The organism is Sphingomonadaceae bacterium OTU29LAMAA1 (assembly GCA_024072375.1).
Lineage (GTDB): Bacteria > Pseudomonadota > Alphaproteobacteria > Sphingomonadales > Sphingomonadaceae > Sphingomonas.
On sequence record CP099617.1, the window covers coordinates 1,018,649 to 1,131,462 of the forward strand.

General features: G+C 66.5%; 112 protein-coding genes, 4 tRNA genes and 1 other RNA gene (2 of these 117 running past the window's edge). 38 read left to right on the forward strand and 79 right to left on the reverse strand.

The annotated features are described in order from the left end of the window. The 3 genes from NF699_05175 to NF699_05185 form a co-directional block, all read right to left on the reverse strand. Nucleotides 1-300, reverse strand: the 5' end (the start) of a protein-coding gene (locus NF699_05175; protein ID USU06071.1) for a chemotaxis protein CheW. The gene continues 1,998 nt to the left of window position 1, outside the view; the window shows 300 of its 2,298 coding nt (coding positions 1-300); its start codon is at nt 298-300; its stop codon lies off the left edge, out of view. 89 nt (nt 301-389) lie between these two features. Continuing rightward, the gene (locus NF699_05180) at nt 390-1,034 is read right to left on the reverse strand and encodes a histidine phosphotransferase family protein (protein ID USU06072.1); all 645 of its coding nucleotides are present in this window, start codon (nt 1,032-1,034) and stop codon (nt 390-392) included. A gap of 97 nt (nt 1,035-1,131) precedes the next feature. Next, nucleotides 1,132-1,539 carry a M67 family metallopeptidase gene (locus NF699_05185; GenBank protein USU06073.1) on the reverse strand — a complete coding sequence of 136 codons (408 nt, stop codon included), beginning with the start codon at nt 1,537-1,539 and terminating at the stop codon, nt 1,132-1,134. Between the two features lie 17 nt (nt 1,540-1,556). Between NF699_05185 and NF699_05190 the strand changes: the two genes are divergently transcribed. From NF699_05190 to mtgA, 4 genes are all read left to right on the forward strand, one after another. Next, nucleotides 1,557-2,504, forward strand: coding sequence for an RluA family pseudouridine synthase (locus NF699_05190; GenBank protein ID USU06074.1), 948 nt, complete (start codon nt 1,557-1,559; stop codon nt 2,502-2,504). A gap of 62 nt (nt 2,505-2,566) precedes the next feature. Continuing rightward, complete coding sequence (gene rpoH / locus NF699_05195; protein ID USU06075.1) at nt 2,567-3,472, forward strand: RNA polymerase sigma factor RpoH; 906 nt, start codon at nt 2,567-2,569, stop codon at nt 3,470-3,472. Between the two features lies 1 nt (nt 3,473). Next, nucleotides 3,474-4,841, forward strand: coding sequence for an FAD-dependent oxidoreductase (locus NF699_05200; GenBank protein ID USU06076.1), 1,368 nt, complete (start codon nt 3,474-3,476; stop codon nt 4,839-4,841). 9 nt (nt 4,842-4,850) lie between these two features. After that, the gene (gene mtgA, locus NF699_05205) at nt 4,851-5,525 is read left to right on the forward strand and encodes a monofunctional biosynthetic peptidoglycan transglycosylase (protein USU06077.1); all 675 of its coding nucleotides are present in this window, start codon (nt 4,851-4,853) and stop codon (nt 5,523-5,525) included. A gap of 248 nt (nt 5,526-5,773) precedes the next feature. On the opposite strand, the gene NF699_05210 is transcribed toward mtgA, so the two are convergent. The 7 genes from NF699_05210 to NF699_05240 all read right to left on the reverse strand — a co-directional run bounded on the left by NF699_05210 (nt 5,774) and on the right by NF699_05240 (nt 10,831). Then, entirely contained in the window at nt 5,774-6,097 is a 324-nt protein-coding gene (locus tag NF699_05210) for a YbaB/EbfC family nucleoid-associated protein (protein ID USU06078.1), read from the reverse strand. Continuing rightward, nucleotides 6,094-7,737: a DNA polymerase III subunit gamma/tau gene (locus NF699_05215; protein USU06079.1), complete on the reverse strand. Its 1,644-nt coding sequence runs from the start codon at nt 7,735-7,737 to the stop codon at nt 6,094-6,096. Before NF699_05215 ends, NF699_05210 begins: the two co-directional genes overlap by 4 nt. Before the next feature lie 129 nt (nt 7,738-7,866). Then, nucleotides 7,867-7,962, reverse strand: an RNA gene (gene ffs / locus NF699_05220) — signal recognition particle sRNA small type. A 42-nt stretch (nt 7,963-8,004) separates the two neighbouring features. Beyond that, nucleotides 8,005-8,307, reverse strand: coding sequence for a hypothetical protein (locus NF699_05225; GenBank protein USU06080.1), 303 nt, complete (start codon nt 8,305-8,307; stop codon nt 8,005-8,007). Nucleotides 8,308-8,427: 120 nt separating this feature from the next. Then, the gene (locus NF699_05230; protein USU06081.1) at nt 8,428-8,739 is read right to left on the reverse strand and encodes a 2Fe-2S iron-sulfur cluster-binding protein; all 312 of its coding nucleotides are present in this window, start codon (nt 8,737-8,739) and stop codon (nt 8,428-8,430) included. Continuing rightward, a complete protein-coding gene (locus NF699_05235) occupies nt 8,736-9,818 on the reverse strand; it encodes a cysteine desulfurase (GenBank protein USU07008.1) in 1,083 nt (360 codons plus the stop codon). The genes NF699_05230 and NF699_05235 overlap by 4 nt, the downstream gene beginning before the upstream one ends. After that, nucleotides 9,815-10,831 carry an aminotransferase class V-fold PLP-dependent enzyme gene (locus tag NF699_05240; protein ID USU07009.1) on the reverse strand — a complete coding sequence of 339 codons (1,017 nt, stop codon included), beginning with the start codon at nt 10,829-10,831 and terminating at the stop codon, nt 9,815-9,817. The genes NF699_05235 and NF699_05240 overlap by 4 nt, the downstream gene beginning before the upstream one ends. Before the next feature lie 135 nt (nt 10,832-10,966). On the opposite strand from NF699_05240, the gene NF699_05245 reads away from it, so the two are divergent. After that, entirely contained in the window at nt 10,967-11,623 is a 657-nt protein-coding gene (locus NF699_05245; protein ID USU06082.1) for an alpha/beta hydrolase, read from the forward strand. 171 nt (nt 11,624-11,794) lie between these two features. On the opposite strand, the gene NF699_05250 is transcribed toward NF699_05245, so the two are convergent. Beyond that, a complete protein-coding gene (locus NF699_05250) occupies nt 11,795-11,974 on the reverse strand; it encodes a hypothetical protein (protein ID USU06083.1) in 180 nt (59 codons plus the stop codon). 231 nt (nt 11,975-12,205) lie between these two features. Next, on the reverse strand, nt 12,206-13,165 hold the full coding sequence (locus NF699_05255; GenBank protein USU06084.1) for a threonine/serine dehydratase: 960 nt from the start codon (nt 13,163-13,165) through the stop codon (nt 12,206-12,208). Nucleotides 13,166-13,304: 139 nt separating this feature from the next. Between NF699_05255 and NF699_05260 the strand changes: the two genes are divergently transcribed. The 4 genes from NF699_05260 (at nt 13,305) to NF699_05275 (ending at nt 16,609) form a co-directional block, all read left to right on the forward strand. Next, nucleotides 13,305-14,543: a type III PLP-dependent enzyme gene (locus NF699_05260; protein ID USU06085.1), complete on the forward strand. Its 1,239-nt coding sequence runs from the start codon at nt 13,305-13,307 to the stop codon at nt 14,541-14,543. 118 nt (nt 14,544-14,661) lie between these two features. Further along, on the forward strand, nt 14,662-15,744 hold the full coding sequence (locus NF699_05265; GenBank protein ID USU06086.1) for a deoxyhypusine synthase: 1,083 nt from the start codon (nt 14,662-14,664) through the stop codon (nt 15,742-15,744). A 254-nt stretch (nt 15,745-15,998) separates the two neighbouring features. Beyond that, nucleotides 15,999-16,424 (forward strand): MAPEG family protein, encoded by a 426-nt coding sequence (locus tag NF699_05270; protein USU06087.1) that lies wholly within the window; start codon nt 15,999-16,001, stop codon nt 16,422-16,424. Continuing rightward, nucleotides 16,424-16,609, forward strand: coding sequence for a hypothetical protein (locus tag NF699_05275; protein ID USU06088.1), 186 nt, complete (start codon nt 16,424-16,426; stop codon nt 16,607-16,609). Before NF699_05270 ends, NF699_05275 begins: the two co-directional genes overlap by 1 nt. A gap of 150 nt (nt 16,610-16,759) precedes the next feature. On the opposite strand, the gene NF699_05280 is transcribed toward NF699_05275, so the two are convergent. The 11 genes from NF699_05280 to NF699_05330 all read right to left on the reverse strand — a co-directional run bounded on the left by NF699_05280 (nt 16,760) and on the right by NF699_05330 (nt 29,785). Next, nucleotides 16,760-16,954 (reverse strand): hypothetical protein, encoded by a 195-nt coding sequence (locus NF699_05280; protein USU06089.1) that lies wholly within the window; start codon nt 16,952-16,954, stop codon nt 16,760-16,762. Nucleotides 16,955-17,241: 287 nt separating this feature from the next. Further along, nucleotides 17,242-19,128 carry an amidotransferase 1, exosortase A system-associated gene (locus NF699_05285; GenBank protein ID USU06090.1) on the reverse strand — a complete coding sequence of 629 codons (1,887 nt, stop codon included), beginning with the start codon at nt 19,126-19,128 and terminating at the stop codon, nt 17,242-17,244. Continuing rightward, the gene (gene xrtA / locus NF699_05290) at nt 19,128-20,654 is read right to left on the reverse strand and encodes an exosortase A (GenBank protein USU06091.1); all 1,527 of its coding nucleotides are present in this window, start codon (nt 20,652-20,654) and stop codon (nt 19,128-19,130) included. The genes NF699_05285 and xrtA overlap by 1 nt, the downstream gene beginning before the upstream one ends. After that, nucleotides 20,651-21,820, reverse strand: coding sequence for a TIGR03087 family PEP-CTERM/XrtA system glycosyltransferase (locus tag NF699_05295; GenBank protein ID USU07010.1), 1,170 nt, complete (start codon nt 21,818-21,820; stop codon nt 20,651-20,653). Before NF699_05295 ends, xrtA begins: the two co-directional genes overlap by 4 nt. Next, nucleotides 21,820-22,863, reverse strand: a complete 1,044-nt coding sequence (locus NF699_05300; GenBank protein ID USU06092.1) for a FemAB family PEP-CTERM system-associated protein — start codon at nt 22,861-22,863, stop codon at nt 21,820-21,822. Before NF699_05300 ends, NF699_05295 begins: the two co-directional genes overlap by 1 nt. After that, entirely contained in the window at nt 22,860-23,714 is an 855-nt protein-coding gene (locus tag NF699_05305) for a DUF3473 domain-containing protein (protein USU06093.1), read from the reverse strand. The genes NF699_05300 and NF699_05305 overlap by 4 nt, the downstream gene beginning before the upstream one ends. Further along, a complete protein-coding gene (locus NF699_05310) occupies nt 23,704-24,954 on the reverse strand; it encodes an AAA family ATPase (GenBank protein USU06094.1) in 1,251 nt (416 codons plus the stop codon). Before NF699_05310 ends, NF699_05305 begins: the two co-directional genes overlap by 11 nt. A gap of 10 nt (nt 24,955-24,964) precedes the next feature. Beyond that, nucleotides 24,965-26,566 (reverse strand): hypothetical protein, encoded by a 1,602-nt coding sequence (locus tag NF699_05315; GenBank protein ID USU06095.1) that lies wholly within the window; start codon nt 26,564-26,566, stop codon nt 24,965-24,967. Continuing rightward, complete coding sequence (locus NF699_05320; protein USU06096.1) at nt 26,566-27,600, reverse strand: AAA family ATPase; 1,035 nt, start codon at nt 27,598-27,600, stop codon at nt 26,566-26,568. The genes NF699_05315 and NF699_05320 overlap by 1 nt, the downstream gene beginning before the upstream one ends. A 17-nt stretch (nt 27,601-27,617) precedes the next feature. Continuing rightward, entirely contained in the window at nt 27,618-29,129 is a 1,512-nt protein-coding gene (locus NF699_05325) for a chain-length determining protein (GenBank protein ID USU06097.1), read from the reverse strand. Nucleotides 29,130-29,140: 11 nt separating this feature from the next. Then, entirely contained in the window at nt 29,141-29,785 is a 645-nt protein-coding gene (locus NF699_05330; GenBank protein USU06098.1) for a polysaccharide export protein, read from the reverse strand. A 154-nt stretch (nt 29,786-29,939) separates the two neighbouring features. Between NF699_05330 and NF699_05335 the strand changes: the two genes are divergently transcribed. Beyond that, entirely contained in the window at nt 29,940-30,368 is a 429-nt protein-coding gene (locus NF699_05335) for a YolA family protein (GenBank protein USU06099.1), read from the forward strand. Here the strand turns inward: NF699_05335 and NF699_05340 are convergent, their stop codons facing one another. Both NF699_05340 and NF699_05345 read right to left on the reverse strand, forming a co-directional pair. After that, nucleotides 30,369-31,583 carry a pyridoxal-dependent decarboxylase, exosortase A system-associated gene (locus NF699_05340; GenBank protein ID USU06100.1) on the reverse strand — a complete coding sequence of 405 codons (1,215 nt, stop codon included), beginning with the start codon at nt 31,581-31,583 and terminating at the stop codon, nt 30,369-30,371. Beyond that, a complete protein-coding gene (locus NF699_05345; protein ID USU06101.1) occupies nt 31,580-33,076 on the reverse strand; it encodes an AMP-binding protein in 1,497 nt (498 codons plus the stop codon). The genes NF699_05340 and NF699_05345 overlap by 4 nt, the downstream gene beginning before the upstream one ends. Nucleotides 33,077-33,159: 83 nt before the next feature. On the opposite strand from NF699_05345, the gene NF699_05350 reads away from it, so the two are divergent. Genes NF699_05350 through NF699_05360 form a run of 3 tightly spaced genes read left to right on the forward strand, consistent with a single transcriptional unit; the run spans nt 33,160 to nt 34,900 of the window. After that, the gene (locus NF699_05350; GenBank protein USU07011.1) at nt 33,160-33,432 is read left to right on the forward strand and encodes an acyl carrier protein; all 273 of its coding nucleotides are present in this window, start codon (nt 33,160-33,162) and stop codon (nt 33,430-33,432) included. Between the two features lie 8 nt (nt 33,433-33,440). After that, complete coding sequence (locus NF699_05355) at nt 33,441-34,151, forward strand: hypothetical protein (protein USU06102.1); 711 nt, start codon at nt 33,441-33,443, stop codon at nt 34,149-34,151. Then, on the forward strand, nt 34,139-34,900 hold the full coding sequence (locus NF699_05360) for a hydrolase 1, exosortase A system-associated (protein USU06103.1): 762 nt from the start codon (nt 34,139-34,141) through the stop codon (nt 34,898-34,900). Before NF699_05355 ends, NF699_05360 begins: the two co-directional genes overlap by 13 nt. Before the next feature lie 3 nt (nt 34,901-34,903). Here the strand turns inward: NF699_05360 and trxB are convergent, their stop codons facing one another. Next, on the reverse strand, nt 34,904-35,872 hold the full coding sequence (gene trxB, locus NF699_05365; protein ID USU06104.1) for a thioredoxin-disulfide reductase: 969 nt from the start codon (nt 35,870-35,872) through the stop codon (nt 34,904-34,906). Between the two features lie 375 nt (nt 35,873-36,247). On the opposite strand from trxB, the gene NF699_05370 reads away from it, so the two are divergent. The 3 genes from NF699_05370 (at nt 36,248) to fdhD (ending at nt 39,791) form a co-directional block, all read left to right on the forward strand. Next, nucleotides 36,248-38,473 (forward strand): FdhF/YdeP family oxidoreductase, encoded by a 2,226-nt coding sequence (locus NF699_05370; GenBank protein USU07012.1) that lies wholly within the window; start codon nt 36,248-36,250, stop codon nt 38,471-38,473. Nucleotides 38,474-38,550: 77 nt separating this feature from the next. After that, the gene (locus NF699_05375; protein USU07013.1) at nt 38,551-38,985 is read left to right on the forward strand and encodes an NTP transferase domain-containing protein; all 435 of its coding nucleotides are present in this window, start codon (nt 38,551-38,553) and stop codon (nt 38,983-38,985) included. Next, on the forward strand, nt 38,982-39,791 hold the full coding sequence (fdhD, locus tag NF699_05380) for a formate dehydrogenase accessory sulfurtransferase FdhD (GenBank protein ID USU06105.1): 810 nt from the start codon (nt 38,982-38,984) through the stop codon (nt 39,789-39,791). Before NF699_05375 ends, fdhD begins: the two co-directional genes overlap by 4 nt. On the opposite strand, the gene NF699_05385 is transcribed toward fdhD, so the two are convergent. The 5 genes from NF699_05385 to NF699_05405 all read right to left on the reverse strand — a co-directional run bounded on the left by NF699_05385 (nt 39,788) and on the right by NF699_05405 (nt 43,309). Then, entirely contained in the window at nt 39,788-40,084 is a 297-nt protein-coding gene (locus NF699_05385; GenBank protein USU06106.1) for a hypothetical protein, read from the reverse strand. The genes fdhD and NF699_05385 overlap by 4 nt on opposite strands. Nucleotides 40,085-40,183: 99 nt before the next feature. After that, nucleotides 40,184-40,260, reverse strand: a tRNA-Met gene (locus NF699_05390). 44 nt (nt 40,261-40,304) lie between these two features. Next, entirely contained in the window at nt 40,305-40,823 is a 519-nt protein-coding gene (locus NF699_05395) for a 2'-5' RNA ligase family protein (GenBank protein USU06107.1), read from the reverse strand. Next, complete coding sequence (locus NF699_05400; protein ID USU06108.1) at nt 40,820-42,667, reverse strand: potassium transporter Kup; 1,848 nt, start codon at nt 42,665-42,667, stop codon at nt 40,820-40,822. The genes NF699_05395 and NF699_05400 overlap by 4 nt, the downstream gene beginning before the upstream one ends. Before the next feature lie 198 nt (nt 42,668-42,865). Next, on the reverse strand, nt 42,866-43,309 hold the full coding sequence (locus tag NF699_05405) for an Lrp/AsnC family transcriptional regulator (protein ID USU06109.1): 444 nt from the start codon (nt 43,307-43,309) through the stop codon (nt 42,866-42,868). Nucleotides 43,310-43,432: 123 nt separating this feature from the next. On the opposite strand from NF699_05405, the gene ald reads away from it, so the two are divergent. Then, nucleotides 43,433-44,539, forward strand: coding sequence for an alanine dehydrogenase (ald, locus tag NF699_05410; protein USU06110.1), 1,107 nt, complete (start codon nt 43,433-43,435; stop codon nt 44,537-44,539). A gap of 57 nt (nt 44,540-44,596) precedes the next feature. Continuing rightward, nucleotides 44,597-44,815: a DUF3072 domain-containing protein gene (locus tag NF699_05415; GenBank protein USU06111.1), complete on the forward strand. Its 219-nt coding sequence runs from the start codon at nt 44,597-44,599 to the stop codon at nt 44,813-44,815. Nucleotides 44,816-44,857: 42 nt separating this feature from the next. Here NF699_05415 and NF699_05420 read toward each other — a convergent pair whose 3' ends face one another. The 20 genes from NF699_05420 to NF699_05515 all read right to left on the reverse strand — a co-directional run bounded on the left by NF699_05420 (nt 44,858) and on the right by NF699_05515 (nt 62,549). Continuing rightward, nucleotides 44,858-45,493, reverse strand: coding sequence for a hypothetical protein (locus NF699_05420; GenBank protein USU06112.1), 636 nt, complete (start codon nt 45,491-45,493; stop codon nt 44,858-44,860). Next, nucleotides 45,493-45,897: a cytochrome c-type biogenesis protein CcmH gene (locus NF699_05425; GenBank protein ID USU06113.1), complete on the reverse strand. Its 405-nt coding sequence runs from the start codon at nt 45,895-45,897 to the stop codon at nt 45,493-45,495. The genes NF699_05420 and NF699_05425 overlap by 1 nt, the downstream gene beginning before the upstream one ends. Further along, a complete protein-coding gene (locus NF699_05430; protein USU06114.1) occupies nt 45,894-46,421 on the reverse strand; it encodes a redoxin family protein in 528 nt (175 codons plus the stop codon). The genes NF699_05425 and NF699_05430 overlap by 4 nt, the downstream gene beginning before the upstream one ends. After that, a complete protein-coding gene (locus NF699_05435) occupies nt 46,418-48,343 on the reverse strand; it encodes a heme lyase CcmF/NrfE family subunit (GenBank protein USU06115.1) in 1,926 nt (641 codons plus the stop codon). The genes NF699_05430 and NF699_05435 overlap by 4 nt, the downstream gene beginning before the upstream one ends. Beyond that, nucleotides 48,340-48,774: a cytochrome c maturation protein CcmE gene (gene ccmE / locus NF699_05440; protein ID USU06116.1), complete on the reverse strand. Its 435-nt coding sequence runs from the start codon at nt 48,772-48,774 to the stop codon at nt 48,340-48,342. Before ccmE ends, NF699_05435 begins: the two co-directional genes overlap by 4 nt. 97 nt (nt 48,775-48,871) lie before the next feature. Then, nucleotides 48,872-49,597, reverse strand: coding sequence for a heme ABC transporter permease CcmC (gene ccmC, locus NF699_05445; protein USU06117.1), 726 nt, complete (start codon nt 49,595-49,597; stop codon nt 48,872-48,874). A gap of 88 nt (nt 49,598-49,685) precedes the next feature. Next, a complete protein-coding gene (locus NF699_05450) occupies nt 49,686-50,738 on the reverse strand; it encodes an amino acid dehydrogenase (GenBank protein ID USU06118.1) in 1,053 nt (350 codons plus the stop codon). 100 nt (nt 50,739-50,838) lie between these two features. Continuing rightward, nucleotides 50,839-50,915: transfer RNA gene (locus NF699_05455), tRNA-His, on the reverse strand. Nucleotides 50,916-51,094: 179 nt separating this feature from the next. After that, on the reverse strand, nt 51,095-51,808 hold the full coding sequence (locus NF699_05460; protein ID USU06119.1) for a type II secretion system protein N: 714 nt from the start codon (nt 51,806-51,808) through the stop codon (nt 51,095-51,097). Beyond that, a complete protein-coding gene (locus NF699_05465) occupies nt 51,805-52,275 on the reverse strand; it encodes a type II secretion system protein M (protein USU06120.1) in 471 nt (156 codons plus the stop codon). The genes NF699_05460 and NF699_05465 overlap by 4 nt, the downstream gene beginning before the upstream one ends. Further along, on the reverse strand, nt 52,272-53,357 hold the full coding sequence (gspL, locus tag NF699_05470) for a type II secretion system protein GspL (GenBank protein USU06121.1): 1,086 nt from the start codon (nt 53,355-53,357) through the stop codon (nt 52,272-52,274). Before gspL ends, NF699_05465 begins: the two co-directional genes overlap by 4 nt. After that, nucleotides 53,354-54,334 (reverse strand): type II secretion system minor pseudopilin GspK, encoded by a 981-nt coding sequence (gspK, locus tag NF699_05475; protein ID USU06122.1) that lies wholly within the window; start codon nt 54,332-54,334, stop codon nt 53,354-53,356. The genes gspL and gspK overlap by 4 nt, the downstream gene beginning before the upstream one ends. Beyond that, nucleotides 54,324-54,932 carry a type II secretion system minor pseudopilin GspJ gene (gene gspJ / locus NF699_05480; protein USU06123.1) on the reverse strand — a complete coding sequence of 203 codons (609 nt, stop codon included), beginning with the start codon at nt 54,930-54,932 and terminating at the stop codon, nt 54,324-54,326. The genes gspK and gspJ overlap by 11 nt, the downstream gene beginning before the upstream one ends. 71 nt (nt 54,933-55,003) lie before the next feature. After that, nucleotides 55,004-55,336, reverse strand: a complete 333-nt coding sequence (gene gspI / locus NF699_05485; protein USU06124.1) for a type II secretion system minor pseudopilin GspI — start codon at nt 55,334-55,336, stop codon at nt 55,004-55,006. 125 nt (nt 55,337-55,461) lie between these two features. After that, nucleotides 55,462-55,911: a GspH/FimT family pseudopilin gene (locus tag NF699_05490; GenBank protein ID USU06125.1), complete on the reverse strand. Its 450-nt coding sequence runs from the start codon at nt 55,909-55,911 to the stop codon at nt 55,462-55,464. A 2-nt stretch (nt 55,912-55,913) separates the two neighbouring features. Next, nucleotides 55,914-56,354 (reverse strand): type II secretion system major pseudopilin GspG, encoded by a 441-nt coding sequence (gene gspG / locus NF699_05495; GenBank protein USU06126.1) that lies wholly within the window; start codon nt 56,352-56,354, stop codon nt 55,914-55,916. A gap of 8 nt (nt 56,355-56,362) precedes the next feature. Then, nucleotides 56,363-57,586, reverse strand: coding sequence for a type II secretion system inner membrane protein GspF (gspF, locus tag NF699_05500; GenBank protein USU06127.1), 1,224 nt, complete (start codon nt 57,584-57,586; stop codon nt 56,363-56,365). 188 nt (nt 57,587-57,774) lie between these two features. Continuing rightward, on the reverse strand, nt 57,775-59,268 hold the full coding sequence (tadA, locus tag NF699_05505) for a Flp pilus assembly complex ATPase component TadA (GenBank protein USU07014.1): 1,494 nt from the start codon (nt 59,266-59,268) through the stop codon (nt 57,775-57,777). Nucleotides 59,269-59,488: 220 nt separating this feature from the next. After that, nucleotides 59,489-61,705 carry a type II secretion system secretin GspD gene (gene gspD, locus NF699_05510; GenBank protein ID USU06128.1) on the reverse strand — a complete coding sequence of 739 codons (2,217 nt, stop codon included), beginning with the start codon at nt 61,703-61,705 and terminating at the stop codon, nt 59,489-59,491. Between the two features lie 10 nt (nt 61,706-61,715). Continuing rightward, nucleotides 61,716-62,549 (reverse strand): PDZ domain-containing protein, encoded by an 834-nt coding sequence (locus NF699_05515; GenBank protein USU06129.1) that lies wholly within the window; start codon nt 62,547-62,549, stop codon nt 61,716-61,718. 129 nt (nt 62,550-62,678) lie between these two features. Here NF699_05515 and NF699_05520 point away from each other — a divergent pair, with 129 nt between their 5' ends. Then, nucleotides 62,679-63,335: a 2OG-Fe(II) oxygenase gene (locus NF699_05520; GenBank protein USU06130.1), complete on the forward strand. Its 657-nt coding sequence runs from the start codon at nt 62,679-62,681 to the stop codon at nt 63,333-63,335. 160 nt (nt 63,336-63,495) lie between these two features. On the opposite strand, the gene NF699_05525 is transcribed toward NF699_05520, so the two are convergent. The 6 genes from NF699_05525 to lon all read right to left on the reverse strand — a co-directional run bounded on the left by NF699_05525 (nt 63,496) and on the right by lon (nt 72,476). After that, nucleotides 63,496-66,330, reverse strand: coding sequence for a TonB-dependent receptor (locus NF699_05525; protein USU06131.1), 2,835 nt, complete (start codon nt 66,328-66,330; stop codon nt 63,496-63,498). A 103-nt stretch (nt 66,331-66,433) separates the two neighbouring features. Continuing rightward, nucleotides 66,434-68,047, reverse strand: coding sequence for a hypothetical protein (locus tag NF699_05530; protein ID USU06132.1), 1,614 nt, complete (start codon nt 68,045-68,047; stop codon nt 66,434-66,436). Between the two features lie 868 nt (nt 68,048-68,915). After that, nucleotides 68,916-69,248, reverse strand: coding sequence for a hypothetical protein (locus tag NF699_05535; GenBank protein USU06133.1), 333 nt, complete (start codon nt 69,246-69,248; stop codon nt 68,916-68,918). 244 nt (nt 69,249-69,492) lie between these two features. Continuing rightward, a tRNA-Val gene (locus NF699_05540) sits at nt 69,493-69,567 on the reverse strand. An 88-nt stretch (nt 69,568-69,655) separates the two neighbouring features. Beyond that, complete coding sequence (locus NF699_05545) at nt 69,656-69,928, reverse strand: HU family DNA-binding protein (GenBank protein USU06134.1); 273 nt, start codon at nt 69,926-69,928, stop codon at nt 69,656-69,658. A gap of 154 nt (nt 69,929-70,082) precedes the next feature. After that, nucleotides 70,083-72,476, reverse strand: a complete 2,394-nt coding sequence (gene lon, locus NF699_05550; protein ID USU06135.1) for an endopeptidase La — start codon at nt 72,474-72,476, stop codon at nt 70,083-70,085. A gap of 150 nt (nt 72,477-72,626) precedes the next feature. Here lon and NF699_05555 point away from each other — a divergent pair, with 150 nt between their 5' ends. From NF699_05555 to NF699_05570, 4 genes are all read left to right on the forward strand, one after another. Next, on the forward strand, nt 72,627-74,372 hold the full coding sequence (locus tag NF699_05555; GenBank protein ID USU06136.1) for a M1 family metallopeptidase: 1,746 nt from the start codon (nt 72,627-72,629) through the stop codon (nt 74,370-74,372). Nucleotides 74,373-74,485: 113 nt separating this feature from the next. Further along, on the forward strand, nt 74,486-76,207 hold the full coding sequence (locus NF699_05560; protein ID USU06137.1) for a M1 family metallopeptidase: 1,722 nt from the start codon (nt 74,486-74,488) through the stop codon (nt 76,205-76,207). Further along, nucleotides 76,165-76,446 carry a hypothetical protein gene (locus tag NF699_05565; protein USU06138.1) on the forward strand — a complete coding sequence of 94 codons (282 nt, stop codon included), beginning with the start codon at nt 76,165-76,167 and terminating at the stop codon, nt 76,444-76,446. The genes NF699_05560 and NF699_05565 overlap by 43 nt, the downstream gene beginning before the upstream one ends. Further along, complete coding sequence (locus tag NF699_05570) at nt 76,443-77,036, forward strand: isoprenylcysteine carboxylmethyltransferase family protein (protein USU06139.1); 594 nt, start codon at nt 76,443-76,445, stop codon at nt 77,034-77,036. The genes NF699_05565 and NF699_05570 overlap by 4 nt, the downstream gene beginning before the upstream one ends. Before the next feature lie 131 nt (nt 77,037-77,167). Here NF699_05570 and NF699_05575 read toward each other — a convergent pair whose 3' ends face one another. Beyond that, the gene (locus NF699_05575) at nt 77,168-78,235 is read right to left on the reverse strand and encodes an ionic transporter y4hA (GenBank protein USU06140.1); all 1,068 of its coding nucleotides are present in this window, start codon (nt 78,233-78,235) and stop codon (nt 77,168-77,170) included. A 294-nt stretch (nt 78,236-78,529) separates the two neighbouring features. Between NF699_05575 and NF699_05580 the strand changes: the two genes are divergently transcribed. Next, a complete protein-coding gene (locus NF699_05580; protein ID USU06141.1) occupies nt 78,530-79,390 on the forward strand; it encodes a manganese catalase family protein in 861 nt (286 codons plus the stop codon). Between the two features lie 45 nt (nt 79,391-79,435). Here NF699_05580 and NF699_05585 read toward each other — a convergent pair whose 3' ends face one another. From NF699_05585 to NF699_05610, 6 genes are all read right to left on the reverse strand, one after another. Continuing rightward, nucleotides 79,436-79,972 (reverse strand): hypothetical protein, encoded by a 537-nt coding sequence (locus NF699_05585; GenBank protein ID USU06142.1) that lies wholly within the window; start codon nt 79,970-79,972, stop codon nt 79,436-79,438. A gap of 233 nt (nt 79,973-80,205) precedes the next feature. Beyond that, complete coding sequence (gene clpX, locus NF699_05590; GenBank protein USU06143.1) at nt 80,206-81,477, reverse strand: ATP-dependent Clp protease ATP-binding subunit ClpX; 1,272 nt, start codon at nt 81,475-81,477, stop codon at nt 80,206-80,208. Nucleotides 81,478-81,597: 120 nt separating this feature from the next. Further along, complete coding sequence (locus tag NF699_05595; GenBank protein USU06144.1) at nt 81,598-82,287, reverse strand: ATP-dependent Clp protease proteolytic subunit; 690 nt, start codon at nt 82,285-82,287, stop codon at nt 81,598-81,600. 55 nt (nt 82,288-82,342) lie between these two features. After that, entirely contained in the window at nt 82,343-83,275 is a 933-nt protein-coding gene (locus tag NF699_05600; GenBank protein ID USU06145.1) for a glycosyltransferase family 2 protein, read from the reverse strand. A 441-nt stretch (nt 83,276-83,716) separates the two neighbouring features. Next, nucleotides 83,717-85,384 (reverse strand): trigger factor, encoded by a 1,668-nt coding sequence (tig, locus tag NF699_05605; protein USU06146.1) that lies wholly within the window; start codon nt 85,382-85,384, stop codon nt 83,717-83,719. Nucleotides 85,385-85,455: 71 nt separating this feature from the next. Next, nucleotides 85,456-85,540 (reverse strand) — tRNA-Leu (locus NF699_05610). 142 nt (nt 85,541-85,682) lie between these two features. Between NF699_05610 and NF699_05615 the strand changes: the two genes are divergently transcribed. Together NF699_05615 and NF699_05620 are read left to right on the forward strand one after the other, a co-directional pair. Then, entirely contained in the window at nt 85,683-85,844 is a 162-nt protein-coding gene (locus NF699_05615) for a hypothetical protein (GenBank protein ID USU06147.1), read from the forward strand. A gap of 2 nt (nt 85,845-85,846) precedes the next feature. Then, nucleotides 85,847-86,083 carry a hypothetical protein gene (locus NF699_05620; protein USU06148.1) on the forward strand — a complete coding sequence of 79 codons (237 nt, stop codon included), beginning with the start codon at nt 85,847-85,849 and terminating at the stop codon, nt 86,081-86,083. A gap of 118 nt (nt 86,084-86,201) precedes the next feature. Here the strand turns inward: NF699_05620 and NF699_05625 are convergent, their stop codons facing one another. Genes NF699_05625 through gatC form a run of 6 tightly spaced genes read right to left on the reverse strand, consistent with a single transcriptional unit; the run spans nt 86,202 to nt 90,824 of the window. Then, the gene (locus NF699_05625) at nt 86,202-86,825 is read right to left on the reverse strand and encodes a peptidylprolyl isomerase (protein USU06149.1); all 624 of its coding nucleotides are present in this window, start codon (nt 86,823-86,825) and stop codon (nt 86,202-86,204) included. Beyond that, complete coding sequence (gatB, locus tag NF699_05630) at nt 86,825-88,294, reverse strand: Asp-tRNA(Asn)/Glu-tRNA(Gln) amidotransferase subunit GatB (GenBank protein ID USU06150.1); 1,470 nt, start codon at nt 88,292-88,294, stop codon at nt 86,825-86,827. The genes NF699_05625 and gatB overlap by 1 nt, the downstream gene beginning before the upstream one ends. Then, on the reverse strand, nt 88,291-88,695 hold the full coding sequence (locus tag NF699_05635) for a type II toxin-antitoxin system VapC family toxin (GenBank protein USU06151.1): 405 nt from the start codon (nt 88,693-88,695) through the stop codon (nt 88,291-88,293). The genes gatB and NF699_05635 overlap by 4 nt, the downstream gene beginning before the upstream one ends. 2 nt (nt 88,696-88,697) lie before the next feature. Beyond that, a complete protein-coding gene (locus NF699_05640) occupies nt 88,698-88,994 on the reverse strand; it encodes an AbrB/MazE/SpoVT family DNA-binding domain-containing protein (protein USU06152.1) in 297 nt (98 codons plus the stop codon). 46 nt (nt 88,995-89,040) lie between these two features. Next, nucleotides 89,041-90,522 (reverse strand): Asp-tRNA(Asn)/Glu-tRNA(Gln) amidotransferase subunit GatA, encoded by a 1,482-nt coding sequence (gene gatA / locus NF699_05645; protein USU06153.1) that lies wholly within the window; start codon nt 90,520-90,522, stop codon nt 89,041-89,043. Further along, entirely contained in the window at nt 90,522-90,824 is a 303-nt protein-coding gene (gene gatC / locus NF699_05650) for an Asp-tRNA(Asn)/Glu-tRNA(Gln) amidotransferase subunit GatC (protein USU06154.1), read from the reverse strand. The genes gatA and gatC overlap by 1 nt, the downstream gene beginning before the upstream one ends. 108 nt (nt 90,825-90,932) lie before the next feature. Between gatC and NF699_05655 the strand changes: the two genes are divergently transcribed. Together NF699_05655 and ruvX are read left to right on the forward strand one after the other, a co-directional pair. After that, a complete protein-coding gene (locus NF699_05655) occupies nt 90,933-92,042 on the forward strand; it encodes a DUF3089 domain-containing protein (GenBank protein USU06155.1) in 1,110 nt (369 codons plus the stop codon). Next, the gene (gene ruvX, locus NF699_05660) at nt 92,039-92,509 is read left to right on the forward strand and encodes a Holliday junction resolvase RuvX (protein USU06156.1); all 471 of its coding nucleotides are present in this window, start codon (nt 92,039-92,041) and stop codon (nt 92,507-92,509) included. Before NF699_05655 ends, ruvX begins: the two co-directional genes overlap by 4 nt. 13 nt (nt 92,510-92,522) lie before the next feature. Here ruvX and NF699_05665 read toward each other — a convergent pair whose 3' ends face one another. Beyond that, nucleotides 92,523-92,876 carry a hypothetical protein gene (locus tag NF699_05665; GenBank protein USU06157.1) on the reverse strand — a complete coding sequence of 118 codons (354 nt, stop codon included), beginning with the start codon at nt 92,874-92,876 and terminating at the stop codon, nt 92,523-92,525. Nucleotides 92,877-93,009: 133 nt separating this feature from the next. Between NF699_05665 and NF699_05670 the strand changes: the two genes are divergently transcribed. Together NF699_05670 and NF699_05675 are read left to right on the forward strand one after the other, a co-directional pair. Further along, entirely contained in the window at nt 93,010-93,993 is a 984-nt protein-coding gene (locus tag NF699_05670; protein ID USU06158.1) for an aspartate carbamoyltransferase catalytic subunit, read from the forward strand. Then, the gene (locus NF699_05675; protein USU06159.1) at nt 93,990-95,210 is read left to right on the forward strand and encodes an amidohydrolase family protein; all 1,221 of its coding nucleotides are present in this window, start codon (nt 93,990-93,992) and stop codon (nt 95,208-95,210) included. Before NF699_05670 ends, NF699_05675 begins: the two co-directional genes overlap by 4 nt. Nucleotides 95,211-95,261: 51 nt before the next feature. Here the strand turns inward: NF699_05675 and NF699_05680 are convergent, their stop codons facing one another. From NF699_05680 to NF699_05690, 3 genes are read right to left on the reverse strand one after another with little or no spacing between them, the layout of a single operon-like run. Beyond that, on the reverse strand, nt 95,262-96,587 hold the full coding sequence (locus tag NF699_05680) for an SPOR domain-containing protein (protein USU06160.1): 1,326 nt from the start codon (nt 96,585-96,587) through the stop codon (nt 95,262-95,264). Nucleotides 96,588-96,607: 20 nt separating this feature from the next. Next, entirely contained in the window at nt 96,608-97,165 is a 558-nt protein-coding gene (locus tag NF699_05685; GenBank protein ID USU06161.1) for a hypothetical protein, read from the reverse strand. Then, nucleotides 97,162-97,884: a ParA family protein gene (locus NF699_05690; GenBank protein USU06162.1), complete on the reverse strand. Its 723-nt coding sequence runs from the start codon at nt 97,882-97,884 to the stop codon at nt 97,162-97,164. The genes NF699_05685 and NF699_05690 overlap by 4 nt, the downstream gene beginning before the upstream one ends. 151 nt (nt 97,885-98,035) lie before the next feature. Here NF699_05690 and NF699_05695 point away from each other — a divergent pair, with 151 nt between their 5' ends. After that, the gene (locus NF699_05695; GenBank protein USU06163.1) at nt 98,036-99,070 is read left to right on the forward strand and encodes an SPOR domain-containing protein; all 1,035 of its coding nucleotides are present in this window, start codon (nt 98,036-98,038) and stop codon (nt 99,068-99,070) included. A 20-nt stretch (nt 99,071-99,090) separates the two neighbouring features. Here the strand turns inward: NF699_05695 and serB are convergent, their stop codons facing one another. Continuing rightward, on the reverse strand, nt 99,091-99,966 hold the full coding sequence (serB, locus tag NF699_05700; protein USU06164.1) for a phosphoserine phosphatase SerB: 876 nt from the start codon (nt 99,964-99,966) through the stop codon (nt 99,091-99,093). Here serB and miaA point away from each other — a divergent pair. From miaA to NF699_05725, 5 genes are all read left to right on the forward strand, one after another. After that, nucleotides 99,959-100,897 carry a tRNA (adenosine(37)-N6)-dimethylallyltransferase MiaA gene (gene miaA / locus NF699_05705; GenBank protein ID USU06165.1) on the forward strand — a complete coding sequence of 313 codons (939 nt, stop codon included), beginning with the start codon at nt 99,959-99,961 and terminating at the stop codon, nt 100,895-100,897. The genes serB and miaA overlap by 8 nt on opposite strands. Before the next feature lie 66 nt (nt 100,898-100,963). Next, a complete protein-coding gene (locus NF699_05710; GenBank protein USU06166.1) occupies nt 100,964-102,709 on the forward strand; it encodes an acetolactate synthase 3 large subunit in 1,746 nt (581 codons plus the stop codon). Nucleotides 102,710-102,894: 185 nt separating this feature from the next. Then, nucleotides 102,895-103,410 carry an acetolactate synthase small subunit gene (ilvN, locus tag NF699_05715; protein ID USU06167.1) on the forward strand — a complete coding sequence of 172 codons (516 nt, stop codon included), beginning with the start codon at nt 102,895-102,897 and terminating at the stop codon, nt 103,408-103,410. 160 nt (nt 103,411-103,570) lie between these two features. Next, complete coding sequence (gene ilvC / locus NF699_05720) at nt 103,571-104,590, forward strand: ketol-acid reductoisomerase (protein ID USU06168.1); 1,020 nt, start codon at nt 103,571-103,573, stop codon at nt 104,588-104,590. A gap of 255 nt (nt 104,591-104,845) precedes the next feature. Continuing rightward, nucleotides 104,846-105,448: a YceI family protein gene (locus NF699_05725; GenBank protein ID USU06169.1), complete on the forward strand. Its 603-nt coding sequence runs from the start codon at nt 104,846-104,848 to the stop codon at nt 105,446-105,448. Nucleotides 105,449-105,484: 36 nt separating this feature from the next. Here NF699_05725 and NF699_05730 read toward each other — a convergent pair whose 3' ends face one another. Then, the gene (locus tag NF699_05730) at nt 105,485-105,880 is read right to left on the reverse strand and encodes a BLUF domain-containing protein (protein ID USU06170.1); all 396 of its coding nucleotides are present in this window, start codon (nt 105,878-105,880) and stop codon (nt 105,485-105,487) included. Nucleotides 105,881-106,189: 309 nt separating this feature from the next. Between NF699_05730 and leuA the strand changes: the two genes are divergently transcribed. Then, complete coding sequence (gene leuA / locus NF699_05735; protein USU06171.1) at nt 106,190-107,845, forward strand: 2-isopropylmalate synthase; 1,656 nt, start codon at nt 106,190-106,192, stop codon at nt 107,843-107,845. 43 nt (nt 107,846-107,888) lie between these two features. Here leuA and NF699_05740 read toward each other — a convergent pair whose 3' ends face one another. Genes NF699_05740 through folE form a run of 3 tightly spaced genes read right to left on the reverse strand, consistent with a single transcriptional unit; the run spans nt 107,889 to nt 109,604 of the window. Next, nucleotides 107,889-108,248, reverse strand: coding sequence for a dihydroneopterin aldolase (locus NF699_05740; protein ID USU06172.1), 360 nt, complete (start codon nt 108,246-108,248; stop codon nt 107,889-107,891). Further along, nucleotides 108,241-108,984, reverse strand: coding sequence for an SDR family oxidoreductase (locus tag NF699_05745; protein USU06173.1), 744 nt, complete (start codon nt 108,982-108,984; stop codon nt 108,241-108,243). Before NF699_05745 ends, NF699_05740 begins: the two co-directional genes overlap by 8 nt. Continuing rightward, the gene (folE, locus tag NF699_05750; GenBank protein ID USU06174.1) at nt 108,984-109,604 is read right to left on the reverse strand and encodes a GTP cyclohydrolase I FolE; all 621 of its coding nucleotides are present in this window, start codon (nt 109,602-109,604) and stop codon (nt 108,984-108,986) included. The genes NF699_05745 and folE overlap by 1 nt, the downstream gene beginning before the upstream one ends. A 214-nt stretch (nt 109,605-109,818) precedes the next feature. Between folE and NF699_05755 the strand changes: the two genes are divergently transcribed. Then, on the forward strand, nt 109,819-112,814 hold the 5' portion of the coding sequence (locus NF699_05755; GenBank protein ID USU06175.1) for a TonB-dependent receptor. It continues 136 nt past the right edge of the window; only the first 2,996 of its 3,132 coding nucleotides appear in the window; the start codon lies at nt 109,819-109,821; its stop codon lies off the right edge, out of view.

Below are 112,814 nucleotides of genomic sequence, written 5' to 3' on the forward strand. Positions count from 1 at the left end.
CGCCTCGACGATCTCGCCGATCCGGTCGACGATCGCGAGTACCGCATCGACCAGCGTCCTGCCGGGTACACGCTTGCCGTCGCGCACCGCCGCCAGCACGTCCTCCGCGGCGTGGCTCAGCCGCGCGAGGCGAGGCAGGTCCAGGAAACCGCAGCTACCCTTCACGGTATGGACGAAACGGAAGATGGCATCCAGCCGGGCACGATCGGTGGGATCGGCTTCCCACGCCACGATCTCTCCCGAAAGCGCCTCCAGCGTTTCGCGAGTCTCGGCAATGAATTCCTGTAACAGGTCGTCCATGGGCCCCCGGAGATTACCGGCGGGTCATGGCCGATGAGGGGTTAAAGGGACGTTTACTCCCGTCCCGCCCTCGCCTCGCGAGACGTATCCTATCCGGCGTTGAACACCGCGCCGAGGATCATCACGTCCGCCGCCGGCTCGCTCACCTGCACCGCACCGCCAGCCTCCGCCACCAGCGTATGCACCAGATACGCCGCCGCCGCCCTTGGCGTGACGCCGCCCTCCTGCTCGCCGTGCGTCAGCGTGTTGCGCAGTTCGCCGTCCAGGATGATGCGTGGCCCCTCGATCTTGACGACGATTTCCAGCTGCCCGCCATTCTCCTCTCCGCCGACATCCAGCGTGCCGCCGCGCACCAGTGCCTCGCTGGCGATCAGCGTCAGGTTCAGCATCACCTTCAGCGCGGTTTTCGGCAGGGTTTCCGCCTCGACCCACCAGTTGAACGTCGTCCGTTTGTTGTCGACCAGCAGCCCCTCGATCGCCGTCTTCGCCTCGCGGCTGTCGACCTGCTCGCCGAAGCCGCCCGCGGCGCCGAACGCCAGGCGGAAGAACTTTAGCTTGTTCGCCGACGCCCGCGCGCTTTCGCTGAGCAGCTGGAACACGCGCGCGCGCATCTCGGGATCGTTCTCGTCACCAAGCAATTCCAGCCCGTTGTTGAGCGCGCCGACCGGCGACAGCAGGTCATGACATAACCGCGAGCACAACAAACTGGCGAAATCGACCGGGCTGACGGACATTCTGATCCCCTGAATCCTGTCGCTTCTGTGGCGGACGCGACTCGCGGTGGCAAGCGAACACGGCTGCCCCGATCGTTTCCCTTGTTGTGGCGCCGGGTCAGGGCGCCGGGATCATCGTCACCGGATCGAACCGCCCCTCGACCGTCCCGTCGTCCACCGCACGCCAGCATCGCACCTCGCCCGCCCCTGCGATCAGCCATAAAGTACCATCGGCGAGCGCGTGCGCGGCATCGCGCGGCGACGGCATCGGCACGCCGCCGGGATGCGAATGATAATGTCCGAGTATGCGCGGCCCGCCTTCCCGGGCACGCCGGTGTGCCGCGATCAGCGCCACGGGATCGATCTCGAACCATCGCGACGGATCGGCGGCGACGTTTCGGCACGGTTGCACCGCCGTGACTGCCCCCTCGCTCCCGAACAGCAGCCCGCATATCTCCACCATCGGCGAGGTTGCCGCGTCGTGCAGGATTCGATCGATCAGGTCGCTTGCAATCGTCACCGTCATGCCCACATCCGTAGGACATGGACCGGGGGGTTTCCATCATCGAGGCGACCATCGCCACCACGGCCGACGGCTGGCGGCTCGACCGTGCGCTGGCCGACGCGGTGCCGACCTTGTCGCGCGAACGACTGAAGGTGCTGATCGCCAGCGGCGCGGTGACGCGCGACGGCCAGATGGTGCGCGATCCCGCCAAGCGCGCCGCGGCCGGCGATCGCCTGTCGGTCATCGTCCCGCTGCCGACTTTGCCGCACAACGAGGCGCAGGATATCCCGCTGGTCGTCGCCTATGAGGACGAACATCTGATCGTCATCGACAAGCCTGCCGGCCTCGTCGTGCATCCCGCCGCCGGCAATCTGGACGGTACGCTCGTCAACGCGTTGCTCCACCATTGCGACGGCAGCCTGTCGGGCATCGGCGGCGTCGCGCGCCCCGGTATCGTCCATCGCATCGACAAGGACACGTCGGGGCTGATGGTGGCCGCCAAGACGGACCGCGCGCACGAGGGGCTGGCTCGCCAGTTTCACGATCACAGCATCGACCGCCGCTATCGCGCGATCGTCGGGGGCTTGCCCCGCCCGTCCGAAGGCAAGGTCGATGCGCCGCTCGCGCGCTCCGCCACCAATCGCAAGAAGATCGCGATCGTGCAGGGCGGCAAACGTGCGGTGACGCATTTCCGCACGATGCAGACGCTGCGCGATGCGGCATTGGTGGAATGCCGGCTGGAGACGGGGCGGACCCATCAGGTGCGTGTCCATATGGCCTCGATCGGTCATGCCTTGCTGGGCGACCCGGTTTATGGTAGAACAAAGGGTGCTCAAAAAGCGCTGCTCGAAACCCTGGGTTTCCGTCGGCAGGCCTTGCATGCCGCGCATCTGGGGTTCATTCATCCGGTGAAAAGCACCGCTTTGGCGTTCGATAGCGATATGCCTGCTGACATGCAGGAACTGTTCAGCGAGCTTCACGTATAGGTTCGAGCCGTTCGTCGCCGCAGTGCGGGACGATACGCCTCCGCAGAAAGGGAGATCAGATCATGGCAGCCCGCAGCAACGTCCCCGCGACGATTCCTGCCCTCGGCGGGGAGCAGAGCCTCAACCGCTACCTGTCCGAGATCAAGAAATTTCCCATTCTTGCTCCCGAGCAGGAATTCATGCTCGCCAAGCGCTTTCAGGAGCATGGCGACACCGATGCGGCGGCGCAGCTCGTCACGTCGCACCTCCGCCTCGTGGCGAAGATCGCGATGGGGTATCGCGGATACGGCCTGCCGACGTCCGAGCTGATCAGCGAGGGCAACATCGGCCTGATGCAGGGCGTCAAGAAGTTCGAGCCCGATCGTGGCTTCCGCCTCGCCACCTATGCGATGTGGTGGATCCGCGCCTCGATACAGGAATATATCCTGCGGTCGTGGAGCCTCGTGAAAATGGGGACCACCGCGGCGCAGAAGAAGTTGTTCTTCAACCTGCGCCGGATGAAGTCGAAGCTCGACGCGTTCGAGGACGGCGATTTGAAGCCTGAGCATATCACCAAGATCGCCACCGATCTGGGTGTTGCCGAAAGCGACGTCGTGTCGATGAACCGTCGCATGGCGATGGGCGGCGACACCTCGCTCAACGTCTCGATGCGCGAGGATGGCGAGGGCCAGTGGCAGGATTGGCTGCAGGACGACGCGCCGTTGCAGGACACCGTCGTCGCCGAAGCGCAGGAGGCGGATGTCCGCCACGGCATGTTGGTGTCGGCCATGGATGATCTCAACGATCGCGAGAAGCATATCCTTACCGAGCGCCGGCTGACCGACGATCCAAAGACGCTCGAGGAGCTGAGCCAGGTGTATGGCGTGTCACGCGAGCGCGTCCGCCAGATCGAAGTGCGGGCGTTCGAGAAGCTGCAAAAGGCGATGATGCGTATCGCCGGCGAAAAGCGGCTACTCGCGGCGGCGTAAGATGGTCGGCACCGTCGTCATCGGCGGCGGTGCGGCCGGGATCGCTGCGGCGCGCCGTTTGCAGGATGCCGGTGAGGATGTGCTTCTGGTCGAGGCGGGGGACCGGCTCGGCGGACGGGCGTATAGTGTCAGGCTCCAGAGCCTGTTCAATATTTGCGGCAAACCCGCGCATGGCCCGGAGTCTGCGTCACGGTCGGCGGAAGAGCAGGAGGCTCGAGCGGCCCCCTTGGGGACCGGTCGACCTGACAACATGTCCGGGGCGACGAAAGATGTTCGGCCCTGGGAGCCGACCATCGATCTCGGCTGTGGCTGGCTGCACTCCGCCGATCGCAATCCGTGGACCGCCATTGCCGAACGCGACGGCTTCGTGATCGATCGATCATGCCCCAATTGGGGTGTCCAGTGGAACGACCTGCATTTCCCACCCGACGAGAAGCGGGCCTCCACTGCGGCGTATCAGCGCTGGCATGACGCCGCGCTCGCCGCGCTGGATGGCCCCGACCAGCCACTCTCCGCTTTCGTCGCCGCAGACGATCCATGGCGTCCGATGATCGAAGCCATCTCCGGTTACGCCAATGGCGCGCCGCTCGATCAGGTCTCGTTGCACGACTGGGCCGCGTATGAGGATGCCGCGACGGACGACAACTGGGCGTTGCCCGCCGGCTATGGGACCCTCATCCTCCACCATGCCGTCGGCGTCCCGATACGTCTGAACACGCCCGTGACCCGCATCGATCACTCCGGGCACACGCTTCGCATCGAGACCCTCACCGGCACGATCGAAGCCGATCGCATCATCCTCGCCATTCCGACCACGGCATATGCCGCAATCGCGTTCGACCCGCCGCTCCCCGCCAAACAGGATGCAGCTGCCGCCCTTCCGCTCGGCCTTGCGGACAAGGTATTCTTCGCGGTGGACGATCCGGCATGGCCGGCGAACGCTCACCTCGTGGGAAATCCGCACGCTTCCTGCACGGCGAGTCACCGCCTCTCCCCTTTCGGCTTGCCGATCATCGAAAGCTTCTTCGGAGGCGCCTGTGCCGAAGCGATGCCGGACGCCAACGCAGCTACCGACTTTGCGAAGGAAGAACTGATCGGCCTGCTCGGCAGCGGCTGGCGCGATCGCCTGACCCCGCTGGCGGCTACCCATTGGCGCACGACACCGTTCATCCATGGCAGCTACAGCCACGCCCGGATCGGGCATGCAGGCGCACGCGCAGCGCTCGCCACACCGGTGGACGATCGCCTGTTCTTTGCCGGCGAAGCCTGCTCCTCGACCGACTTCTCCACTGCGCACGGTGCCTGTCGCACCGGCATCGACGCCGCCGAAGCGATCCTGGGCTTGCTGCCGACCGCTGCCGCCCCCTAGAAGCCGGCGATGATCCGCATCCTCCGCACCCTGTTCAAGGCCGGCCTGATCTTCGTCGGCATCAGCATGTTGTGGGTCGGCCTCTACCGCTTCGTGCCGGTGCCATTCACATGGACGATGGCGGGCGATCTCGCCGGCGGTCGCAGCGTCACCAAACGCTGGATGCCGCTGTCGGACATGGACCCCGACATGGCGCGCGCCGCGATCGCGGGTGAGGATTCACGATTCTGCGAACATCATGGCTTCGACTTTCGCGCGATCGCCGGCGCCGCCTATCGCAATGCAAAGGGCGGCCGTATCCGCGGCGGATCCACGATCAGCCAGCAGACGGCGAAGAACGCCTTTCTGTTTCAGGGCGGTGGTTATGTCCGCAAGGCGTTCGAGGCCTATTTTACCGTCTTGATCGAGACGCTGTGGAGCAAGCGGCGGATCATGGAGGTGTATCTCAACATCGCCGAGACCGGCATCGGCACGTATGGCGCGGACGCTGCGGCGATCCGGTATTTCAACCACGACGCATCGCGATTGTCGCCGACGGAAGCCGGTCGCATCGCCGCCGTCCTGCCACTGCCCAAGAAACGCGCGGCGATCGACCCCCGCGGCTTCGTCCGCCGCCACGGCAACACGCTGGCGCGCTACGTCGGCGTGGTGCGGCGGGGTGGGTTGGACGGCTGTTTGAGGTGAGTTTGGTCGGGGTCGAGGTTTCCCCAGACCGCGCACCCAGTGCTCACCTCCCCCTCCGTCACGGCTACGCCGCGCCGCCTCCCCCTCGCGGGGGGGGAGCGATAAGGCGGCACCATTCCAAGCTCCTCCACCGCGAGGGGGATAGAGATCATTTGGCGCCAGCCGAATGATCGAGGGGAGCTTCTTCGCCTACCCCTCTCCGTCAGCTCGGCGACCATCTCACCCTCGCGGAAGAGGGACGCCACATATCAGAACGGCAGCTTGAAACCCGGCGGCAGCGGCAATCCGCTGGTCATCTTGGACATCTCGGCGCCCGACACCGCATCCGCCTTGGTCCGCGCGTCGTTGAACGCCGCGGCCAGCAGATCCTCGAGCATCTGCTTTTCCGATACCTCGATCAGCGAATCGTCGATCGCGATGTTGATGATGCGGCCCTTGGCGCTCGCCTTCACCTTGACGAGGCCGCCGCCGGACACGCCCTCGACCTCGATCGTGTCGAGCTGGTCCTGTGCCTTCTGCAACTCGCTCTGGACGTTCTGCGCCATCGCGAGGATTTCATCGAGATTCTTCATGCGATACTCCGTTTGCCGGGCCAGGCTTCCAATTCAGCTTCCGGGAAAGCCGCGAACGCCGCCTTCACCAGCGGCGTATCGAGGATCGCCTGACGCGTCGCCTCTTCATCGGCCTTGGCCTGCTCGCGCAAGGTAGGCGCACCGGGCGCATCCTCCAAGGCGATCTTCCATACCGAGCCGGTCGCTTTCTTCAGCGCATCGGCGACATCGCGCAGCGTATCCGCCGACATCGGCCGCGATCCGCTCAGGATCAGCTCGGGAGCCTCGTAGCGGACGACGCGTGCGCCGTTGCTCAATTGCGCCGCGACCGCATGATACCCCTTGTCTTCCAGCAGCGTCACCAGCGCGGCGAAGTCGGTGGGCGTCCCCGGCTTGTCCGCCGCGACCGGGGTCGCCGGCGCGGGAGCGGGCGCAGCCGCCGGCGCGGACATCGCGCCCAGCTTGCCGCTCGCGATCTGCTTCGCCAGTTCACCGGGATCCGGGAGTGTCGAGGCGTGAATCGCACGCAGCAACGCCATCTCGGCCGCCTCGATCGGCAGGGCTGCCCTGGCGACCTCGTCGTGCCCTTTCAGGAACAATTGCCAAAGCCGGTGCAGCGCCGGGAACGACAGTTTTGCTGCCCATTCCGAACGCGCCGCGCGCTCCTCCGCCGGCTGCGCCGGGTCTTCGGCGGTGCCGACCTTGGCGAGCGTGATGCCGTGCACCGTCTCCAGCATCGACCGCAGCACCGACTGCGGATCGACCCCGTAATCATATTGCCGTCGCAAGCTGGCGAGCGCCGGGGCGGCATCACCCGCCAACACCAGTCCCAACAGATCGCGCACCGCGCCGCGGTCGGACAGCCCCAGCATCTGCCGGACGGCGTCAGCCGTCACGCCTCCGCCTTCGAGTCCCGCATGTGCTATGCCCTGATCCAGGATCGACAATCCGTCGCGCGCCGATCCTTCCGCCGCACGCGCGATCAGCATCAACGCCTCCGGCTCCGCTTCGACCTGCTCTTCGCGGCAGACGAAGGCAAAATGGGCGGCAAGCTGTTCGGCCGAGATTCGCCGCAGGTCGAACCGCTGGCAGCGCGACAGCACCGTGATCGGCACCTTGTTCACCTCGGTGGTGGCGAACAGGAACTTCACGTGGGCAGGCGGCTCCTCCAGCGTCTTCAACAACGCATTGAAGGCGTTCTTGGACAGCATGTGGACCTCGTCCACGATATAGATCTTGTAGCGCGCCGACACCGCGGCGTAGCGCGCCGCGTCGATGATCTCGCGCACGTCGTCGACGCCGGTGTGGCTCGCGGCGTCCATCTCGATCACGTCGATGTGCCGCCCCTCGGCGATCGCGCGGCAGGGCTCGCAGACGCCGCAGGGATCGATCGTCGGGCCGCCCTGCCCGTCTGGTCCGACGCAGTTCAGCGCCTTGGCGATCAACCGCGCGGTCGACGTCTTGCCGACTCCCCGGACGCCGGTCATCAGGAACGCATGCGCCAGCCGGTCGCGCTTGATCGCATTGCCCAGCGTGGTGACCATCGCGTCCTGCCCGATCAGCTCGGAAAAGGTCTGGGGACGGTATTTACGCGCAAGCACGCGGTACGGGGTCGCTGCCGCGGGTTGCGGCGGTTCGCCCAGATCGAAGGAATCGGCCATCGCGACGCATATAGGATGCGGGGGCGCTGGTGTCGAAGGGCTTGGTGGGGTGCGGGGTACTTGGCGCGTCATGGCAAAGCCATGACGTCAGACGGCGCTTGGCGCCGCTGGCCGCGCAAGCAGCGGCTTGCGGTGGGAGCCGGGACGACCCGCGGCGAAATCGTTGCGGCTGCTTCCTTCCGGACCTGACCGGGTTGGCGACGACCACGTCCGCCCGACTCCCGCGGCGCATATGGCGGGGTCGGGCGGCGGGATCAAGCCATCAGATCAACGATAGACGCGGAAGCAGCGCCGCACCGGCCCGTAATAGCCACGCTGAACCCGACATACGGTACGACCGCGACCGTAGCCGCCACGTCCATAGCCATAGCCCCGCCCGCGGTCGTAGCCGCGATGCCGGCCACGATCCCAGCGCCGGTCCGGCCCCCGGTTCCAGCGGCGATCATAACCGCGATGATCTCCACGATCGTAGCCGCGCTCGTAGCCGTGCCGCTGCGCCTCGGCGGGTGCCGGGGTCATGAGCGTTCCCGCGGCGAGCGCTGCGGCGCTGAACAATGCAATCAGCTTCATGATGGATACTCCTTTCACGCACCCGGCCAGCCGGGCATGACGCACCATCGCGCCGCCGCCATGCACGGTTCCTGAATTCGCCGTTGTCGAAATGTCAGGTTCGCTGCCGCAGCGTGCCGGTCAGATCGAGGGCACCCACACCGTCAGCCCGTCCAGCATCGGCGTCAGCCTGATCTGGCACGCCAGCCGGCTCGTCCGCGTTGCCGCGGGAACGAGGTCGAGCAGATCCTCCTCCTCCTCGCTGGCTGGCGGCAGTCGCGCGAAATCCTCCGCAGCGACGACGACATGGCATGTCGCGCAGGCGAGATCGCCGTCGCATGTCCCCTCCAGCGGCTGGCCATCCGCCTGCGCGACATCGAGCAGGCGTGCGCCCTCCACCCCCGCCGCCTCTCTCGCGCTGCCATCTGCGGCGACGAAGCGTACCCGGATCACGACCGCTGCCGATCCGCCGCCGCGACGATCGCATCCAGCCCGGTGCGAAGCTCATCCTCGGTGGTATACCGCCCGAAGCCCAGCCGGATGCTGGAGCGCGCCTGCGCATCGCTTAGCCCGATCGCACGCAACACATGGCTCGACCGCCCCGACCCGCTGGCGCACGCCGACCCCGCGGAAAAGGCGATGTCGCGACAATCCGACATCAGCCGCGCCACATCCAGCCCGTCTCGCCGCACATTGAGGTTGCCGCGATAGCGGAGTTCGACCGATCCGTTGATCGTCCAGCCGCGCAGCCGCCCGACCGCAAGCGCCCACAGCCGTTCGACATGCGCCGCATCGGCCTCGCCCCGTTCCGCCATCAAACGCGCCGCCACGCCGAAGCCGGCGCACAGGGCCGGCGACAGCGTTCCCGACCGTCCGCCCTCCTGATCGCCGCCATGCAGCAGCGGATCGAGCGTCACGCCGTCGCGGATCCACAGTGCGCCGATGCCTTTGGGTCCGTGGATCTTGTGAGCCGACATCGCGATCAGGTCGACGTCGGCCGGAATAGCGACGCGTCCGAACCCCTGCACCGCGTCACACAGGAACAGCGCGCCGGCCTCATGGGCCGCCTGTGCCAGCGTGGCGACGGGCTGGATGACGCCGATTTCGTTGTTCACCAGCATCACGGCAGCGAGTTGCGCCTCTCGGCGCGGCGTAAACATCACATCGAGCAGCGCCGGATCAGCCATGCCGTCACGATCGACGCCAATGATCCCGCGCTCTCCGAACTCGCGAGACGCCAGGGTATCCAGCACCGCCGCATGCTCCGTCGCCGCGGCTATGACGGTCGCACGACCGATGCCCTTGATCGCCCAGTTCAGCGCCTCCGTAGCGCCGCTCGTGAACACCACGCGCCCGCCCTTCGGCATGAGCGCGGCCACCTGCTCCCGCGCGACCTCGACCGCGGCCTTTGCCCCCCGCCCCGGCCGATGCGCCGAATGGGGATTGGCATGCTGCGTCTCGAACCACGGCAGCATCGCGGCCAACGCCTCGGGCGCGAGTGGCGCCGTCGCCTGATAATCGAGATAGATCACGCTGCGCGCCGGGTCGTTCGGGCCATCTGACGCCATGCGGCGATGAACGCGTCGACCTCCCCCTCGGTCGTCGTCCGGCCGAAGCTCACGCGGATCACTTCACGCCCGGCGGCCTCGTTCCAGCCCATCGCGGCGAGCACATGGCTCGGCTTCATGCTGCCGCTCGAACAGGCGCTGCCCGCCGAGACGGCAAAGCCGGCGCTGTCGAGCAGGATCAGCTGCGCCGCTGCCGCGCTTCCCCGCAATCGGTACGATCCGATCGCCGGATGCCGCGGGCTGTCCGCCGCGACGATCTCGCCCCCCGACCGCACGATCGCATCGTCCAGCCTCGCGCGCAGCGCGGAATGATCCGGCTCCGCCTCGGCCAGCGCCGCCGCATAACCGAGCACGCCCGGCAGATTCTCCGTACCCGGCCGATAGCCTCGCTCCTGCCCGCCGCTCGGATGCAGCAGCGCCAGATCGCGGACCAGCAGCGCGCCCACCCCCGGCGGCCCGCCGCGCTTGTGCGCCGACACTGCGACCAGATTGGCGATCTCCGCCAGTTCCGCCGACGCCGGCATCTGCGCCGCATCCACGAGCAGCTTGCCACCCGCATCGTGCACCACCGCGGCTATTCCGGCGATCGGCTGAAGCACACCCGTCTCGCTGTTCGCCCATTGCACACAGACCAGCGCCGGGTCAGCCGCCAGCATTGCCGCGAGTGCATCCAGATCGACGATGCCGTCCGCGCCGACCGGCACGACATCTGCGCCCGCGCTCGCGCGCATCACCGCATCGTGCTCCACCGCCGTGACGAGCCGCCGCTGCAACGTCGTCCGACCCAGCGCTATGGCCAGCGACTCGCTCGCCCCGCCGGTCAGCAACGTCTCGCCCCGCCAACCGTAGGCCGTCGCGATATCCCGGCGCGCCGTCTCCAGCGCCGCCCGAGCCGCGCGCCCCTCCGCATGCGGCGACGACGGATTCGCCCACAGCGTCAGCCCGCGCGCCATGGCGTCGCGCGCCGCGGCGGTCATCGGGGTTGTCGCGGCATGATCCAGATAGATACGGTTCGGCAGGATTCGTTCCAATTGCGCAAGGGAGCGTCACCCCTATATAGCGCGCAACATTCTGCGCTCCACCAGCGCGCCCCTTCTTACGTGGCGAGACTCATGCCCGAAGTCATTTTCCCCGGTCCCGAAGGCCGTCTCGAAGGGCGTTTCGCCCCGGCTCCCCGTCCCCGCGCGCCCGTCGCGATGATCCTTCACCCGCACCCGAGCGCGGGCGGCACGATGAACAACCGGCTGGTGCAGGAGCTCTACAAGACGTTCCAGCGCCGCGGATTCGCAACGCTGCGCTTCAACTTCCGCGGCGTCGGCAAGAGCCAGGGGACGTTCGATAACGGAGTCGGCGAACTCTCCGACGCGGCGAGCGCGCTCGACTGGGTGCAGAGCTTCCACCCTGAGGCGTCGACCACCTGGATCGCTGGCGTCAGCTTCGGCGCGTGGATCGGCATGCAGCTGCTGATGCGTCGCCCGGAAATCCGCGGCTTCATCTCGGTCGCGCCGCCCGCGAACATGTACGATTTCAGCTTCCTGGCGCCCTGCCCGTCATCGGGCATCATCATCCAGGGCGAAGCCGACGAGGTCGCGACCCCGGGCGCGACGCAGAAGCTGGTCGACAAGCTGCGCACACAGAAGCACATCACGATCCATCACGACACGATCCCGAAGGCGAATCACTTCTTCGAGAATGAGACGCCGGAATTGATGCGTTCGGTGGACAAGTATCTGGATATGCGGCTCGACCCGAACTCGCCGATCCGGTGACCTCAGTCGCCCATTCCTCCCCCGCGAGGGGGAGGTGGCATCGCGAAGCGGTGACGGAGGGGGAGGTAAGCGACGTATTCGATAACAGAGGACATCGCTTACCTCCCCCTCCACCATTCGGCTGACGCCGAACGGTCCCCCTCCCCCTGGCGGGTGAGGAATAAAGAATGGCTACATCTGCCAGATGACCACGTTGCCCAGCAGCACCGCAGCCATCACCAGCAACAGCACCGCCTTCTTTCGATCCCCGCCCCGCGCGAGTAGCGCACCGCCCCCGATCAGACAGGCGAAGCAACCCAGCATGGCAATGGCGGGTGCGGCATTGGCGATCGATCCAAGGGGGCCAGTCATGCGGAGATTGTGCCGCGATTGCCCCGGTAAGTCGAGCCACCCGCTATCAAACGCAACCTCCCCCCCTCCCTGCAAGGGAGGGTCAGGGGTGGGTGGAAGCCGGGCGATACGGTTCAGACCCAGCGCGTCCCGTCCATATCGCCAAGCAGCAACCTACCATCAGCCCCTCTGTTGCAGGGAGGGGAGCAGCATTCTTTAACAGCCCCGCCATAATGGCAGGGTAACGTCCGCTCAGCCGATCGCCCGCGCATAAGCATCGATGTCGACGTTCCCCCCCGACAGCACCACCAGCAGCCCCGGCTCCACCACCACTTTCCCCGCCAGTACCGCAGCCAGCCCGACCGCGCCGCCGGGTTCGATCACCAGCCGCAGATGCTCCGCTGCCCAGCGCTGCGCCTTTGCAATCTCTGCCTCGCTCACCGCCACGCCGGTCGCGTCGCGCCGCGACAGCACGTCGAACGTCAGCGGCGACACCCGCGTCGTCTGCAATGAATCGCACGCGGTCGGCGGTGGGTTCGGCCCGACCGGCTCGATCCACGATGCCTCCAGCGAACGGCGCATGTCGTCCCAGCCTTCGGGCTCGACCACGGTGATCGCCGCATCCTTGAGTCCCAGCGCGATACCCGCCGACAGCCCCCCGCCGCCGCACGGCACCACCGCCCGCACCACTGGCCCAAGCCCGAGCGCCACCATCTGCGCTTCCGCTTCGATGCCCGCGCTCCCCTGACCCTCGATGATCCACGCGTCGTCGAAGCTCGGCACCAACGTCGCGCCCCGCGCCTCCGCCAGCCGCCCGGCGATCGCCTCGCGGCTTTCGGTCGCGCGGTCGTAGCGGACCACCTCCGCGCCCAGCGCCAGCGTCCCCTCCAGCTTTGCACGCGGCGCATCTGCGGGCATCACGATCGTTGCCGCGATCCCCAGCCGTTTCGCCGCCCAGGCGACCCCCTGCGCATGATTCCCCGACGAGAACGCCACCACCCCGCGACGTCGCGCATCCTCGTCCAATGCGGTCAGTCGATGCCACGCGCCGCGAATCTTGAACGCGCCAATCGGCTGCAACGATTCGGCCTTGAACGCGACGTCTAGACCTTTGATTTCACGCGTATAAAGCGGCGTCGGCGGCAGGATGCGGGCGATCTTTTCGGCGGCATCCCGCACCCCCGCCCGCGTCGGCTGTCGCAAAATCGTCACTATCTGTCCTTTCGTGCACCAACCCACTTTACATGGGGGTCGGACGACCATAGATCGCGCTTCCGCTGCCCCATGGGACTTCCAACCGCAAGGCAGCTTTTGTCACCGTATGCCGAAAGGCAATTGGAGGTCCCTTGAATTGGCCAAGCACGATAGCGCGCTGGGGTTAGCGCCCCTCTCGACCGCCCGTACCGCATCTGTTCGCGGGGGCATCGACATCGCCAAGGCGCGCCCGGTGGACCCGGTCACGCTCGTTCGTCCGCACGCCGCGGCACGGGCAGCCCGATTCTTCGTCGAGAAGTTTCCGGGCCGCTCGATGTACGCGGTGAAGGCGAACCCCAGCCCGGATCTGCTTCAGATCCTCTGGGATAACGGCATCACGCATTACGATACCGCGTCGATCGCCGAAGTGCGTCTGGTCAAGGCGACGCTGCCGAATGCCACCTGCTGCTTCATGCACCCGGTCAAGTCGGAAGAGGCGATCGCCGAGGCGTATTTCGTCCATGACGTGAAGACGTTCTCGCTCGACAGCATGGAAGAGCTCGACAAGATCGTCGTCGCCACCCGTGGCGCGACCGACCTGACGCTGTGCGTGCGGCTGCGCGTGTCGTCGGAATATGCCAAGCTCAGCCTCGGTTCGAAGTTCGGCGTCGGCCCCGGCGAGACCAGGGAACTGCTGATGGCGACCCGTCAGGTCGCCGATGCGCTTGGCATCTGCTTCCACGTCGGCAGCCAGACGATGTCGCCCGACGCGTATTCCAACGCGATGGAGCGCGCCCGCGCTGCGATCGTCGAGGCGGCAGTGACCGTGGACGTTATCGACGTCGGCGGCGGCTTCCCGTCGAGCTATCCCGGCATGACCCCGCCGCCGCTGGAGCGTTTCTTCGAGACGATCCACCGCGCGTTCGAGAGCCTGCCGATCAGCTATTCGGCCGAATTGTGGGCCGAGCCGGGCCGCTCGCTGTGCGCGGAATACGCCTCGGTCGTGGTGCGCGTCGAGCGTCGCCGCGGCACCGAGCTGTACATCAACGACGGCGCCTATGGCACGTTGTTCGATGCCGCGCATATCGGCTGGAAGTATCCGGTGCAGCTGCTCCGCGAACCGGACAGCGACGCGCGCGACATGGACTTCGCCTTCTGGGGTCCGACCTGCGACGACCTCGACTATATGGCCGGCCCGTTCCCGCTGCCCGCGGACACCAACACCGGCGATTATTTCGAGATCGGCATGCTCGGCGCCTATGGCTCGGCGATGCGCACGCAGTTCAACGGCTTCGGCATCAGCGAGAATGTGATCGCCGATGACGAACCGATGCTCTCGGTCTATATCGAGGACGACCGGCTGGACCAGCGCGCGACCAACGTCGTCAAGCTGTAACGCCCGCCGACTAACGAACGATCTTCCCCCCTTCCGCTGCGGCGGGAGGGGAGGCTTTGGGTTTCCGCGTCCCCAAGTAAGTGAATGACGACGGGTTCTGGATAGCCAAAGGCGAACCATGACCGATACCCTGAACAAGACCGCCGGTGCGAACGCGCCGATCAACGACAATCGCAAGGCCGAACTGCTGTCGAAGCAGGTCAAGCACATCGACATCAAGAGCTTCGACGCGCGTCCGATCGTCGATGCGATGGCCGACATGAGCTTCACCAGCCGCGACCTCGGCCGCGCGACCAACATCTACAACCAGATGCTGGCCGACAAGGATTGCTCGATCTTCCTCGTCATCGCCGGATCGACCTCGGCCGGCGGCTGCATGGACCTCTATGCCGACCTCGTGCGCAACAACATGGTCGACGGCATCGTCGCGACCGGCGCGACCATCGTCGATATGGATTTTTTCGAAGGCCTCGGCCACAAGCACTTCCAGGCGCTCGAAATCCCCGACGACGACACACTGCGCTCGCTCTACATCGACCGCATCTACGACACCTACATCGACGAGGAAGCGCTCCAGAACGTCGACCACACGATCTTCGAGATCGCCGAATCGCTCGAGCCGCGCGCCTATTCCAGCCGCGAATTCATCCGCGAGATGGGCAAGTACCTCGTCGAACACGGCAAGAAGGAGAACAGCCTCGTCAAGCTCGCCTATGAGCATGACGTGCCGATCTTCTGCCCGGCGTTCGTCGACAGCTCGGCCGGCTTCGGCCTCGTCAAGCATCAGGTCGATGCCGCCAAGGCTGGCCGCCCGTATCTGATGATCGACGCGGTCGCCGACTTCCGCGAACTCACGCAGATCAAGATCGAGGCGGGTGTCACCGGCTTGCTGATGATCGGCGGCGGCGTGCCGAAGAACTTCATCCAGGACACCGTCGTCTGCGCCGAAATCCTCGGCCATGACGACGTGCAGGTCCACAAATACGCGGTGCAGATCACCGTCGCCGACGTCCGCGACGGCGCCTGCTCGTCCTCGACGCTGCAAGAGGCGGCGAGCTGGGGCAAGGTCAACACCGGCATCGAACAGATGGTCTTCGCCGAGGCCGGCTCGGTCATGCCGCTGCTCGCATCCGACGCCTATCACCGCGGCCTGTGGAAGGACCGCCCGGTCCACCGCTGGAGCAAGCTGTTCGACAAGTAAGCGCACGATGCGGGGCGGAGGAAACTCCGCCCTGTTTGTCTTCCTCATTCCTCCCCCCGCCAGGGGGAGGTGGCGCGGCAAAGCCGTGACGGAGGGGGAGGTAAGCGACGAATTTTATGACGGGGGGATGCGGCTTACCTCCCCCTCCGTCAGCTGCGCTGCCACCTCCCCCTGGCGGGGGAGGAATGAGTTGCACGCACTCAATCACTAATGCACCCTTCCGAAAACGGGAAAACGGGAGGGGAACCCAGATCATGCACAGCGAAATCCTGCGGCCCATGGTCGCGCTCATCGCCTGGACCTTGGTGATGCTCGTCTGGATGATGGCCACCCGCCTGCCGGCGATGAAGGCGGCCGGCATCGATCTCGGCAAGCTCGTCGGCAGCAAGCCCGCCGACGCCGACCGCGGACTGCCGCCCCACATCCAGTGGATCGCGCACAACCACAATCACCTGATGGAACAGCCGACGCTGTTCTACGCGATCTGCACCGTGATCGCGCTCAGTGGCACCGGCAACGGCGTCAACGCGGCCGTCGCCTGGGTCTATGTCGCTCTGCGGGTGCTACATTCGCTGGTACAGGCAACGGTGAACCGGGTAGGACCTCGCTTCATGCTGTACCTCGCCTCCACCGTCGCGCTTGCCGCGCTCACGCTCCATGCCTCGATGGCAGTGTTCTGATGGGCAAGGGAGAAGGCTTCGAACGCCACCGCCAACCGTGGACGCAGGACGAGATCCAGAAGCTCCACACGCTGGCGAAAAAGGGCATGGCGCTGAAGGCGATAGCCAAGGCCCTCACCCGCAGCGAGGAATCGACCAAGGACCGCGCCAAGGCCGACGGGCTGTCGATCGCCAAGTTGCGGTAGGACGCCGGTCGCATCACACTCACCCACTGCCGCAACGAATGACGGGGCCAACGATCGCCGGCGGTGTGAGTATGCGTAATTGGTGGAAAGCGGAACGACTGCTTTCCGCACCCATATGTCTTAAACCGACGAACAGCGCATTTTTTTTGATCATAGTTCGGTTCGCTTGGCAAAACGAAGCTGAGTGATAACAATGGTGAGGCCTTCTCTTTTATCCCCCCGTTCGACGTCGCCCGATAAGGCGACGGTTCGTTCGGTCGCCCCCCCTTCCAGATCATCAGGCATTCGCTTGTTCGTGATCTCGGCATAGGCGCTACCAACGGCTTTGTTGGCAAAGCTAATCAAATAGCGGGGGCAGTCTGGACCTCCCGACAATTTCGGACCGACATGAAAGGTAAAAGGAGACGCGACGTAGAGGAGGGCTGTGCCTTCAACCCTGTCGCTTGCCGATAATGACCAGCATCGGTCAGCAGATAGTTGAACTACCCTTGATGCGCATGACGGGAGTGTCAGCGAAGCGACTGTCAGAAGGAGGGATGAGCGCATCGCTACATCCTCACAGATCGAGCGGATGTCTGCAAATGGACGTTAGCGGATATGGTAACGACGACGCTGATTGGCGGCGGGCGAGGTCACCCGAACAGCCGCTTGGCGCTCCGCTCCAGCATCAGCAACTGCCATAACGTCCGCCCGTGGTCCGCTCGCCCGCTGCGATGCTCTTCCGCCAGCGAGGCGACGGTCTTCATGTCGAGCCAGCCGCTTTCCACCAGCGTTCGTGATCGGCACAGCCCCTCGGCCTCCGCCGCCAACGCCCCGCGGAACCACGCACTGATCGGGGTAACGAACCCCATCTTCGGCCGGTACAGGATATCCTTCGGCAGATAAGGCTCGAGGCTGCGCTTCATCAGCCACTTCCCCTCGCCACGCCGCAGCCGCATGCCCGCTGGCAGGGTCGCGCAGAATTCGATCAGCCGATGGTCGAGCAAGGGCTCGCGCGCCTCCAGCCCCACCGCCATGCTGGTGCGATCGACCTTGGTCAGGATGTCGCCCGGCAGCCAGATCTTGATGTCGGCATATTGCGCGCGGTCGATCGCATCGCGCGCCGGTGCCGCCCGCATCGCAGCGACATAACGATCCTCCGCACGATGCCCCTGCAGCGCCGCCCGCGCCTCCGCGCTCAGCAACCGCGCGCGCAGCCCGGGCGCGGTCACGCCGACCGCGCGCGCATAGGCTTCGTCGCCATCCGCGCCGAGCGCCAGCAGCGTCGCCTTCGCCCGCAACGGTCGCGGCGCCCAGTCGGCCTTGGGATAATATCGGCCCAGCGTCCCGAACGCCGCCTTCCGCCAGGCCGGCGGCAGCAACCCGCGCACCCGCTCTTCCGCCGCCTGGAACTTGTAGCGGCGATACCCGGCCAGTGCCTCGTCCGCGCCATCGCCCGACAGCGCCACGGTAACGCTTTTCCGTGCCAGCGCCGCCACCTGATAGGTCGCGAGCGCACTGCCATCGGCGAATGGTTCGTCGAAATGATGGACCAGCGTATCGATCAGCGCGAAATCGTCCGAGCGTACGACCTGCACATGATGATCCGTCGCGAAGCGCTGCGCGACCGCCGCCGCATGGACACGCTCGTCATGCCCCGCCTCGTCGAAGCCGATCGTGCAGGTTTTCACCGCCGTCTTGCTCGCCTCGGCCATCAGCGCGACGACCGCGGAGCTGTCGACACCACCCGACAGGAACGCGCCCAGCGGCACGTCCGCCACCATCCGGCTGCGTACCCCGTCGCGCATCCGCGAGAGCAGCTCCTCGCCCAGCACGCCGGCCGATCCGTTCGCCCGATCGGCGAAGCTCACGTCCCACCAGCGCTTCGGCCGCGGCATCCCCTGCCAGCGTTGCACGTGCAGGAACGTTCCCGCCGGCAGCTTCTTCACGCCCGCGACCAGACAGGCGTCGTCGGGGACGTAGCCGAACGCCAGATAATCCTCGACTGCGGTCACGTCCGGCACCCGCCGTAGCAAGGGATGCGCAAGCAACCCCTTCAGCTCGGAGGCGAAGGCGATGCTGCCATCGGACAGTTCGACGTAATGGAGCGGCTTCACCCCCATCCGGTCGCGCGCCAGGAACAACGTCCCCGCATCGGCATCGTGGATCGCAAAGGCGAACATCCCGTTCAGCCGATCGAGCAGCGCCGGCCCCCACGCGCGCCAGCCGTGCAGCAGCACCTCGGTATCGCCCCGCGTCTGAAAGCGTGCGCCCTTCTGCGCCAACGCGGTGCGCAGCTCGGCGAAATTGTAGATCTCGCCATTGTAGGTCACCGTCAGCGCGCCCGATTGCATCGGCTGCGGCGATCCCTCCAGATCGATGATCGACAGCCGCCGATGCCCCAGCCCGACGCCGGGTGCAGTCCAGACCCCCTCCCCGTCAGGACCGCGATGCGCCTGCGCGCCGATCATCGCCGCGATGCGCGCGGGGTCGACCGGCTTCGGCGTACCCGGATGGAAGATGCCGGCGATGCCGCACATCAGCGCAGCCCGGCCGCGGTGTCGCCCAGCACGCCGATCGGGCCGATTGCCGCCGCCAGCGCCGCGATATCCGCGCGTGCATCACGCCCCGGCACCACCTCTGCCGACACATGGATCGCCACCGCGCGTTGCGGCCCGCCGAGCAGCTTCGCCTTCATCGTTTCGATCTTCACCACGCGTTCGTCCGCCGTTACCCTGTCGCCGACGACGTACCATGTCGCGACGACGCGCTCCACCGGGCCCGGCGCCGTCATCCGCAAGGTCGATCCGCCTGCGATCGGGCCGGTATCCGCTATTCGCACCCAGCGGTCCTCCTCGCGGATCACGCCGGTGCCGAACGCGCCGATCTTGTGGCCCTCACCCTGGCTGCCGAACACCGCGATCGCCAGATCGACCGCCGCGCCGTCGGCCCGCGCATAGCGGCCGAACAGGCTGTGATCGGCGCCGGGATAATACGGCTGCCACGGTGCCGCCCGGCTGAGCGCGACGCGGCTCCACCCCGCGACCTGCGGCAGGTCGATATGCGCCGGCAACGGCGTCGCACGATGCGCGATGGCGGCGCTCCATGCCGGCCACAGCCCCGCCACGCCGACCGCCAGCAATGTCGCGAGCGGTAATGCCAACAGGCCTCGCCGCGGTACGGGCAGTTCGGCGGGATCGAACATCGCCGCATCCGGCGCGCGATCGAACCAGCGCCAGCCAATGCCCAGCACCGCCGCCATCACCAGTCCGAAGAACACCCAGCCATAGACGACATGGTCGAACCCCGTCGCCGCCTCCACGCTGGTCAGGTGTGCGGCATAGATCGTCCCGAACGCCCGCAGGCCGTTGGCGAGCACCGGTACGACGATCGCGGCGACCATGAACCATGCCCGACGACGCCATGATACGAAGCACACGTTGGCGACGAGCATGCCGAATGCCAGCATCGCGATGACGAATTTGGCGCCCGAACACGCCTCCGCCACCTCGAAATAATACCGGCCCGCGTGGATCAGCACGCCGTTCGATTCCGCCGGCACGCCGACCAGATGCAGCAACGGCATCACGATCCTGACGGTGACGGCCTGCAGCGGCGGCTCCAGCTCCTCGCCGAACGGAACGAGAAACACTGCATAGCCAAGCGGGAACAACAGCCCCCGCGCCACTTGCGGACCAAGCAGGGTCACGGTCGCGCCCTGCAACATGACGATCAGGCCGAATTGCCGGGCGAAGCTGACCGCCCCTGCCTGCCCCATCAGCCAGCCGGCGCCGCCTGCGGCGATCAGCGCCAGCCCGGGCCACCACGCCGCCGGCGTCAACGCCGCCAGTTCACGCCGTCGCTGCCACACCAGCCAGCCGATCACCGGTCCGATGAACAGGCAATGCCCGAAGGTCGTGCTGGTCCACCAGATCGACCCGAGATGCGCGACATCCTCCCGGAACAGCAGCAGGATCGCAGCCACGGCGAGCGCCAGCGCAATCCCGTGCCGCCGCCATACACCGACCGGCACGGCGTCGCGTCCGGATGCCAGCGCGACGATCATGCGGCCAGTCCCAGCAGCGCGTCCAGCGGTGCCAGCCGGGCGTCCCAGTCGTAGCGCGCCAGCACCCGCTCCCGTGCGCTGGCGCCGAGCGCAGCGGCGGCATGCGGGTCGCTCAGCAATCCGGCGATCTGCGCCGCATGATCGGCCGCGTCGTCCGCAACCTGCAACGTGCCGCCATGATCGATCCCCTCGGCCGCAGCTACCGACGCGACCACCGGCCGCGCCATCGCCATCGCTTCCAGCACCTTGTTCTGGATACCTCGCGCCAGCTTGAGCGGAGCGACGCAGACATCGGCCGCCGCTAGCCATGGCCGCACGTCGTCGACCGCACCGGTCACGATCACATCATCGCCGGCGAGCGCCTGCACGGCGGCCGTCGGCGCACGACCGACGATGGCGAATTGGAGCGTCGGAAATCCAGTGCGTAGCAGCGGCAGGACGTCGGCGGCAAACCACGTCACCGCTTCGATGTTGGGGCGGTAATCCATCTGGCCAGTGAAGACGATCAGCGGCGTTTTATCCTCTCCCGTCCTCATGGAAGGCAGAGCGCGGGCAGGATCGAACGCCGCGGCATTGATGCCGTTTTCGACCGCCTCGATCCGCCCCCGACCACCACCGCTGCGAAACAGCGCGGCCTCCGCCTCGCTCACGAACACGCTGGCCCGGACGTTGCCCGCGACCTGCCGCTCGAACGCCCCCAGCATCCTCGCCTCACGCCGCATCATCCACCGCATCGGCAGCGATCCGCTCTCGCCAAAGCCGGCGAATTTGGCCGAATCGACATCGACGAAATCCATCACCGTGGGGACGTCCGTCGGCAGATACTGCGCCATCTGGCCCGAGAAACAATAGACCGCATCGGCGCGCACCCGCGCCACCGCATCGTGCATCGCCTTCGATCCGAAGGCCGTCAGCGATACCGGCCTGCGCGTCGCCAGCGCTTCCAGCGCAGCCACCGCCTGCGCCTTGCCGCGCCGGACGATCGCGACGCTCGCCAGCCGCTCCGCCAGTACGGGCGGCACGTCGAAGTCCGCCTCCGTCTCGCCGAACGCTACCAGATGGACCTTCGCTCGCGATGCCAGATAGCGCAGCACGTGATAGCTGCGGATCTTGTCGCCGCGATCGGGCGGGAATGGCGCGCGATGGGCGAGGAACAGCAGCTCCATCACCCCAGCCCGCGCGAAATCCACGGCCCCACGATATTGGCGACCGGCAACGGCAATCGCTGCCACGTCCGTACCATCAGCGCATATTTCGGATTGAGCGGATTGACCTCGCGTGCTTCGCCTTCGCTACGCTTGGCATAGCTGCGAGGGGTCGGGGTAAAGCCCCAGTTCTTCTTGAACGCCGCCGCGCCGGTGCCGGTTTTCGACCGCCCGAAATCGAACCGGGCGCAACCCCGCCCGCGCGCATGGTTCATCAGGGCGAAGTACATGCGGTCATTGGCGCGCAACGTCCGCGCCGCTGCCGTACCACCGCCCCAGTAAGGAAACACCGTTCCCTGGAAATAGACGCTGAGCACGCTTGCGACCGCGCGGCCCTGGTGGCGCACGGTCAGCACGTCGGCTTCCATCGCCGCCATGACGCTGCGAAACAGCGCGGCCGGAAACACCGGCGTGCCAAGATTGCGCACCGATTCGGCGTAGACGCGATAATGCTCCGCCAGCAGCGCCTCGCCGCCGGTGACGACCTCCAGATCGAGGCCGAGCGAACGCCGCACCTCGGCGCGCTGCTTGCGCGGGATCGCCAGCAATTCGCCTTCTTCCGTCGCGGACAGGTCGCGGACGAAGCCGAGATAGGATGTGTCGTCGGTGTCCCAGCCACCGGGCGCAGGCCCGCCACGCAGTTCGACGCCGGGACAGCCGATCCGCTGCGCCAGTTCCCATGCGCCGGAGCCAAGCGCGTCGACGCCCTCCCCCAGCACACCGCCGTCGACGCCGAAGCCGGTCGAGACCAGCGCCTTGCCGAACAGGGGCGATCGCATCTCGGTCAGCGGCAGGACGCCGGCGATACCGCCATCGGCACGCTCGGCAACCAGATAGCGTGCGCGCTGCCGACAGCCACGCTCGACCGCTCGGCTCCACGCGGTGAGATGGAATGGCGTCGCGCCCGCCGCGTCGCGCACGAACGCGTCGATCGCACCGCTCTCGCCGATGTCGGACAGGTTGGCCTCACGTACGCCGAGCGGCGTTTCCAGCAGCGGGATCACGCTAGCGATGCCGCTTCACGAGCCACCACGGTATCGACCCGTCCCCAATCGTGCCGCGCGATCAGCCCGCGCAACTTGCCCGCCATCGCGCCCAAACGGGAATAATGCCGCACTTTCGATCGCAAAGGCGCGTTTTTGACGCGCGGCTGGTCCGGATCTACCTCCCAAGGGTGAAAATAGAAGATACCCGCATGCCCCTCACCATTCACCTGTCGCACGGCGAAGTCGGTCAGCGCTGACGGCAGCAGACGAAAGAATCCGCCACCCGTCGCCAGATGCTTCGCGCCGATCTTCGCCACCGTGACCGGCAGTTCGATCATCGGTGAATCCTTCAATGGCCGAAACGCATAACGCGGCGCGTCGCGCCAGCCGTAATGGTCGTGAACCACCGGCGCGACACTTGATGAATAGGCATAGCCCGCCTCGGCCAGTTCGTTGAATGCCCACAGGTTGCGAGTGTCGATCGAGAAACTCGGGGCGCGATAGCCGGTCACCGCCTGCCCGCTGGCATCCTCCAGCGCCGCACGCGCACGGACCAGATCGGCGCGAAAGGCGCTCGCATCCATCGTAAAGACGCGCTGGTGATCCCAGCCGTGGCTCGCGACCTCATGCCCCGCATCGGCGATGCGCCGGATCAGCCGCGGATGCCGTTGCGCAACCCAGCCCAGCGTGAAGAACGTCGCCTTCACCCCCGTTTCGGCGAACAGGTCGAGCACCGCACCGGTGTTCGCCTCCACGCGACTGGCGATCGTGTCCCAGTCCCGCTTCGCGATCACGCGTTCGAATGCGCCGACCTGAAACCATTCCTCGACATCGACCGACAGGCCGTTGAGCACGGCGCTACGCGGCATGATCCCACGCGGCGGGAGCGCGGATGGGGATGTGGTCGTCGGTGATCTCGGACGCTCCGGCCACCACCGCTGCCGCAGCTGCCTCGACCTCGCCGCGATCCGCCTCGACCCAGTCGACCAGCAACGTCAGCACCCGGCGTAGCGCGGCTTCCTGTTCGGCGACGCGCGTCTCCAGCGCCGCAATCCGCTCCTCGGTCAGGGTGGAGGGCAGCGGCTCCGCAACCGGTTCGGCCGCGTCATCGACGACGATGCCCCCCGTGGCGGTTTCAGGCTCGGGCTCGGGCTCGGGCTCCACGACAGGTTCGAGCCATTGCACTGTCCGCGGCACGAAGCGTCGCACCGTCGATTCGGGTGCAGCGTGCTCGGGTTCGGGAGCGACTTGCGGTGCGGGTTCGGCTCTGGCCCCCGTCTCGGCAGCCAGCATCGGCAGGTCGGCATGCAGATCGCGAAGCACGTTCCGCACGACCCGCGCGTCGATCATCTCCAGCCCCTCGATCGCGGCATGCAGCATCACGCGTCCGGCAAGCTGGTTGAGCCGGCGGGGCACGCCGCCCGACCCTTGATACATCGCCGAGAAGGCATCGTCGGCAAAGTCCGGACGCCCCTGCCAGCCGACCACCGACAGGCGGTGCGCGATGTAATCGGCGACCTCGCCCGGCTCCATCGGATCGAGATGGTGGATCGCGATCACGCGCTGGCGCAGCTGCTCGAGCCGCTCCGATCCGTGCAGCCGCTCGCGAAATTCGGGCTGCCCCAGCAGCAGGATCTGCAACAGCGCATGTCCCCCCGCCTGGAAGTTGGACAGCATCCGCAATTCTTCGAGTGCATCGACGGGCAGCGCCTGCGCCTCGTCGACGATCAGCAGCGTGCGCCGGCCTGATCGCGCCACCGCATGCAGCCCGCGTTCGATCGCGGTGAGCAATTGTGCCTTGGCGAGACCCATCGGATCGACACCCAGCCCGGTCGCGACGATGCGCAGCAGGTCGTCGGCGGGGATCGCGGTCGATACGATGGTGATGACGTTGAGCGCGGCGGGATCGAGCATGCCGGTCAGGTGCCCGACCAGCGTCGTCTTGCCTGCGCCGATGTCACCGGTGACGACGACGAAGCCCTCGCCTTGCGCAAGGCCGTAGCCCAGATAGGCCATCGCCTTGCGATGCGTTGCCGTCTCATACCAGAAGCGCGCGTCCGGCGTCAGCTGGAACGGCCGCCCCGTCAGTCCGAAATGCTCGTCGTACATCCGTCAGCCCTTAGAACGAGTAGCGCGCGGCGAGCAAAGCCTGCGCCGACCACGTGGTATCCACATCGGCGGTATCGAACGCGTAAACGCCTGCGCTTGCCGAGGTGGTGAGCCGACCGAAGCTGTGCCCGTAGCTGGCGGTCGTGCCGTATGACCAGACGCCGAACGATTGGGCGACGCCCGATTCGTAATAGTTGACGAAGGCGTTGACATCGATCGTCGACACGGGCGTCAGCGTCCGATTGAAGAACAGCTGGCCATAATAGCTCTCGTCCTCGATGCCGTAGAGCGTCACACCGGGCACGCTCTCACGGTTGAACAGCTTGCGATTCGCATAGCCGACGCCGCCGCCATAGATCGACCGGCCGCGTGTTACCGACATGACCGCATCCGCACCGCGAGCGCGATAGCTGGCGGTGGAGATCGACTGGAACACGTCGTTCAGGCACCCGCCCGGCGTCGCGCCGCTGGTCGAGAAGACGCAGCCGTTGAACTGCTGCGTGAACGCATCGCGCGCCGACAGGAAGCTGGTGGGCAAGTTCGACAACCCGGTGCGCAACTGCCGACCGAACGTCGTCACGCTGTCGTACACATCCGCCGAAAAGCCGATATGCTCCGATGCCTGATAGGTCAGCAGCCCGGTATAGCTCACCGAACCATAGCGCTTGCCGACATGCGCCTCCGCCGAGGTGCGGCGGTTTGGCCGCCAGATCACGCCCGCATCATAATAGACGCCGTCGGTGCGATAGGCGATCTGCCGCGGCGAGGCTTCGTTGGTCACGAACCGGCCATCGCGGTCGACCACCGGTACGCCGGTGGCATCGGTCAGCGCAGACCGGCTGCTCGTCTCGATCCGTTCATAGCCGACGCCCGCAGTCAGCGCGACGTTGGCGGACACCGGCGCCAGCACGTCGCCGCGCGCCCGCCAGCCTTCATACCGTCCGTCGAGCTGGCCCGAATCCTCGCGCTCCCATCCGCCGCTGGCGGTCAGACCGATCGGCAGGATCTGGCCCGGCTGCACGCCCAGACTCAACCCTGCGACCTGCCCGAACGAATCGTCGTAATAATCCAGCCGCGGCTGCCCGGCCGGCACTGCCGTGAAGCTGGGGCTTTCGACCTTGGTATAGCCTGCCTGATAGCTTGCCGCGATCGCGACCGGACCCGCATTGGTGGCGTAGCTGGGTCCGCCGTACACCGCATAGACCTGGCTGATGTTGTCGACGTTGCCGACCAGCACGCCCGGTGCGGCGCCGCGGATGTCGGAGCGTGTCCGCGTCGCGATGCCGCCTGCTTCCAGCGTCAGGCCTCGCGCGACCTGCGCCGAAACGCGTGCCAGACCGGTGTGGATGTCGTCATCGCCGATGTCGTCGTCCCACGAGATGCGCCGTTCGTAGCGATACGACAGCTGTCCGGTAACCCGCGCGGTGCTGGCTGCTACGTCGATCCCCGCCGCGATCGTCGAATAGGTCAGCACATCGCCGCTGTTCAGATCGGCGTCGAGCACCTGCCCGACCTCGATATACGGCGTCACCTGCACCCGGCGGCTCTGCGCCTCGGCGCCGGTGCCGGCGATCAGCGCCCCCAGCGCGACGCCCGCGTAAAGAACCCGCATCACTTGCCTGACTCCTGGCCATAATAAGTGCCGTAACGGTGCCCTCCCGGCACGAACGATACGGCATTGAGCACGAGCGCGATCTCGTCACAGCCATCCAGCCGCTGCACCGCCTCGCGCAGTTCGTTTTCCGGCGTGCGATCGGCCCGCACCACCAGCATCACCTGCCCCACCAGCATCGCCAGTACGGCGGCCGGGGACGCCGCGAGCGCCGGCGGCGAGTCGAAGATCACGATGCGGCGCGGGTTGGCCTCGAGCAGCCGCGCCAGCACGGCGCGGGTCCGCGCCGACGCGAGCAATTCGGTATCCGTTGCGGTCTTCGTCCCCGCCGGCAGGATCGACAGTCCACCGACATCGGTCCGGATCACCAGGCTCTCGACATCGACCCGGCCGTCCGCCAGCGCATCGAGCAACCCCGGCTGTTCCGCCATGCCCAATCGCGCCAGCACGTCTGGCTTGGCGAAATCGGCATCGACCAACAGCACTTCGGTATCCCGTTCCGCCGCCATCGACAGCGCCAGATTGACCGCGCAGAACGTCTTGCCGTCGCCCGGTCGTGCCGAACAGACCAGCGCGGTCCGTGCCTTGTCGACCTGCCCGGTTTGCGCCACCCGTTCCCGCGTGATGAGCAGTTGGCGTTTGATCAGCCGGAATTCCTCGGCCAGCGGCCCGACGGGTGCGCCCGGCACGATCATGCCCGCCTCGGCCAGCATGCCGCGGTCGATCGTGGCGATATCGCTCAGTTCGGGCGTGTCGTAGAAGGATTCTGGCAGCTCCTGTCCCACCGGCGCCCGCAATTCGGGCGGGATGGCAAGGAACGTCGCATCCATCTCCACCACGTCCGCGACAGGGGCTGCGACAGGGGCCGCGACCGGGGCCACAACCGGGACCGGATCGGCGACGGGCCGCACCGGTGCCGGCAAGTCCGCCAGCGGCGCATGCTGCGGCGCTCGCGCTCTCAGCTGCGATCCGAAGTCATAGGTCTGCGCCGCACGCTCGAGCAGCGATTCGCGACGGATGGGCTTGTGCATCATATCGTCCTTACCCGCGCTCACGCCGCCATGCCGCGCTGGAGCACCTCGACACCGACCAGCAGCACATAGGCCGCCGCCAGCCCCGCGGCACCGCCTAGGAACAGCTTCAGGCGCTTGGCACGCTGATCCGCCTGGACCCGCGTCACCACTTCGCCGATCGATCCGATCACCGGCATGCCGGTGGCCTTTTCAAGCCGTGGCCCCGTCGCGAATGTCGCGCGCAACTGGCCCAGCGCGAACGCGGCACCCACGCCTGCGCCCAGTCCGGCGATCAGCACGCCGGTCAGCAGCAGCATGCGGTTCGGCGCCGTCGGCGCGCGCGGCATCGTCGGCGGGTCGATAACGGAAAATTTCACGTTATCGGTCTGTGTCTGCGCCTGTCCGCGCAACGCGATCTGCTGGCGCTGGGTCAGCAGCTGGTCGTATTGATCCTTCAGCACCTGATAGTCGCGATCGATCTGGCCTTGCTCTGCCGCGACCTCGGGATCACCCGACAGTTTGGCATTCAGCTGGTCGAGATCGCCCTGCAACTGTGCCTTGCGCATCCGCAACGCCGCCACTGCAGACTGCTTGTCGGCGACCATCGACTGCAGCGACAGGTACAGCGGATTCGGCGTTCCCGCCGTCCCCCCGCCCATCGGTTCGCCGCGTGCCGCAGCCTGCGCAGAGGACAATTGCCGCTTGAGCGCGATCACGTCGGGATGCTGATCCGTATAGCCACGCGCCCGCGCGTCCGCGAGCTGGCCTTGAATCGCGTTCAGCGCGGCGCGTGCCGGGCCGGCAGCGACGCCGCCCATGCCCGGGATCGTGGCAGGCGTGCCCGCCATCTGCCCCTGCACCGCCGCAAGGCTCGATTGCGCGGCGGCAAGGTCGCCGTCGACCTGCGCCATCTGACTGCGTGATGCGCCCATGCGATCGCTGACGCTGCCCGTCCCGGGCAGCGAGCCGAGATAGCGGGTCTGGAAATCGGACCGCTTCGCGTCGGCATCCGACAGTTGCTTTTGCAACTGCTCGAGTTGCTTGTTGAGGAATTCGAGACTCTGCGACGTCTGGCTACGATCACGACCCAGGTTCTGTTCGACGAAGATGTCGATCAGCTTCTGCGTGATCGCCCGCGCCAGCTTCGGCGAGGACGCTGTCGTGGTGATCTGGAACAGATTGTCCTGCTGGCTCTCCACCTTGATCGCGGTGGCAAGCCCGGCGACCCGATCGGCGATGTCGCGGTCGCTCGACACCGTCTGCGCCAGATCGGTACCACGCACGACCTTTTCCAGATTGACCGCGCTGATCAGTGTCTGGCGGATCGTGTCCACGTCCTTCTGCTGCGTCTGGGCCGGCGCATCCATCGATGCGGGCAGGATCGACTGCATCTGCACGAAGACGCGGGCACGCGATTCATACCGGCTCGGCATCTGGCTCACGACGAACCAGCCGGCGACGCACACACCCCACGCCACCGCCAGCGCCAGCCAGCGCCGCGTCCAGATCGCATGCAGCGCCAGCCGCGCTTCGTCATAGAGGCCGTTCATCCGCTAACGCCTCAAAACATCGATTCGGGAATGATGATGACATCGCCGGGCTGCAGGCCGACGTTGGCACTCGAATCGCCCTTCTTCAGCAGGTCGGCGATCGCCAGCTTGTACTCGTGCTGCTCGCCGGTGTCACGGTCGTGACGAATCAGCTTGGCCTTGTTGCCGGCGGCATATTGGTTGAGGCCGCCGACCGCGATCATCGCGTCCAGCAACGTCATGTTCGCTCGGAACGGGATCGAGGCAGGCTTGTCGGTCGCGCCGATCACCCGGACCTGCTGGCTGTAGGTGCCCGAGAAATTCTCGACGATCACGGAGACGATCGGATCCTTGACATACTGGCCCAGCGCCTTCTTCATGTCGGCGGCCAGCATCGACGGCGTCTTGCCCACCGCCGGCATGTCGTTGATCAGCGGGGTCGTGATGCGGCCATCGGGACGCACCTGCACCTTCGCCGACAGTTCCGGATTGCGCCAGACGAAGACGTTGAGTTGGTCGAGCGGGCCGATGACATATTCCTCGCCCGGCTGCTCCTTGCTCGCGACATAGGATGCCGGCGGCAATTGCGGGCCGCCGCTGCCGCTCGAACAGCCGGACAGCGCCGACGCGGCGGCGCCGACGGCAAGCAGGACACGGACGGAAACACCGGAACGCATTGGGTCTTCTCCTGGCCGCCCGCCACGTCCTGACGTGATACGGGCTTCCAGGGCGCTATGCCGCCGGAGAGGTGAAGATAGCGTTAGGAACGCTTGAAGGCCAGGCGCGATCGGCCGGGCTTTCCCCGCAACCACGATACGTTACAACTGCGCGATGATCCGTTTCCTGCCACTCGCCACGCTCGTGCTCGCCGCGCCCGCTATCGCGCAATCCGCGCCGCCGCTGACCGAACTTCAGATCGTCGCCGTCACATCGATCGATCAGTCCGAACGGATCGGCCCTGACCAGCGCGCGACGACTCGCCGCCACCGCGGTCCGATCACGGTGATCGTGCGAGCGACGGGCATCGGCCGCGCCCGCGTGTTACGTATCGATGGCGCGCAGGCGATGCCGCAATCCACCAATCGCCCCTTGTGCGGTCCGGCGGTGACGGCAGGCGCCTGCCGGCCGGGCGAGAGCGCCACGGGTATCGAAACCACCTATCACCTCGGCAACCTGCCGCGGGGCACGACGGTGACCGTGCAGGACACGTCGGCGAACCTGCCTGCGCAAACGCTGACAGCGGAGCTCACGATCGACTGATCAGCCCGCCACGATCTCCGTCGCGGGCGGGTGCCCCAGAAATGCGGTGGGGCTTGCCGAGGCGCCATAGGCGCCAGCCAGAAATACGGCGATCAGGTCCCCGGCTTCGGCACGCGGCAATCCGATCCGGTCCCCCAGCCGGTCGAGCGGCGTGCAGAGCGGCCCTACCACCGACACCGTCTCTGCCGCCGCACCACCCACCTCATGCGCCAATGCCAGCGGGTAATTCCGTCGCACCACCGTGCCGAAGTTGCCCGACGCCGCCAGTTGATGGTTCAGGCCGCCGTCGGTCACGAGAAACGTTTCGCCCTGGCTCTCCTTGCGATCGACGATTCGCGTCAGATAGACACCCGCCTCGGCGACCAGCCACCGTCCCAGTTCGATTCCATAGCGTGTGCCCGCCGCCGTCAGGTCACAATCCGCCACCGCCGCTGCCAGTGCGACGCCGACCCGTTCGACATCGAGTGGCACGTCGCCGGAGAAATACGGGACGCCGAACCCTCCGCCCAGATTGACGAACGGCGGCAGAAGGCCGGCCTCGTCGCCAAGCCGTGCGGCAAGCGCCAGCGTCGCCGCCTGCGTCTCGATGATCGCACCCGCATCCAGCGCCTGACTGCCGGCGTAGATATGAAAGCCGCGCCAGTCCGCGCCAGCATCGACAATCCGGCGGACGAGCGCTGCGACGCGCACCGCGTCGACGCCGAACGGCGACGGCCGTCCGCCCATCTTCATGCCTGATCCGCGTAGCTCGACATCGGGATTGACCCGCACCGCCAGCCGCGGCGTCACGCCCAGTTCCTCGCCGAGCCGCAGCGCCCGCTCCGCTTCTCCCTCCGATTCGACGTTCAGCGTGGCCCCCGCGCGGATCGCGCCGATCAATTCCGCATCGCGTTTACCCGGTCCGGCAAAGCTGATCGAACGCGCCGGCATAACCGCCAGCGCCGTCTCCAGTTCGCCCCCAGAGGCGACGTCCAGACCGTCGACCATTGGCGCCACCCGCTCCAGCAATGCCGGCAAAGGATTGGCCTTGATCGCATAATGTAGATCGATACCGGGAAACGCCGCCCGGAAACGCTCGACCCGCGCCGCGATGATACCGACGTCGTAAACGAAGGCCGGGGTGGCGGTCGCCCAGTCCTCCGCACGGGTGCCGGCGATCGTCAGCATGCCCGATTGTTCGGCGAATTCCGCCGGCAACGGTCCCATCGGCTTCATGCCACCACCTCCGTCCGGATCGCCGCGCGATCCAGCTTGCCATTGGCGTTCCGCGGCAAGGCATCGCGCCACTCGTAGCGCGCGGGCTGCATGAAGCTCGGCAACAAACTCCGCAATCGGGTTCGCAAGGCATCTTCACGATCGCGCTCGCCGGTCAGCACCACCACGATCGCCTGCCCCAGCCGCGCATCCGGAACGCCGATCGCCACCGCCTCCCGCGCTTCCTCGCCTGCCAGCACCGCTTCCTCCACCTCGACCGGACTGATCCGGTTGCCCGCGCTCTTGATCATCTCGTCATCCCGCCCGACGAATCGGAACAGGCCGTCCGGTCCCTCGATCACGGTGTCTCCGGACCATACCGCCATGCCACCGCTCTTCGCCCAGACGGGCGCCGGCCGAAACCGCAGCGCGGTACGCTCCGTATCGCGCCAATAGCCCTGCGCCACCAGCGAACCGGCATGCACCAGTTCACCCGGCTCTCCGATCGCTCGCGACCCGTCGGCCTTTACCGCCATCACCTCGGCAAAGGGGATCGCTCGCCCCATCGCATCGGGATGCGCGTCGATCAGCGCCGGATCGAGCCACGTCGACCGGAATGCCTCGGTCAGTCCATACATCGCCACCACCTCCGCCCGGGGAAAGCGGTCGCGAAGTCCGCGCACCAGCCGCTCCGTCAACGCACCCCCGGAATTGGTCAGCCGCCGCAGCCGCATCGCCGTGTCCGCAGGCCACTCCGCCTCCAGCAATTGGACCCAGAGGGGCGGCACGCCCGCGAGCGTCGTCGCGCCGACCCGCTCCACCGCCTTCACCACATCGCGGGCCGTCAGATAGTCGATCGGTGCCACGGCTCCTCCGGCATACCATGTGGAAAGCAGCTGATTCTGCCCGTAATCGAACGACAGCGGCAGCACGCCCAGCACCCGGTCGTCGGCCGAGATGCGCAGATAATGCGCCACCGACACCGCACCCAGCCACAGGTTGGCGTGGCTCAACATCACGCCCTTTGGTCGCCCCGTCGATCCCGAGGTGTACAGGATCGCCGCCAGCGCATGCGGATCGTGCCGCGAGGAGCCGGGCCCCGTACCACTCATGACCACCAGATCGTCGTCGACCACGCGGCATTCGTCCGGCACGTCGCCGTCTTCCAGCGTCGCCGCTCGTGCGCGCTGTGTCACCAGCACCCGCGCGCCGCTGTCGCCAAGAATATGCGCCACCTGCGCTCGTCTCAGCCCCGGATTGACCGGCACATGCACCAGCCCTGCCCGCGCCGCCGCCAGCGGCATGACACAGGCGAGCGCCGTCTTCGGCAACCACGACGCCACCCGGTCGCCGGTATCCAGCCCGCATGCCATCAGCCACCCGGCAACGCTTGCGACCGCCCCCTCCAGTTCGGCGAAGCTCCACGTCCGGCGGCGCTCGATCAGCGCCGGATCGTCGCCCCGTCCCCGCAAGACATGATCGATGGGGCAAGGGTCGGGATCGGGCGACAGCATCCCCTCTCATAGCGCCACCCCGTTGCCGAATGCAGCCCCAGCCTCTAACGGGTCCCGAACCGCAACCGATCAGGGCCGCCGCATTGCTCCCCGAAGGCTATCACACCGTCGAAACGACCGTCCGCGCCGTGTTGGCCGATGTCCTGGGGCTGTCGGCAGAGCGGGTCGCCGCCTTCGAACCGACGACGCCGCTATTCGGCGCATTGCCCGAACTCGATTCGATGGCCGTGGCGGGGGTCCTGACCGAGATCGAGGATCGGCTCGGAATCCTGATCGAGGATGACGAGGTCGACGGCGACATGCTGGAAACGTTCGGCGCGCTGACGGAGTTTGCCGCCGGTAAGGCGCTCGTCTAGCCTGCGGCATGGCGCCGCGCATCGATCACTACGACTGGCCCGGCGGCCGTGAGGCGCTGCTCCGCTTCGGCCCCGACGCTGGCCCGGTGATCGTCGCCGCGCTGCCGCTGTTCGAGGAAGCGAACCGCACCCGCACGTTCACCGTCACACTGCTGCGCGCGCTGGCGGAACGCGGCATCGCCAGCCTGCTGCCCGATGTGCCCGGACAGGGCGAGAGCATGACGCCGCTCGCCGATCTGACAATCCTGCGCATGGCGGAGGCGCTGGAGGCGGTGACCGACCGCTGCCTCGATGACGGCCGCCGCACCTATGCGCTTGGCATCCGCAGCGGCGCCCTGCTTGACTATTGTGCCCTGCACAGCGGCCGCTGGCATTTCGCGCCGCAAGATGGCCAGAGCCTGCTCCGCGACCTCCACCGCATCTGGCGCGCCGCGGGCCATATCGGCGATCGCGACGCCATGATGTACGGTGCCGACACCGCGGAGATTGCCGGGAACTGCCTGTCGGCCGACCTGCTGTCGTCGCTGTCCGCCGCCAGTGTGTTCGACCAGCCGGACATCCCGCACCGCGTCGTCCGCCTCGCCGGCGACCCCGCCGCGGCAGACCGCAAGATCCACGCCGCACCGCTTTGGCGCAGGAGCGAACCCGGCAACGATCCGGTTCTGGCGCAAGTCCTTGCCGATGATATCGCCGCTTGGGTGGCAGCATGCGAAGCCTGATCGCCTTTCCCTGCGAGGGCGAAACCCTGATCGGCACGGTCGATGTCGCGCCCGGCAAGACCGGCCTGCTGATCGTCTCCGGCGGCAACGAAATCCGCTGTGGCGCGCATCGCGGCATGGCGCTGCTGGCGCAGCAAGTCGCGGCGGCGGGCTATCCGGTATTCCGTTACGACCGTCGCGGTATCGGCGACTCGACCGGCGAGAACGCCGGCTTCCTCGGCGCCAGTCCGGATTTGATAGCCGCCGCATGCGCCTTCCGCAGCCATGCCTGGCAGGTCGACACACTCGTCGGCTTCGGGAATTGCGACGCTGCCAGCACGCTAGCCCTCTTCGGTCGCGCTGCCGGGATCGACCGCCTGATCCTCGCCAACCCCTGGACGGTAGACGATGCCGACGACCTGCCTCCCGCCGCCGCGATCCGCGCGACCTACCGCCAGCGCCTGACCAGCCCCGCTGCATGGCGCAAGCTGGTCACCGGCCGGATCAATATCACCAAGGCTGTCAGTGGTTTACGCAAAATCTCTGTGAAACGTCCGCAGGTCCTCGCTGACAAAGTCGTTCACGCCATCGAAGCGTGGGACGATGCGGCGCATGTGATTCTCGCCACCGCAGATGCGACGGCGCAGGCCTATGCCGCCGCCGCCGGTGATATGCCCGCGCAACGGATCGACACGGCATCGCACAGCTTCGCCCGCGAGTCGGACCGGCACGCATTGTCCGATGCCGTCCTCGCCGTACTGTCCCGCTAGATCCTATTCCGCCGCCTCGGCCATCTCCTCGAATTCCGCCGCCGCCAGGAACCGCTCGGCATCCAGTGCCGCCATGCATCCGGTGCCTGCTGCGGTCACCGCCTGCCGGTACACCTTGTCGGCCACGTCGCCGCAGGCGAACACGCCGGCCACGCTGGTGCGTGTCGATCCCGTCTCGACCGCGATATAGCCGTCGTCGTCCAGCGCCAGATGCCCGCGGAACAGCTCGGTCGCCGGATGATGCCCGATCGCGACGAAGCCGCCCTCGACATCCAGCTGCGAATGTTCGCCGGTGACGGTATCCTCCAGCGTCAACGCCACCAGCCCGGCATTGCCGCCGCCATCCACGAATTCGCGCACTTCCTTGTTCCACAGCACCGTGACGTTGGGATGCGCATGCAACCGCTCCTGCAAAATCCGCTCGGCACGCAGGCTGTCGCGGCGGTGGATCAGCGTCACGTCATCGCTGTGGTTGGTCAGGTACAGCGCCTCCTCGACCGCGGTGTTGCCGCCGCCGATCACCGCCACCTTCTTGCCGCGATAGAAAAATCCGTCACAGGTCGCGCAGGCGCTGACGCCCTTGCCCTTCATCGCCTCTTCGCTCTCCAGCCCCAGCCACTTGGCCTGCGCGCCGGTCGCGATCACCAGCACCTCGCCCTCGTACACGTCGCCACCGTCGCCGATCAGGCGGAACGGTCGGCGCGACAGGTCGACCTCGACGATCGTGTCCCACATCAGCCGGGTGCCGACATGCTCCGCCTGCTTCTGCATCTGCTCCATCAACCACGGGCCCTGGATCACGTCGGCGAAGCCCGGATAATTCTCGACGTCGGTCGTCGTGGTCAGCTGTCCGCCCGGCTGGATGCCCTGCACCACGATCGGCGCCATGCCCGCACGCGCGCCATAGATCGCCGCCGACAGCCCCGCCGGACCGGAGCCGAGGATGAGCATGCGCGTGGTATGAGTCGTCATGGAACGGGTGCCTGTCGGGAAGGGAAGATTCGGACCCTGATCTAGGGTATCGCAGGGCAGATTTGAACCGCCCGCATCGCGACCGGCGGTCCACCGGTGCGAACGCCTGTCCTACACGGCGCCGAACCGGTATGATGCAAGCATGCTCCGTATGTCCGCACCGATGGCCGCAGTCCCTCCGGTCGCGTGCGGGGGCCGTTTCCGACGGCGACGTACCGTCAACTTCGGCAACTTCCGCGTCGCCCGACTCGCGCGGCCGACGTGCATCCAAGCCTGTTCCAACGCGTTACACCGGCGAAGCGAAGGGGATATCCGTTGAGCGACGACACCATCAACACCGATCCGTATACTGGCGCCGCGGGTGGCTGGGGTTCGATGAAGTCCCTCGCGGAGATCGGCCTGCGCGAAAAGAACGGGCCCGAAACCGCCCGCGAACTCACCCGCCAGAACAAGCCCGGCGGCTTCATGTGCGTGTCTTGCGCCTGGGGTAAGCCCGCGCACCCCCATGTTGCCGAATTCTGCGAGAACGGGGCCAAGGCGACGGCATGGGAACTCACCAGCTACCGCACCACGCCTGAATTCTTCGCCAGGCACACCATCGCCGAATTGCGCGGCTGGAAGGATTTCGACCTCGAACAGGCCGGCCGCCTCACCCATCCGATGAAATACGATGGCGCTACCGACAAATACGTCGCAGTCAGCTGGGCGGAGGCATTCGCGGACATCGGCGCCCATCTGAAGCGCTACGATCCGAAGAAGGTCGTCTTCTATGCGTCCGGCCGCGCGAGCCTCGAAACCAGCTACATGTGGGCGCTGATGGCGCGCATGTACGGTAGCCAGAACCTGCCCGATTCCTCCAACATGTGCCACGAGACGACCTCCGTCGGGCTGAAATCCGCGATCGGCTCGCCCGTCGGTACGATCCACCTGTCCGACTATGACGTCTGCGACGCGATCTTCTATTTCGGTCAGAATCCCGGCACCAACAGCCCGCGCTTCCTCCATCCCCTGCGCTCCTGCGCCAAACGCGGGGTCGAGATCGTCGTGTTCAATCCGCTGAAGGAACGCGGTCTCGAACGCTTCACCGATCCGCAGAACCCGATCGAGATGGCGACCGGCAAATCGACGCCGATCGCCAGCCAATATCACCAGGTGAAGGCCGGCGGCGACATCGCCGCGATCCTCGGCATCTGCAAATATGTCATCGAGGCGGACGACCAATGCCAACGGATCAACGCCCCGGCGATCCTCGATCACGCCTTCATCGCCGAACACACGACGGGCTTCGATGCGTTCGCCGACATGGCCCGCGCCACCGACTGGTCGACGATCGAGCATGAAAGCGGCCTGTCTCGGCAGGATATCGAGGCCGCCGGCGCAGTCTACGCCCGGTCGAAACGGGTGATCTGCGTCTATGGCATGGGCCTGACCCAGCACGTCCACGGCATCGATAATCTCCACACGCTGGTGAACCTGATGCTGTTGCGCGGCAACGTCGGCAAGCCCGGCGCGGGCTTCGGTCCCGTCCGCGGTCACAGCAACGTGCAGGGCCAGCGCACGGTCGGCATCACCGAAAAGCCGGAACTGGCCCCGCTGGACCGGCTGAAGGAACTCTACGATTTCGAACCGCCGCGCGAGAAGGGCTGGGACACGGTCGATGCGTGCGAGCACATCATCGACGGCAGCGCGCAGGCGTTCCTCGGTCTTGGCGGCAATCTCGCGCGTGCAGTGCCCGATACCGCCGCGATCGAGCCGGCATGGCAGCGGCTCGACCTGACGGTCAGCATCGCAACCAAGCTCAATCGTACGCACCTGTTGCCGGGCAAAACCTGTTACCTGCTCCCCTGCCTCGGCCGGATCGAAACCGACGAACAGGCCGGGGGTGCGCAGGCGGTGACGATGGAGGACAGCTTCAGCCGCATCTACGGCTCGCGCGGCCGGGCGACCCCGGCGGCGGAAACGCTGCTGTCCGAACCGGCGATCGTCGCCGGCATCGCAACGGCGACGCTCGCCCCCAATCCGAAGGTCGACTGGAACGCGTGGGTCGGGAATTACGATCTGGTCCGCGACGCGATCGAGGCGACCTATCCCGACAAGTTCGACCGCTTCAACGATCGGATGTGGACACCGGGCGGCTTCTGGAAGGGCGTGCCCGCCGCGCATCGCCAATGGCTGACCGAAAGCGGGCGCGCCGAATTCAACATACCCACCGCATTGAACGCCACGGGCTTCGCCGAAGCTCCCGGCCGGTTCCGTTTGATGACCCTGCGCTCGAACGACCAGTTCAACACCACGGTGTACGGCTATCACGATCGCTTCCGCGGCATAAAGGGCACGCGCGACGTCGTCCTGATGAACCGTGCCGACATGGCGGAAATGGGACTGGCGCCGCACGATCTCGTCGACATGGTCGGCGACGCCGATGAAACGACGGAGCGCCGCGTGCCAAAGCTGATGGTCGTCCCCTACGACATTCCACGCGGTTGCGTCGGTGGCTATTATCCGGAATGCAACATCCTCATATCTGTTAAGCACAAGGCCGAGCAAAGCCATGTTCCGGCAGCGAAATCGGTGCCGGTCCGGCTGGAGAGGGCAGCCTGATCCGCGGCCTCGTCCTCGGCGCGATCCTGGCCGGCGGACGATCGAGCCGGTTCGGCAGTGACAAGGCATGTGCGCTGCTGGACGGCCGCCCTCTGCTCGATCACGTCCGCGAAGGGCTCGCCCCCCACGTCGATGCCGTCGTCGTGATCGGCCGGGCGGGCGGTATTCCCGATCTGCCGTCTCCCGATCTGGGGCCGCTTGGCGGCATCGCCGGCGCGCTCGATCACGCCGCCACGCACGGCTTCGGCACGGTGTTGACCGTGGGTTGCGACATGCCCCGGCTCCCCGCCGATCTGCTCGAATCGCTGCTACGTCGAGCGCCCAGCTATTGTACCGACGCTCCCATTCTCGGTCATTGGCCGTCCACACTGGGCGCGCAGGCGCTGAGCTACATCGCGACATCGGCACGGCGATCGGTCCGTGGTTGGGCGAACGGCATCGGCGCGTTACCGATCGCTGCGTCGGGGCCACTGGCGAACGTCAACACGCCCACGGACATGATGACACTGTGACGTCGTTTCGGAACGAGCCCATCGGTATCCTGCGTCCCGATGGTGTCTGCGCCCCGGGAACGCGCGACATCGCGATCGAGGCCCCCGTCGCGATCGAGGTCGATGGGCTGGGCTATGCGGTGATGATGATGACGCCCACGGACCTGACCGCGTTCGCCATCGGCTTTATGCTGACCGAGCGGCTGGCGGACGTACCGGCCGATGTGATCGATATCGATCCCTTCGAATCACCGGCCGGCTGGATCGTCCGGATCGCACTGGCCGACAATTGCCGTGCCCGCATCCACGACCGCGTACGCCACCGCACCAGCGACACCGCCTGCGGGCTTTGCGGCATCGCCAGTCTGGAACAACTCATTCGGCCCGTCACCGGACGCCCGCCTCGCCCTACGGTCGACGCTGGCGCGGTCTTCTCCGCACTGGGCTCGCTCCGCGCGCATCAGCACCTCAACGCCGCCACCGGCGCCGCCCACGCCGCCGCCGCCTGTTCCGCAGCGGGCGGCATCGTCGCGCTGTTCGAGGACGTCGGCCGGCACAATGCGCTGGACAAGCTGATCGGCGATCAGGCGCGCAATGTGGGTGCACCCGCGGCTTTCACGCTGGTGACGTCCCGGATCAGCTTCGAAATGGTCGACAAGGCACTGGTGTCGGGCACACCGTTGCTCGTCGGCATATCCGCTCCCACCAGTCTTGCGGTCGATCACGCACGGGCGCACGGCCTTACCCTGCTGGCCCTCGCCCGGACCGATTCGCTTCTGGTTATGAACGATCCATGGAAGGTGTTTGACGTAAGTCGACGCGCTTAATGGCCCCAGTCCCAGACGTGCTCCGACCAGTTCCGCACGGCCGCTGCGGTATCGCTGAACCAACTCACGACGATATGTCGGTATGCGCCCTCCAGAAAGACGCTGTCGGCTACGACGAGCACCATCAGCACGGCAGACCACAACACGCCGCGATGCATCGGTTCGGGTTTGCGAACCAGCTTCACCTCGGTCGCACGACGTTCCGCCAGCCGCCGCTCCGGTCCCGCATAGGCGGCGGAGGGTGCGATGCGACGCTCGACCCTGCGGCGCTCGTTGGGGAAGTTATACGACATCGCGATGCCTCGACCGGGAGCAGACCCGATCGTCGCACAGGGAAGGTTTACAAATCGTTCGTATCGCAGGTGGCGGTCACGACGGCGGCACTACCGAAATGGTAGCGGAGGAGGGACTTGAACCCCCGACCCCAGGATTATGATTCCCGTGCTCTAACCAGCTGAGCTACTCCGCCCCGCCGTGTGAGGGCGCGCCTATAAGTGGGGGATGCGGCGTCCGTCAAGCGAACATGTGCCGGGAAAGCGCCTCCCATGGTCCGCCGCGATACCACCAGGTCGCAAGACCGGCGATTTCGGCATCCCATGGTTTGAAATCGCGGGTTAGCGCAGCCATCAGCAGCTTTGCGATGTTCGGCTGCACCTTGTTCTGGATGGTGACGTGCGGACGCCATCCGCCGGCGTCCTGCGGGGTCAGCATGCCCGTGAACGCCTCGGCGAGATCGCGACGGATCGCGATCAGCTCGGGCGACTCAATTCGATAGGCGACGCCGCGGCCGAGCGACATCAGCCCGCCGACGCGTGCTCTGGGCGCCCGCACGCCGCGGGTCAGCTCGGACAGGCGATGCTTCAGCTCGCCCTCCGCAGAGGGCGGCAGGTGGTGGAATAACGTCAGATGCGCCGACAGCACATTGCGTTCCGGCGGGAAGTGCGCCGCGCGCTGCGCGTCGAACCAGCCCTGATCGCGACGGCCGAACAGGGCGGTCACGATGATGGGCGCCGGGCCGTTCTCGGTCGTCAAATCTCGACCTGGCTACCAAGCTCGACGACGCGATTGGTCGGCAGGCGGAAAAATTCCATGGCACTTTCCGCGTTGCGCAGCATCCAGGCGAACAGCTTTTCGCGCCACAACATCATGCCGGGCCGCTCCGACGGCAGCAGCGTCTGCCGCGACAGGAAGAAGCTGGTGTCCATCATCTTGAAGTCGGCGCCGCATTCGTGAACGCGCTTCAGCGCCGCCGGCACGTCGACCTCCTCCATGAAGCCGTATCGCAGGATGAGGCGGTAGAAGCCCTCGCCCATGGCGTCATTGGTCGCCCGCTCCGCTTCGGGCCAATACGGCTGCGCGACGATCTTTACGGTCAACAGGATGACGCGCTCGTGCAGCACCTTGTTATGCTTCAGATTGTGGAGCAGCGCGTGCGGTACGCCATCTGCGGTCGATGTCATGAACACCGCCGTCCCCGGCACGCGACTGGCTGAATTCGCGGCGGAAGTGATGAACACCTTGATCGGCATCGCCGCCTCCCGCAGCCGGTCCATCATCAGTTGCCGCCCCTTCGACCAGGTGGTCAGGAAGGTGAAGACGATGAGGCCGATCATCAGCGGGAACCAGCCGCCATCCGGCACCTTGGTAAGGTTCGCCGACAGATAGGCACCGTCGACGAGGAAGAAGAGCGAAAGAAGCGGCGCGGCGGCATAGAGCGGCCAGTTCCAGAGCCGGGTGAGCGCGACGCCGAGCAGGCAGGTGTCGATGAACATCGCGCCGGTCACGGCGATCCCGTACGCCGAGGTGAGGTTCGACGAGGTCCGGAAGAACAACACCAGCAGGATCACCATCACCATCAACATCCAGTTGACCAACGGGATGTAGATCTGGCCGGCAGTCGCCGCACTCGTGTGCTCGATGCGCAGGCGCGGCATGAAGCCGAGCTGGATCGCCTGCTGTGTCACCGAGAAGGCGCCGGATATCACCGCCTGGCTGGCGATGATCGCCGCCATGGTGGCAAGGATCACCAGCGGCAACTGCAGGCTATCCGGCGCGAGCATGTAGAACGGGCTTTTCAACGCCTCCTGCCCCTCGCGGAACAGCAAGGCACCCTGCCCCATATAGTTGCACATCAACGCGGGGAGGACGAACACCAGCCACGACAGCCCGATCGGTTTACGACCGAAATGCCCCATGTCGGCATACAGCGCCTCTGCGCCGGTGACGGCCAGCACAACCGATCCGAGTGCCAGGAATGCCCGCAGCGGATCGATCAGGAAGAACTCCGCGGCATAATGTGGCGAAAAGGCCTTGAGCACCTCCGGCGTCTGGACGACGCTGATCAGGCCGAGCACCGCGATCACCGCGAAATAGACCAGCATGATCGGCCCGAAGACAAGGCCGATCCGCGCGGTGCCGCTCTTCTGCACCCAGAACAGGGCGATCAGGATCGCGATGACGATCGGCAGCACGAGTCCCGAAAACGCCGGCGCCGCGATCGCCAGCCCCTCGACCGCACCGAGCACGGTCACGGCCGGAGTGATCATCGAATCTCCGTAGAACAACGATGTCGCAAACACGCCGAGCAGGATGATACCGGCGGACCAGCGCTTGCTCTTGGTTCGACCGGAGACCAGCGCCAGCAGCGCGAGGCTACCGCCCTCTCCCTTGTTGTCCGCACGCATGATGATCGCGACATATTTGATCGTCACCACGATCATCATCGACCAGAACATCAGGCTGAGCACACCCATGATGTGCAGCGGGTCGAGCGTCAGCTGATGATGCCCGGCGAAGGTTTCGCGAAAGGCGTAGAGCGGGCTGGTGCCGATGTCGCCGAAGACGATGCCGATCGCGCCGACCGCAAGCTTGAGCATCCCGTCCGCGTGATGACCGTGATCACCCTCGTCGCTGCGCGCGTTAGGGACGGCGGCGGATACAGGCGTGCTCACGAGCGGTAAGACCGATCCGACACGATGCGAAGACCGGTAGTGTTCCCAACCTGTTCCATAACGATGCGCCTTAGCATGGGCTGAATGGACGGAGCAACGGCAGGCCGGCGCAAGCCGTGCCGCTCAGGGACGGCGAAAGACCTCGCGGATCACGAAGTGCGACGCGAGACGCGTGACACCCGGCAGACGCGACAGCGTTTCACGGTGGATGCGCTCGAAGGTGTCGTCGCGGCGCACCTCGACGTGCAGCATATAGTCCGCCTCGCCGCTCATAAGGAAGCAGTCGCGGATTTCAGGGATTTCCGCGATCTCTCGCTCGAACGTCGCCATCGTCTCCTCTCGCTGGTCGCGCAGCGTCACATTGACCAGCACGACGCTGGGATTGCCCCGTGCCGCCTTGCTGAGCACCGCGCGATATCCGGCGATAAAGCCGCGCTCCCGCAGCGATCCGACACGGCGGTGCGCCGCACTCGGCGACAGTCCGACCGCGTCGCCCAGTTCCGCGCTGGTTAGATCGGAATTGGCGATCAGCTGGGACAGGATACGGCGATCGATGGCGTCGAGCATGTAGATTGCGTTACATCGGTTTACGACGCGATGATATCCTGCGGAAGCGACGCTGACCGGACGAGATTGCGACCTTCTCCCGCACGACCTTCTGTATGGCGGTCGGCAGAAGAGGAGATAATCATGCGCATCGGCGTTCCCAAGGAAATCAAGAACCACGAATATCGCGTCGGCCTGACCCCGCCGTCCGTCGCCGAACTGGTCGCCGCCGGCCACGAGGTCGTCGTCGAGACCAAGGCCGGCACCGGCATCGACTTCGAGGATCAGGATTATATCGACGCCGGCGCGACGATCCTGGCCGATCCCGCCGCGGTGTTCGCCGCCGCCGACATGATCGTAAAGGTCAAGGAGCCGCAGGCCAGCGAAATCGCATTGCTGGAACCGCGGCACCTGCTGTTCACCTATCTGCATCTCGCCGCCGACAAGCCGCAGGCGGAGGGACTGATGAAATCCGGCGCCACCTGCATCGCTTATGAGACGGTCACGGCGGCCCGCGGTGGCCTGCCGCTGCTGAAGCCGATGAGCGAAGTCGCCGGCCGCATGTCGGTGCAGGTCGGTGCGCATTACCTCGAAAAGGAACAGGGTGGGCGCGGCGTCCTGCTCGGCGGCGTGCCGGGCGTCGCACCGGCGAAGGTCGCGATCCTCGGCGGCGGCGTATCGGGCGTCAACGCGGCGCAGATGGCGGTCGGCATGCGTGCCGACGTGACGATCTACGATATCTCGAACGATCGCCTCGCCGAACTGGATATGTTCTTTTCCAGCCAGATCAAGACGGCTTATGCCAGCAAGGCGGCGATCGCCGCGGCCGTAAAGAACGCGCACCTCGTCATCGGCGCGGTGCTGGTTCCCGGCGCCGCGGCACCGAAGCTGGTGACACGCGAGATGGTGAAGACGATGAAGCGCGGCGCGGTGCTGGTCGATATCGCAATCGATCAGGGCGGCTGTTTCGAGACTAGCCACGCGACGACGCATGAGGATCCGGTGTTCGAAGTCGATGGCGTCATCCATTATTGCGTGGCGAACATGCCCGGCGCGGTCGCCCGCACATCGGCGTTCGCGCTCAACAATGCGACGCTGCCGTTCGCGCTCAAGCTGGCCAATCTGGGTGCCGAGGCGGCGATGAAGGCGGACGCGCATCTCGCCAACGGACTGAACGTGTCGCAGGGCAAAATCCGGCATCAGGCGGTGGCCGAGGCGCTCGACCTGCCGTTCGAGGCATGGAACGGCTAAAACGGAACGAAGGTGGAACAGGATGGTTGGAGCCTCGAACTGAGAGAGGCTTCAACCATGTCCGAAATCGAAAACCCGAAAACCCATCCGACTTCCAATGCGGAGAAGGACCCGGATGACTGGACCACCGGCGACGAGGCCATGACGGGTGCGCAGGCCAGCTACCTCAAGACCCTGAGCGAGGAGGCTGGCGAGGCCTTCGACGACACGCTGAGCAAGGCCGATGCATCGAAGCGGATCGACGCGCTGCAGGAACAGACCGGTCGCGGCAAGTAGAACGAGCGGTGGCCTTCCCTCGTCAGGCCGGGGGAAGCGCCGTCAGCCGCCGGTACGCTGCTGCTCGGCGAGCAGTTGATCGATGAGCATGACCCGTACCGCGATGTCCCGGCGGTACGATGCTCCGGCGGGCGAAAGCGCCAACGCCCTCGCCCACTCCCCCCGGGCGCGGCCGTAGTCATTGGCTCTAACATAGGCCAACCCCAGGAAGAAATGTGGTGCCGGATGTTGCGGCGCGACGCGGATCGCCTGCCGAAAGGCGAATATCGCTGGCGGCGATGGCGTGTTGCCATCATGCGCGGCCATCGTCGTGCCCAGCGCGGTCCACAGCATCACGCTGTGCGGATAGCGATTGAGACCGCCCAGGATTGCACGCACCGCCGACCGACGATCACCCGTACGCGCCATTGCGTCGGCAGCGGTCAGATAGGCGGCCTCTGCGGTGAACCGCCCGAGCATACGCTCGCGCAGATCGATCAGCGCGGGATCGTCGGCCTGCCCGATTACGGCGGCTCGCGCCGGGCTGGAGGCGAGGTTTGGCGATCCCTGCCACGCATAGCCCGCAGCCCCCAGCATCAACGCCGCACCGATCATCGCCCATAACAATCGGTCGACGCGCAGCAGCAGCAACGCGATCCCGCTCGCGGCGGCGAGTGCGACCAGCGCGACCCAGCCCATCAGCGCTGCCTGCGACGAAAGCTGGAACGCGCGATGACGGCTCCCAGCGCCAGCAAGGCGACTGGCGCGAGCCATAGCGGCCAGGTCGCGGCACCGAACGGCGGATCGTAGGTGACGTAATCGCCATAGCGTTCGACCAGCCACCGCCGGATCGCATCGGGTTTCTCTCCCGCAGCGATGCGGCCGCGGACGAGCGCGCGCATGTCGCCGGCCATGCTGGCGTCGCTGTCGGCGATCGACTGGCCCTGGCACACGATGCAACGCAACGTCGCCATCAGTTCGCGCGCCTGCGCCTCCTGCGCCGGATCGCGCAACTGGGTATAGGCGAGCGCGGCCGGCGGCGTCGACGGATCGGCCAGCGCGGGTGCCGCGATCAGCACAAGACAGAGGCGCCACGTCCTCACCGGGCGTTCTTCACGGCAGCGGCGATGGCGGCGACATCGCTAGCCCTGATGTCGCCGACGTGCTGGTGGACGATGCGGCCCTTGCCGTCGATCACGAAACTCTCGGGAACGCCCGACGAGCCGAGCGCAAGTTGCACGGCGCTTTGGCGATCGTCTCCGATCCGATCGAAAGGGTCACCGTTGCGGTTGAGGAACCCGCGCAATGCGGGGGCGGTGTCGCGGATGGCGATGGCATCCACCGGTACGCCCATCGCCTTCAGCCGCAGCAATTGCGGCGATTCGGCAGCGCAGGGAATGCACCAGCTGGCGAAGATATTGAGCAGGCGCGGCTGGCCCTGCCGGAACACCGCAGTGGAGAGGCCCGGCTTGCCGGGCGCGATCGGCGGCAGCGTGAAATCGGGCAACGGCTTGCCGATCATCGCCGACCGGACGGTGCGGTCGGCGGGCTTGATCAGGCCGCCGGCGACGACCGCGAACAACAGGCCGAAAAGCGCCAGCGGCGTCCAGAGCAGCCAGCGCCTCATGCATATCGCTCCTGCACGACGACGCGGCGTTCGCGGCGTTCGCGGCGCCAGCGACCGATCAGCGACAGCGCGCCACCCAGGGCGATCAGCACGCCGCCGAGCCAGATCAGCGTGACGAACGGCTTCCACCACAGGCGCAATTGCCAACGGCCCTGTTCGTCGGCCTGCCCCAGCACCGTATACAGCTGGCCGTCCCATTCGGTCGCGATGGCGCTTTCGCTGGTTGCCGTCACGGGATCGGTGAAGAAGCGGGACTGCGGGCGAAGCACGATCGTGTCGTCGTCGCGGGTCGCGGTCAGGCGGGCTTCGAGCGCGGACCAATTGTCGCCGACGACCGGCTTGATGCCGGCAAGCCTGACGACATAGGGACCGACGCGTACCGGCTGACCGACCCGGGCTGCGATCAATGTCTCGGCGGTATAGGCGCTGTCACAGGCCATGCCGACGAGACTGACCGCGATACCGAGGTGGGCGACGACCATGCCCCAGGTAAACAGCGGCGTACGCAACAGATTGCGGCCGATCAGCGGCAGGATGCTGGCCACTGCCAGCCCCGCGGCCAGCGAGATGCCCAGCAGCGGCAATACGCCGGGGGGAGCGAGGACGACGAGCGCCGCGCCGGTGAACCCCGTCGCCGCGATCGGCCAGATCAGTCGGTCCAGCAAGGCGCCTGCATCGTCGCGTCGCCACCGCAGCAGTGGGCCGACCGCCATCGCCACGACCAGCGCCAGCGCGATCGGGCCGGCGGCCTTGTTGAAGAAGGGTGGTCCAACCGACAATTGCACACCGAAGCTGGCGGCGACGAGCGGATAGAGCGTACCGATCAGGACGATGCCGAGGATGACGGACAACAGCAGGTTGTTGATCACCAGCCCCCCTTCCCGGCTGACGAATTCGAAGGTGTTACCGGCGCGCACCGTACCGATCCGTGCGGCGAACAGCGCGAGCGCTCCACCGATGTAGATGAGCAACAGCGCAAGGATGAAGGCGCCACGTTCGGGATCGACGGCAAAGGCGTGGACGCTGGTGAGGATGCCGGAACGGACGAGGAAGGTGCCGATCATCGACATGGAGAACGCGACCACTGCCAGCATCACCGTCCAGGCGCGCAACCCATCGCGGGTGGCGAGCACCGTTACCGAATGGAGCAATGCCGTCGCCGCGAGCCACGGCATCAGCGACGCGTTCTCGACCGGGTCCCAGAACCACCAGCCGCCCCAGCCAAGTTCGTAATAGGCCCAGTAGGATCCGGCGGTAATGCCGAGCGTCAGGAAAACCCACGAGGCCAGCACCCACGGCCGCATCGCCCGGGCGAACGCCGGGCCGACGTCGCGCGTGATGAGTGCGCCGACCGCGAAGGAAAAAGCGACCGAAATGCCGACGTAGCCTATGTAAAGCGTCGGCGGGTGGAAGGCGAGACCGGGATCTTGCAGCAGCGGGTTGAGGCCGAGGCCGTTCGGCGGCGCGTGGCTGATGCGGGCGAAGGGATTGGAGGCGAATAGCAGGAACGCGTAAAAACCCAGTGCGATGCCCGCCTGCGCACCCAGCGTGGCGATCAGCGTGCGTTCGGGCAGGCGCCGTTCGAGGATCGCGACTGCGCCACCGGCAAGGCCGAGGATCGTGACCCAGAGCAGCATCGAGCCCTCGTGGTTTCCCCACGCGCCGGCGAATTTGTAGATCCACGGCTTGGCCGAATGGCTGTTCTCGACGACAAGTTTGACCGACATGTCGCTGGCGAGAAACAGCGCGATCAGGGCGATCATCGTGATCGCGGCAAGCGCACCCTGCACGATGGCGATCGGGCGGACGGCGGCGACCGGCTCGGGCTGCCCGCGGGCGAGGCCGAGTGCGGCCATGACGAGTTGCAGCGCCGCCAGCGCCGCGGCGAGCCACAAGGCGGCGAGGCCGATCTCCGCCGTCATCGCTCCAGCGTCTTCGTTTCGTGCATCTTGCCGGCCAGTTCGGGCGGCATGTACTTTTCGTCGTGCTTGGCGAGCAGGTTGGTTGCGGTGAAGCTACCGTCGCGGTTGAACTGCCCTTCGGCAACGACGCCGGAGCGTTCGCGGAACAGGTCGGGGGTTATGCCGGCGAAGGTGACCGGCGTGGTCGCCCTGCCATCGCCGACGACGAAGTGAACCGTGACGCCGTCCCGCGCGCGCGTGATCGATCCCGCCTGAACCATACCGCCGAGCCGCACCGCACGGCCGAGAGGGAGCCCTTGCCGCTGAACGTCCGACGGCGCGTAAAAAAAGGCCGCCTGATCCTTCATCGCCGACATGGCGAGCAGGGCTGCCGCGACCACCGCCGCAACGCCGAGTAGCGCCAGCGTCAACCGTTGGTGCTTCGCCTTCATCTCTCGGCGCGCCTCATCGCGATATAGCTGGCAAGCGTCAGCAATACGGCCGCGCCGATCGCGATTGCATAGGCCGCGGTGATGAACGGCCACGCGTTCATGCGCGCGCCATCCGGCGCATGCGCGCCTCCGCCTTGGTACGCGCGAGTGCAGTGCGCATCCGCATCAGGACGATCGCGGCGAACAACAGGGTGAAGCCGGTCATGGTGAAGCCGAGCGGCCACAGGATGCTGCCGGCGATGCTCGACTTCGTCAGCCCGATCGAGGGGCCCTGATGGAGCGTGTTCCACCAGATCACTGAATAGCGGATGATCGGCAACAGCACGGTGCCGGCGATGCCGTAGAGCGCGGGGATGCGTCCGTCGCCGCCGCGTTCCGCATCGGCGCGGGCCAGCGCCATGTAGCCGCAATAGACGAAGAACAGCAGCAACATCGAGGTCAGGCGCCCATCCCACTGCCACCACGTCCCCCACGTCGGCCGGCCCCAGATCGACCCGGTGACGAGGCACACCGCGGCGAAAATCGCGCCCGGCAGCGCGATGGCGCGCGCGGCGAGTTGGCTGAGCGGGTGGCGCCAGACGAGGAAGGCGATGCTGCTGATCGCTATGCCGCTCCATCCGCCCATGCCGAGCCAGGCGGCGGGCACGTGAATGTAGAGGATGCGGACGCTTTCGCCCTGAAGATAGTCGGGCGGCGTCTGCGTCAACCCGGCCCAGCAACCGATCGCGAGCATCACCCAGCCGGCGACCAGCAACGCCGGCGTACAGGCACGGGCGAGCTTGAGGAAACGCGCAGGGTTGGCGAGGGCATGAAGGGTCGGCACGGCTGGTTCCGCCATACGAAGCTTTGCGCGCGCCGTCACCTGATACTATCCGCCCGCCTGGCCGGCCGGACGGGGAAACGGCGGCCCCTTACCCGCGGCCGATGAGTCGACGAGCGATCGTGTCGGCCACTTCCGCGGCGGGGCGGCCGGTGCGTTCGCTCTCGTCCCACACCTCGTCGAGGCGTGCGGGGATCTTGGCGATGCGCGCCATCACCTCCGCCTCGTCGCCCTGCCCGAGATATTCGAGGCCGACGTTGATGATGCCCCCGGCATTGATGACGTAATCCGGCGCGTAGAGGATGCCGCGCGCATGAAGGCGATCGTAATCCTCGCGTGTCGCCAGCTGGTTGTTCGCGCCGCCGGCGACAACCTTCGCCACCAGCGTCGGGATCGTCGCTTCGGTGAGGATCGCGCCGAGCGCGTTGGGGCTGAAGATGTCCGCCTCGACGCCGAGGATCGCACCCGCGGCGACGGTATTCGCACCCAGCTCCGCCGCCAGCGTCTTCGCGCGGTCCGCATCGACATCGGCGAGGGTCAGGCGGGCGCCATCCTTCGCCAGCAGTCTGGCAAGCCCGCCGCCAACAGATCCGACGCCCTGGATCGCGACGTGGACGCCCTTCATATCACCGGTGCCGAGGCCCCGCTTCGCCGCCGCCTTGACCCCCAGATAGACGCCGTGCGCGGTGTAGGGCCCGGGATCGCCGCCGGCCGCGCCGCTTTCGACGGGAAGGCCGCTGACGTATTTCGTCTCGCCGGCGATCACCTTCATCCGCGCTTCGGACATGCCGACGTCTTCGGCGGTGACGTAAGTGCCGCCGAGCGATTCGACGGCGCGGCCGAATGCCTTCAGCCGATCGTCGGAGATGACGGCCCCCGGCTCGTCGGCCAGGATGACACCCTTGCCGCCGCCGAGCGCGAGACCGGCCATCGCGTTCTTGAAGCTCATCCCACGCGACAGGCGCAACGCGTCGGTGACCGCCTGATCGCCCGATGCATAATGCCAGAATCGCGCGCCGCCGGCTGCCGGACCGAGATGGGTGGAGTGGACGGCGATGATCGCGCGCAGGCCGGATGCACGGTCGGTAAAGGTATGGACGCCTTCATGGCTGTCGAAATCGGGAAGATCCCACACCGAGGTCATGGCCTGCTCCGCTTGGATGATTCTTGCGAGCGACGGCAATATTATTTCGCTGCCGCTTTGGCTAGCCCCGATGGCGTCTGCGCTGCATCGGCTGAGATAATGGGGCGACCGACGGGACTTGAACCCGCAACTTCCGGCATCACAAGCCGACGCTCTAACCAATTGAACTACGGTCGCCGCGAAGGCTGGCCCCCTAGCGGGGGTGGTGGCGGTGCGTCAAGACAGGCGAATGCGTTTTTGGTGGATGAGGCGCGCGATACCGGCCTCGTCCGTTCGCAGCTACGCCTATCCCCCTCCCCGAGAGCCGCAGCGGACGCTGACCGGCGACCGCGTCGGGGCATGTCCGCCGCACTCGGCTAGAACCGTCCCTCGATCGACAGGCGGTAACCGCCCTCGCCGGCGACGAAGCCCGCACCTGCGAGGCGCTGCGCGGCGGCGGGGTCGGCGGGCGCGATGCGGAGCGCGGCGGTGTAACGGCCGCCGCCGGTAATCCGCAACTCGATGCTTTCGGCGCCGGCTTGGCTGGCGAGCGGCAGCAGCAATGCTCCACCATCGCAACGCGCGATTCCGGAGAGTTCGGCCGGCAGTGCGATGCCCGCCGCCTCGCCGACCAGTCTTGCGCGAACGCGCCCTTCTGCCTGCTCGCAGGTATCATCGTTGAAGTGAACGGTGACGTTCTCTAGCGCGAGCTCCGTCACCGGCAGCGGCGCGAAGGCACGCCCGGTCGGCAGCGTCGCGGTCATGTCGTCGACACCCTGCCCGTGCCGGCTTACGGTGATCGCGCCGTGCAACAGGCCCGGATCGCCGTCGAGTGTGATGCGCGCGCGGCCGATCAGCAGGGCGAAGGGCGAGACGCTGGCGTTGAGCGAGCCGAGGGCCAGATCGCCGAAGCGGGCTTCGTTGAGCCGGCCGGCCCAGATGCTGCCCGACACGGTGCGGGCACTGAACCCCTGATCGCCCAGTCCGGCCCAGCCGAGCACCAGCCGCATCGGCAGGAACAGGAACAAGGCCGCGAGCATCAGCCCGCCGAACAGCGCGGCGGGTCCGGTGGCGAGACGGATGCGCCTCATGCCGCGCGTGCTCGAACGACGAAATCGGCGGCGACGCTGCCATCCGCATTGTCGCGCCAGGCCGCCGATTCGACCAGGATGCCGTTGGCTTCGAGGCTGCCGAACCAGCGGCCGAGCGCGGCGGGCCTGCCGGCCGCGATGGTGGCATGGACACGGCCGCCGGCGCTGTCCTCGACACTGGCCAACGCAAAGCCGGCAGCCTCGGCGCGCAGGCGCAGGGTGTCGGCAAGGCTGCCGGTCAGCGGCACGCGGCGACCTGCGGCGCGGATCAGGTCGACCTCCGCCTGCGTCGCACCTAGGCGGACGACCGCGTCGGCATGGCGCTCACGCGCGCTCGACAGGCCGTCGCGGACAGGCAGGATGAGGCCGCCCCAGACGATCGTCACCGCCAGCAGGGCGAGCATGACGAGGATCAGGCGGCGTTCGCGCAAGGCCCGACCGGCGAACCAGATGCGGATGCTGGTCATGGTCGGTCCACCGTCATCTCGCCCGTAACCCTTCCGTTGGCGGACTGGAACGTGCCGGCGGTGACGGTGAAGCCCGCCACCTCCAGCGTGCGCTTGAGGTCGGTCGGCAGCGATTCGCGCGCCGCGCCGACGCCGATCCGCAAGGCGCCGTTCGACTGGAAATCGAGGCTGGTCAGTTCGGTGCCGGGCGTCGATCGCACCGCAGCATAAACGGCCGCGACCGTCGTGCTGAAGCCTAGGCCGGGACCGCGGACCCCCGACAGACGCTCGTCGAGCTGGCGGTCGACGTCGGTCACCGTCTCGCCCCGTGCCAGACCGGTGCGGCCGAGCGCCTCGGCCCGCGCCTCCAGCGCGTCGGCACCGAAGCTGTATTTCGCGATGCGGACGAGGTCGATCGCCAACGTCACCGCGAGGATTGCGGCGCCGAGCAGGGCGAGCCGGCGGATCAACGCCCAGTCGATGCCGATACGGCGACGCCGCGAGAACGGCCCCTGACGCAGGTCGAGCGGCGGGGTCGTGGCCGCGCTGGCGACCGCTTCGTCGAGCGCCGCACGGTCGGGCACCAGGACGGGAGAATCGCCGATGATGAAGTCGGTCAGCCGGGCCTCGTCGGTGAAGCCGGTAGAGCGGCTGCGGACCAGCGCCTCGCCGGCGATCATGCCGCGGATATAGCCTTCGTCGGGACGGGGCAGCAGCAGCGCGGCGGGAATCATGGCGACCGGATCGATCCCGTGCACGGCAAGTTCGGCGAGCCAGCCGGCCATCGCACCCATACCGACCACGGCGATCGGGCGTTCGCCCTCCCCTTCGTCCCCGACCGCCACGTGCAGTTCGCCGATCGGCGTCGCGCTGGCATCCGCCACCAGCAGGCGGGCGGCGGCAAGCGCCTGCGCAGGCGAACGTACCGGCAGATCGGCCCAGTGCAGCGTCACCGCGTCGGCGGGGGCGACGGCGACGATCGCCTCATCGGCGAGCGCGGGCAGCCCTTCGCCTTCGTTGATCGCGCCGCCGCCATCACCATCGCCGGTGCGCAGCCAGCGATAGCCTTGGGTGGCGGAGGGCAGGAACAGGAGCGTCGTCATGATTCGTCGCCCCATTGCCGCGCCACGAGCCGCGCGGGAAGCCGGCTTGCGTCGATCAATGCTCTTTCCTGCAATCGGCTGGCACCGTTGGTGACGTCGATTCCGAGCGCGAACCATTTCGAGGTGATCGCAAGACCGGCGCCGCCTTCGGGTGTCGCACCGTTGCCGGCGGCGTTGAGGAAGGCGCTGGTGCTGCCATAGCCCTGCGGCGGTCGGCGCAGGATCATGCCGCGCGCAGCCTCGACCGACAGCGTATCGGCGAACAGCATCGCGACCAGCGGCGCCTGTTCGGGTGTCAGCGTGTTGATGTTGATCGACGACGTTTCGGCGATCGGCAGCGTACAGACCCATGGGCGCAGCATGGCGTAGATCTCCGGCGTCACGCCGTCGACGGCGCGCAATTCGCTTGGGTCTGACATCAGCACCCCGGCCGTACGATAGGGCGTCGCCTTTGCGAGATAGGTCGGGTCCTCCGCGCCGCCGCCCTGCTGGTCCTGATCGGTGTCGATCCAGTCGGCAGCCGCGGGGGCGATGCGCTCCGCGACCTGTGCGGGGATACCGGTCAGGCGCATCAGGCGGACGAACTGCAACCGCTGCATGACGCTTTGCGTCGACGTGTAGACATTCGGCGCCTGACGGCTGACGAGGCTATTGAGATTGAAGCAATTCCCGCCATCGGTAACGCGCGCCACGGCAAGGCCGCTGCTCGGTAGCGGCAGGCCGTAGGGCCGGTTGCTCCAGCCGCCGGCCAGCGTGACGCGGTCGCGGCTGGTGCCGAGCATGTCCGTCACCTTGCTGGTGGCGAGCGCTTCGGCCGCACGGGCGTAGTCGCGGGCCTGCTCGCCGCCCAGCGCATTGCCAGCGAGGCGGGTGGTGAGGCGCAGGCGCTCGAGCGCCGTGCCGGCGAGGACGGCGATCATCGCCACCAGCAATAGGACGGTGAGCAGCGCGGCGCCGCGTTCGCGCTCAGGCGGCATCGGGCGTCGCCGTGGCAGTGGGCTGCGGGCCGGGCTGACCGGGTGGTGGCGCCGGGCTGTAACCCGAGCCGACCAGCAGCATCAGGCGATAGGCGCTGCCGTCGGTGCGGTGGAGCACGACCTCCGCAGCCTGCGGCAGGGCCGCCCCCTGCGTGCCGTCCCAGCGATCGCTCCACGCACCCTTGTAGCGGTAGCGGGCGGAAACACTGACGACCTTCTCCAGCAACGTGACGGGCGCGAGCGGTGCGGCGCCGTCGATCATCGGATAGGCGATGCGAATCAGCGCGGCATCCTGAATGACGTAGGCGACCTTTTGTGCGCTGGCGCGGGGCGCAGCGTCGACGTTCGCCCAGCCGGTACGGACGAAGCGCATCCGCCCGTCGGGTTCGCCTGTAAAGGCGGGAAGGACGGTGCCGCCCTCGTCGCGGGCCGGGCGGTCGATCGCTTGCCCGAGATCTCCGGATAGGAGCGCGGTCGTGCGATTGAGCGCGGAAATGTCGTCGAAGCGTTTACCGGTGGCGGTCTGTGCTCGGACGCTGAAGGTCAGGATCGCCACGCCCGCAGCGGCAAGCATGCCGAAGATCATCAGCGCGATCATGACCTCGACGAGGGTGAAGCCGCATTCGCCATGTCGGGCTGCACGCGACGCCCGTGTTCCCGGACGCGATCTCACTGCGGCGTGTCCGCAGGACGGATGGCCACGGTCCTGCCGACGATCTGCCCGGCGGGATTGGTCACCGCCACGTCGATGCGGACGATGCTGGCGTTGCCGGTGGCGCGCACGTTGCGCACCCAGTTCCAGGCGCGGCCGCCGTTGACCTCGCTGCCTGCGGTGCGGCCGGCGACGGGAGGCTGCGCCTCGGTGATGGCGTCGTTGGCGACGTTCCTCGCGACGAGGCCGGCGATCAGACTATCGTCCAGCGTCGTCGCGCCGCGGATCGTAGCCGTCTCGAGGCGGAGCAGTGCGAGTACGGCGAGGCTGAACACCGCGAGCGCGACCATGATCTCGATGAGGGTGAAGCCGCTTGTGCTCCTGCGGACCCGGGACCCCGGATTCCCGGACAACACAGGTCGGTCTGCCCGGGTCTGGATTCCTGGACCCGCAGGAACACGGGAGAACACTGTCATCAGCTCGCCACCCGGACCGTGCCGTCGGCGGCCATGTCGATCACTGCGCGCGCGCCGCTGCGGGTCAGCGTCACCTGCGCTTCCCGATCCGCCAGGCCGGTGGGGTCGAAGACGATGCGCAGGCGGCCGCTGGCCTCCCCGGTGACGGCCTGCGTGCCCTCGGTCCATCGCTCCACGCGCAGCGGCTTCTCGGCCATCGCGGTCCACTGTCCCGCGGCGCGACGATCGAAACCATAGCCGCCCGCGGTCACCCAGACGCTGACCGGGCGTGCCTCGACGATCGCGGCATCGTGCGCGGCACGGGCGCGCAAGGCGAAGCGGGCGGCTTCGTCTGCCACCCGGCCGCGCGGATCCGGCATGTTCCACACCGCCACGGCCGCCGCGAGGCCGATGATGGTGACGACCACCATCAGCTCGATCAGCGTAAATCCGTTGCGGCGGGGACGCATGGCTATTCCCAGCTGGTGATATCGGCGTTGACGCCTTCGCCGCCATCCTTGCCGTCGGCGCCGAGGCTCCAGACATCGGCCTCGCCGTGCTGACCGGGCGAGGCATAGAGGTACTGACGGCCCCAGGGGTCGGGCGGCAGCTTCTTGATATAGCCGCCGCGCTGGTATTCCGCCGCATTGACGCCGGCGGGCGCGGTGACGAGCGCCTGCAATCCCTGCGACGTCGTCGGGTAGCTGTTCATCTGGAGGCGGTACATCTCCAGCGCACCCTCGATGGTGCTGATGTCCGACTTCGCCTTGGTGATCTTGCCCTTGTCGCCCGCGGGCAGCACGTTGAACGTGACGATCGCGGCGAGCAGGCCGATGATGACGATGACGACCATCAGCTCGACGAGGGTAAAGCCCTCCTCGTTCTTCCGGCGTTTCTGAGGCTGTTTACGCATGAAGGTCCTTACTGGCCTGCCAGCGTGTTGAGCTGGAGGATGGGGAGCAGGATCGATAGCACGATGGTGGCGACGATTCCGCCCATCACGACGATGATTGCGGGTTCGAGCAGCGACAAAGCGGTCGCGGTGAAGCGGTCGAATTCGCGTTCGAGATAATCCGCGGCGCGTTCGAGCATCTCGTCGAGCCTGCCCGCCGCCTCTCCGCTCGCCGCTAGATAGGTGAGCAGCGGCGGGAAGACGTTGGTACGGCGCATCGCCGCGGACAGACTGCCGCCGCCGCGGATCGCCTCGACGATCTCGTCCGACGCGGCGCGCAGGCGACGATTGTGGATCGTGCTGGCGGTCAGCGCGAGCCCTTCCAGCAAGGGCAGTCGGCTGGCGATCATCGTGCTGAGCGTGCGCGACATGCGCGCGGCGTGGAGATCGCGGAACAGCCGCCCGAGCAACGGCATGCGCAGCAGCGCGGTATCGAAGGACAGGCGGAGTGCGGGGTCACGGAGCGCGTACCAGCCCCCGACCCCGGCCAGCGCGACGACCAGCACCATCACCCACCAATATCCGACGAGCAGGTCGGACAAGCCGATCACGACGCGGGTGAGCAGCGGCAATTCCTGCCCGACGGTGTCGAACTGCTCGACCACCTGCGGCACGACGAACATCATCAGCGCGGTGACGACGCCCAATGCGACGACCGCGAGGATCGTCGGATAGGCGAGCGCGGTGATCAGCTTGCCACGGATTTCCGCCTGCCGCTCAAGCAGCGCGGCGAGGCGGTCGAGGATCGTCGGCAAGCTACCAGAGCTCTCGCCCGCCGAAACCATCGCGCGGTACAGCGGCGGGAAGCTCTTCGGCTCGCGCGCCATCGAATCGGCGAGGCGACGCCCTTCGACGACGCCGGCGTGGACCTGGCTGACGATCGCGCGGACGCTGTCCTGTTCGGTCTGGCGGGTGATGGTGCGGAGCGATTCCTCCAGCGGCGAGACACGGTTGAGCGTGGCGAGCTGGCGGGTGAACAGCGTGAGCTGCTTGTTGCTCATCTTGGCGCGACCAAGCTTGATGCCGAACAGCGGACGGCTGGTCGCGGCCGGCGGCGAGCCGGGTTCGAGGCGGACGACGTAGAGCTTGCGCTTGTCGAGGTTCGCGCGTGCGGCGTCGATCGTCGCGGCGGCGACATGCCCCCGCTGCTCCTGCCCGCGGGTATCGATGGCGAGATAGTCGAAGTCAGCCATCAACCATGATCTCGTGTTCCTGCGCAGGCAGGAACCCAGGGTTACGAGCGACGGCGCTGGTGGCTCTGGGCTCCTGCATTCGCAGGAGCACGGGGAGCCTCACCCTTCCTACGGCCTGCGGCCGCGGACCCCTTCCCTCTCCCCCTGGGAGAGGGAGAGACGCCGAAGGCGGCGATGGGTGAGGACAGCTACGCATCCGACACCTCGTCCACCACCGAATCGGTCGCATCGCGGCGGCTCACGCGGATCGCTTCTTCCGGCGTCGTCAGGCCCTTGCGCACCAGCGTCTCCGCCGCCTGCGCGAGGTTCGGCGTCCGCGCGAAAGCATGCGCGGCGATCGCCGTCTCGTCGGCACCATCGTTGATGAAGCGACGGATCGTGTCGTCCACCCGAACCGCTTCGAACACCCCGATCCGCCCCTTGAAGCCGGTATGGTTGCACTCGCTGCACCCCACCGCCTCATACACCTGAGCACCGGGTTCGATGCCGAGCAGCCCGGCGACGCCACTCTCCGAGGGCACCGCGCGGCGGCAGGTCTGGCACAGGCGGCGGACCAGCCGCTGGGCGATCACCGCGCGCAACGTGGAGGCGAGCAGGAACGGCTCCACCTTCATGTCCCGCATGCGGGTGATCGCGCCGATCGCATCGTTGGTGTGGACGGTCGACAGCACAAGGTGGCCGGTCAGCGAGGCCTGTACCGCGATCTCCGCCGTCTCGCGGTCGCGGATTTCGCCGACCATGACGACGTCGGGGTCCTGGCGCAGGATCGCGCGCAGGCCGGCGGCGAAGGTCAGGCCGACCTTGGGATTGACCTGCGTCTGGCCGACGCCCTCGACGGCGTACTCGACCGGGTCTTCAACGGTCAGGATGTTGCGGCTGCCGTCGTTGAGCAGGCGAAGCGCGCCATAGAGCGACGTCGTCTTGCCCGATCCGGTCGGACCGGTGACGAGCAGGATGCCGTTGGGCTCGGCGAGCGCGCCCCGCAACAGCGCGTACATGCCCGCGTCCATCCCCAATGCGTCGAGGTCGATCCCGGCATTGTCCTTGTCGAGGATACGCAGCACGACCCGCTCGCCCGCCCGGCTGGGCAGCGTCGAGACGCGGACGTCGAGCAGCTTGCCGCCGAGCGTCAGCCCCATGCGGCCGTCCTGCGGCACGCGGCGCTCGGCGATGTCGAGGCGGGCCATGACCTTGATGCGGCTCACCACCACGGGGGCGACATGCGGCGGCATGCGCAGCGTTTCGCGCAGGACGCCGTCGATGCGCATGCGCACGATCAGCCCGGTCTCGTACGGTTCGATATGGATGTCCGACACGCCGTTCCGCGCAGCATCGGCGATGATGCCGTTGATGAGGCGGATCGCTGGCGCGTCGTCGGCGGTATCGAGCAAATCCTCGGCGGTCGGCAGCCCTTCGGCCAGGCTGTCGAGTTCGTCGCCCATGCCGACGGCGGCAAGCGCATTGGCCTGCCCGTCCATCGCATAATTATCGGAGAGCAGGCGGTCGAATGCCGGCGCCTCGACGACCGCGATGTCGAACGGACGGGCGAGGTATCGGCGGATTTCCAGCAACGCCTTGGGGTCGGCGCCCGCGCGCATCGCCACCGTCAGATGCGTATCGGTGTCGGTATGCTGGACCACGACGCCGTGCTTCCGCGCGAACGCGTAGGGTATGGCGAGCATCGGCAACGGTTCCGGTACGGGTGCAGCCGGAGTTTCGATCAGCAGCGTTTCGGTGTCGGTCTCGGAGCCGTGGCGGATGATCATGCCCGGCCCTCCCCAACAACCGTCATCCCGGCAAAAGCCGGGACCCATGGACGCACGCGGCTGGTGGCGCGGGCCATCGCTGCGTTCATCCCCGCCATGGGTCCCGACGTCCACCGGGATGACGAAAGAGCATTCCTCACCGGTCCCTCGGGCGAATGACCTTCGTCGTGTTCGTCTGGATCGGCACGGCGATGCGCGGGTCCTCGATGTTGCCGGGGATCGGTGCCGACGGAATCGGCGGAGCGGCACCCATGTAATCGCGGACCAGCTGGTCGATCGACGGCTCTTCGTTGGGCGATTGCAGCCCCTGTTGCAGGCGGATGTAGCCGTAACGCTGTTCCGCCAGCTTGCGGCTGTCGGCGGCGCTGCGCAGGATCGTCGGGCGGATAAAGATCATCAAATTGGTCTTGTTGCGCGATTTCGCCTTCGACTTGAACAGGTTGCCGAGGATCGGGATATCGCCGAGCAGCGGAATCTTCTCGATCGTGCGACGCTCCTCGTCGCTGAGCAGGCCGCCCATGACGGCGATCTGGCCCTCGTCCACGGTCAGCGTCGTCTCGATCTCGCGCTTGTTGAGGATCAGGTCGCTGTTGTCGCTCGACACCGGCCCGGCGATCGAGCTGACCTCCAGGCGCAGATTGAGCTTCACCGTGCCGGACGAATTGACCTGCGGCCGTGCCGTCAGTTCGATACCGACGTTCTCACGCTGCGTGGTGCGGAAGGTGTTGTCGAAGTTGTTCGACAGCGCCTGCCCGGTGGTGATCGGGATTTCCTGTCCGACCAGGCTATGCGCCTCCTGATTGTCGACCGTCACCAGATGCGGGACCTGCAGCAGGTTCGACGTCGTGTCGCTTTTCACCGCATTGATGATCGCGCCGAAGATGAAGTCGCCGATCTGGCCGCCGAAGCCGCCGAACCCGCCCGAGGACCCGATGATCGAGCTGATCGCCGACTGGGTCAGCTGGTCCGACGCATTGTTGGTCGTCACCGTCGTGGTGACGCCGTTGGCGATCGTCGTCGTGGTGTTGCGGCCGAGTTCACGCGCGCCGATCGCGCCGGCGATCTGAAGGATGTTCGGCGCGCTGTTCGAGAAGGTCGAGGCCGCGAACGCCCCGCCCGACGGGTTGGCGAGGATGAATTGCGCACCGAGCCGGTTGACCGTCGCGTCGGAGACTTCGGCGACGATTCCCTCGATCAGAACCTGTTCGCGACGGGTATCGAGTTGGCGGACGACATCGGAGAGTTGCCGCTGAATGTCTGCGGGGGCGGCGATGACGATCGCGTTGGCGCCCTGAAAACGGGTGACGACCGCCGCGGTGCGCCCGCCCTGCGTCGTGATCGCCGGCTGGCCCGTACCATTGGCGCCGCCGCCCCCGCTCTGCTGGACGGGCGCTTGCGGCGCCTGCCGCTGCTGCTGGTTGTTCGCTCCGCCGGTGCTGCTGCTGCCGAAGCCGGTCTGGGTGCGCGACAGCTGGACGTCCTGTACCGCGTCCGGCTGTTGCCCGACGAGTTGCTGGAGCACCGGCAGCAATTGCGCGGCGTCGGCATTCTCGAGGAAGACGACGCGGATTTCGGTCCCGTTCTTCGCCTTCTGATCGAGGTCCTGCGCGACGCTGACGAGGCGGGATACGCTGGCCGCATCGCCGCGAATGATGACGGAATTGCTGCTGTCGACCGCGGTGACGGTGGTGCCGACACCGCCGGGGCCGCCACCGCCCTGCCCGCCCGGCGCGCCGGTGGTAAGGCCCTGCAACGCAGCGGCGATCTCCTTGGCGCTCGCATTCTTCAGCGCGACGACGCGGGTCGAGGCGTTGTCGGCATCGACGCGGCGCAGCACCTCGCGGATGCGGCGGATGTTGTCGGCGAAATCGACGATGACGAGTGCGTTCGATCCGCGATTGGCACTGACCGAGCCTTGGGCGCTAACCAGCGGGCGCACCGTCTCGATCGCCTGCGTCGCGTCGATCGCGCGCAAACGCACGATTTCGGTGACGAAGCTGTTGCGGCTCGCCCCCGCCGATCCGACACGGCTGGGCTGCGAGGCGGCATTGTCGATCGGCTGGATGCGGAACGCACCATTGCCGGTCGGCACCGCGACAAGGCCGTTGGCACGCATCGTCGACAGAAACGCCTCGAAATATTCCGACCGGCTGAGCGGCCGGTCCGTGACGACGGTCACCTTCCCCTGCACGCGCGAATCGATGATGAAGGTGCGGCCCGTTACCCGCGCGGCATCGGCGATGAAGGCGCGGATGTCGGCATCGCGGACGTTGAGCGTCGTCTGGGCGATCGCCGCCATCGGCAACGCCAGAGCGGCGGTCGACAGCAACAGGGCGGAAAACAGCGTCTTCATGGATTATGGGTCATTTCGGGGCTGCGATCGTGATGGCGAGCGCCAGCGTCTGCGTGCCGCGCTCTACGGTTATGGGAATGTTGCCGCCACCCGCGAAATCGGCGGTGACGCGGTCGAGGTCCTGCGGGCCGGTAACGGGCCGGCCGCCGATCGCCGTGACGACATCGCCTTCGCGCAGGCCGGCGGTACGAAACAGGTTGCCGGTGCCCTGCGGCCGGACGACGAGGCCCGAGATGCGACCGCCGTCGATGCGCGGGATGAAGCCGATTTCGTTGCGGATCTGGTTGGCGGCGATCGGCGGCACGGCGGGCTGGCCGACGACCGGGGGTGCGCCGGGCGCAGGCACCGGCGCTTGCCCAGGCTGGGGTGCGTCGGACTGTACCAGGAACAGGTCTTCCGACGTACCGCCGCGATCGATCGTGATATGGTCGAAGGCGACCGCCTTCAGACGCACGCCGGGCTGGATTTCCTCGCCGACGCCGACGCTCTTCTGGACGTTGTCGGCCCCCGCGACGATCGCCGAACCGCGGCCCGAGGCTTCGTCGACCCGGATGCCGAACAGCGTGAGCTGGAGCGAGGTGACGGTAGCGGGCCCCTGAGCCTGCGCGCCGAGCCGGAAGAAGGGATCGAACCCCGCCAGCACGTCATAGGGGCGCCCCGGTACGCTGATCTCCGCCGGACGCCAGTCGCCCAGCGGCGACACCGGTGTGACCAGCGTCCACAGCAACCGCGCGCTCTGCGTCGCCAGCCCCGCGATCAGGAGCAGCTCGGCCAGCGAATAGACGTTCACGACGGGCAGGCGGCGCAGGATACGCCGCGTGCGCGCGTCGAGTTTCAAGCGCATGTGTCAGTCCCGTCCCGCACCTTTGCGCCTACGCATGCCATGTTACGCTTTTGCGTCAAAGGGGTGAGATGATCGGGACGGACATCGGCGGCTTCCCTCGGGCATCGGGACAGCGGTAGGACGGGCCTTATGGATCCCTCCCTTCCCCTCGGCAGCGGCCTCGATGCCGGACCGATCGTCGCACATCTGATGGCGCAGGCCGGCGTCCAGAAGGTGCCGAGCCCGAAGCTCGACCTGTTCGTCGCGCGCGGTTTCATCGGCCCGGACCTGTGCGCGGCGCTGATCGAGCGAATCGATGCCGTGCGCAGGCCCTCGACGATCGCCGACCCCAACGGCGATTCGGCATTTCGGACGAGCGAGACGGGCGACCTGTTCGCGGGCGATCCCGTCGTGCAGGCGGTGGAGCGCCGGCTGGCGATGTTCACCGGGCTCGCCCCCGCGCACGGCGAGCCGTTGCAGGGGCAACGCTATGCCGTGGGTCAGGAGTTCAAGGGTCATACCGATTACTTCGAGCCGCAAGGGGCGGACTATGCCACCTATTGCTCGACGGCAGGCAATCGCACGTGGACGGTGATGGTCTATCTGAACGCGCCGGAAGCAGGCGGCGCGACGCGCTTCAAGGCGGTGGACAAGATCGTCCAGCCCGAAACCGGCAAGCTGGTGGCGTGGAACAACCGGCGGGCGGACGGATCACTGAACGCGGCGACCTTGCATCAGGGGATGAAGGTGCGCGCGGGCGTCAAGTACGTGATCACGAAATGGTATCGAGAGCTGCCATGGGGTTGAGCCACCCCCCCCAACTCCTCCCCCGCGAGGGGGAGGTGGCAGCGCGCCAGCGCTGACGGAGGGGGAGGTAAACGACGAACCCGATGGCGGAACACCCCCTCCCCGACGCCCTGCGGGCGGAGTCCCTCTCCCCGCGTCGCAAGGCAGGAATACGCCGAAATCAGAACGTCGCGCTCACCCCGAGGCTGAACACCCGGCCCAGATTGTACTTGTTGATGAACACCTCGTTGCCGTTCGGGAACGTCTGGCTCTCGCGATACTTCGTCCGGGTCAGGTTGCGCGCCTCGGCCTTGATCTCGAACTTGCCGCCCATCAGCTCGACGCCCTGACGCGCGACGAGGTCGAGGCGAATGCCGGGATGCTCGACGACGTCCGGCTGGAAACCCACGCCCGACAGGTTCGACGGGCCGCGATTGGTCACGCGATCGCTGGCGTAGTTGAACAGCATCGTGATCTGCGACAGCGAAGCGGTGTCCTCCAGCCCGATCTGTACGTTGACCAGATGATCCGACTGGCCAGTCAACGGCGCGCCATCCCGGAACTGGAGCGCCGCCGGGCCGAAACCGGTGCGGCAGCCACCCAGCGTCTGGTTGAGCACGTTCGGCACGCATGATCCGTCGGCGGTGATGCTCGACTTGGTATAGGTGTAGTTCGCGACGAACAGCGCGCGGCGGGTTGAAAAGAAATTGCCACCGAAGACGTCGGCCAGCGGGAAATACTTCTGCAACTCGACCTCGCCGCCGTACAGCGTCGCCTTGGGCAGGTTGGTGAAGCCGGTCTGCAACCGATCGTCGGCGCCGGTGTAGAAGCCGACCTGCTCGATCGGATTGTCGATCCGCTTGTAGAAGCCGGCAAGCGTAAAGCGCTGGTCGCGCTTGAAGAACCATTCGTAGCGCGCTTCGAGATTATACAGCTCGCTGTCCTGCAACAGCGGGTTGCCGAAGAACAGACGATCCGAATCCGGATCGCGGAACTGCTGCGGCGCCAGCTCACGGAACTGCGGGCGCGAAATCGTCTTGGCCGCGCTCGCGCGCAGCTGCATGTCCGCCGCGAAGTTCCAGGTCAGCGTCGCGGCAGGCAGCCAATAATCGTTCTTCAGGCGCGTTGTCGCGGTCTGCACCGGCGTCACCTTTTCGGTGCCGGTCTCGTAGCGCAGGCCGATCACCGCGCGCAGGCCATCGAACGCCTCCGCTTCCGCCTGCGCGTAACCGGCATGGACGTCGAGCGACGCGTCATAGGCATAGGCGCCGAGCGGCGTGTTGAACTGCAACTGGATCGTGCACGCGCCGGTCCCCTGCAACGGGCAGGCGTTGTTGAGCACGTCCGGGCTGAGCAGGTAATCGGGGCGCAGCAGATTGTACGGATAGCCCGGCGCGGTGCCGCCGCCCGCAGACGTCTGGTAATTGAACTGGAGGCGCGAGGACGAACGGTCGGTCCCCTGATAGAAATAACCGGCGGACAATGTGATCGGGCGGTCGCCGTCGATCTTGTACGATGCGTCCGCCTGACCGGTGAACAGGTCTTCGTTCAACTCGCTGAACACGATCGAGGCGAAGGGCGTGAAACGCTGCGACACCTGATAGGCGCCGTTACACTGGAAGCCGTCCGCCTGCTGTCCGCCGTCACTGGTAATCGGCAGACCGTTCGACGTCGTGGCCGAGCAGAGATAATCGAACTGCCGCTCGTACGGCGCGTTGCGCTTCGAATTGGCGTAGGCGCCGCGGACGTCGAGCTTCAGCGCGTCGGTCAGCTTGAATTCGCCGACCAGCTGGCTTTCGATCAGCTGGCGTTCGAACCAGTTGGTGTTCTGCTGGAAACGCAGGCCGCTGGCGTTGTTGTACAGCGTCGCCGCCGAACCGCGCCCCTGCTTCAGCGTGTCGTGGATATAGACGTTGGTCCAGCGCAGCGTGTTCTCGCCGAACTCCAGCCCGACGCCGATCAGCGCGTTCGCGACGATACGGTTGTCGGTCAGCAGCGTCCGGTAATCGTTGCGCAGCGTGCCGTCCGCCGACACCGTGTCCTGCTGGATTGCCGAGCGGGTGCGGAAGGTGTTGCTGGCGCTGACCGAGGCGATCACCCCCAGCCGCGACGAACCGAGATCGTAAACCGAACCGCCGCTGATCTCGCCCGACCAGTTCGCCGGCAGCTGGTTGTTGCGCTGGAGCAACGTCGTCGAGGCGTTGGACAGCTGCGCGACCTGCGCGGCGGGGATGATGCCGGTGCCGGTCGGTGCGTTCCTGATGAACGACGGCACCTTGCGCGTGCCGTCGTCGAAGCCGATCCAGTCAGCATCGCCGCCGGCATAGGTGTAGCCCAGCTCGCTGGTCGTCGCGTCATCCGCCGAGATCGTGCCGCCGATCGACACGAAGTTCTTGTCCGGGATCGCCTTGGTCGTCAGGTTGATGACGCCGCCGCCGAATTCGCCGGGGTAGTTCACCGAATACGTCTTCTGCACCAGCGCCGACCCGACGATCGTGGTCGGGAAGATGTCGAGCGGCACCGACCGGCGCAGCGGCTCCGGACTTGGCAGGGGCGATCCGTTGAGCAGCGACGACGAATAGCGATCGCCGAGGCCGCGGACGTAGACGAAGCCGCCGCCGACCACCGACAGGCCGGTGACGCGGGTCAGTGCGCCGGCGATGTCGCCTTCGCCCGTGCGCGCGATGTCGGCGGTCGACAGGACGGAGACGATCTGCGCCGTGGAGCGCACCGCGTTGGGAATGTTGCGCCCGACGACGACGATGTCCTCGAGACCCTCCGCGCCGGGAGCCGAGACTTCCACCGGCGCCTCGGCCTGCTGATCGGTCGAGGTCGGGGCCGCCGCTTGCGGATCGGTCGCACCGCCGGGGCTGGACGTCGCGGGTGTCGAGGTCTGCGCGGGCGGCGGGCTGGCCGGTGCCGGCGCGGCGGTGCCACCGGCCTGCGCAAGGACGGCTGGCGCCACGAGGGTGGAGGACATCAGAAGAAGGGTGGCGAAAGCGAGCCGCTGCGGCATGACCGTCAATCCCGGATCAAGAAGCTATTATAAAGGTATCCGGGGCGGCGTCGCCGCCACCCCGGACCCGATGCCGTGAGAGGGGGCAGGTCGCCCCCCGTCATCAGCGGCCCTGGCAGGCGAAGTAGACCGAGTTGAACGACGGCGGGCCGAAGTCCTGCAGCGCGGAGTCCGCCGGGCGGACGGTCGAGCGGCCGCCGCTGGTCTGTTCGCCGGCGATCAGGTTGACGCAGGCGACGGTGTTCACCGACTTCACCACGCCGTTGACGAAGCGCATGTCCGAACCGCCACGCTGGCGGATCGCGGCGGGCGCCAGCGCCGTCTGGATGAAGGTGAAGTTGGCGTAGGTCGAGAACGTGCGCGGCAGCAGATCCTCGGCATTGTTCGAGTCGATTTCGGTCGAGAAGCTGTCCGGCGTCGCGCCCAGCGTCCGCTGCGCCGCGATCATGAACTGCATGAAGCCGCGATAGCCGTTGTCGATGTCGAACCCGTCGTCGTCGGCGCCGGTGACGGCGATATACTTGATGTTGGTGTTGCCGCCGAAGATCTCGATGCCGTCATCCGCCGAATTGTGGCTCTGGATGTGATCCAGCACGGTGCCCGAACCGGTGCCGCCCAGCGTCAGGCCCTGCAATTCGTTGCCATCGCTGATCGCGATGCCCGAATAGCGGATCTGGACGTAGGACATCTGCCCGCTCGAATCCGCCGCCGTCGGCCCGCCGTAGAAGCGGCCGGTGACGCCCTCGATGGCCTGCTGGCAGGTGGTCGAGCTGCCCGCTGCGTTGTTCGGGCCGGTGCCCGCGGCGCAGACGCCGACCGGTGCACGGCCGAGCAGGATGATCCCGCCCCACTGGCCCTGCGTCGCGTCCGACACGCCGTTGCTGGCGAGGTTCTGCTGCGAGGTGAAGACGATCGGGTTGTCGCGATTGCCCACCGCGTTGATCTTCGACCCGCGGTTGACCAGCAGCAGGTCGTTGGTCGGCTCCGACGAATCGGCGGCGACAACGACGCCCGGCTCGATCGTCAGCGTCACGCCGGCCGCGCCGGTGGTGCCGAGGTCGGTGCCGACTTCGGTCTGGCCGCGCAGGCGATAATAGACGCCGGCGATCTTCGGCAGCGTCAGGTTGGTGGTGATGTTCTGCGGGATCAGGCAGCCCTGGAAGCCGCCGACGACATCGCTGGCGGTCGTGCCGGTCGGGCAGACCGACGCGGCGACACGCGCGCCGACGTTCGGCACCGCGGTGCAGCGCGCGCCCGAACCGCCGAATTCGGCCGAGGTCGAATTGCAGGTCCAGCCCTGGAAGCTGGTGTCGCTCGGACCGTTCAGCGCGCCGACGAAGTTGGTGCTCGTGAAGAAGCTGTTGATCGACGACGGATCGGTCGCCGTCGTCAGCGATGCGGCCGCGACCGGATAGACGCCGTTGATCGTCGAACCGATGCCGCTGACATTGTTGTTGGTGCCGGCATTGACGATCGCGAGCTGTTCGTCGGGTGTGATCGTGATCGAATTGACCGTCGTCGCGGCGGCGAACTGCGCCGCAGTGATCGCGCTGGGGGTCGGTGTCGGTGCGGTCGGCGTCGGCGTTACGATCGGCTGTACGATCGTAACGCTGCCTGCGCCCGGCGATGCGACACTGTCTGCGCCGCCGCAACCGGCCAGCGCGAGGCAGGCCGTGGAGGCCATGAGGAATTGGCCGATGCGCGTGTTGCTCACCATGATCGAAAGCTCCCGGTCGTAATTCGTTGTCGCCATTCAGGCATCGCTGCCCGCGACCGGCCAAGGCTCCCCCTCTGCCGATCCCTGCAGCGGCGGTTAGGAGCGTACCGTGACTCCTGCGTGAGGTTTTGGAGACGGTATCGTTACGGAGGTGGGACGGTTTTGTGACAGCCTACGGACCCGCGCCGTGACCGGGAGCAATCATCGACCGGACAGCGTACGAAAACGCCCCCTCCACCACCACCGACGCCGGCGGTCCCCCCCTTCCCCCACCAAAGCGAGGGACGAACATAAGGGAAGGTCACGCATCCCATTCCTCCCCCGTAAGGGGGAGGTGGCGCGGCGAAGCCGTGACGGAGGGGGAGGCAAGCGTCGAACCAAATAACCTGCCCCGACGCCCCACCCCGACGGCGGCGGCGCGCCCCCTCCCCGCTAAAGCGACAGAGGACCAACAAGAAACGTCACAAGGACGAACGCCAGCCCATTCCTCCCCCGCAAGGGGTAGGCGGCGCGGCGACGCCGTGACGGAGGGGGAGGCAAGCGTCGAACCAAACGACCTGCCCCGACGCCCCCGCCCCGACGCCCCCGCCCCGACGGCCGCGGCGCGCGCCCTCCCCGCTAAAGCGACGGGGGACCAACAAGAAACGTCACAAGACGAGCGCCATCCCATTCCTCCCCCGCAAGGGGGAGGTGGCGCGGCGAAGCCGTGACGGAGGGGGAGGCAAGCGTCGAACCGGGAGGCTCGCGGAAACACGCCGCCAATCCCGGCTGCCCCGGCCGTCTGCGTGCGCCGAACGAGCAAGGCATAAAGAAAGGGGCGCCCTTCTCGCGAAGGACGCCCCTATCCCATCGACCCGAAATCCGGGGATTACTTCTCGCCGTTGTCCGCCACGCCGACGACGGGGACCGATACGGTCTCCTTCTCCGTCTTCACCTTGGGCACCTCGACGGTGGTTTCCTTGGTGCCGACGACGACCTTCTTCGAATCGAGGTCGACATCCGGCAGGGCGCCGCCCTTCGCGCTGATGTCGACGTCGGGCAATGCGCCCTTCTTGACGTCCGCGCTCCAGAAACCGGTGAAGAACAACAGTGCCACGATCACCGCGGCTACCAGCGCGACGATGCCGATCACACGGCCCGCGCCGCCGCGACGCTCGACGACGACGCGGTTGCCGGCGCTATCGGTCGTATATTCCACCATGGTCACTCTCCCTTTTCACTGCATGTGAAAGGCTTAATCCCGGTCAACACGGATTGTTCCCGCTGCGAAACGACGAAAGCGGACATGAACGGGCAATGACCGTTTACGCACGGGAATGCGATCGGTGACGCGCCGCGGATTCATCGTCGGTGGAACCGGGCCGCCGCCTTCCCCGGGCACGAACAAGGCACATTCGCTCCGGAAACCAGAAAGCCCGCCGGTCATGCGACCTGGCGGGCTGTCATGGTGGGCGCGACAGGGATTGAACCTGTGACCCCACCCGTGTGAAGGGTGTGCTCTACCGCTGAGCTACGCGCCCCCGATCCTCGGCTCCATTGCTGGAGATGCCGTCGGGAAGCGGGCCTTTACGGGGCACCGCTTCGCCTGTCCAGCCCGGATTGTCGGGTTTAGTTGACCGAATCCTTCAGGCCCTTGCCGGCCTTGAACTTCGGCTGCGACGATGCCTTGATCGTCATCGGTTCGCCCGTGCGCGGGTTGCGGCCGGTGGATGCCTTGCGCTTGGACACCGAAAAGGTGCCGAACCCGACCAGCCGGACTTCGTCACCCTTCTTCAGGCTGGCCGAGATAGCGTCGAACACCGCCTCTACCGCCTTGATGGCATCGCCCTTGGCGAGACCCGAGGTGTCCGCGACCGTCGCGATCAGCTCTTGCTTGTTCATGGAAATACTGCCCCCTTCGTATACTTCGGAAGAATCGTTACCAAGCCATAACAGCGAGTAAGGCTGTCCTGACCGGCGGAGTCAATGGCAACCGCCGCGCCATCGCAGGCACGGCGGTTCCAAATCGTTAACACGCGGCCCCAAACGGCCTTCCTCAGTGATGCAGTTCGCCGCCCACAGGCGCAACCCCCGATGGCGGCAGCGCCGCGAGTTCGTCGGCATCGGTCCAGTCGATCGCCTCCAGCGGCTCGGTCAGCGCGAGCTTCAGCACCTCGTCGACATGGCTCACCGGTACGATGGTCAGCCCGTCCTTGATGTTCTGCGGGATGTCGGCGAGGTCCTTCTCGTTCTCCTGCGGGATCAGCACCGTGGTGATGCCGCCGCGCAACGCCGCCAGCAGCTTTTCCTTGAGTCCGCCGATCGGCAGCACGCGGCCACGCAGCGTCACCTCGCCGGTCATCGCCACGTCCTTCTTCACCGACACGCCGGTCAGCGTCGAGACGATAGACACGACCAGGCCGATGCCGGCCGACGGACCATCCTTGGGCACCGCACCCTCGGGCAGATGGATGTGTATGTCCTTACGGTGGAACAGCGACGGCTTGATGCCATAACTGGGGCTGCGCGCCTGCACGAAGCTGAAGGCGGCCTGCACCGATTCCTTCATCACGTCGCCGAGCTTGCCGGTGGTCTTGATCCCGCCCTTGCCCGGCACGGTCACACTCTCGATCGTCAGCAATTCGCCGCCGACCTCGGTCCAGGCGAGGCCGGTGACCGCGCCGATCTGATGCTCGGTCTCGCCCAGACCGTGGCGGTACTTCTGCACGCCGGCGAATTCATGCAGGTTTTCGGGCGTGATCGTGACGCTGGTCGTCTTGCCTTCGAGGATCTGGCGCAATGCCTTGCGCGCCAGCCGCGCGATCTCGCGCTCCAGCGTACGCACGCCGGCCTCGCGCGTATACATCTGGATCAGCGCACGCAGGCCCTCGTCGGTGAGCGTGAACTCGCCCGCCTTCAGCCCGTGCGCCTCGATCTGCTTCTCGATCAGATGGCCCTTGGCGATCTCGACCTTCTCGTCCTCGGTATAGCCCTCCAGCCGGATGATCTCCATCCGGTCGAGCAGCGGCTGCGGCAGGTTGAGCGTGTTCGCGGTGCAGACGAACATCACGTCGCTGAGGTCGATGTCGATCTCGAGGTAATGATCGTTGAACTTGCCGTTCTGTTCCGGGTCGAGCACTTCGAGCAGCGCCGATGCCGGATCGCCGCGGAAATCCTGGCCCAGCTTGTCGATCTCGTCGAGCAGGAACAGCGGGTTGGACGTGCCGGCCTTCTTCAGGTTGGTCACGATCTTGCCCGGCAGCGAGCCGATATACGTGCGGCGATGGCCGCGAATCTCGGCTTCGTCCCGCACGCCGCCCAGCGACTGGCGGATGAACTCGCGCCCCGTCGCCTTGGCGATCGACTTGCCGAGCGAGGTCTTGCCGACGCCGGGAGGGCCGACGAGGCACAGGATCGGACCCTTCAGCTTGTTGGTGCGCGCCTGCACGCCGAGATATTCGACGATCCGGTCCTTCACCTTCTCAAGCGCGTAATGATCCTCGTCCAGCACCGCCTGTGCGGCGGCGATGTCCTTCTTGATCTTGGACTTCTTGCCCCATGGCAGGCCGAGCAGCACGTCGAGGTAGTTGCGCACCACCGTCGCCTCGGCGCTCATCGGCGCCATCGTCTTCAGCTTCTTCAGCTCCGACGTCGCCTTGGTGCGCGCCTCCTTCGACAGCTTTAGCGTCGCGATCTTCTGCGTCAGCTCGGCGATCTCGTCGCCGTCGCTCTCGTCGTCGCTGTTGCCGAGTTCGCGCTGGATCGCCTTCAGCTGTTCGTTGAGGTAATATTCGCGCTGCGTCTTCTCCATCTGGCGTTTGACGCGGCTCTTGATCTTCTTCTCGACGTGCAGGACACCGAGTTCGCCTTCCATCAGCGCATACGCCATTTCCAGCCGCTTGACCGGATCGGGCTCGACCAGCAGCGCCTGCTTGTCGGCGACCTTGACCTGTACGTTCGCCATGATCGCATCGGCGAGCTTCGAGGCCTTCTCGATCTCGGCAAGTTGCTGCGCCGTCTCCGACGGCAGCTTCTTGTTCAGCTTGGCATAGGTTTCGAACTGCTCGACCGCCGAACGCATCAGCGCCTCGACCTCGATACCCTCGGCCTCCTGCTCCTCGAACATATCGACGGTGGATTGCAGGTAATTGTCGGCCTCCGACAGCTCGCCCAGCCGGCCGCGCGCCTTGCCCTCGACCAGCACGCGGACCGTGCCGTCGGGCAGCTTCAGCAATTGCAGCACGGTGGCGGTGACGCCGACCTCGTACAAATCCTCGCGGCCGGGATCGTCCTCGGCCGGGTCGAGCTGCGCGACGAGGAATATCTCCTTGTCGGCGCCCATCGCCGCTTCCAGCGCGGCGACCGATTTGTCGCGTCCGACGAACAACGGCACGATCATGTGCGGGAAGACGACGATATCGCGCAACGGCAGAACGGGGAATGTGGTCATGGATACTCCGGTGCCGCTTCGAACGGGGCGGCTTTGATGCACTATATGGGGATCGGTCCGCATCCATCAATCGTCGCGAGGCAGGCGCGGCAGGACTTGTCATCGGGGATGAGAGAGTCGAAACCGTTAACGTCCAACCGGGAGTATACGATGTCGCTTCGCCTGCCCTTCGCTGCCTTGCTGCTGCTATCGACGGCGGGGATCGCCGCGGAGAAGGGCCAGCCGCCGATCACCCCGCAGACGTCGCTGTCCGGCGGGCCGCTCGACCCGCTGCAAAAGAAGCTGACGCTCGACACCGCGGATCTGCAGATCGAGGTCGATCCGGTGCGCGAGGTGATCAACGGCACCGCGACGCTGGCCTTCACCGCGCTCGAAAAGACCAACAAGATCGTCGTCGATCTCGACAGGAACTACACCGTGACCTCGGTGCAGGTCGACGGCGTCGACGTGGGCTTCGCCAATCCCGAAGGCCGGATGACGATCACGCTGGCGAAGAAGGTGGCGAAGGACAGCAAGCTCTCGGTAAAAATAGTTTACGGCGGCCGCCCACACACCGCCCCACGCGCGCCATGGGACGGCGGCTTCGTCTGGTCGAAGACACCCGATGGCCAGCCCTGGGTCGCGACGGCGGTACAGATGGAGGGATGCGACCTGATCTGGCCGTGCATCGACTATCCGACTTACGAGCCCGAGAAGATCACGCTGCACATCACCGTTCCCGCGGGGCTTAAGGCGCCGTCGAACGGCAAATTGCTTGGGGTGGACCGCTTCGACGACGGACGCAGCACGTGGAATTGGGAGGTCAAGCGCCCCAACTTGTATGGCATTGCGCTTAACGTCGGCCCGTACGAGGAGATCAGCGGCACCTACAAGAGCAGGTTCGGCAACGAAATTCCGATGTTCTACTGGTATCTGCCCGGCGAGAAGGAGAAGGCGGAAAAGCTGTTCGCCGAATTCGCGCCGACGCTCGATTTCTACGAAAGCGTCGTCGGCCCCTATCCGTGGGCGGACGAGAAGGTCGGCGTGGTCGAAACCCCGCACAAGGGCATGGAGCACCAGACGATCAACGCCTATGGCAACGAATATGCCAAGGCGCCGGAAGGCTTCGACTGGCTGTTCCAGCACGAATTCGGCCATGAATGGTTCGCCAACCAGCTCACGGCCAGCAACTGGGACGATTTCTGGCTGCACGAAGGCTTCACCGCTTATATGCAGCCGCTGTATGGCCGCTGGCGCGAGGGCGACGGCCGCTACACCGCGATGATGCTGGCGAGCCGGACGGGCATCCAGAACCAGTCGCCCCTGGTCACCGGCAAGCCGCAGAGCGCCGAGGACGTTTACGAACGCTCCCCCGGGCGCGGCGGCGATATTTACACCAAGGGATCGTGGACGTTGCACACGCTACGCAATGCATTGGGCGACAAGGCGTTCGCCGAAATTCTGCGCCGCGAAGTCTATGGCCGCCCCGATCCAGCGCCGGGCAATTTCATGCCGCAATTCCGCACAACGCCGGAGTTCATCGCCATAGTCAATCAGGTGACGGGGCAGGACTGGCAGTGGTTCTTCGACGTCTACCTGTATCAGACGGCGCTGCCCAAGCTGACGGTCAACCGCAACGCGACGCAACTGACGCTCAAATGGACCGCCCCCAACGGCAAGCCCTTCCCGCTGCCAGTCGAAGTCGCGATCAACGACGTGGTTCAGAAGGTGCCGATGACGAGTGGGTTGGCGACGATTACCGTTGCCGAAGGGGCACATGTCGTCGTCGATCCCATGTCGCGTATCCTGAAACAGGATGACGCAGTGGATGCGTTCCAGGCGTGGAAAACAGCCCAAGGGAAAGAGAAGAGGCCAAATCCTCCTCTGCAAGGGGGAAGTGGCACGGCAAAGCCGTGACGAGCGAGGTAAGCCGCGAATGGCGTGGCTTGCAAGAAAGTCCCCTCCACCGCCGCTCCGTGGTGGTCTCCCTCCCTCCCCCGCTAAAGCAACGGGGACCTAGGAAGAAGACTATGCGATTATTCCTGACTTTACCGGCCCTCGCCCTACTCGCCGCGACGCCCCTTCCAAAGAAGGGCGAACCCGCGATCACTGAACTAACCAAGACGTCGGGTGGTATCCGCCCGGCAGAACAGCTCGCGCTCCGCTTCGACAGCGCCGATCTCAGCTTCGAGGTGCTGCCGGACACCGAGACGCTCAACGGCGTCGCCACCCTCAGCTTCACTGCGAAAAGCGCGGTCGACCGCCTGCTGATAGATATTGACAAAAACCTACCCGTCGCCGCCATCGCGATCGATGGCGTCGCGCTAAAACCGGCGGCTTGGTCCAATCCCGAAGGGCGACTCACCATCCGGCTGCCCCGCACCATAGCCACCGGCGGTAAGGTCACCGCACGCATCACCTATGGCGGCACTCCGCACGTCGCGGTCCGCGCACCGTGGGACGACGGCATGGTCTGGTCGAAGACGCCCGATGGCAAGACATGGTTCGCCACCACTGCAGAGGGCTATGGCTGCGACCTGTTCTGGCCGTGCCTCGACTTCCCGACCGGCGAGCCCGGCGTTGTGGACCTGCACATCACCGTGCCCAAAGGGTTGAAGGCTCCCTCGAACGGCAAGCTGGTAGGCATCGACACGTTGCCGGACGGTCGCACGCGCTGGAACTGGCGCACGCGCAATCCCAACACATATGCCATCGCACTCAACGTAGGCCCGTATGAAGAGATCAGCGGTATCTACAAAAGTCGCTTCGGCAACAGCATTCCAATGTATTACTGGTATTTACCTGGCGAACGGGAGCAAGCGGAGAAGCTGTTCGCCGAATTCGCGCCCACACTCGACTTCTTCGAGGCGAAGGTCGGCCCCTATCCCTTCGGCGACGAGAAGGTTGGTGTGGTGGAAACGCCGCACAAGGGCATGGAACACCAGACGATCAACGCCTACGGTAACGAATATGCCAAGGCGGTCGAGGGGTTCGACTGGCTGTTCCAGCACGAATTCACCCACGAATGGTTCGCTAACCAGCTGACCGCAGCGAACTGGGACGATTACTGGCTGCACGAGGGCTATGGCAGCTACATGCAGCCCGCTTATGGCGAATGGCGCGAGGGCCGCGCCCGCTATGCAACGATGATGCAGAGCCAGCGCGCCACGATCATGAACCTTAAACCAATCGTGCAGGGCCGCGTCATCACCGAGGAAGAGGTCTATGAAGCGGAGAAGGGCGGCGCCGGGCAAGACATCTACGTCAAGGGATCGTGGATGCTGCACACCCTGCGCAACCTGATCGGCGACGACGCCTTCTGGAAGGTGACGACGCTCGCGGTCTACGGCCGAGCCGATCCGCGTCCAGGCAATTTCGTTCCGCGGTTCGGTTCGAGTGCCGAATACGAAGCCTTCGTGCGGCAGGTAACCGGCAAGGATTATGGGTGGTTCTTCGACGTATATCTGCGGCAGGCGGCGCTGCCCGAACTGCTTGCGAGCCGCATAGGCAACACGGTGACCCTCGCGTGGAATGTGCCCGGCGGCGGTGCCTTCCCCATGCCGGTGGAGGTGCAGGTCGCAGGCCGGACGCAGCTATTGCCGATGATCAAGGGCCACGGCACGCTAACGGTCCCGACGGGCACCCATTTCATCGTCGATCCGGATGCCAAGATTCTGCGTCGCAACGTCGCGGTCGAGGAAACGCAGGCATGGCGGGCCGCACAGGCCGCCAGACGAGCCAGCGCACAATGAGCGCGTCGGGCACCGATTGGACCGGACGGATCGCCGAGATGGCGGCAATCTTCATGGTCGGCGACGGTCTGGTCGGGCTTATTCAGCCACGGCGGCATGTCGACCTGTGGAAAGACGACGCGCTGGGTGCGGAGAAGGCGGTCGTGCCGTTCGTTGATCGGCCGGGCCGGCGCAGGCTCTACGCAGTGGCACAGATCACCGCCGGACTGTGGCTCGCCGGCATGCAGCGTCCACGATGACTTGCGCGGCGGGCCTGCCGGGTCTGGCCGTGCTCGCGACCGGGTTGCTCCTGTTCGCGGTCGCGCTGGTCGCGGTGCGCTGGCAACGACGTTCCGATCGCGACCCGAGGCGCGACGCCGGGCGCGACCTGCCATCGATGATCGGCATTGCGGTGCAGGCGCTCGCGTTCGTCGCCGTCACCGGCAGCGGTGCCAGCGTTAAGCTCGATCCGCTGGGAGCACCCGCGCTAATTGCCGCCGCGGTCACCGCGATACTGACAGGCGGCGCGCTTGCCCTATTCGTCTGGTCGACAGTGGCATTGGGCGACGACTGGAGCCTGATTGCCCGGATGCGGCAGGATCATCGACTGGTTACACACGGGCCGTTCGCATGGGTCCGTCATCCGATTTACACCGCGCTCGGCATGGTGGTGATCGCGATTGCGGTGGCGCTGGGGCATCCGGCGCGGCTGGGGATAGTGCTGCCCGTCTACGCTCTGGGAACGTGGCTACGGATCCGCAGCGAGGAACGGCTGCTCCACACAACGTTTGGCGCCCACTATGTCGCCTATGCTACGCGGGTGAAGCGGTTCATCCCCGGCTTTTTGTGACGCATGCAGTCCGGCGGCCGCAGCATCGAAGAGAAGCGCGGGCGGCCGCAGTGTTCCCGCCCGCACCACGCGTTTGGGTCAGGCGCAGCCGAACGCCGGATCGGCCGGGAAAGCCCGCGCCGGCCGAACGCTCAGGGAATCACTGTCGTGAATAGATAGGCAGCGAAGATCACGAGGTGAACGACGCCCTGCAATACCGTCGTTCGCCCGGTACCGAGCGAAATGGTCGTCACGAACAACGACAGCGCCAGCAACGTCATCCCCTTCGCCCCGATGCCAAGGGCCAGTGGCAAGCCGAGCATCAGGCTGACAATCGCGACCGCAGGAATCGTCAGGCCGATCGTCGCCAGCGCAGATCCCAGCGCTAGATTGAGGCTCGTTTGCAACCGGTCGCGCCGCGCCGCATTGACCGCGGCGAGGCTTTCCGGCGCAAGTACCAGCGCGGCAATGACGACGCCGACGATCGCGTGCGGTAGTCCCGCGGCGTAGATCGCATCCTCGACCTGCGACGACAGCCCCTTGGCCAGCATCACAACGACGACCAGCGCGACCAACAGAATGCCGAACGCGACCCATGCCGTCCGGTCGGTCGGCGGCGGCGCATGCGCCTCTGGCTCGATATCGCCGGCCGGCAGGAAGTAATCGCGGTGGCGTACCGTCTGCACCAACACGAATGTGCCATATAGGACCAGGCTGACGATCGCGACGAAGATCAGCTGCGATGGCGCGTAGGTCGGCCCCGCGGCGCTGGTCGTGTAGTTCGGCAGGATCAGTGACAACACCACCAGCGCCGCAAGCGTCGCCAGCGCGGCGCTGATCCCGCGCAACGTGAAACGTTGCTCGCCATGCTTCAGCCCGCCGGTCAGCAGGCAGATGCCGATGATGAAGTTGAGGATGATCATTATTGCGGCGAATACCGTATCACGGGCCAGCGCGGCGACATCACCCGACCCCGACAGCATCAAAGACACAATCAGCGACACCTCGATCACCGTCACAGCGACCGCCAGCACCAGCGTACCGAACGGTTCACCGACGCGGTGGGCGACGACCTCAGCATGATGGACCGCGGCGACGACCGAACCGATCAGGATGATCGCCGCGACACCTGTGCCGGCGGTCCCCATGCCGTAAATCGATAGCAGCACCGCCGGAATGCCTACCGCGGGAAACAGGATCGCCCAAGGCGGAAGCCCCATCCAGCCTGTCGGGTTCGCATCGTTCGTCGCAGCCGCCACGCAAAGGTCTTCCCATCGTTACGCAAGGCTAATGCTTTGCGTGAATGAAAGCTCCGTAACCGCCGGACGTTGATGGGTGCGATTTACCTTTCGAAATGGTCACGTCACCGATCCTGCGGCAGGTTCGTGATGTAAGTTATTACGATTACTCGCATTTGTTATCCATTCGCAACAAACCCTTTGTCGCCTGAACAGTTAGCATGGGTCGGCACACTGCCGGTGTCGATCCTCACGATCATACAGGAGACGCCCGTCATGTATTATCACGACAAGCGACTGCAGTACCCCGTCACCATCGAAAAGCCGGATCCGCAATTCGCGCGCATGCTGCAACAGGCGATCGGCGGTGTGGAGGGGGAGATACGGGTTTGTATGCAGTATTTTTTCCAGGCGTGGGGGAATCGCGCGCCGACGACGAAATATCGCGACATGCTGCTCAATACCGCCACCGAAGAGATCGGCCACATCGAGATGCTGGCGACCGCGGTGGCGCTCAACCTCGACAAGGCCCCCGCCTCGCTTCAGGAACAGGGTGCGGCGGACGGCATCGTCGGCGCGGTGATGGGCGGCGAACGTCCCCGCCACGCGATCGAGGGGATCATCCACAAGAACCTGCTGTCGTCCGGCCTGTCCGCGATGCCGGTCGATTCCGACGGCGTACCCTTCGACATGAGCCACATCTACGCCAGCGGTAACATCGCAGCCGACATGTATGCCAACGTCGCCGCCGAAAGCACCGGCCGCGTGCTGGCCGTACGGTTGTTCAACGCCGCGCACGACGACGGCATGAAGAAGATGCTGCATTATATGATCGCGCGCGACACGATGCACCAGAACCAGTGGCTGGCCGTGGTGGAGGAGCTGGGCGGTGCGGCGGCGCAGGTGCCGATCCCCAACAGCTTCCCGCAGAGCGAGGAGGACCAGCAGAACAACTACAACTTCTACGTCACCTCGATCGACGGCACCGCGCCCGAAGGCCGGTGGACCAGCGGCCCGTCCATCGACGGCAAGGGCGAATTCACGACCTTCCGCAACGAACCGCTGGGCGAGGAACCCATCCTCGGCCCCGCCCGGCCCGACAGCGGCGCGCAGGCCGACCAGATCGGCAAGCCCTGATGCAGCGACGAACCGGCGGCGCCCGCGTCGCCGGTTCGTCCTTGCTCAATGCCCCATGACGATCAGGATCGCCGGGAACAGGTTCTGAAGAACGTGCACCGCGGCGACGATCCCGACCGCCTTCCAGAATCCGTGCGGTCGCCACGTCACGTACAACGTCGAGAAGATCAGGAACGGCCACCAGATCACGGCGCCCCACAATGGCGAGGCGAGGCTGTGCAATACGCCCCAGATCGCGGCACTGGCGATCACCGCCTGCCATCCCGCAAGGAACCGCAACAGCACGGCGAGGATGCCGGCCATGATCAGCGTTTCGACCACCGGGCTGAATCCGGCGATGAGGAACAGCTTCACCGGGGCGGACGCATCGCCGAGATCGGGCCCGGGATTGTTCGGCACGAGATAGGCGACCACGTAGCTGATCAGCATGCTGCCGACGATCGTCAGCACCCATCCGATCAGGATCGCCAGCCACGGCCGTCGATCGTGGAACAGCAACGGCGGCAGTACCGCCAGCGGCCCCCTGCCCCTGCGCCAGCCTGAACTGAATGTCGGTGCGGATTCGATCCGTGTCGCTGCCATCGTTGTCCTGTCGATTGGTGCGCCGTCATGAACGATGCCGCGTTAACGCCGGATGAGGAGGGGAGATGACGAGCGGGATGCCGGTACTTGCGGTGCTGGCACCCCTCCCTTCCGTCATCCCGGCGAACGCCGGGATGACGTACGAAGAGTGAAGCGGTCAGGTTCAGGCGATGTCCGAAAACAGAAAGGGCGCCGCTTGCGCGACGCCCTTTCCTCGTTCCGAAGCGGCAGGATCAGGCGGCAGCGCCGGCCCCGTCCTTCTTCTTTTCGGCATAGACGCGGATCGGTTCCTTGCGGCCCTCGATCACGTCCTTGTCGATCATGACCTCGTCGACGCCGTCCATGCCGGGCAGGTCGAACATCGTGTCGAGCAGGATCGCCTCGAGGATCGACCGCAGGCCGCGCGCGCCCGTCTTGCGCTCGATGCCCTTCTTGGCGACCGCGACCAGCGCCTCGTCGGTGAAGCCCAGGTCGACCGACTCCATCTCGAACAGCTTCTGGTACTGCTTCACCAGCGCGTTCTTCGGCTCCTTGAGGATCTTGACGAGCGCGTCGATGTCGAGGTCTTCCAGCGTCGCGATCACCGGCAGACGGCCGACGAATTCGGGGATCAGGCCGAACTTCAGCAGATCCTCCGGCTCGGTCTGGCGCAGCATCTCGCCCGTGCGACGCTCTTCGGGAGCGGCGACATAGGCACCGAAGCCGATCGACTTGCCCTGCAAACGGTCGCCGATGATCTTTTCGAGACCCGAGAAGGCACCGCCGCAGATGAACAGGATGTTCGTCGTGTCCACCTGCAGGAATTCCTGCTGCGGATGCTTGCGGCCACCCTGCGGCGGGACGCTCGCGGTGGTGCCCTCCATCAGCTTGAGCAGCGCCTGCTGGACGCCTTCGCCCGACACGTCGCGCGTGATCGACGGGTTTTCCGCCTTGCGGCTGATCTTATCGATCTCGTCGATGTAGACGATGCCGCGCTGCGCCCGCTCGACGTTATAGTCCGACGCCTGGAGCAGCTTGAGGATGATGTTCTCGACATCCTCGCCGACGTAACCGGCTTCAGTCAGCGTCGTCGCGTCGGCCATCGTGAACGGCACGTCGAGGATGCGGGCCAGCGTCTGCGCGAGCAGCGTCTTGCCGCAGCCGGTCGGGCCGACGAGCAGGATGTTCGACTTCGACAGTTCGACGTCGGCACCCTTGGCACCGTGGTTCAACCGCTTGTAATGGTTGTGCACCGCAACCGACAGGACCCGCTTGGCGCGCTTCTGACCGATGACGTAATCGTCGAGGACGTCGCAGATCTCCTGCGGAGTGGGCACGCCGCCGTCCTTCTTCGACACCAGAGCCGACTTCGTCTCTTCACGGATGATGTCGTTGCACAGCTCGACGCACTCGTCGCAGATGAACACGGTCGGGCCCGCGATGAGCTTGCGGACCTCGTGCTGCGACTTGCCGCAGAACGAGCAGTAGAGGGTGCTCTTCGAGTCGCCACCGCTCAATTTCGTCATTCACACTTCCTTGTCGCGGGATCGGACCCGCTGGTGAGGCCGGGCATGGTAGCCCGGCCGTTACGCAAACCACAACGCCGAAACGTCCCTAATGGAACGATCCGCCGCGTATCCGCGCCCTTACGCCGCCTTCGCGGCTTCCTCGGTCGGTGCCGGGCGCTTGTCGAACACCTCGTCGACCAGACCGAAGTCCTTAGCTTCGTTCGCTTCCAGGAACGTATCGCGGTCCATCCGGCGCTCGATCTCCTCGATCGGCTGGCCGGTATATTGCGAATACAGCTCGTTCATCCGCTTGCGGATACGAAGGATTTCGCGTGCCTGGATTTCGATGTCGGACGCCATGCCCTGCGCGCCGCCGGACGGCTGGTGGATCATGATCCGCGCGTTGGTGAGCGCGACGCGCATGCCCGGTTCACCGCTGGCGAGCAGGAAGCTGCCCATCGATGCCGCCTGACCGATGCAGACCGTGCCGACGCGCGGCCGGATGTATTGCATCGTGTCGTGGATCGCCATGCCCGCCGTGACGACACCGCCCGGCGAGTTGATGTACATGAAGATGTCCTTCTTCGGGTTCTCGGACTCGAGGAAGAGCAACTGCGCGGTGATCAGGCTGGCCATGCCATCCTCGACGCCGCCGGTGACGAAGATGATGCGCTCGCGCAGCAGGCGGCTGAAAATGTCGAAGGAACGCTCGCCGCGATTCGACTGTTCGATCACGATCGGAACCAGACCTGCCTGCGTCTGCTGCAGGCCGAGCCCGGCGTGGGCGATCGGGTTTATGAAATCGCCGGTCTCGAACGGATTGTGCATGGGTGTCTCTCTTATGCCCTCAGAGCCGCCAACATCGGCGCTCCGGCAGGGGAGTTCAACCCCCGGCAGAGGGTGCGGGATGTGCCAGATAGGCCAGCCGCCGCACTTCGCGCCGGCCCCGCACCACGGTGTCGAGGATCAGCCCCGCGAACACGCACAGGGCGGCGATGATCATCAGCCCGGTGATGAGGATCGCGGTCGGGAAACGCGGCACGAGATGCGTCTGCATATAGGTGAGCGCCAACGGTACGCCGAGCACCACCCCCAGCGCCGCGAACAACGCCCCGATCGCGCCGAAGAACAGCAGCGGCCGTTCGATGCGATAGAGGGTCAGGATGGTCGACAGGATGCGAAACCCGTCGCCATAGGTGCTGAGCTTCGATGCCGACCCCTCGGGGCGGGCGTAATATGGCGTCTCGATCTCGGCGCACGGCATCTTCAGTTCGAGCGCGTGGACGCTGATCTCGGTCTCGATCTCGAATCCGGACGACAGCGACGGGAAACTCTTGACGAAGCGGCGCGAGAAGACGCGATAGCCCGACAGGATGTCGGTGAAGCTGCGCCCGAACAGCCGCGCGAGCATGCCGGTCAGCACCGCATTGCCGAAGCGATGGCCGCGGCGATAGCTTTCCTGCACCTGGCTGATCCGGCTGCCGACGATCATGTCGCATTGCTCGCCCAACAGGCGCGCGACGAGGGCGGGGGCGGAGGCGGCGTCATAGGTCGCGTCGCCGTCGGCCATGACATAGACGTCGGCGTCGACATCGGCGAACATTCGGCGGACGACGTTGCCCTTACCCTGGATGCGCTCGGTGCGCACGATCGCGCCGGCGGCTCGTGCGACGGCGATCGTGTCGTCGGTCGAGTTGTTGTCGTAGACGTAGATCGTGGCGTCGGGGAGCGCGGCGCGGAAGCCCGCGACGGTCTGCGCAATCGCAGCGGCTTCGTTATAGCAGGGTAGCAGGACGGCGATGGTCGGCTGCGTCATTCTGGCCCCCTGTTGATGCGAGAAGGCCCCTGCCCCTCGGTGGTCGTTGTCCCCTCGCGGGCGGGGGTTTATTGGCCGTATCCTACAGGATAATCGAGGGGCTTGCCCGTATGGATTCCCGCCCGCGCGGGAATGACGAAGCTAGGTGGAGCGGTGCGCGCCCACCACTTCCGTCATCCCGGCGAACGCCGGGACCCATGGAGGCGCTCGGCTGACGATGACGCGCAACAGCGGCGTTCTGGCAGCCATGGGTCCCGGCGTTCGCCGGGATGACGGTATCGGGGAGTTACCCCCAATACCCGACATCAACCCTTGTTCCGGGGTCCGCTCATCCGCGCAGGATACCAAAGAGCCTCTAGCGATTCCGGTCGCCGCACCGTGTACCCCGGAACGAGTCCGGGGTGACGAGGATCGTGGGGAGAGCAGCGCCCTCCCCAGCCGTTACGCCTCGCTCTTCGCCTTCTTGGCGCGTGGCTTCTTCGCGGGCGCATCGGCGGCTTCCGTGCCCTCGGCTGCCTCGGCCGCGACCGGCGACGATTCCGTTACCGCCGTCTCGGCTTCGACCGGAGCAGCGGCCTTCTTGGCACGCGGCTTCTTGGCGGGGGCCTCTTCGCCGGCAGGCGCTTCCTCGGCCTCGACGCCGGCATTGTCGTCCTTGGCGACCGGCTTCTTGGCTGCGGCCTTCTTCGGCTTGGCCTCGCCCTCAGCGGCGTCGGCCTTCTTCTTGCCCTTCGGCTTGTGGTTGTCGTGGTCGTGGCTGTGCGTGCCGGTCGCGAAACCGTCCTCGCTTTCGATCGCGGCTTCCAGCTCCTCGCGGGTCGCTTCGCGATCGGTCACGTCCGCCTTCTCGAACAGGAAGTCGACGACCTTGTCCTCGTACAGCGGCGCACGCAGCTGGGCGGCCGCCATCGGCTCCTGCTGGACGTACTGGATGAAGCGCTGCTGGTCCTCGCCGCGATACTGCTGCGCGGCCTGCGCGATCAGGCGGTTCATTTCCTGCTGGGACACCTCGACGCCGTTCGCCTGGCCGATCTCGGACAGCAGCAGGCCCAGGCGCACGCGGCGCTCGGCAATCTTGCGGTAGTCGTCGCGCTCGGACTCCATCTCGGCGAGGGCCGCGGCGGGGTCTTCCTCGTGCGTCGCCTCATGCTCCAGCTGCTGCCAGATCTGCGCGAACTCGGCTTCCACCATCGACGGCGGCACTTCGAAATCGTGACCCTCGGCGAGCTGGTCGAGCAGCTTGCGCTTCATATGGGTGCGCGTCAGGCCGTTATGCTCCTGCTCGATCTGACCCTTGATCAGGCCGCGGAGCTGTTCGAGGCTTTCGAGGCCGAGGTTCTTCGCCAGATCCTCGTCGATCGCGCTTTCGCCGGCGACCTGGATCTTCTTGACGGTGATGTCGAACGTCGCGGGCTGGCCGGCGAGTTCCTTGGCGCCGTAATCCTCCGGGAAGGTGACGTTGAGCGTCTTCTCTTCGCCCAGCTTGACGCCGACGAGCTGCTCCTCGAAGCCCGGGATAAGGCGACCCGAACCGAGCTCGACGCCCATGTCGGTGCCGGTGCCGCCTTCGAATGCGACGCCATCGGCGGTCTTGCCGACGAAATCGACGGTGACGAGGTTGCCCATCTCGGCGGCCTTGTCGTCCGCGTCGTCCCACTTCTTCGACTGGTCGGCGAACTTCTGGAGCTGTTCGTCGATCAGTTCGTCGGCGACGGGCACGGTCAGACGTTCCAGCTTCAGCGCGTCGATCGCGGGGGCCGGCACGGTCGGCAGCACTTCCATCTCGACGGTGACCTCGGCGTCCTTGCCGGGTGCATAATCGTCGTTCAGCGCGACCGAGGGCTGCATCGCGGGACGCAGGGCGTTGTCGGCGAGCAGTTGCTGCACGCCCTGCTGGATCGCGGTGTTGAGCGCGTCGGCGGCGAGCGATTCACCGTGCATCTTGCGCACCAGGTTCGCAGGCACCTTGCCGGGGCGGAAACCGGGCATCTTCACCTGCGGCGCGACGCGCTTCACTTCGGCATCGACCTTGGCGTCGATATCCCTGGCGGTGATGGTCAGCGTGTAGGCGCGCTTCAGGCCCTCGTTCAACGTCTCGACAGTCTGCATATCCGGCCTTCAATCTTGAGAAATCTCGAACAAATTCTTGTGGCTGTCGCCCCGCATAGCAGCGGCGGGACTGGTGCGGGCGAAGGGACTCGAACCCCCACATCTTGCGATGGCAGGACCTAAACCTGCTGCGTCTACCAATTCCGCCACGCCCGCACGAAGGACCTGCCGTAGGATTACCCGACATCCGTCGCGCATTCCCTTGGGCGCGCGTCTATACCAGCGTGACGTCCGGGGGCAAGCGAAGAGGCAACTTGCGCGATTTCGGAGCGTTGGGGTGGCTGAAGGAGAGACCGACATGGCCACGCAACCCCCGCAGGAAATGCCCGCCCCCGATCCGCAGCCGGTTCAGCCCGACGGCCCGCCGCCCGAGGTGACGACGCCCGGCCCGGATATCGACATCCCCTCGCCCGGTATGCCTGCGGGCGATCCCGGCACGTCTCAGCCGGCGGAGATCTGACGATGGCCGATCCCGATCCGAACGTCGACGCGCTGCCTGAGGATGCGCCGGACAGCAATCCCGATGGCGAGCGTGACGATCCTCGCCCGGATATCCAGCAGGCGGTCGAGGCCCGATCCGACGCGGTCGCGCGTGGCGAAGGCGGGGACGAGCCGGTGCGCTTTACCGACACGGGTGAGTTCGACGGCAACAGCGGCACCGGCGGCGTGGTGAAGAACCAGGATCTGACGCAGCAATAGGTTGGCGTCGGAATTGGAGAGGCGGTCCTTGCGGGGGCCGCCTTTTTTTGTTTCCGTCGTGTCGGCCCGCCACATCCGGCGATGGAAATCCTTTGTCCCGGCATTGGCCGGGATGGACCTACGCCCCGATCCGCCTTGCGGATAACACCTTCACTGCCGTTACCGGCACTTCGCCCTTGAAGGACCCGCGCACCGTTGCGGTCGGCGACACCGGGGCGTCCATGATCGTTACGATCCGGTCCATTCCCTCGACCACCCGCCCGAACGCGGCATAGCCCAGGTTGTCGCCCGGCTTGCCCGGGTCGGCATCGAGCGAGGCGCTCTGGTCGCCGACGCTGATGGTGAAATCCCCGGTCGCCGTTCCCGGCGCGAAGCGCGCCACCGAAATCGTGCCGTCGGTATGATGGAGCCTGGTCTGCGTCGTCGGTTCGTGCTTGATCGGCGGCAGCGCCCGCTTCGGGTCGCCGTTGGTGCCGAACTGCACGAAGCCGAACCGGTCGGCGACCTTTACGGTGCGGTAGAAGACGACGCCGTCCAACCGCTTGCGATCGACGTATTTGAGGAAATTGGCCGCGGTGATCGGTGCGCGCACGGTGTCCGCCTCGATCACGATGCGGCCGGCAGTCGTCTCCAGCGCCACCCGCGGGAGCGGCGCAGGTGGCGGCGCGGGTAACGGCGCCTGCTGCGCCGATACGGCACCGGCGAGCAGCGCCAGACCCAGCACGACCGACCGCCGCAGCATCAGCCGAGCGCCTTCTTCAGCAGTTCGTTGACCACTGCCGGATTGGCCTTGCCGCCCATCGCCTTCATCGTCTGGCCGACGAAGAAGCCGAACAGCGTTTCCTTGCCGCCGCGATATTGCGCGAGCTGGTTGGGGTTCTTCGCAATCACCTCGGCGATCACCGCCTCGATCACGCCGGTGTCGCTGGTCTGCTTCAGGCCGCGATCCTCGACGATCTTGGCCGGTGCGTCGCCGGTTTCCAGCATCACCTCGAACACCTGCTTGGCGAGGCTGCCCGAGAGTGTGCCGTCCGCGACCAGCGCGAGCAACTCAGCCGCCTGCGTCGGCGACACCGGTGACGTCGCGATATCGCGCCCGGTGCGGTTGAGCGCCCCGAACAGCTCCGACGTCGTCCAGTTCGCCGCCGCGACCGGCTTCGCGCCCGCCTCCAGCAGGGTATCGAACCAGCGCGCCGCCTCGACCTCCGCGGTCAGCACGTTCGCCTGATAGGCGGAGATGCCGAGCGCCTCATACCGCTTGCGCTTGGCGTCGGGCAGCTCGGGCAGCGACGCGCGACAATCGGCGAGGAAATCCTCCTCCAGCTCCAGCGGCAGCAGGTCGGGGTCGGGGAAGTAGCGGTAGTCGTGCGCATCTTCCTTCGACCGCATCGACCGCGTCGTGCCGCTCTCGACGTTGAACAGCCGCGTTTCCTGAACGATGCGGCCGCCGTCCTCCAGCACCTCGACCTGCCGCTTCGCCTCGTACTCGATCGCCGCCATCACGAAGCGGACCGAGTTGACGTTCTTCGTCTCGGTCCGCGTGCCGAGCTCGTCGCCGGGCTTGCGCACGCTGACGTTGACGTCGGCGCGCATCGAGCCCTCTTCCATGTTGCCATCGCACGACCCGACATAGCGCAGGATCGCGCGCAGCTTGCGCAGGTAAGCCCCCGCTTCCGCGGGCGAGCGCATGTCGGGCCGGCTGACGATCTCCATCAGCGCGACGCCCGAGCGGTTGAGGTCGACGTAGGAGCGAGTCGGATGCTGGTCGTGCATCAGCTTGCCCGCGTCCTGTTCGACGTGGATGCGCTCGACGCCGATCACCTTGGTCGCATCGGGGTTCTTGTCGTCCGGGCTGATCTCGACCGTCCCCTCACCGACCAGCGGATGGTACAACTGGCTGATCTGATAGCCCTGCGGCAGATCGGCGTAGAAGTAGTTCTTGCGATCGAAACGCGACCAGCGGTTGATCTGCGCATCGATCGCCATGCCGGTACGCACCGCCTGACGGATGCATTCCATGTTCGGCACCGGCAGCATGCCCGGCATGGCCGCGTCGACGAGGCTGACCTGCGTATTCGGCTCCGCGCCGAATTCGGTCGCCGCGCCCGAGAACAATTTGGCGTTCGAGGTGACCTGGGCGTGGACCTCCAACCCGATCACGACCTCCCACTCGCCGGTGGCGCCCTGGATGCGATAGCTGGTGTCGGTCATGGATGAGTCTCTGGCGTGATTAGGGTGAGGTCGGGGAAATAGCGGGCCATGCGGCAATCGCGGGTCATCAGCACGGCGCCGAGCGCTTCGGCGTGACCGGCAATGAGGAAATCCGGCAGCACGCGCTCCCGCTTGCCGCCGCGTCGACGATAATCGCCGAACGCCCGGCCACCGGCGAGTGCGGCCTCGACCGTCAGGGGCAGCACGTCGACGTGCAGACGGTCGAGATCATCAAGGAGATCATCGGGCAGATCCGATCCGGCTGCGACCTCCGCCAGAACAATATGGTTGCAAACCAGCACGTCGGAGCGTTCGGCTAGATCGTAACTGCGGCGCGACCATTTGGATTCGGCGCTGCCGGAATTGCTCAAGAGGTCGGCGATGATGTTGGTATCGAGCAAGATCACGGCAGCGGTTCGTCACCGCGCAAGTCCTGCACGATGTCCGCACCCGACCGCGTGAAATGCGGACGTTTGCTCATGCGGGCGAAGAAGCCGTCGAGTCGCGCCTTGCGCTCTTCAGGGGACTCATCCGGCCAGCGACGCCCCGGCACGACCACCGCCTCGCCGCGATCGTTGACCCCGACGTCGACGGGACGGCCAGGCACCAGGCCGATCGCATCGCGCACGTCCTTGGGGATCAGCACCTGACCCTTGCTCGTCATGTTCGTCGTGGTGCGTTTGTCGAGCGGTGCGTTCATCGTACGTCTCCGGTGTTACCTCGGTAACACCGGACGCGACACAGGTCTACCACCACGCATTCGGTCGCGCCGTGAACCCGGCACGCTGTTCGATTGCCAATCCGGCGTTCAGCACGCCCTGTTCGTCGAGCGGTTTGCCGATGATCTGCAATCCCAGCGGCAGGCCCGCCTTGTCGAGGCCACCCGGCACGCTCATCGCGGGCAGTCCGGCCAGCGACGACGGCACGGTGAACACGTCGTTCAAGTACATCGCGATCGGGTCCGCCGACTTCTCGCCCAGCGCGAACGCGGCCGATGGGGCGGTCGGGGTGAGCAGCACGTCGCACTTGTCCCACGCCAGTTCGAAGTCGCGGGCGATCAGCGCCCGCACCTTCTGCGCCTGCGTATAATAGGCATCGTAGAAGCCCGCCGACAGCACGTAGGTGCCGATCATGATCCGGCGCTTCACCTCCGCACCGAAGCCGTCGGCGCGGGTCGCGGCGTACATGTCCTGCAACCCCGCCCCTTCGGGCAGGTCGCGCAAGCCGTAGCGAACGCCGTCATAACGCGCGAGGTTGGACGAGGCCTCCGCCGGTGCGATGATGTAATACGCGGGCAGTGCGTATTTGGTGTGCGGCAGCGACACTTCGACGATCTCGGCACCAGCGTCCTTCAGCCAGTCGATGCCGGCCTGCCACAGCGCCTCGATCTCCTCGGGCATGCCATCGACGCGATATTCCTTCGGGATGCCGACGCGCTTGCCGGCGAGGCTCGGCGACAGGCCGTGCTCCCACTTCGGCACGTCGAGATCGAGCGAGGTCGCGTCCTTCTTGTCGAAGCCCGCCATCGCCTCCAGCATGATCGCGCAATCGCGGACGTCGCGCGCCATGGGGCCGGCCTGGTCGAGCGACGAGGCGAACGCGATCGTGCCCCAGCGCGAACAACGGCCATAGGTCGGCTTGATCCCGCTGATCCCGACGAACGCCGCCGGCTGGCGGATCGAGCCGCCGGTGTCGGTGCCGGTCGCGCCCGGGCACAGCCGTGCCGCCACCGCCGAAGAACTGCCGCCAGACGAGCCGCCCGGTGCCAGCGGTGCGGTGTCGCCCGGCCGCCGCCATGGCGAGATCACGTTGCCGAACGCGCTCGTCTCGTTCGACGACCCCATCGCGAACTGGTCCATGTTGAGCTTGCCCAACATGCCGGCGCCCGCGTCCCACAGGTTCTGTGAAACGGTCGATTCGTAGGTCGGCACGAACCCTTCGAGGATGTGGCTCGCCGCGGTCGTCTGCACACCCCTGGTGCAGAACAGGTCCTTCATCCCGATCGGCACGCCCGCCAGCGGCTTGAGCGTCTCGCCCGCCGCGCGGGCGGCATCGGCGGCGCGGGCGGCGGACAGCGCATGGTCGGGCGTCTCGACCAGGAATGCGTTCAGCGGCTTGGCCTTGGCCACCTTCACCACGAAGGCGTCGGCCACTTCGACGGCGGAGAATGCACCGGTGCGCACACCGTCGCGGATGCCGGCGATGCCGAGATCGGTCAGGTCGGCCATTATTCGATCACCTTGGGGACGGTAAAGAAGCCATGCTCCGCCTGGGGAGCGTTCGCCATCAGCTGGTCGCGGATCCCGCCGCCGGTCAGCGGATCGGCGTTGATGACGTCGTCGCGCAGGCGCAGGTGGTTGGGGATGACCGCGGTCATCGGCTCGATGCCGGTCGTATCGACCTCCCCCAGTTGCTCGATCCAGCCGAGGATGTTGCTGAGTTCGGGAGCGAGGCGCGTCGCGTCCTCGTCGGTGATCGCGATGCGCGCAAGCGCGGCGACCTTCTTCACGGTGGCGGTGTCTACGGACATGAGGCTGCGGCTAGCAGAGGCGGCTCCCACAGCGCAACCGCGTGTTGCCAGTTCGACGACGCTCGTCCATCAGAGCGCCTCTTCTGACCCGTCCGGAACCCAGACGCCTTGGCCCGCAAATTCCTCTACGTCTTCGCGTTCCTGATCGCGCTCGTCATCGCCGGCGCGCTCGCCTATCGCCTTTACGGCAACCAGATCCTGCGCATGGCGCTCGTCCCGTCCGAATCGTTCAAGACGCAGCCTGGCGTCGATCCACGGGTCTACGCCGACAAGGCGATGTGGATCGCCCGACCCGACATCCCCGGCAATCCCGCGCTCTGGACCCCCGCCGGCTATACGCCCGAGGCGAAGCCGAAAGCCGCGGTCTTCTTCATCCACCCGACATCCTACATCGGCCGCGATCACTGGAACGCCGCGCTGAACGATGCCGAGACCAATGCCCGCGCGGCGATCTTCCTGCGCGGGCAGGCCAGCGCCTTCAACGCCGCCGGCGACATCTGGTCGCCCCGCTATCGCCAGGCGACGTTCGGCGCGTTCCTGACCAGCGTCGCCGATGCCAATCGCGCGCTCGACCTTGCGTACGGCGACGTATCGGCAGCGTTTGCCGCGTTCGTCCGGCAGGTCGATCCGAAGCGCCCGATCATCCTCGCCGGGCACAGCCAGGGCGCGCTCCACCTCACCCGCCTGCTGCGCGAACAGATCGCCGGCAAGCCGATCGCAAGCCGCATCGTCGCGGCGTACGTGGTCGGCTGGCCGGTATCGCGAACAACCGATCTCGCCGCGCTCGGCATGGCCGAATGCACGCGAGCGGATCAGGCACGCTGCCTGCTGTCGTGGGAAAGCTTTGCCGAACCCGCCGACCCATCGATGATCACCGACGTCTACGACCAGACGAAGGGCTTCGACGGCCGCGCCCGGAAGGATAGCCCGATCGTCTGCACCAACCCGTTGACCGGCACGGCCGGGGCGGATGCGCCGGCCAGCGCGAACCTCGGCACGCTCTATCCCTCCGCCGACCTGACCACGGCGACGATCGCCGCCGGCAAGGTCCCCGCCCATTGCGGCCCGCGCGGGTTCCTGCTGATCGGCGACGCACCGGAGGTCGGCGGCTACGTCCTTCCCGGCAACAACTACCACGTCTACGATTACAGCCTGTTCTGGGCCAACGTCCGCGCCGACGCCAGCCGCCGGCTGGCCGCATTCGGCTCCGGCACATGATCACCCTCGACCGCGCCGTCTTTCGCGAAGCGCTACCCGCGGGCGGGCGGCTGCTCGGCCTCGACCTCGGTACGAAGACGATCGGCACCGCTCTGTGCGACGCCGGATGGAGCTTCGCCAGCCCCGCAGAGCTCGTCCGCCGCACCAAGTTCACCAAGGACAAGGCAGCGTTGGTAGCGTTGGGGACCGCGCAACACGTCCGCGGCTGGGTCCTCGGCCTGCCGCTCAACCTCGACGGCACCGAAAGCCCGCGCAGTCAGTCCACCCGCGCGTTCGCGAAGAATTGCGAAGATCTGGGGTTGCCGATCCTGCTGTGGGACGAACGCTGGTCTACCGTCGCGGTCGAGCGCACGATGATCGAACAGGACATGAGCCGCGCCAAACGGGCGGAACGCATCGACAACCTTGCGGCGGCGCATATCCTGCAGGCCGCCATCGATGCGCTGGTGATGGTGCAGGACGGGTAGACCGAGGCTTGCCTCAGGTACGCACCGCGCCGTCGGCGTCCAGCCGATCCAGCCACGCCTGCGCCTGCTTGCGCTCCCCCGCCGCCTGCGGCCCGACCGGCCCGCGGGACGCCAGAAAGTCCTGCTGCAACACGAATGGGGGCAACCCGAGCTGGTCCCGTGCGCCGTCGATCGCCGTGCCGATCTCGCCAAGCTCTGCGAGGGCCGCCGCGAACGTCGCGCGAGACGCCCGATCGCCATCCCGCCCGAACAGCCCCGGCTTGCCCGCGGCCGCGCGCCGCAGCGCCGCGATCAACGCCTCGGCGTAATCCGCCTCAAGCTCCAGCCGACGCGCGTCGAGCCGTGCCAACCTATCCGCTTTTGCCATGACCCGCCGGTAGCCTCCTGCGTCGCTGGCGGCAATCGCGCGTCCGCGGCTCTCCGTTAGCGGCGGCCAGACCAGCCGCGAACGGCCGCACCCGCTTGCCCCCATCCCGCGCCGCCGCTACTCCGCGCGCTTGATGCAGCGTTCAGATCACCGCCCCGCCACCCTCATCCAGGGTGGCGCCGTCTTCCCGCACCGGCACCTCACCGGCATCGACGGGCTCCAGCCGCATGAGATCGCGTTCCTGCTCGACGAGGCGGAGACGTGGGTGGAGGCGAACCGCAGCCATGCCGCGCCCGACAAGCGGCTCGCCGGCCTGACCCAGATCAACGCCTTTTTCGAGAACAGCACGCGCACGCTGCTGAGCTTCGAGATCGCGGGCAAGCGACTGGGCGCGGACGTCGTCAACATGCACGCCGCGACGTCGAGCGTGAAGAAGGGCGAGACGCTGATCGACACCGCGCAGACGCTGAACGCGATGCGCGCCGACGTGATCGTCATCCGGCATATGTCGAGCGGTGCGGTGCGGCTGATCGCGGACAAGGTCGATTGCCCGGTGCTCAACGCCGGCGACGGGCGGCACGAGCATCCGACACAGGCGCTGCTCGATGCGCTGACGATCCGCCGCCGCAAGGGCGGCATCGCCGGACAGCGCGTGGTGATCTGCGGCGACGTGCTGCACAGCCGGGTCGCGCGGTCGAACATCCTCGCGCTCACCGCGCTGGCGGCGGAGGTGCGGGTCTGCGCGCCGTCCACCCTGATGCCGGTCGGAATCGAGCGCATGGGAGTGACGCCGTTCACCGATTTCGACGCAGCGCTGGTCGGGGCGGACGTGGTGATGATGCTGCGCGTGCAGAACGAGCGGATGGCCGGCGGCTACATTCCATCCAGCCGCGAGTATCGCATGCGCTACGGCCTGACGCCCGAACGGCTCGCGAGGCTTCCGCACGCGCTGGTCATGCACCCCGGCCCGATGAACCGGGGGGTCGAGATCGATTCGAGCGTCGCGGACGGGCCGCAATCGGCGATCACGGAACAGGTTGAGATGGGCGTGGCGGTGCGGATGGCGTGTCTGGACGTGCTGACCCGGCGCGCGCGCGGCGTGGATGGCTGGGCATGAGCGTCACCGCATTCCGCAACGCCCGCCTCGCCTGCCCCGTCGGCGGCGTGACGAGCGGGGTGTCGCTGCTGGTCGAAGACGGCGTCGTCACCGGCTACGGCGACGTGCCCGAGGGCGCGACGGTGATCGACTGCGAGGGTTCGACGCTGGCTCCGGGCATCGTCGACCTCGGCGTATTCAGGATCGACCGCGCCGCGTTCCGCGCCGGCGGCATCGTCCGCGTCGGCCTGATGCCCGACGGCGCGCGCGTGCTGGACGATCCGGGCATGGTCCAGCGCGCCGCGCTGATCGGCAAGCCCGACCTGTGGATCCACCCGATCGCCGCCGCGACACAGCGGCTGGACGGTCACGACCTGGCGGAAATGGCGGTCTGTGCCTCCGCCGGAGCCAAAGCGGTCGGGACCGGCCGGCACTGGATCGCCGACAGCGGCGTGATGCTGCGCGTGCTCGCATACGCCCGCGACCTCGACGTAGCCGTGGTGACGCACGCCGAAGATGGCGGACTGACCACCGGCGCGGTGACGACCGATGGCGAAACCGCGACGAGGCTGGGCCTGCCCTCCGCCCCCGCGGTCGCCGAGGCGCTGGCGGTGGCGCGCGACCTGATGCTGGCGGAGGAAACCGGTGCCCGGCTCCACATCCGTCAGGTCACCACCGCCGCCGCGTTCGACCTGATCCGCGCCGCCAAACGTCGCGGCGTGAAGGTCACCTGCGGCATCACGCCCGCGCACCTTCACCTCTCCGACATCGCGATGAGCGATTTCCGCACCTACGCCCATCTCTCTCCGCCGTTGCGCAGCGAAAGCGACCGGCAGGCGGCGCTTGCGGCGGTGAGGGACGGCACGATCGACGTGCTGTGTTCCGGCCACGATCCCCATGGTCCGGAGGAAAAGCGCCTGCCCTTCGCCGATTCGGCGGCGGGCATGGCGGGGGCCGAGACGCTGCTGCCGCTCGGGTTGATGCTGGTTCGCGACGGCCTGCTGCCGCTCGAACGGCTGCTGGCGCTGCTGGCGGTCAACCCGGCGCGGGTGCTGGGACTCGATACCGGGACGCTGGAGGCGGGCAAACCCGCCGACCTGATGCTGTTCGACGCCGAGACGCCCTGGCAGATCGACGGCACGACCTTCGTCGGCTCGGAGGGTAACACCCCGTTCGATGGCCTGCCCGTGCAGGGACGGGTGCTCCGCGTCTGGAAAGGCGGCCGGGAGGTTCGTTGACGCGCGGACCCGCGGGGCCGGGACGCTAGCCCGCCCCGCGAGAATGGCGCGTCAGCGCGACGCCATCTGGATCGGCGTCTTCAGCCACTGCGCCATCCGATCGCCGGCTTCGCGACGAACGAAGCAATTGCCGCCCTTCGAACGATATGCGCGGCACATCCGGTCGGCTTCGCCACGCGAGAACCCACCGACCGACAGGCGGTATAGCGAGCCCTGCCGGGCAGCGAAGTTGGTTCCGGTCGGCTGGTGCCCGGACAAGGCGGCGAAGCGACGCGTCGCGGTGCTCCATCCCGATTTGGCCACCGCCACGTTGCTGAACGCGCCGATCTGCACGAACCATTCGCCGCCGGTCGACGTGCGGACGAACGGCTTGGCCGCCGGCACCATCTGCACGATGCGATTGGCCGGGGTACGGACCAGCGCCAGCTTCGTCGGCCGGGCTTCGGCGCGGATCAGCATCGTCGGCAGCGGCTGTACCACCTCGTTCCGGGGACCGAACGTCACGCCGGACGCCACGACCTTGGCGAACTGTGCCTGCGGCGTCTCCACCGGAGCCGGCGCCTCGGCGGGCACGGCAAGCGCCGTCTGCACCGGCTCGTCGGCCTGTGCCGGCGTCACCGGAACGGCAGCGTTGAGCGCCAGCGCGACCGGTCGACCGCTATCGGCCACCGGCGTCACGCCGAGCAGGCTGGCGACCTGATCCGCCGCACCTTTCGGCTGCGCGAACGCGGCCCATTGTTCCATCCGGGCATCGACGTCGGCAGGCGACATATCGGCGGCAGCAGCCACCCGCGCCATGCTCCATTCGCCGGCCAGCGCATAACTGAGCGCCAGATTCTGCCGCACCTTCGCACCCGCGCCCGGCGCCCGCGCCGCGGCGTTGAGCATCTCGATAGCGCCCGCGGGATTGCCCGCCAGCGCCGTGGCGAGGCCGAGGTCGCCGACCGGGATGATCGCGGCATTGGCGTTCAGCGTCGTGCGTGCCATCGCCCAGTCGCCGGTCGCGATCTGCGCCAGCGCGAGGTTCAGCGCAGCCTTGCCGTCCGCAGGATACAACGCCAGCACGTCGGCGAACGTATCGCGGGCGGATACGAAGCGTCCCGCCTGCAGGTAACTCTGCCCCAGCAGCATGCGATAGCCCGCATCCTGCGGCGCGGCGGCGACCGCGGACTCGGCCAGCGGCACCGCTTTGATCGCGTCACGCGCTGCCAGCGCACGGCGGGCGTCGTCCGCGCTGCGGGACGCGGCCTTGGCGGCCAGCGTCGCGCTGCGGTCGCTCGCCGACGCGATCCGGCCGCTGGTGGCGGTGCAGCCGACCATCGTCCCGCCCAATACCAGGGCGGACATGCCGAACGTCAGGATCAGGCGCGGTGTCATCGGATTACCCCCCAAGGTCATCACTGTTTCGTCTTCGCCACCGGCAGCTGCGCAACGAGCGCCTCCACCTCCGGCACGGCGCCGAGCAGCGCGTCGAGCGCTTCGGTCACCAGATCCTGCGCGGATCGATTGGTGATCGCGGATGCCAGGCGCAGCCGCAGGTGACGGTCGGCGTCGACCCGCAGCGTGAAGGCGGCCTTGCCGCCATGCTGCGTCTCACGCCGGATGCGCGTCGCGGTGGCGACGGACACGGATTTCTTCGCTTCCGGCGACACCATCTGCGCCTCGAGCAGTTCGCGCTGCACCAGCAAGGTGGGTACGGGTTCGACACCGCGCGCCGCGACCGGGCCCGGTGCGGGGCGAGGGACTGGGGCCAGGACAGGGGCCGGAACAGGGACCGCAGCCGAAACCGGCTCGCTTCCACCCATGTCGTTCCAGCCGAGATCATCGCCCGCCTGCGGGGCGACGCCGAAGCCGCCGAATGCCTGGCTGCGCATCGCCGGCCGCGCCTGCCCCTTGCGGGCGAGCAGGCCCGACGACAGCGATGCCATCGGCTTGGACGATCCGAACATGCTCATCCTCCCACCACGCGGCGGCCGAAGCCGCTCGCCGCCGGTCGTTGGCCGAAGCCCGGGCCGCCGGAGACGGTCGGCACGCTGAATACGGTGCGGCGGAAATTCTTTTCGAGCCGGTCGGCGATATACGTCCATAGCTGGGCGACCTCGGCCGCCGACTTGCCCTTGGGATCGACCTCCATGACGGTCCGGCCATCGATCATCGATGCGGCGAAATCGGTGCGCTGGTGGATCGTGATCGGAGCGACCGTACCGTGCTGCGACAATGCGACGGCGGCGTCGCTGGTGATCCGCGCCTTTGGCGTCGCGGCGTTGACGACGAAGATCAGCGGCTTGCCGGCGCGATCGCACAGGTCGACGGTCGCGCCGACCGCCCGCAGATCGTGCGGCGACGGGCGCGTCGGTACGACGACCAGTTCGGATACGTTGATGACGCTCTGGATCGCCATCGTGATGGCGGGCGGCGTGTCGATCATCGCCAGCTTGAAACCCTGCTGGCGGAGCACTTCCAGATCCGCCTGCAACCGCGCGACCGTGGTCTGGGCGAAGGCCGGGAATTCCGACGTACGCTCGTTCCACCATTCCGACAGCGATCCTTGCGGATCGATGTCGATCAGCACGACCGGGCCGTGCCCCGCCAGCTGCGCCTGCACGGCCAGATGCCCGGACAAGGTCGTCTTGCCCGATCCACCCTTTTGCGATGCCATCGCGAGAACGCGCATAGGCCCCCTTCAAAAAAATTGCCGCTATCCCGCCAGCAGACCTGCCAGAGTGGGCCTAAGAAGCGGTTAATGGAGCCCGATGTGCGATGACGCTTTGCCTGAAGGCCGAGCCGGGGCATGATGGGAAAAGACGGGTAAAAGGGTGACAAGCATGCGTAATACCGGTTGGATCGCAGGGGCGATGCTGGTGGTCGGCCTTTCGATGACGGCGCCGGCGGCCGCGCAGAACGTGAAGGCGGGCGTCGATGCGTGGGGCCGCGGCGACTTCGACGCTGCGGTGTCGCAGTGGCGCGCACCTGCGGTGGCAGGCGATGCCGATGCACAGTTCAACCTGGGGCAGGCGTACAAGCTCGGCCGCGGCGTGCCGGTCGACCCGGCGCTCGCGGAAAGCTGGTTCCGCAAGGCGGCGTTGCAGGGCCATCAACAGGCCGAGGACAATTACGGCCTCGCGCTGTTCCAGGCAGGTCGCAAGTCCGAAGCCGCGCCATGGCTGGAGAAGTCGGTGCAACGCGGCGAGGCGCGCGGGCAGCTGGTGCTCGGCACGATGCTGTTCAACGGCGACGGCGTGCCCCGCGACTATCCGCGCGCCTATGCGCTGATGACGATGGCATCCCGCGCCGGTCTCAAGTCCGCCTCGGAAACGCTTGCGCAGATGGACCAGTACATCACCCCCGCCGATCGCGAGCGGGGCACCGCGCTGGCGCAGCGTTACGCCTCCGACCTCCGCAATGCGCCAGCGCAGGGCGGCAGAGGCGGCATGATGGCCGTGGATGCGACCGGCCCGCGCCGGCCCGCGGTCGCGACCACCGATGTCCCGCCCTCTCGCCCGCCGGTCGGCCAGCAGCGCCCGACGAGGCTCCCGCCGCGTGGTGGGCCCGAGCGGATGCCGCCGCCCCAGCCGTCACCCGATCGGCCGGTGAACGACCGCATGGTCAGGCAGGACGTGCGACCGGCGCCGAAGCCGGCCACCGGTGGTGCCTGGAAAATCCAGCTCGGCGCCTTCAGCACGCAGGCCAACGCCCAGACCCAATGGTCCCGCGTCCGTGGCAAGCTGGCCGGTGCGCAACCGGTCTACGCAAAGGCGGGCAACGTCATTCGCCTGCAAGCCAGCGGCTTCGCCTCCAAAACGGCGGCGCAAAAGGCCTGCGCCGCCTCGGGCGTGTCGTGCGTGGTGGTGGCGCCCTAGCGCTCACCACCACGGCGCCGTCAGGCGACCCAGTCCGCCCGCCGATAGCCCTGTGCATAGAGCAGGGCGGACAGGTCGCCGTGATCCACCCGCGCACCCGCCGCCGCGGCGACGATCGGCTTGGCGTGGTATGCTGCCCCCAGCCCCGCGCGCCTGATCATGGCCAGGTCGTTCGCGCCGTCGCCGACCGCCAGCGACAGTGCGGGATCGATCCCCCGCGTCGCGATAGCCGCCAGCAGCGTCTCCTCCTTCGTCGCGGAGCCGACGATCGGCTTGGCGACCTTGCCGGTCAGCCTGCCGTCCGCGATCAGCAGCACGTTGGCGATGGCGCGATCGAACCCGATGTCGGCTGCGACGGGTTCGGCGAAGCGGGTAAATCCGCCCGACACCAGCACCGCCTCCGCGCCGTTCGCCCGCATCGTCCGGACCAACGCCTTTGCCCCCGGCATGATGTGGACGCGTTCGGCAAGGCATTGCGCGATCACCGCTTCGTCCAGCCCCTCCAGCAGCGCGACACGGGCATCCAGCGCCCCCTCGAAGTCGAGTTCGCCGCGCATCGCCGCCTCGGTCACCGCGGAAACCTCCGCCTTGATGCCGGCATAATCCGCGAGTTCGTCGATGCATTCGACGGTGATCATCGTCGAATCCATGTCGGCGACGATCAGCGCCTTGCGCCGCGTCGCGGTCGGCTGGACCACCACGTCGGTGTGGGCGAACGCACCCTCCAGCGCGACGCGGGCCGCTGCGGCATCGCTGGCGAACGGCAGGTCGGCGGCAATGGCCTCTTCCAGCCACACCCCCGCGCCCGGTGCGCATCCCGCCGCGGCCAGGCGGTCCGCCGCCGCCGAGAGGTCGCCTGCGCCGAGTGCATCGCCTATGAGCGTCGCCGTGAACATCGCTGCCTCCCAAAAACCGAGGGTCGCGCTCATCGCAGGGCCGACCGCCAGCGGCAAGTCCGCCGCGGGGATCGCGCTGGCGCAGGCCCATGACGGCATCGTCATCAACGCCGATGCCAGTCAGGTCTATGCCGACCTGCGCATCCTCACCGCCCGCCCCAGCGCCGCGGAGGAGGCCAGTGCGCCGCACCGGCTGTTCGGTCATGTCGATGCCGCCGACGCCGGCTATTCCGCCGCGCGCTGGGCCGCCGAGGCGCGCGACGCCATCGCCGCGGCGCATGATGCCGGCAAGCTCCCGATCCTCGTCGGCGGCACCGGGCTCTATCTGCGCACGCTGCTCGACGGCATCGCCCCCGTCCCCGCGATCGACCCGGATGTCCGCGCCGCCGTCCGCGCGCTTCCCGTGGCCGAGGCGCACCGCCTGCTCGCCATCGAGGATGCTGCCGCCGCCGCCCGGCTCGCACCGGCCGACACCACCCGCGTCGCACGCGCGCTGGAGGTGGTTCGCTCGACCGGTCGCCCGCTGGCCGACTGGCAGCGGGAGCGCGTCGGCGGCATCGGCGATTCGATCGCGCTCGCCGCGGCGATCCTGCTCCCCGATCGCGAGACGCTGTTCGACCGCATCGACGTCCGCTGCGAGGCCATGTTCGCCGGGGGTGCCATCGAGGAGGTCGCTGCCCTGCTCGCGCGCACCGATGTCGTGGCCGACGCGCCGATCCGCCGTGCGATCGGCGTGCCGCCGATCGCCGCGCTGCTGGCGGGGGAGATCACCCGCCGCGAGGCGATCGCGCAGGTGCAACTCGACACGCGCCGCTATGCCAAGCGGCAGTATACGTGGTTCCGCAACCAACCTCCGGACAACTGGATCAAGACGACAGATTCAACCCAAATTATGCCTTCGATCGCAAGTTTATTACAAGAATGGGGTTGACCCGGCCCTGTACCACGTCTACCCGCCCCTCCCATCGAACCTGTCCAGCATGAGTGGAGACGAACCGTGGGCGAAAAGAGCGGAGCAGACATCCTGGTCGAGGCGCTGTGCGATCTCGGCGTGGAGGTCGTGTTCGGCTACCCCGGTGGGGCGGTCTTGCCGATCTACGACGCCATGTTCCGTTCCGGACGTCTGAAGCACATCCTCGTTCGTCACGAACAGGCGGCAACGCATGCGGCGGAGGGCTATGCCCGCTCGACCGGCAAACCCGGCGTCGTGCTCGTCACCTCCGGCCCCGGCGCGACCAATGCGGTCACCGGGATCACCGATGCGCTGATGGATTCGATCCCGATGGTCGTCATCACGGGGCAGGTCCCAACCGCGCTGATCGGCACCGACGCCTTCCAGGAAGCGGACACGGTCGGCATCACCCGTCACTGTTCGAAGCATAATTATCTGGTGAAGGACCCGGCGAAGCTGGGCGCGACGATCCATGAGGCGTTCCATATCGCCACCTCCGGCCGCCCCGGCCCGGTCGTCGTGGACATCCCCAAGGACGTGCAGGTCGCCACCGCGCGCTACACGAAGCCCGGTCCGATCCAGCACAAGACCTATCGCCCGCAGGTGAAGGCACCGCAGACGCAGATCGAGCAGGTCGTCGACATGCTCGCCGCGGCCGAACGCCCGATCCTGTACACCGGCGGCGGCATCATCAATGCGGGACCGGCGGCGTCGCAATTGCTGCGCGAGCTGGCGCGGATCACCGGTGCGCCGGTGACGTCGACGCTGATGGGCCTCGGCTGCTTCCCCGCCTCGTCCGACCAGTTCCTCGGCATGCTCGGCATGCACGGGACCTATGAGGCGAACATGGCGATGAACCAGGCCGATCTGGTCGTCGCGATCGGCAGCCGGTTCGACGACCGCGTCACCGGGCGGCTGGATGCGTTCAGCCCGAACAGCCGCAAGGTCCATATCGATATCGACCGGTCGAGCGTGAACAAGAACGTCCGCGTCGACCTCGCGATCATCGCCGATGCGGGCCACGCGATGGAGGACATGGTCCGCATCTGGAAATCGCGCCAGCATCCCAAGCCGGATACGCGCGACTGGTGGAACCGGATCGCCGACTGGCGGGCGAAGAAAAGCCTCGATTTCCCGGAGATCGGCGACGCGATCATGCCGCAGCGCGCCGTGCGTGCTTTGTGGGAGGCGACGCGCGCGCGCGACCCGATCATCACGACAGAGGTCGGCCAGCACCAGATGTGGGCGGCGCAGCATTTCGGCTTCGAGAAGCCGAACAAGTGGCTGACCAGCGGTGGCCTCGGCACGATGGGCTATGGCCTGCCCGCCGCGATCGGGGCGCAGCTGGGTAATCCCAAGGCGCTGGTCATCGACATCGCCGGCGAGGCCAGCATCCAGATGAACATTCAGGAGCTGGCCACGGCGACGCAATACCGGCTGCCGGTCAAGATCTTCATCCTCAACAACGAATATATGGGGATGGTCCGCCAGTGGCAGGAGCTGACCTATGAGAGCCGCTATGCCGAAAGCTATTCGGACTCGCTGCCCGATTTCGTCAAGCTCGGCGAGGCGTACGGCTGGAAGGGTATCCGCATCGATCATCGCGCGGATCTCGACGACGGTATTCAAGCGATGCTCGATCATGATGGGCCGGTGATCGTCGACTGCCGCGTCGCCAAGCTGGCGAACTGCTTCCCGATGATCCCTAGCGGAGCGGCGCATACCGACATGATCCTGCAGGCCAACGAAGTGTCCGGCACGATGGACGACGAGGCCAAGGCGCTGGTTTGACGCGACGATCTCTCCTCCCGGTCGGGTCCCATCAAAGTATTACTTTGATGGGTGCCCTCAAGGGAGGGGCGGCGGTGGGTGGCGTGCTCGCATCACGGTGCCGACCACACCCAGCCCCAAAGTACACCGCCAGGACGCCACCCACCCCCAGCCCCTCCCTTGAAAGGGAGGGGAGCGAGATTGTGATGCACATCAAGACCGAAACAGCCGAACGCCACACGCTCGCCGTGATCGTCGACAACGAGCCGGGTATCCTTGCCCGGATCGCCGGCCTGTTCACGGCGCGCGGCTATAATATCGAGAGCCTGACGGTGTCGGAGATCACCGCCGACAAGTCGGTCAGCCGCATCACCATCGTCACCAGCGCATCGCCGGCGACAATGGAGCAGATCATGGCGCAGCTCGACCGCCTCGTCCCCGTGCACAAGGTCACCGACCTGACCGCACAGGGCGCGCACGTCGAACGCGAACTGGCGCTGATCAAGGTGCGCGGCACTGGCGATCACCGGATCGAGGCGCTGCGGTTGGCCGACGTCTATCGCGCCCGTGTGGTCGATGCGACGACCAGCAGCTTCGTTTTCGAGGTGACGGGATCGATCGAGAAGATCGACAAGTTCGTCGAACTGATGGGCGAAGTCGGCCTGATCGAGGTCGCCCGCACCGGCATCGTCGCCATCAGCCGCGGCAAGGAAGCGGCGTAGGTATTTCCCTCTCCCATCGGGAGAGGGAGGGAGGCGCGAAGCGCCGGAAGGGTGAGGGCAGCAACGCCCCTGCCCTCACCAACTCCGGCTAGGCAGCACGCTGCCAAGCCTTCGTATCCTCTCCCGCTGGGAGAGGCAGAGACAGCAAAGGGAACTATCCATGAAGGTCTATTACGATCGCGACGCCGATCTGAACCTGATCACCGACAAGAAGATCGCCATCGTCGGCTATGGTTCGCAGGGTCACGCCCATGCGCAGAACCTGCGCGACAGCGGCGTCAAGGATGTCGCGATCGCACTGCGCGAAGGTTCGGCAACCGCGAAGAAGGCGATCGACGCCGGCTTCAAGGTGTTGTCGAACAAGGAAGCGGCGCAATGGGCGGACATCGTCATGATCCTCGCCCCCGACGAACATCAGGCCGCGATCTGGGATACCGACCTCAAGGGCAACATGAAGCCCGGCGCGGCGCTCGCCTTCGCGCACGGCCTGAACGTGCATTTCGGCCTGATCGAGCCGCCGCAGGATATCGACGTCATCATGATCGCGCCCAAGGGGCCGGGCCACACCGTCCGTAGCGAATATGTCCGCGGCGGCGGCGTCCCCTGCCTGATCGCGATCCATCAGGACGCCAGCGGCAACGCGCACGACGTTGCGCTTGCGTACGCATCGGGCGTCGGCGGCGGCCGTTCGGGCATCATCGAGACGAACTTCCGCGAGGAATGCGAGACGGACCTGTTCGGCGAGCAGGCCGTGCTCTGCGGCGGCATCACCCACCTGATCCAGGCGGGTTTCGAGACGCTGACCGAGGCCGGCTACGCACCGGAAATGGCCTATTTCGAATGCCTCCACGAAACCAAGCTGATCGTCGACCTGCTGTATGAGGGCGGCATCGCCAACATGCGCTATTCGATCAGCAACACCGCGGAATATGGCGACATCGTCACCGGCCCGCGGATCATCACCGACGAGACCAAGAAGGAAATGAAGCGCGTCCTCGCCGACATCCAGTCGGGCCGCTTCGTCAAGAATTTCGTCCTCGATAACCGGGCCGGCCAGCCGGAGCTGAAGGCCAGCCGCAAGCAGGCCGCAGCGCATCCGATCGAGAAGGTCGGCACCGAGCTACGCGCGATGATGCCCTGGATCGGCGCCAACAAGCTGGTGGACAAGGACAAGAACTGAGCGCCACCCCAAATCCTCCCCGGCCAGGGGGAGGTGGCGCGGCGAAGCCATGACGGAGGGGGAGACATGAGGCGCACCTGCCATCGAAGTAGATCGCTTACCTCCCCCTCCACCATTCGGCTGACGCCGAACGGTCCCCCTCCCCCTTGCGGGGGAGGAACAGGATGGTGGCAAACGATCCGTTTCGGCTTTGGCCCTTCCGCAAACCGCCAACCCATGATTAAACCTCCGGAACAATCGTTCGGAGCTTCCATCATGCGCCTCATCCTCGCCGCCCTCGCCCTCACCGCCGCCATCCCTGCGATCGCGCAAACCGGCCTGCCCGGCACCCAGAGCAAGGCTGCCGTCACGGCCGGCACCTACAAGGTCGACCCTGCTCACACGCAGGTGACATGGACGCTCAATCACATGGGCTTCAGCATGCTTTCGGGTCAGTTCGGGGCGCAGGACGGCACGCTCACGATCGACCCCGCCAAGCCGGCGGCCGCAAAGCTCGACGTGACATTCGCGATCGACCAGCTGTCGGTTACGTCGTCGGGCTTTTCCAACCACCTGAAGTCGAAAGACTTTTTCGACGTCGCCACCTACCCGACCGCGCGCTTCGTCTCGACCGCGGTGGTCGCAAGCGGCAGCACGGCGAAGATCACCGGTAATCTGACGATCAAGAATGTCACCAAGCCGGTCACGATCGATGCCACCTTCGTCGGCGCCGGCACCAACCCGATGAACAAGAAGGTCAATTTCGGCTTCCGTGGCACCACCACGATCAACCGCAGCGACTTCGGCCTCGGCATGGCGGTGCCGGTGGTGTCCGATCAGGTCAAGCTCGACATCAACGCTGCATTCGTCGCCCAATAATACTCTGGCATAATACTCTGGCGGTGCGCGGCCCGATCAGGCCGCGCGCCGCACTTTGGCGAACCCTTCGAACGTCGCACGCACCGTAGGATCGGCGTTGGCCGTCAGCCTCGCGATCCGGTCGATCGCGTCGCTATTGTCCTCGCCCTGCGCATTATATGCCATCGCCCATTCGCCGAACTCGCGCCGCTCGATGTCCCGGTTCGACAGGACGACCAGTGCATGGTGCCGATCGTCCTGCTGGATACGGGCGAACGTCGTATCGACCGACGCGTCGTCACCCTCGAGAGCCTGAAGAAACCTCTTGCCGTCGAAAAACAGCAGCCCGGTGACGCGCGCGCGCGCATTGTTGCGGCGCGATTGCGCGAGAATGGTTACCGGATCGACGATCGCCTGACGCCGTATGCTGCTGATATAGACGAGTTGCCGCATCGTAAGTCGTTCCCAACACATGTTAATAGGACGAACGACCGTCCTTATTGTCGATACCCCGCCAGGGTTAACGACAGGTCACCGGTTCCGATCGGATCGCAAATCGGGGCTTTTGCCGAGGTCTGTGGACAATGGACCGCTGCTCGGCCATGAACGCATCCAGCATGGACCGCGTTCGCACCCTTCTACGACTTATCCGCCCTTAGGGCGGCTGTTGCTCGTGCACGCTCCCCTAAGGGCCGGATAACCCTTCAGCACCAATTCCGCCGCGTGAGACCCGATGGTCCGCGGCAAAGACGGGACCGACACATGCTCCGCGATCCTTCGACCAAATACCGCCCCTTCCCCACTATCGACCTGCCCGACCGCCGCTGGCCGTCGAACGTCATCACGCGTGCGCCGCGCTGGCTGTCGACCGATCTGCGCGACGGCAATCAGGCGCTGATCGATCCGATGGATGCGGAGAAGAAAACCCGCTTCTTCGACCTGCTCGTGAAGACGGGGCTGAAGGAAATCGAGGTCGGCTTCCCCAGCGCGGGTGCGACCGAGTTCGACTTCATCAGCGGGCTGGTGAAGACCGGTCGCATTCCCGATGACGTATTCGTGCAGGTGTTGACGCAGTCGCGCCGCGACCTGATCGAAACCAGCTTCGCCAGCCTCGACGGCGCGAAGCAGGCGATCGTCCACCTCTACAACGCCGTCTCGCCCGCGTGGCGCAAGATCGTGTTCGGCATGACCCGCGACGAAGTGAAGCGGATCGCGATCGACGGCGCCAAGGTGCTGCGCGACGAAGCCGCCAGGCGCCCGAATACCGACTGGCATTTCGAATACAGTCCGGAGACGTTCTCGACCGCCGAACTCGATTTCTCGGTCGAGGTGTGCGCGGCGGTAATGGAGGTGCTTCGGCCGACCGCCGACAAACCGATCATCTTCAATTTGCCGGCCACGGTCGAATGCGCGACACCCAATGTCTATGCCGACCAGATCGAATGGTTCGGCCGTAACATTCCGAACCGCGAGGCGGTCGTGATCTCGCTCCACACGCACAACGATCGCGGCACCGGCGTCGCCGCCGCCGAGCTCGGCCTGATGGCGGGCGCCGACCGGGTCGAGGGTTGCCTGCTCGGCAATGGCGAGCGCACCGGCAATTGCGACCTCGTGACCGTCGCGCTCAACATGTACACGCAGGGTGTATCGCCGAACCTCGACCTGTCGGACATCGACGCAATCGTGAAGACGGTGGATTATTGCACCAACATCCCCGTCCATCCGCGCACGCCCTACGCGGGCGATCTCGTCTTCACCGCCTTTTCCGGCAGTCATCAGGACGCGATCAAGAAGGGCTTCACGGCACAGGCGGCCCGCAACGATGCGCTGTGGGAAGTGCCGTACCTGCCGATCGATCCCGCAGACCTCGGCCGCAGCTACGAAGCCGTGATCCGCGTCAATTCGCAGTCCGGCAAGGGTGGCGTCGCGTGGGTGATCGAACAGGACAAGGGCCTGAAGCTCCCCAAACGGCTTCAGGCGGACTTCAGCCGCCACGTGCAGGCGCTGGCCGACGAGACCAGCCGCGAACTCGGCGCCGCCGACATCTGGGGCCGGTTCGAGGCGACCTATCTGCCCCGCGAAGGCGACCGCTTCGTCCTGCGAGACTATGATGAAACCGGCACCGCGGGTTCGCGGCTGTTCGTCGGCCGCGTGGCGGTGGACGGGACCGAGCGGTCGATCTCCGGTCGCGGCAACGGCCTGATCTCCGGCGTTATCGCCGCACTGGGCGAAACCGGTCCGGAGCTCGACGTCGTCGACTATAGCGAACATGCGATCGGTCATGGCGCCGATGCGCAGGCGGCGGCTTACGTCGAATGCCGCACCGCGGACGGGCGCACGGTGTTCGGTGTCGGCCTCGATACCGACATCGCCACCGCCAGCGTGCGCGCGGTGCTGAGCGCGGCGAACCGGGCCTAGGCCGCCGCGGTGACCGGCCGCCGACATCGAACACGTGCCGCGGTCAGGCGATTGTCCGACCGCGCACGACCTCACACCCCACGGCAGCATCGGGATACACATCCGGCTTCATCGACCGGACCCGCACCTCGCGTACGCGGACGTCGCGGAGACAGAGCGACGCCACCGTATCGACCAGCGTTTCCTGCAAGTCGAACCCCGGCCCCTCGGCCAGAGCCTGGATACCGGTGCGGATGAAGTCGTAGTCGAGCACCTCGCCGATCCGGTCGCCGCTCGGCGGCGCGGCGTAATCGACCGTCATCCACACCGTCAGGCGGACGCGTTGCGGGACCGCTTCGTGCGGGTGGATGCCGAGCCGCATCGCGACCTCCAGCCCGTCGAGGATGATGGTGTATTCAGCCATCCCGGCCATCGAATATCACGTCGCCATCTCGTTTCACGAAGCGCTGACCGCAATCGACGTACAGCGTCTGGCCGGTGATGCTGCGCGCGCCCAGCAGGTAAACCACTGCCTCCGCGACGTTCGCCGCACCGACCGGGCGACGAAGGATGTTGTCGGAGGCGACGCGGGCGAACTCGGCCTCGCTCTGATCGCCGCTCGGCAAGGTGATGCCGGGAGCGATGGCGTTGACCCGCACGCGGGGCGCAAGTGCCTGCGCCAGCATCTCCGTCGCACCGGCGAGCGCGTATTTGCTGAGCGAATAGCTGAAGAAATCGGGATTGGGGTTGGCGAGCTTCTGGTCGAGCAGATTGACCACGGCGCCATCCTCGACATCGTCCTGCGCCGCCAGCGCCGCGGCGAGCATGGCGGGGGCAACGGTGTTGATCGCGTGCAGGCGAGCGGCGAGCGTGGCGTCGATCGCCTCCGGACGATCGTATTCGAACGCCGACGCGCTGTTGACCAGCGCGGTGATCGGGCCGCCAGCGGCTTCGCGCGCCCGTGCGAACACAGCGGGCGCGCCCGCCGCATCGGCGAGGTCACCCTGCACGATCGCGCCGCCGAGTTCCTCGGCCAAAGCCCGCGCAGCATCAGCCGACTGGCCGTAGTGGATCACCACGCGCCATCCGGCCCCCGCCGCCGTCCGCGCGATCGTGGCACCGAGCCGCCTTGCGCCGCCGGTCACCAGCACGGTGCGCATCAGCAACCCATCAGCGCGAGCACTTCCTTGCGGCTGCGCTCGTCGTCCCGAAACACGCCCATCATCCGGCTGGTGACCATCGACACACCGGGCGTACGGACGCCGCGCGCAGTCATGCAGGCGTGGCTCGCCTCGATCACGACGGCGACCCCCTGCGGCTTCAGATTGTCCCAGATGCAGTCGGCGACCTCGGCGGTCAGGCGCTCCTGCACCTGCAACCGGCGGGCGAAGCCATGCAGCACGCGCGCCAGCTTGCTGATCCCGACGACGTGGTTCTGCGGCAGGTAGGCGATATGCGCCTTGCCGATGATCGGCGCCATGTGATGTTCGCAATGCGACTGGAACGGGATGTCCTTCAGCAGCACGATCTCGTCATAGCCCCCCACCTCTTCGAACACGCGTTCGAGATGTTTGGCAGGATCGTCGCCATAGCCGGCGCAATATTCCTTCCACGCCTTCGCCACGCGACGCGGGGTGTCGATCAGCCCTTCGCGTGTGGGATCGTCGCCTGCCCATCGGATCAGCGTGGCGATGGCCGCGGCGACATCCGCGGGAATGGCGGCCGTGCCGCCGCCCTCGATCAGGTCGCCGTCGTCGGGCGTCGCAGTGCGATCAGCCATGTTTCGTCGTCTCCATCATGCTGCGCCGCAACCAACCGCAAGTTCGATTCTGCAACTCGTCCATCCCGTCAACTGACCGATATACCCGCGATCTACCAAGCAAATACCGGTTGACGCAGCATTTCAACAATCGTTAGCTTCGCCATACCCGAAACTGGAACTTTCGTATCGCAGGCGTCAGACCACGCGAACGGGACAGGGAGAGGATGCCACCATGAAGAAGTACGACCTGCTCGTCGCATCGGCACTCGTCATGCTGCCAGCGATTCCCGCCGCCGCGCAAAGCGCCACTACCACGTCCGCACAGACGACGGCACCCACCAACGGGCCGGACCAGGAATCGGGCCAGCCGGCGCGGCCGACCGACGCCAGCGATATCGTCGTCACCGCACAGCGGCAGTCGCAGCGATTGCAGGACGTGCCGATCGCGGTCAGCGCCTTCACCGCGGAAAATCTGGAGAAACAGCAGATCCTCAATCCGACGGCGTTGCAGCAGACGCTGCCCAACGTCACCTTCACCAAGACGAACTTTACCTCGTCCAGCTTCACGATCCGCGGCATCGGCGATCTGTGCGTCGGCGCGAGTTGCGACAGCGCGACCGCGATCCACGTCAACGACATGCCATTGGTGTCGACGCGGCTGTTCGAGAGCGAGTTCTTCGATCTGGAGCGCGTCGAGGTGCTGCGCGGACCGCAGGGAACGTTGTTCGGTCGCAACGCGACCTCGGGCGTCGTCAACTTCATCACCGCGAAGCCCGATCTTTCGGCAATTCACGCGGCGGGCGAGTTCGAATATGGCAATTTCGATTCGAAACGCGTGCGCGGCATGTTCAACTTGCCGATCGGCGACACGCTCGGCATCCGCGTCGCGGGCACCTATCTGAAGCGCGACGGCTATACGAAGAACCTGTTCGACGGCAGCCGGCTCGACGGGCGCGATCTGTATTCGCTCCGCGGCACGCTGTCGTGGGAGCCGACCAGCGACACGCGCATCGACCTGATCGGTTATTATTTCCACGAACGCGACGATCGCAGCCGGATCCAGAAGCAGCTATGCCATCGCGACCCCACCGGCGTCCTTGGCTGCCTGCCCGACCGGCTGGCGAACGAAACGACCAACGGCAATTCCACGCTGGCGACGATGTACAGTTCGCGCGAATTCTACGCATCCTCGCTCGGCGCGACCTTTGCGCAATATGCGCTGGCCAGCGTTTACGGGCCGGATACCTATGCCGGTGTGATCAACCCGGGCGACGTGCGGACGGTGAACGTCGACTACAGGCCGACGTATTTCAGCGAGGAAGAGCAATATACCGCCAAGATCTTCCACGATTTCGGGCCGGTATCGTTCAACTTCACCGGCGGCTATGCGCGCAATTCGGTGGATTCGACCACGGATTACAACCTTGCGGTGGAGAACCCACTCGGTGCGAACGTCGGTGCGCTGACGCTGATCGGCACCGCCGCTGCGCCCGGCGCGCTGTTCCCCGGCGGGATCAATCCTTTCACCGACGCCGTTGCGGCGCTGTTCCCCAATCGCAACACCGGCACCGTTTGCCAGTCCAATCCAGGACCAGGCAACGGCGTGTTCAGCGGTGATGCGTTGTGCGGGCCGCGCAGTCAGGACGTCGACCGCTCCAACGCGCGCAGCCGGCAATTTTCGGCAGAGGCGCACATCGACAGCAACTTCGACGGCATGTTCAACTTTCTGATCGGCGGCATCTACGTCGACCAGAAAATCCGCGACAACAGCTATTATGTTACCGCCTTCCCGCTCGATTACGGCGCGGCGGTGATCGGCGCGGCGAACGCGCTCGGCACCCGCGCCGCGGGAGGAACGATCCCCAACGTCTTCGCCTCGACGCCCTTCTACCGCAGCTTCACCGACCGCGTGCATCTCAAATCCTACGGTCTGTTCGGCGAAACCTATTTTGCGTTCAACGACCGGCTGAAGCTGACGCTCGGCCTGCGTTACAATCATGACGAAAAGGACGTTCGTGCCCGCACGTCGTTCATCTTCGATACCAAGACGCGGACGCTGGTCGACGCGAGCGGTACGACGCGACGCGATGCGGAGGGCAATGCGATTGCGGTATCGGCGGTATCGACCGCGCTCGTCTCATACGCCAATCCCGGCTCGCTGGAGAATGCGGTCAATTACGCGACGCTCGACTACGATCCGTTCACCACCGGTAATCAGCCGTTCGGGCTCGCCAACGTATCGTTCGGACGGCTGACCGGCCGCGCGGTGCTCGATTACCAGATCACCTCGGACAATCTGCTCTACGCGTCCTACTCGCGCGGCTACAAATCGGGCGGCGTCAATCCGCCGCTGTCGCCAGTGTTCGCTGTGCCGCAGGCGTTCGCGCCAGAAACGGTGGATTCGTTCGAGATCGGGTCGAAGAATTCGTTCCTGAACCGTACGTTGCAGCTCAATCTAACCGGCTTTTATTACAAGTACAAACGGTTGCAACTCAGCCGCATCGTCGCGCGCACGGCCGTAAACGACAACGTGAACGCTGACATCTATGGTATCGAGGCGGAGGCGATCGTCCGCCCGTCACGCGCCCTGGTGGTGAACATGAACTTCAGCTATTTGAAGTCGAAGATCACCAGCGACAAGTTCATCGGCAATCCGCAGGATCCCGCCAACGGCCGCACCGATACGGTGATCATCAAGGATATCACCAACGCGTCGAACTGTGCGGTGCGCCCGACGGTGGCAGGCAATGCCGCAGGTGCCAATGCCTTCGTCGGTGCGGTCAACAGTGCGTTCGGATTGCGTGCACCGGTCGGCGTGCCGAATACCGGCACGACGGGCGCCTTTTCGATCTGCGACGCGCTGGCGGCGGCATCGGCGGGTGCCCTCGCGGTGTACAATCCAGCGCTGGCAGCATTGCAGGGCCCGCTCAATGCCGCATTCGGCACCAACGGCGCGGGCGCGCTACCGTTCGTGGTCGACCGCAGCGGCGTGCTGGTCAACATTCGCGGCAACCAGCTGCCACAGGCACCGCGCTACAAATTCTCCGCCGGGGTACAATATACCGCGCAGTTCGGCGACGGGTACAGCATCGTGCCGCGGGTCGACCTCGCTTACACCGGCGAATTCTACGCCAGCATCTTCAACCGTGCCATCAACCGCGTGCAGGGCTATGAGGTCGTCAATGCGCAGGTGCAGTTCAACGCACCCGACGATCGTTTCTACGTCCG

What these genes read in the sequence shown, in the direction of transcription:
- NF699_05180 (USU06072.1), bottom strand. Translation starts at nt 1,034, where the DNA reads ATGTCCGTCAGCCCGGTCGATTTCGCCAGTTTGTTGTGCTCGCGGTTA.
- NF699_05185 (USU06073.1), bottom strand. Translation starts at nt 1,539, where the DNA reads ATGACGGTGACGATTGCAAGCGACCTGATCGATCGAATCCTGCACGAC.
- NF699_05190 (USU06074.1), top strand. Translation starts at nt 1,557, where the DNA reads ATGGACCGGGGGGTTTCCATCATCGAGGCGACCATCGCCACCACGGCC.
- rpoH (USU06075.1), top strand. Translation starts at nt 2,567, where the DNA reads ATGGCAGCCCGCAGCAACGTCCCCGCGACGATTCCTGCCCTCGGCGGG.
- NF699_05200 (USU06076.1), top strand. Translation starts at nt 3,474, where the DNA reads ATGGTCGGCACCGTCGTCATCGGCGGCGGTGCGGCCGGGATCGCTGCG.
- mtgA (USU06077.1), top strand. Translation starts at nt 4,851, where the DNA reads ATGATCCGCATCCTCCGCACCCTGTTCAAGGCCGGCCTGATCTTCGTC.
- NF699_05210 (USU06078.1), bottom strand. Translation starts at nt 6,097, where the DNA reads ATGAAGAATCTCGATGAAATCCTCGCGATGGCGCAGAACGTCCAGAGC.
- NF699_05215 (USU06079.1), bottom strand. Translation starts at nt 7,737, where the DNA reads ATGGCCGATTCCTTCGATCTGGGCGAACCGCCGCAACCCGCGGCAGCG.
- NF699_05225 (USU06080.1), bottom strand. Translation starts at nt 8,307, where the DNA reads ATGAAGCTGATTGCATTGTTCAGCGCCGCAGCGCTCGCCGCGGGAACG.
- NF699_05240 (USU07009.1), bottom strand. Translation starts at nt 10,831, where the DNA reads ATGACCGCCGCGGCGCGCGACGCCATGGCGCGCGGGCTGACGCTGTGG.
- NF699_05245 (USU06082.1), top strand. Translation starts at nt 10,967, where the DNA reads ATGCCCGAAGTCATTTTCCCCGGTCCCGAAGGCCGTCTCGAAGGGCGT.
- NF699_05250 (USU06083.1), bottom strand. Translation starts at nt 11,974, where the DNA reads ATGACTGGCCCCCTTGGATCGATCGCCAATGCCGCACCCGCCATTGCC.
- NF699_05265 (USU06086.1), top strand. Translation starts at nt 14,662, where the DNA reads ATGACCGATACCCTGAACAAGACCGCCGGTGCGAACGCGCCGATCAAC.
- NF699_05270 (USU06087.1), top strand. Translation starts at nt 15,999, where the DNA reads ATGCACAGCGAAATCCTGCGGCCCATGGTCGCGCTCATCGCCTGGACC.
- NF699_05275 (USU06088.1), top strand. Translation starts at nt 16,424, where the DNA reads ATGGGCAAGGGAGAAGGCTTCGAACGCCACCGCCAACCGTGGACGCAG.
- NF699_05285 (USU06090.1), bottom strand. Translation starts at nt 19,128, where the DNA reads ATGTGCGGCATCGCCGGCATCTTCCATCCGGGTACGCCGAAGCCGGTC.
- xrtA (USU06091.1), bottom strand. Translation starts at nt 20,654, where the DNA reads ATGATCGTCGCGCTGGCATCCGGACGCGACGCCGTGCCGGTCGGTGTA.
- NF699_05295 (USU07010.1), bottom strand. Translation starts at nt 21,820, where the DNA reads ATGGAGCTGCTGTTCCTCGCCCATCGCGCGCCATTCCCGCCCGATCGC.
- NF699_05305 (USU06093.1), bottom strand. Translation starts at nt 23,714, where the DNA reads ATGCCGCGTAGCGCCGTGCTCAACGGCCTGTCGGTCGATGTCGAGGAA.
- NF699_05310 (USU06094.1), bottom strand. Translation starts at nt 24,954, where the DNA reads ATGTACGACGAGCATTTCGGACTGACGGGGCGGCCGTTCCAGCTGACG.
- NF699_05315 (USU06095.1), bottom strand. Translation starts at nt 26,566, where the DNA reads ATGCGGGTTCTTTACGCGGGCGTCGCGCTGGGGGCGCTGATCGCCGGC.
- NF699_05320 (USU06096.1), bottom strand. Translation starts at nt 27,600, where the DNA reads ATGATGCACAAGCCCATCCGTCGCGAATCGCTGCTCGAGCGTGCGGCG.
- NF699_05325 (USU06097.1), bottom strand. Translation starts at nt 29,129, where the DNA reads ATGAACGGCCTCTATGACGAAGCGCGGCTGGCGCTGCATGCGATCTGG.
- NF699_05330 (USU06098.1), bottom strand. Translation starts at nt 29,785, where the DNA reads ATGCGTTCCGGTGTTTCCGTCCGTGTCCTGCTTGCCGTCGGCGCCGCC.
- NF699_05335 (USU06099.1), top strand. Translation starts at nt 29,940, where the DNA reads ATGATCCGTTTCCTGCCACTCGCCACGCTCGTGCTCGCCGCGCCCGCT.
- NF699_05340 (USU06100.1), bottom strand. Translation starts at nt 31,583, where the DNA reads ATGAAGCCGATGGGACCGTTGCCGGCGGAATTCGCCGAACAATCGGGC.
- NF699_05345 (USU06101.1), bottom strand. Translation starts at nt 33,076, where the DNA reads ATGCTGTCGCCCGATCCCGACCCTTGCCCCATCGATCATGTCTTGCGG.
- NF699_05355 (USU06102.1), top strand. Translation starts at nt 33,441, where the DNA reads ATGGCGCCGCGCATCGATCACTACGACTGGCCCGGCGGCCGTGAGGCG.
- NF699_05360 (USU06103.1), top strand. Translation starts at nt 34,139, where the DNA reads ATGCGAAGCCTGATCGCCTTTCCCTGCGAGGGCGAAACCCTGATCGGC.
- trxB (USU06104.1), bottom strand. Translation starts at nt 35,872, where the DNA reads ATGACGACTCATACCACGCGCATGCTCATCCTCGGCTCCGGTCCGGCG.
- NF699_05370 (USU07012.1), top strand. Translation starts at nt 36,248, where the DNA reads ATGAAGTCCCTCGCGGAGATCGGCCTGCGCGAAAAGAACGGGCCCGAA.
- NF699_05385 (USU06106.1), bottom strand. Translation starts at nt 40,084, where the DNA reads ATGTCGTATAACTTCCCCAACGAGCGCCGCAGGGTCGAGCGTCGCATC.
- NF699_05400 (USU06108.1), bottom strand. Translation starts at nt 42,667, where the DNA reads ATGCTCAAGCTTGCGGTCGGCGCGATCGGCATCGTCTTCGGCGACATC.
- NF699_05405 (USU06109.1), bottom strand. Translation starts at nt 43,309, where the DNA reads ATGCTCGACGCCATCGATCGCCGTATCCTGTCCCAGCTGATCGCCAAT.
- ald (USU06110.1), top strand. Translation starts at nt 43,433, where the DNA reads ATGCGCATCGGCGTTCCCAAGGAAATCAAGAACCACGAATATCGCGTC.
- NF699_05415 (USU06111.1), top strand. Translation starts at nt 44,597, where the DNA reads ATGTCCGAAATCGAAAACCCGAAAACCCATCCGACTTCCAATGCGGAG.
- NF699_05420 (USU06112.1), bottom strand. Translation starts at nt 45,493, where the DNA reads ATGGGCTGGGTCGCGCTGGTCGCACTCGCCGCCGCGAGCGGGATCGCG.
- NF699_05430 (USU06114.1), bottom strand. Translation starts at nt 46,421, where the DNA reads ATGAGGCGCTGGCTGCTCTGGACGCCGCTGGCGCTTTTCGGCCTGTTG.
- NF699_05435 (USU06115.1), bottom strand. Translation starts at nt 48,343, where the DNA reads ATGACGGCGGAGATCGGCCTCGCCGCCTTGTGGCTCGCCGCGGCGCTG.
- ccmE (USU06116.1), bottom strand. Translation starts at nt 48,774, where the DNA reads ATGAAGGCGAAGCACCAACGGTTGACGCTGGCGCTACTCGGCGTTGCG.
- NF699_05450 (USU06118.1), bottom strand. Translation starts at nt 50,738, where the DNA reads ATGACCTCGGTGTGGGATCTTCCCGATTTCGACAGCCATGAAGGCGTC.
- NF699_05460 (USU06119.1), bottom strand. Translation starts at nt 51,808, where the DNA reads ATGAGGCGCATCCGTCTCGCCACCGGACCCGCCGCGCTGTTCGGCGGG.
- NF699_05465 (USU06120.1), bottom strand. Translation starts at nt 52,275, where the DNA reads ATGACCAGCATCCGCATCTGGTTCGCCGGTCGGGCCTTGCGCGAACGC.
- gspL (USU06121.1), bottom strand. Translation starts at nt 53,357, where the DNA reads ATGACGACGCTCCTGTTCCTGCCCTCCGCCACCCAAGGCTATCGCTGG.
- gspK (USU06122.1), bottom strand. Translation starts at nt 54,334, where the DNA reads ATGCCGCCTGAGCGCGAACGCGGCGCCGCGCTGCTCACCGTCCTATTG.
- gspJ (USU06123.1), bottom strand. Translation starts at nt 54,932, where the DNA reads ATGATCGCGCTGATGATCTTCGGCATGCTTGCCGCTGCGGGCGTGGCG.
- gspI (USU06124.1), bottom strand. Translation starts at nt 55,336, where the DNA reads ATGGTCGCGCTCGCGGTGTTCAGCCTCGCCGTACTCGCACTGCTCCGC.
- NF699_05490 (USU06125.1), bottom strand. Translation starts at nt 55,911, where the DNA reads ATGCGTCCCCGCCGCAACGGATTTACGCTGATCGAGCTGATGGTGGTC.
- gspG (USU06126.1), bottom strand. Translation starts at nt 56,354, where the DNA reads ATGCGTAAACAGCCTCAGAAACGCCGGAAGAACGAGGAGGGCTTTACC.
- gspF (USU06127.1), bottom strand. Translation starts at nt 57,586, where the DNA reads ATGGCTGACTTCGACTATCTCGCCATCGATACCCGCGGGCAGGAGCAG.
- tadA (USU07014.1), bottom strand. Translation starts at nt 59,268, where the DNA reads ATGCTCGCCATACCCTACGCGTTCGCGCGGAAGCACGGCGTCGTGGTC.
- gspD (USU06128.1), bottom strand. Translation starts at nt 61,705, where the DNA reads ATGAAGACGCTGTTTTCCGCCCTGTTGCTGTCGACCGCCGCTCTGGCG.
- NF699_05515 (USU06129.1), bottom strand. Translation starts at nt 62,549, where the DNA reads ATGCGCTTGAAACTCGACGCGCGCACGCGGCGTATCCTGCGCCGCCTG.
- NF699_05520 (USU06130.1), top strand. Translation starts at nt 62,679, where the DNA reads ATGGATCCCTCCCTTCCCCTCGGCAGCGGCCTCGATGCCGGACCGATC.
- NF699_05525 (USU06131.1), bottom strand. Translation starts at nt 66,330, where the DNA reads ATGCCGCAGCGGCTCGCTTTCGCCACCCTTCTTCTGATGTCCTCCACC.
- NF699_05530 (USU06132.1), bottom strand. Translation starts at nt 68,047, where the DNA reads ATGGTGAGCAACACGCGCATCGGCCAATTCCTCATGGCCTCCACGGCC.
- NF699_05535 (USU06133.1), bottom strand. Translation starts at nt 69,248, where the DNA reads ATGGTGGAATATACGACCGATAGCGCCGGCAACCGCGTCGTCGTCGAG.
- NF699_05545 (USU06134.1), bottom strand. Translation starts at nt 69,928, where the DNA reads ATGAACAAGCAAGAGCTGATCGCGACGGTCGCGGACACCTCGGGTCTC.
- lon (USU06135.1), bottom strand. Translation starts at nt 72,476, where the DNA reads ATGACCACATTCCCCGTTCTGCCGTTGCGCGATATCGTCGTCTTCCCG.
- NF699_05555 (USU06136.1), top strand. Translation starts at nt 72,627, where the DNA reads ATGTCGCTTCGCCTGCCCTTCGCTGCCTTGCTGCTGCTATCGACGGCG.
- NF699_05560 (USU06137.1), top strand. Translation starts at nt 74,486, where the DNA reads ATGCGATTATTCCTGACTTTACCGGCCCTCGCCCTACTCGCCGCGACG.
- NF699_05565 (USU06138.1), top strand. Translation starts at nt 76,165, where the DNA reads ATGGCGGGCCGCACAGGCCGCCAGACGAGCCAGCGCACAATGAGCGCG.
- NF699_05570 (USU06139.1), top strand. Translation starts at nt 76,443, where the DNA reads ATGACTTGCGCGGCGGGCCTGCCGGGTCTGGCCGTGCTCGCGACCGGG.
- NF699_05575 (USU06140.1), bottom strand. Translation starts at nt 78,235, where the DNA reads ATGGGGCTTCCGCCTTGGGCGATCCTGTTTCCCGCGGTAGGCATTCCG.
- NF699_05580 (USU06141.1), top strand. Translation starts at nt 78,530, where the DNA reads ATGTATTATCACGACAAGCGACTGCAGTACCCCGTCACCATCGAAAAG.
- NF699_05585 (USU06142.1), bottom strand. Translation starts at nt 79,972, where the DNA reads ATGGCAGCGACACGGATCGAATCCGCACCGACATTCAGTTCAGGCTGG.
- clpX (USU06143.1), bottom strand. Translation starts at nt 81,477, where the DNA reads ATGACGAAATTGAGCGGTGGCGACTCGAAGAGCACCCTCTACTGCTCG.
- NF699_05595 (USU06144.1), bottom strand. Translation starts at nt 82,287, where the DNA reads ATGCACAATCCGTTCGAGACCGGCGATTTCATAAACCCGATCGCCCAC.
- NF699_05600 (USU06145.1), bottom strand. Translation starts at nt 83,275, where the DNA reads ATGACGCAGCCGACCATCGCCGTCCTGCTACCCTGCTATAACGAAGCC.
- tig (USU06146.1), bottom strand. Translation starts at nt 85,384, where the DNA reads ATGCAGACTGTCGAGACGTTGAACGAGGGCCTGAAGCGCGCCTACACG.
- NF699_05615 (USU06147.1), top strand. Translation starts at nt 85,683, where the DNA reads ATGGCCACGCAACCCCCGCAGGAAATGCCCGCCCCCGATCCGCAGCCG.
- NF699_05620 (USU06148.1), top strand. Translation starts at nt 85,847, where the DNA reads ATGGCCGATCCCGATCCGAACGTCGACGCGCTGCCTGAGGATGCGCCG.
- NF699_05625 (USU06149.1), bottom strand. Translation starts at nt 86,825, where the DNA reads ATGCTGCGGCGGTCGGTCGTGCTGGGTCTGGCGCTGCTCGCCGGTGCC.
- gatB (USU06150.1), bottom strand. Translation starts at nt 88,294, where the DNA reads ATGACCGACACCAGCTATCGCATCCAGGGCGCCACCGGCGAGTGGGAG.
- NF699_05640 (USU06152.1), bottom strand. Translation starts at nt 88,994, where the DNA reads ATGAACGCACCGCTCGACAAACGCACCACGACGAACATGACGAGCAAG.
- gatA (USU06153.1), bottom strand. Translation starts at nt 90,522, where the DNA reads ATGGCCGACCTGACCGATCTCGGCATCGCCGGCATCCGCGACGGTGTG.
- gatC (USU06154.1), bottom strand. Translation starts at nt 90,824, where the DNA reads ATGTCCGTAGACACCGCCACCGTGAAGAAGGTCGCCGCGCTTGCGCGC.
- ruvX (USU06156.1), top strand. Translation starts at nt 92,039, where the DNA reads ATGATCACCCTCGACCGCGCCGTCTTTCGCGAAGCGCTACCCGCGGGC.
- NF699_05665 (USU06157.1), bottom strand. Translation starts at nt 92,876, where the DNA reads ATGGCAAAAGCGGATAGGTTGGCACGGCTCGACGCGCGTCGGCTGGAG.
- NF699_05670 (USU06158.1), top strand. Translation starts at nt 93,010, where the DNA reads ATGCAGCGTTCAGATCACCGCCCCGCCACCCTCATCCAGGGTGGCGCC.
- NF699_05675 (USU06159.1), top strand. Translation starts at nt 93,990, where the DNA reads ATGAGCGTCACCGCATTCCGCAACGCCCGCCTCGCCTGCCCCGTCGGC.
- NF699_05680 (USU06160.1), bottom strand. Translation starts at nt 96,587, where the DNA reads ATGACACCGCGCCTGATCCTGACGTTCGGCATGTCCGCCCTGGTATTG.
- NF699_05685 (USU06161.1), bottom strand. Translation starts at nt 97,165, where the DNA reads ATGAGCATGTTCGGATCGTCCAAGCCGATGGCATCGCTGTCGTCGGGC.
- NF699_05690 (USU06162.1), bottom strand. Translation starts at nt 97,884, where the DNA reads ATGCGCGTTCTCGCGATGGCATCGCAAAAGGGTGGATCGGGCAAGACG.
- NF699_05695 (USU06163.1), top strand. Translation starts at nt 98,036, where the DNA reads ATGCGTAATACCGGTTGGATCGCAGGGGCGATGCTGGTGGTCGGCCTT.
- serB (USU06164.1), bottom strand. Translation starts at nt 99,966, where the DNA reads ATGTTCACGGCGACGCTCATAGGCGATGCACTCGGCGCAGGCGACCTC.
- ilvN (USU06167.1), top strand. Translation starts at nt 102,895, where the DNA reads ATGCACATCAAGACCGAAACAGCCGAACGCCACACGCTCGCCGTGATC.
- ilvC (USU06168.1), top strand. Translation starts at nt 103,571, where the DNA reads ATGAAGGTCTATTACGATCGCGACGCCGATCTGAACCTGATCACCGAC.
- NF699_05725 (USU06169.1), top strand. Translation starts at nt 104,846, where the DNA reads ATGCGCCTCATCCTCGCCGCCCTCGCCCTCACCGCCGCCATCCCTGCG.
- NF699_05730 (USU06170.1), bottom strand. Translation starts at nt 105,880, where the DNA reads ATGCGGCAACTCGTCTATATCAGCAGCATACGGCGTCAGGCGATCGTC.
- leuA (USU06171.1), top strand. Translation starts at nt 106,190, where the DNA reads ATGCTCCGCGATCCTTCGACCAAATACCGCCCCTTCCCCACTATCGAC.
- NF699_05740 (USU06172.1), bottom strand. Translation starts at nt 108,248, where the DNA reads ATGGCTGAATACACCATCATCCTCGACGGGCTGGAGGTCGCGATGCGG.
- NF699_05745 (USU06173.1), bottom strand. Translation starts at nt 108,984, where the DNA reads ATGCGCACCGTGCTGGTGACCGGCGGCGCAAGGCGGCTCGGTGCCACG.
- folE (USU06174.1), bottom strand. Translation starts at nt 109,604, where the DNA reads ATGGCTGATCGCACTGCGACGCCCGACGACGGCGACCTGATCGAGGGC.